We start from the raw sequence: 115,343 nt of genomic DNA, 5'->3' as shown, positions 1-115,343 counted from the left end.
ACGTCTTTGATGCTGACGACACCGTTACCGGTTTCGGTTCCTGACACCCGGACCTCCGCCCGCACCTGGAGATAGCATCCGATCTTACCGCACAGTGTAACGATTCAATCGACTGCAGGATGATTCGATGCGGGCACTGTGCGCGGGGTGTCGGTCGTGGTCGGCCGGTTCCACGGAAAACGCGCTTCGCGCCGAGTTCGGCGGCGGGGAACACGTGCTCCGGTTGTCAAGATATTGAACAACCCGGCAGGTGTGGTGCAGATTACGTGTGGTCCCGCGCGGTGACCTTGGTCGAGCAAGGAGACGACAATGAGCGGCTTGCGGTTCGGTACGTTCCTGGCTCCTTTCCATCCTGCCGGCGAGAACCCGACGCTGGCTTTGCAGCGTGATCTGAAACTGGTCGAGTACCTCGACGAACTCGGTTACGACGAAGCGTGGATCGGCGAGCATCATTCGGCGGGTAGCGAGATCATCGCGTCGCCGGAGATCTTCATGGCCGCTGCCGCGGAGCGCACGAAGACCATCAAGCTCGGTACCGGCGTGACCTCGGTGAGCTACCACAACCCGCTGTGGGTGGCGGATCGGATGGTACTGCTCGATCACCTGACGCGCGGGCGGACGATGCTGGGTGTGGGGCCTGGATCACTGCCCACCGACTCCTCGATGATCGGGCTCGACCCGACCGACACGCGCGAGCTGCTCGATATCAACCTCGACATCATCATGCGCCTGCTGGCCGGTGAATCGGTCACCGCTCAGACCAAGACGCACAAGCTGATCGACGCGCAGCTGCAACTTCGTCCCTACAGTGACCCGTGCTTCGATGTCGCCGTCGCCGCGGTCGCCTCACCGACGGGGCCGCGGCTGGCCGGGCAGCACGGGGCCGGGCTGCTGTCGATCGGTGCCACGCTCACCAAGGACGGCTTCGACGCACTCGGACACCATTGGAACGTCGTCGAAGAACGGGCGGTGCACTTCGGTCGGCCGGTTCCGGACCGCTCGAGTTGGCGGCTGGTCGGGCTGATGCACATCGCCGAAACCCGCGAACAGGCCTACCGCGACGTCGAATACGGAATCGAGCAATGGTTCCGCTACTTCCAGAAGGTGGCGGCGTTCCCGCAGATGGCGGTCGAGGGCGGCGACGTACGGGAGATGGTCGATTTCATCAACGAGGCGGGTGTCGGTGCGATCGGCACTCCTGATGATGCCCGCGCTCAGGTTGAGCGCCTGCGCGAGCAATCCGGCGGCTTCGGAGCCATGCTGCTGCTCAGCCACGAGTGGGCGAATCCCGAGGCCACGCGCCGGTCCTACGAGCTGATCGCCCAACACGTCATGCCGCATTTCCAGGGCTCGGTCCGAACGCATGCGGAGTCGACCCGCAACGCCAAGCAACGCGCTGCCGAGACCCGAGGTGAACACGTGGAATCCCAATGGAGCGCGGTCAGCCGCATGTCGGAGAAGTACGCCGAGGAGGTCCGCCAGAAGGGCTGATGCCGTTCGAGGTCGTCGCCGTTGCCGATGCCGAGTGATCCGCGGCGCGCACGTCCCGGGTGCCGTCCGGGAGCCGGGGATAGGTCGGTGGCCGGGCCGGACCGACGGGAAGAAACCCTGAACGTCCGGTCTTGGATGTGCCCGTGCGGTGCGTACGGTCGGCGCGCCTGTCTGGCGTCGGTCGCACGCGCCGCGACGAGCGAGCCCATCTCGATCAACTGCCGAGCATCCGCCTACCCAGCGATGTGGTTCGCGTTGTTACGCCTGTAACATCGGGGAGTGTCGGATGTATCGGAAGATCGATTTTGGCTGCTCGTGGTGGTTTCCACCGCAGGGGCCCAGGCATCGTTGCGGATGCACGTATGGCGGCGGCTGAAGGAGCTCGGGGCGCTGCCGGTGCATCAGGGTGTCTCGATGCTTCCCGCGACGTCGCAGACGCGAAAATCGATCGCCCGACTCCTGGAGCGCGTCGCCAGGGACGGTGGTGAGGGCCGATGCATGCGAATTCAGCTCGTGGACGAGTCCGAGCACGAAACGGCGGTGGAACGGTCCCGGGCGGCGCGGGACGAGGAGTACGCGGAGGTGCTCGAACGGCTGCCGGAGCTGTTCGCCGAGCTGGAGGCCGAGACCGCTCGCGGGCGAATGACCTTCGCCGAACTGGAGGAGTCCGAGGCGGACATGGAGCGCTTCCGCCGCTGGGTCACGCGTATCGAGACCCGCGACTACTTCGACGGCCACCAGCGTGCCGCGGTCGCCGCCGAGATGGAGCGCGCCGCGCGGGCGCTCGCCGAGTTCGAAGCAGCCGCCCTGGATGCCGACACGGCGGCGGGTGAGCCCGGCCCGGCGGACTCGCCCGCCCGGTTGCGGGAGGTCGAGTAGCCGTGCTGGAAGCACTGATCGCGGCAGGGATCGGCCTGTTCGTGTTGTGGCTCGCACTGATCGTGGTGCTGTTGATCGTGCGTCCGCGCGGCTCACTGCTGTGGGACGCGATCCGACTGGCCCCGGACATGGTTCGGCTGCTCACGCGGCTGGGTCGGGACCGCACGTTGCCGCGCGCCGCGCGCGTGTGGCTCGGCCTGCTGTTGGTCTACCTGGCCGTGCCGATCGACCTGGTGCCCGATTTCATCCCGGTGCTGGGCTACGCCGACGACGCCATCATCGTCGCCGCGGTGCTGCGCATGGTCGTCCGGCAGGCCGGGCTGGAGCCCGTCGCCCGACACTGGCCGGGTACACAACTCGGGCTGACCGTGGTCCAGCGGGTCTGCGGTCTCACCACCACGGCCGATCACCCCAGCGGCGAAGGTCCACGGTCCGGCGAATCAGAGCCGCTCCGGTAGGCCCCGGAGGTTTCTCGGCGTGCTCGCGCGCTCGGAGCCCGGGATTCGCCGGAAACTCGGCGGTCCTTGCGAAGATTCCGTAGTTTCACCCGGTTGTCGGCACTCCCCGGGGCCCGGCGGGCTGGCCCGCAACGGACATCAACACCACAATCGTTCCTGACGCAGCTTGACTGGGGGATTCCGACAGCGAGGGTCCGATGGGAACCCTCGGCCACGACCTGGCGGGCCCTCCGCACAGCGAGCGTCCCCGCCGCCAACCCGGCGAGCGAGGATCGGCCCGATCCGTCACGAGACCAGCGAAGCTGCACCGCGGGATCATTCCATGCATAAGTTTCGGGTCGCTCGGGTGGAGGGAGAAGGCGCTGGTATGGATTCGATACTCATCTTCATCTCCGGAGCTGTCCTGCTGATATACAGCGCCGAGAAACTGATCGGTTACCTCGTCGGGGCCGCGAGCGGGCTCAAGGTCTCCGTGTTCCTGCTCGCCATCGTGTTCACGGGGATCGAGTTCGACGACATCTTCCTCGGTGTCGCGCTCAACCTGGAAGAACTCGACGGGGTCGCGCTCGGCATCGTGTTCGGCACCGCGCTCTCGCTGCCCGGGATCGTGCTCGCGCTCGCGGCGATCCTCACACCCACCGCGATCAGGATTCCGCGCGACTACGTCGCCGTCTTCGCCTTCGCACCGTTCGTGATGATCGCGTTCACCCTGATGGCGCCGCTCACGATTGTGGACGGCATGCTGCTCCTCGGGGTGTTCGTACTGTTCCTCGGCTACGTCGCCGTCCGCGAGTCGAAGGGGGAGACCCCGGTTTTCCGAGACGCCGAGATGTACGAGGCGTACGCCGCCGTCCGAGAGGCCGGGAACGGGCGGACGGCGCTTCGGCCACCGGGTACCCGCTCGCGAGCGGATGAACAGGACGGGTCCGGAGAGCTGCCGGGTTGGGGGTCGGCGAAGCGCCTCTCCGAACAGGTGCCGTTCGCCGAAGCCCGCCGAGGTTCCGGCTGGATCGGACTCGGGCTGGCGATGCTGGCGGTCGCCGGTCTCGTCATCGGTGCCGCGACCACGGGCATCGGGACTGCGGGAATCCTGGAGAGCCACGGAATCGAAGGCACTCTGTTCGGCGCGACCATCGCGACTCTGGTGCTGACCATCGAGGACGTCTTCCTGACCGTGGAACCCGCCCGTCGGGGTGCACCGGAGATCGGAATCGGAAACGTCATCGGCAGCGTCGTCTTCTCGGTGACCGGGAAACTGGGGATCATCCTGCTGGCGGGCGGTCTCGTCGTCGGGCCGAACGTGCTCAGCTGGCATCTGCCCGCGCTCATCGTTTTGACCGGGCTCGCGGCCATGTTCCTACTCACGGGGCGGCTGAAGCGCTGGCACGGCTTCGCGCTGCTGAGCCTCTACATCGTCTACTGGATCGTCAGCTTCCTCGTGTTCGGGGCTGTTCCGGTCGAGGTTGACTGACGGGGCGGGCCCCGCGCGGGCGCTGCCCCGCCGACCGTCCCGGATGCGGCCGGGGCACCAGTTCCGCGTCATCGGAATCGGTCGACTCGTTGGCTGCTCGCACCACGTCGGCGACGAGGTGATGGTCGGGTGCCAGGTGGCAGACCGGGTCGGTCCGAGCCACATCGCCGGTGAGCTGGAAAGCTTGGCAGCGGCACCCACCGAAGTCGATCTCGCGGCGTGGGCAGCTCGAGCACGGCTCGGGCATCCAGGACGTTCCGCGGAATCGTTGGAACAAGGGCGATTCGGTCCAGATCCAGGCCAACGACGCCTCGCGAACGTTCGCGCGCGGTAGCGGCAGTTTGTGCGCGGCCGGGCAGGGCAGTGCGTCACCGTTGGGGACAACGGTGAGCTGTTGCCGTCCCCAGCCGCCCATGCAGGGTTTCGGGTACTGGCTGTAGTAGTCGGGGAGGACGTAGATGATCTCCATCCGTCCCGCCAGCCGCTCCCGCTCGGCGCGCACGACCGGCTCCGCCCGCTCCAGCTGCGATCTGCTGGGCAGGAGCGCATCGCGGTTGCGCCACGCCCACCCGTAGTACTGCGTGTTGGCCAGCTCGACGCGGTCGGCGTCCAACTCCTCGGCGAGGTGCAGGATCTCGCCGATCCGGTCGATGTTGTGCCGGTGGAGGACGACGTTCACGGTCAGCGGCCAGCCCAGCCCTTTGACCAGGCGAGCCGCGGCGATCTTGCGTTCGAAGGAGGCGGTACCCGCGATGCGATCGGAATCAGCGGGTTCGTCGGCCTGGATGCTGATCTGCACGTGGTCGAGGCCGGCGGCTTTGAGCTGCTCCGCGCGGCGCGCCGAGAGGCCGAGCGCGCTCGTGATGAGGTTCGTGTACAGACCCAGCTCATTGGCGCTGCGCACGATATCCACCACGTCGTGGCGCTGGAGCGGTTCACCGCCGGAGAGGTGGAGCTGTAGGACACCGAGGTCGCGGGCCTCGGTCAGCACCCGCTGCCACTGTTCCGTGGTCAGCTCGTCGCGATAGTCGGCGAGGTTCAGCGGGTTGGAGCAGTACGGGCAGTGCAGCGGGCACGCGTAGGTGAGCTCGGCCAGCAATCCGAACGGGGGCGGCGTCGAGCTAGTCATTTTCGACCTCCAGGCATCGGTGGGCGACTAGACGAGCGAGGAAACGCGCCACCTCGTCGCCGGCGACGCGGTCGTACCGGCCGCGCAGCTCCGCCACGATTTCGGCGAGCGTGCGTCGGCCGTCGCAGAGCCCCACGATGGCGGCGCCAGTCGGGTTCAGGACGGATACCGCCTCCGGCCCCAGCAGCACGTGCCGCCCGCGCACCCGGTCGAAGATCAGGCGTACGTGCGGTACCAGCTTCGGGCGGCCCGATAGGGGAATCGCGTCCGTCGCGGTCTCGGCGCGGTCAGCTCGCGTACGCCTGGTCGATGGCATCGAGAACACTCCAGAGGACATCGCATTTGAACGACAGGGCCGCCACGGCGCGCTCCTGCTCGTCGGCTGACCGGCAGTATCCGGTCACCAACTCGAGCGCGTGTTCGGAGTCGTGGGGGGCCTGAGCCAGGCGGGCCCGAAAGTAGGCGAGACCATCGTCGTCGATCCACGGGTAGAAGCGCTCGAACGCGACGAGCCGCTCGGCCATCAGGTCGGGGGCGAAGAGCTCGGTCAGCGAGGACGCCACGGCCTCGGTCCACGGCCGGGCGCGGGCGAAGTTGACGTACGCGTCGACGGCGAACCGAACGCCCGGGACCAGATGATGTTCCTCGCGGACTTCCTCGCGGCTGAGTCCGACCGCTTCGGCCAACCGCAACCACGCGTCTATGCCCCCTTCCGCACCCACCGCGCCATCGTGGTCGACGATGCGCCGGATCCAGCGCCGACGTACGTCACGCTCGGGGCAGTTGGCGAGAATCGCCGCGTCTTTGCGGGGGATGTTCGCCTGGTAGTAGAAGCGGTTGGCCACCCAGCCCCGGATTTGACGGCGGCTCAGGCGTCCCGCGTTCATCTCGACGTGGAACGGGTGCTGGTCGTGGTAGCTCTGCGACTGAGCGCGCAGCGCGGCGACGAACCCGTCGGTATCGGAGAGCGTTGTCACGGCTGGATTCACACCTCCAGCCCGTCGGTGGCCACTTCCATGCCACGCCGCTCGAGGACGCCACGCTCGGCGGCGTCGTCCGGATTCGCGTCGATGTGGACGTGGGTTTCGTTACCGGTGTTCGGGCATACGCGGTTCCACTGTGGAAACCTCCCGCCTGCAGCTGATTCGAACACCCGTACCCCCATTTCGGTTCTCCTCCGCGCCCCGAGGGCTCCACCGGGGTGGGCGCGGGCGCCGAATTCCACGTCCGGCGCCCGTTCCTCACCGGCTGGTCCTCCCGCCGCTGCTAGTCCTCCCATTGCGCGACGTACATCGTGACCTCGGCCGCGCATCCGACTTCCTCGAAATCGGGCGTCTCCCACTCGAGGACCTCAGGTGGAGCGGTAGCGGAATCCATGACTGGCACCTCCTCTCCGTGCTCTTCGGGTACGAGCTCCGGTACGAGCTAGTCCTGCGGGAGGGCGAACACGAAGAGCGCGTCTCCGTGCGGCGCGCCGAGCAACCCGGGCAGGAAACCTTCGACCCAACTCCCCCACCCGACCGGAACAGCGATGTACTGCCGTCCGTCGATGCTGTACGTCGTCGGGCTGCTGTGGTGCCCGCTGCCCGTCTGGAAGTACCACAGCAGCTCCCCGGTGTGCGCGTTGTACGCGTTGAACTCCCCGGTGGGTTCGCCGGTGAACACGAGGTCGCCCGCGGTAGCCAACACCGACGCGCACATCGGCACATCGTTGTCCCAACGCCACACTTCCTCGCCCGTGGACGGGTCGATGGCCTTGACGGAGCCCCGCATGTCCGTGGAGTCGACGGTGACGCTCGCACCCCAGTACGGAATGCTTTCCCGGAATTCCCTGCGCCGTAGCGTGACTTCGGCGCCGACGTCCTGCACCGGCACGTAGAAGAGCCCCGTCCTGGGGCTGTACGCCGCGTGCACCCATTCCTTGCCGCCGGCCGGCCCCGGCCAGAAGCGCACCATTTCACCCTCTTTCTCGGGATACACCTGGGGAGTCACCGCTCCGTTGGCGTCGATCTCGCCCCATGTGATCCGATCGACGAAAGGTGCCACCCGGACCAGCTCGCCGTTCGTGCGGTCCAGGACGAAGAAATACCCGTTCTTGTCGAAGTGCCCGAGCAGCTTCCGCCCGTCCTCTTCGAACAGGATGTTCTCCATGGTGCTGTCGTAATCCCACAGATCGTGCGGGTTGTACTGGTAGTGCCACCGGATTTCGCCGTTGTCCGGGTCCACGGCGATCACGCTGTCGGTGTAGAGGTTGTCACCCTCACGGGCAGCGCCGTCGAAGTCCGGTGAGGGATTGCCGGTTCCCCAGTACATGAGGTTCAGCTCCGGGTCGTAGGTGCCGGTAACCCAGGGGTTCCCGCCTCCACGTGCCCAAGCCGGGCCGTCCGGCCAGGTCTCCGAACCGGGCTCGCCGGGTTTCGGAACGGTGTAGCAGCGCCAGGCGGGCTGCCCGGTGTCGAGATCGAAGGCGTCGAGGTGCCCGCGCACGCCGAACTCCCCGCCGGAACTCCCCACGACGACCAGATTCTTCACCACCAGGGGAGCGACGGTTGCGCTCTCACCGGCCCGAACGTCCCCGTACGTGGCATCCCACAGACACGCCCCGGTCGCGGCGTCGAGCGCGAGGACGTGGGCGTTCAAGGTGACGACGAAGACCTTCCCCTTCGCCACGGCCACTCCGCGATTCACGTTGCCGCAGCAGAGCGACGTGTCGTACGGCACTTCGTGCTTGTACCGCCACAGTTCCTTCCCGTTCCGGGCGTCCAGGCACCACACCCAGCCGTCCCAGCCCGAGATTTACATGATTCCGTCCACGACGACCGGTGCTGCTTCGAACGAGTAGGTCGTGGGGCCCGCGTACATGCCTGCGGAGCCGAACTGGAAGACCCATGCGGGTGTCAGCCGCCGGACGTTCTCGGTGTTGATCTGATCCAGGGTGCTGTACCGCTGCCCGTCGTAGGTGCCGTAGTACGTCAGCCAGTTCTGCGGTTCCGAGCGGGCTTCGAGGATGCGTTCGTACGTGACGTCCTGGACCGCCGACGGCGCGTTGCCGACGATCGCGCTCAACGAAGTCTGGTTGACTGCGTGCCCTGCTTGTACGTATTCCGTCATCACCCGAGTCCTTTCTACGGGCGCGGTTGGTGCGGGCGGTCGAGGCGAGCCTGCTGCGGAACGTCCCCCAGCACGACGATCGCTCCGATCAGTCCCCGACCTTCGTCGTTGCCGATGGGGGAGCTGAACCAGTAGTAGCCGGGGCCGTCGAGGTTGAGGCTGGCCGTTCCGTGCGAATAGACCGGCAACCAGAGGAACTGCCGGTCACCGTTGCTCGGTAGGAGTATGCAGTGCGTGTTCTGGTCATCGTTGAAGAGTTCGAGGTCGAGGTCGCCACCACGCGGCAGGACGAGGATCGAAGGATCCCAGATCAGCTCGTCCGGCGGGATCCGGAGCGTGGCCTGCATGCGCCCCTCGGCTCCCTCTTCCGCATGCCTGAGGCGGCCGTGGGTCACGAGTCGACCCAAGGTCGCGTGGTTCTGCTTGTCCAATCCGATCTCGTTCACCAGCGTCGATAGATCCGCTGCGGCCGTCATCGACCTCACCTGCCATTCCCGAGTCTTCAACTCGTACCCGTCGGCGGCGTCACCGCCGCTATCGGCGAGTCTTGTAGTGCGGGACGAGCGGAGGTCGATATCTGCAGTTGACGCACCCGGTCGAGCGCGGCTCAGCGGAATTGGAGACCACTCGGCCGGACGAGTTCCGGCGCCGGCCCTACGAAGTGGCCCTCACCCGCATTCGGCCCCCGTGTCGACAGTCGGTGCAGACGGCCCCATCCAGCTGACGCTGCTGCATCAGCCCGCCTACTACCGGCCTGCACTCCCTCTTTGAGACGCCTGTTGGCGACTGCTCGCGGACGAGGTCCCCCACGTGCGAGCGTGCTGCCGCCCGGGCGGCGTCCGTCCGGACGACCGGTCCTGATCGGAGTCGCGGGATCCGCGGTACGTGTTGCGCAGTCGCGAGGTCCAGCCAGCGACTCCGACCGCGGACGGGATCGCGTTCCGTCCGCGTCGATGTTCGGCGGCTCGCCGCCGCCCTGTCATGGGCGCGCACCGCGTTGTCAACACCGGACAGCGCAGAACGGGTGAGGAAGCCGGAGCTGACCGCGAGGTGACCGATGCCGACTGTTCCAACCGCAACCGGCAAACCCGTCGACCTCGCTCGAGCCACCCGACCCTCCTCGTCGCGTGCGTTCCACCGCAGAAGCAGAATAGCCCGAGTTTCGTGCCTTTGTCAGACGGATCACACTCGGATGGGTTGGTTCAACGCACATCGACGAACGGGGGGTTCGTATGGCGGACGTCGCGACGATCGCGGACGTGTCGGTCGAACACGCGGAGGCGATCATGGAGGCCAGCGTGGGCAAAGCACGCGAGCTGGGCCTGTTGATGAGCGTCGCCGTGGTCGACGTGGGTGGGAATCTGAAGTCGTTCCTGCGCATGGACGGGGCCTGGCTGGGCAGTATCGACATCGCGGTGAAGAAGGCGCGCACGGCGCGGTTCTTCGACATGCCGAGCGGGGACCTTGGGCCGCTCGCCCAGCCCGGTCAGCCCCTTTATCACATCGAGTTCTCCAACGACGGTCTGATCACCTTCCCCGGTGGCATTCCGGTGAAGGACGGCAACGGCCAGGTGGTCGGTGCGGTAGGCGTCAGCGGCAGCACCGTCGACAATGATCAGACCGTGGCGCAGGCGGGCGTGTCGGCGTTCGAGGCGGTGTAGCCCGAAGCGACGGGGAGCGCGGAGCGCGGGGCCGTCGGTCCGGCCCGGGGCGTGAGGCTGCCGGCTTCGACCGGTGAACCGTGCGGGTTGGCGGCCACCGTGCGGCGAGGTCGGGAACGGCGCGCTGACGAGCGTTCCGCTCCCGGCGTTTCGCGGGTGGGCACGGACACGACGAGACCCCGCCCTTGCGGACGGGGTCTCGTCGACCGTTTCGGAATCAGGACGTGCAGCTCACCCCACTCGGGGTGGCCGGCACGTCCGGATCACGCGAGGTCGAAGCGGTCGAGGTTCATCACCTTGTCCCACGCCGCAACGAAGTCGTGCACGAGCTTCGCCTGCGCGTCGTCGCTGGCGTAGACCTCGGCGAGCGCGCGCAGCTCGGAGTTCGAGCTGAAGACCAGATCGGCACGGCTGCCGGTCCACTTGACCTCGCCCGAGGCGTCGAGAGCCTCGAACGTCTGCGCGTCCTCCGACGTTGACGTCCACGTGGTGCCCAGGTCGAGCAGGTTCACGAAGAAGTCGTTGGTCAGCGCACCCGGAGTATCGGTCAGGACACCGAGTTGCGAGGAGTCGTAGTTCGCCCCGAGAACGCGGAGACCACCGACGAGGACGGCTGTTTCCGGCGCGCTCAGCGTGAGCAGGTTCGCCTTGTCGAGCAGGAGGTACTCGGCAGGAAGCCGGTTGCCCTTGCCCAGGTAGTTGCGGAACCCGTCCGCGGCGGGCTCGAGCGCCGCGAAGGACTCCGCGTCGGTGTGTTCGGTCGACGCGTCGACGCGGCCCGGCGTGAACGGCACCTCGACGTTGTGACCGGCGGCCTTCGCGGCCTTCTCGACGGCGGCACATCCGCCGAGCACGATCAAGTCAGCCAGCGAGACCTTCTTGCTCCCGCTCTGAGCGGCGTTGAACGACTCCTGGATGCCCTCCAAGGTGGTCAACACCGTCGTCAGCTGTGCGGGGTTGTTGACCTCCCATCCCTTCTGGGGCTCCAAGCGGATGCGCGCACCATTGGCGCCGCCGCGCTTGTCGCTGCCGCGGAAGGTCGAGGCCGACGCCCACGCGGTGGAGACCAACTGCGAGACGTCGAGGCCCGAGTCGAGGATCCGCGCCTTCAGGGTGGCGATGTCCTCGGCATCGATCAGCTCGTGGTCGACAGTCGGGAGCGGGTCCTGCCACAGCAGGGTCTCGTCCGGCACCTCCGGGCCGAGGTAGAGCGACTTCGGCCCCAGGTCACGGTGGGTCAGCTTGTACCACGCCCGGGCGAACGCGTCCGCGAACTCCTCCGGGTTCTGGTGGAACCGGCGGGCGATCGGCTCGTAGACCGGGTCGTAACGCAGCGCCAAGTCCGTGGTCAGCATCGACGGTGCGATCTTCTTCGACGAGTCGTGGGCGTGCGGGACGGTGCCCTCAGCCGCGCCGTCCTTGGGCTTCCACTGGTTGGCGCCACCCGGGCTCTGGGTCAGCTCCCACTCGTAGCCGAAGAGGTTCGCGAAGAAGCCCATGCCCCACTGGGTGGGGGTGCTGGTCCAGGTGACCTCGAGGCCACTGGTGATCGCGTCGGCGCCCTTGCCGGAGCCGAAGGCGTTCTGCCAGCCCAGACCCTGCGCTTCGAGCGGGGAGCCCTCCGGGTCCGCGCCGAGGTTGCTGTCCGGCGCCGCACCGTGGGTCTTGCCGAAGGTGTGGCCACCGGCGATCAGCGCGACGGTCTCCTCGTCGTTCATCGCCATGCGGCCGAACGTCTCGCGGATGTCGCGGGCCGCCGCCAACGGGTCCGGATTGCCGTTCGGCCCCTCCGGGTTGACGTAGATCAGACCCATCTGGACCGCGGCCAGCGGGTTCTCCAACTCGCGGTCACCGCTGTAGCGCTCATCGCCGAGCCAGGTGGTCTCCGGGCCCCAGTAGACGTCCTCGTCCGGCTCCCAGACGTCCTCCCGGCCCCCGGCGAAGCCGAACGTCTTGACGCCCATCGACTCCAGCGCGACGTTGCCGGTCAGGATCAGCAGGTCGGCCCAGGAAATGTTCTGGCCGTACTTCTTCTTGACGGGCCACAGCAGACGGCGGGCCTTGTCCAGGTTGCCGTTGTCCGGCCAGCTGTTCAGCGGCGCGAAACGCTGCTGCCCGGCGCCGGCGCCACCGCGTCCGTCGCTGATGCGGTAGGTGCCCGCGCTGTGCCAGGCCATCCGGATCATCAGCGGGCCGTAGTGGCCGAAGTCTGCCGGCCACCAGTCCTGCGAGGTCGTCAGCACCTCCTCGATGTCCCGCTTCACGGCGGGGAGGTCGAGGTTCTTGAACGCCTCGGCGTAGTCGAACTCCTCACCCAGCGGGTTGGCCACCGGGGGGTTCTTCGCGAGGATCTTCAGGTTGAGCTGGTTCGGCCACCACTGGCGGTTTCCCCCGCCCTCGGTCGGATGCGGGGCGCGTCCGTGCACGACCGGGCACTGGCCGCCGCTCGCCTCCTGGCTCTCGCCAACAATGGTGTCAGAACTGTCAGTCACGAGAATCCTTTCAGGATCAGTGGGTGTGTTCAGGAACTGAGTCGGGGGAGCAGGCGGGGCACAGTCCCCAGTAGATGACTTCGGCCTCGTCGATCTCGAAGCCGTGGGATTCGGACGCGTCCAAGCACGGCGCGTCGCCGACTACGCAATTGACATCGGCGATGGCACCACAGGACCGACACACGAGATGATGGTGATTATCCCCGACGCGTGCCTCGTATCGAGCCACCGAACCCATCGGCTGGATGCGGCGCAGCAAGCCCGCGTCGGTCAGCGCGTGCAGCACGTTGTAGACGGCCTGGTGGGACACCTTGGGGAGATCTCTGCGAACGGCACCGATAATCGAGTCGGTGTCGGCATGTGGCAGGTCATGAACTGCGGACAGCGCCGCTACGCGTGGGCGCGTCACACGCAGCGCGGCCTCGCGCAACATGTGCTCGAAGTCCGCAGTCGTCGGTTGCACGTAGGCAGTCTGAACTATTTTCTATAATCAATCAAGTATCGTACGCGTCGCGCAGTATTAGCGCCGAAGGTCCGACTTCCAGGCACGACGAGGCGGGCCCCTCTCCGCGATGGGAAGGGGACCGCCTCGCGCTGACTCGGGTCAGGACGCGTGGTGTCAGAGTTCTCCGGCCAGGACCGCGGCCACCCCGTCCTCGCGCAGCCGGACGTAGACGTCGATGACCGCTCGGCGGAACTCCGGATTCTCGGCGAGTTCCGGGGTGAAGATCTGATCGATTCTCAGCAGTCGTTCGGCCTGAGCCGCGGGCGGGCCGTCGATTTCGGCACGGAGCAGATCGGCCAGCGGGTCGTCGAGATGTTCGGCGGTGGTCACGTGCCGCATCCACGCAGCCACCCCGAGTGCCACCCGGTTCGGAGTGGCCCCTGCGGCCAACCGCAACGCGGCGGTTTCCAGCAATCGGGGACGGAGCTTCTGCGAACCATCCATGGCGACTTGGGCCGTGGTGTGTCGGAGCGCCGGGTTGGCGAATCTGGCCAACGTCGCCTCGCCGTACTCGCCGATGTCCACTCCGGACGGTGCCTCGAGCACCGGGGCGACGTCCTGGTTGATCAGGTTACGGCAGGCCGCGCTCAGCAGCGGATCGGCCACGGCCTCGGCGATCGTGCTGTACCCGTGGGCCAGACCCAGGTAGGCCAGAACGGAATGGCTGGCATTGAGCACCCGGAGCTTGAGCGTTTCCCACGGTGCGACGTCCGGGACCAGCACCGCGCCCGCAGCCTCCCACTGTGGCCGGTCGGTGGCGAAGTCGTCCTCGATCACCCACTGCCGAAACGGTTCGGTGACAACCGCCGCCTCGTCCCGCGGTCCGATCGCCTGCTGTGCGGCCTTCAAGTCCTCCTCGGTGGTGGCCGGCACGATCCGATCGACCATTGTGGACGGAAAGCGGACGTTCTCGGATATCCAGTCGACCAACTCCACCGACCCCGCCGCGTCGATGAACTCGCGCACCAGCCGCTGCAGAGCCTGGCCGTTGGACGGCAGGTTGTCACAGCTGACCACGGTCACCGGCCCGGCGCCGGATTCGGCGCGGAGCTGGAAACCGCGCACCAGCTGCCCCACCACGGTGCGGGGTGCGCGCCCGGTGAGATCGGCCGCGACCTCGGCGTCGTCGAGGTTCAACGAACCGGTCGCAGGATCGTGCCGGTACCCCTTCTCCGTCACGGTCAGCGTGATGACGCGAACCTCGGCACGCGCGAGCAAGGCCACCACCGCCGCCGGAGCGGAACTGCCGTCCAGCACCTCGCACAGTGCCGAGACCACTCGCGCCGGTGCGGCGCCCACACCTCGTTCCAGCACCGTGTAACGGCAGTCCTGCGGGGCCAGCCGTGCGGCCGCGCTGCCGCTGCGCTGCGTGACACCGCAGATTCCCCAGCGCAGGTCACCGGTCGCCGACATGGCGTCCTCGGTGAATACCGCTTGGTGAGCTCTGTGGAACGAGCCCAGTCCGAGGTGCGCCACCCCCACCTGCTCCGGTATCGGTCCGCTCGGCGCGGTTCGTGCGGACAATCGTTCGCTCACCAGTCGTGCACCGTTCCGTCGCGTCGCCGGTTCACCGGGAGATATCGGGGGTCGTAGGGGAACTTCGCCGCCGCATGCTCATCCACTTCCACACCGAGACCCGGTGCCTCTCCGGGATGCAGGTAGCCGTTCTCGAAGGTGTAGCCGGTGCGGAACACCTCCGACGCAGGCTCGGCGTGGCCCATGTACTCCTGGATGCCGAAGTTCGGCACCGCCAGGTCCATGTGCAGCGCGGCTGACAGTGACACCGGCGAGAGGTCACCCGCGCCATGCGAACCGGTCCGAACCCCGTAGAGCTCGGCAAGCGAGAAGATCCGCCGCAGGTGGGTGATTCCGCCCGCGTGCGACACCGAGGTGCGGATGTAATCGATCAAACGTTCGGTGATCAGCTGCTGGCAGTCCCAGATCGAGTTGAACACCTCACCGACCGCGATCGGTGTCGTGGTGTGCTGCCGAATCAGCCGGAACGCGCTCTGGTCCTCGGCCGGGGTCGGGTCCTCCATCCAGAACAGGCGGTGTTCTTCCAGGTCCCTGCCCAGTCGGCCGGCCTCGACGGGGCTCAGCCGATGGTGCGAGTCGTGCAGCAGGTGAAAGTCGAAGCCGAACCGCTCCCGGACCGCGCCCAGCACTTTCGGCGCGTGCCGGAGGTAGGAATCGGTGTCCCAGCGGCTTTCCTCCGGAACGGCGGACGAGGCCGGCTCGTAGACCTGCTGGCCCTTACCCGGCACGCCGTAGGTCTTGTCCACGCCGGGCACCGATGCCTGCGCGCGCACCGCGAGATAACCCTGCTCCAGGTGCGCGGCCACATCGTCGAGCAACGTGGGGATGTCCTCGCCGCTGGCGTGCGCGTAGACCATGACGCCGTCGCGGGCGGCGCCGCCGAGCAGTTGGTACACGGGCAGCCCCGCTACCTTGCCCTTGATGTCCCACAGCGCGAGGTCGACCGCGGCGATGGCCGTCATCGTCACCGGACCACGCCGCCAGTAGGCGCCTTTGTAGAGGTACTGCCAGGTGTCCTCGATGCGCTGCGAGTCGCGCCCCTGCAGTATCGGGCATACGTGGTCGCGCAGGTAGGAGGCGACCGCCAGTTCGCGGCCGTTGAGAGTGGCGTCCCCCCAACCCACCGCGCCGTCGGCGGTAGTGAGTTTGAGCGTGACGTAGTTGCGCCCTGGTCCGGTGATGATGACCTTCGCGTCGACGATCTTGGACAACTCGGTCCTTTCCTTCAATGGGATTCGTAACGCGGCCAGTCGGCATATTCGTTGCCGCCGCGACGGTTCGGCGCGGTTTCCGGAAGCCAGAGCAGTCCGACCAGGCTCAGCACGATCAGTGCCGCCACGTACACGGCCACCCAGACGAATCCGCCGCCGGCCAGGACCAGCAGAGCCGAAGCGACGACAGTGAACGGGCCGCTCGCGATCATCGCACCGAACTGCCACACCACCGACACGCCGCTGTAGCGGGCGCTGGAGGGGAACAGCTCGGGGAAGAACGACGCCTGCGGTGCGTAGGTTCCGGCGTGCCCGAGCGCCAATCCGGCGATCATCAACAGCGTGATCACCACGGTGTTTCCGCCTTCCACGGCCAGGAACGCGGGCACCACCAGCACGAGGTTGAGCACCGCCGCGCCGATGAAGGTGGTCCGGCGGCCGATGCGGTCGGTGAGGCTGCCCCAGAACGGCAACATGACGAGCTCCGCGATGATCGCGATGATCACCGCGTCCAGCACGATGCCGCTGTCCACGTCGTGGGCCTCGGCGTAGGAGACCAGGAAGATCGTGTAGAGCGGGAAGACGGCGGCCTCGACGAACTTGGCCAGCATGCCGCCGAAGACCTCGCGGCGGTGATCGCGCAGCAGTGCCTTCAACGGCGCCTGCTGCGGCTTCTGCTGGTCCTTGACCGCGCGGAAGGTCTCCGATTCCGGTACTCGCAGCCGGATGTACAGGCCGATGACCACGACCACGGCGCTGAGCAGGAACGGGATGCGCCAACCCCAGGATATGAACGCCGCTTCGGACAGCTGTGATTCGAGCACGGCGAACAGCACGGTCGGGATCAGGTAGGCCGCCGGGGACCCCATCTGCACGAGACTGGCGTAGAAACCGCGCTTGCCCGGTGGCGCCGCTTCGGCGGTCAGCAGCAGCGCGCGGCCCTGTTCTCCCCCGGCGCCGAAGCAAGAAGACCTCGTTGAACACCAATGCCGAGGCGGTGCCGTAGATGAAGAAGTCGTAGTACTCGGCGATGGTGCCGAGCACCGATGCGGCGACCGTGCGGCGCAGCGTTTTCCGGCCCTCGGTAGCTGGCGGTTCCGGAGTCGGACCGCCGGCCCGAGATGCGAGGTCAGCCGGCATCGACCCTCCTCAGGTTTGACATACCAGCGCTACCATACAAGGGGTGGGATGTCAGAAGTCAAGGCTATCGCTAGGCTCTGCGGGATGGCGGCGAACGCAGGCAAACCTTCGGCACGAGTGACGGTGCACCGCGAGATCCGGCAGCGCATCGTCACCCTTGCACTGCCACCCGGGCATCCGCTGTCGGAGAACGAACTCGCAGGCGAACTCGAGGTTTCCCGCACGCCGGTGCGCGAGAGCTTGCTGCTGCTGGCCGAAGAGGACCTGGTGCGGGTGTTTCCCAAGTTGGGGTCGTTCGTCGCCCGCGTCGATCCGCAGCGGATCGCCGATGCGCAGTTCATCCGCGAAGCCGTGGAGGTCACCTCGCTGACCGACGCGGCCGTCCGCTGTACCGATGCCGATCTGGCCGAGCTGCGCGAGATCCTGCGGCAGCAGCGCGCGGCAACCGATGACGTGGAGCGGTTCTTCGAGTTGGATGAGGCCTTCCATCAGCGACTACTGGCCGCAGGCGGGCACCTCAACGCTTGGCCCACGGTCGAGTCGGCCAAGGCGCACCTGGACCGCGCCCGTCGACTCGGCCTGCGAACCGTGAGTCCGGTTTCGGCACTGATCGACCAGCACGCCGAGATCGTGAACGGTCTCGCCGCGGGCGACCTGGAGGGCAGCGTGGTGGCCCTGCGTCAGCACCTGCGGGCGGTTTTCGAGGACGTCGAACGCGTCCGTGCCGAGTTTCCCTCCCTCTTCGTCGACGGTGCCGAGGAACGCCCGATTCGTCGCAGCATCACTGTGCTCCGATAAGTCGGCGGGGTCACCGGAGCCTGCGGACCACGGGTGAAGACCGGTCCCTCTGCCTGACCGGCGATGTCCCCGTGCCGTTCTGCGGTGCCACGGGCGACCTGACTGCCGTCGGAGGGTGCGTTCGGTCGCGGGCGGTCACCCTCGTCCGCAACGAAGAGGCGCGCGCCGTGTGACGGGTCCGTGGCCGGGTGTGAGCTACGACAGGTGCCCGCCGACGTGCTGTGCGGTGTACGGATAGGGGAGAGTAGGTTCCCCGCTCGGTGAAACTGGCGTGTTGCGCGACGGCTGGGAGCCTGTGTGATCGTGCGTAGGGCACTCGGGCCGACGCTGTCCGGGCTGAGGGTGATCGGGAGTGCGGCCCGCCGGCTCATGCCAGACGGGAAGCATCCCGCACGGGTAGTCGTGGCCGGTTTCGGTCTGGCCGTGCTGATCGGCACCTTGTTGTTGATGTTGCCGATCGCGAGTGAGAGCGGCGCGGCTACGGGGTTGGTGGCCGCGGTGTTCACCGCGACCTCGGCGGTGTGCGTGACCGGCCTGATCGTCGTCGACACTCCGGCGTACTGGTCGACCTTCGGCGAGCTGGTCGTCCTCGGGCTGATCCAGATCGGTGGCTTCGGCATCATGACCCTGGCCTCGTTGCTGGGCCTGCTGGTCACCCGGCGGTTGAGGCTGCGGATGCAGCGCAGCGCGCAGACCGAGACCAAGAGTTTCGGACTCGGTGAAGTACGGCGGGTCATCGCCGGGGTCATCGTGCTGAGCGTGGTGGTGGAAGCGCTCACGGCGATAGCACTATCCGTTCGATTTGCCATCGGCTACGGGGAAGAGGCTGGTCGGGCTGCGTACCTCGGCGTCTTCCACGCCGTCTCGGCGTTCAACAACGCCGGGTTCGCCCTGTACTCGGACAGCCTCGTGCGGTACGCCACCGACCCGTGGATCAGCGTGCCGGTGCTGGTCGCGTTCGTGCTCGGCGGCCTCGGCTTTCCGGTGCTGTTCGAGCTCGGACGCCATTTGCGACGGCAAGGCCGCCGCTGGTCATTGCACGCGCGAATCACACTGATCACCTACGGCACGCTCGTGGGAGTCGGCGCGGTTGCCGTGCTCGGACTCGAATGGACGAACCCGGACACGCTCGGACCGTTGAGCGTGGGGGGCAAGCTCCTGGCCGGAACCTTCCAGGGCCTCACCCCGCGCACCGCCGGGTTCAACACCGTCGAGGTGGGGGACATGCACTCGGCGACCCTGCTGGTCACGGAAGTCCTCATGTTCATCGGCGGTGGCAGCGCGGGTACTGCGGGCGGAATCAAGGTGACCACCTTCGCGCTGCTGGCCTTCGTCATCCTCACCGAAGCTCGCGCCGAGCCGCACGTGCACATCATGGGGCGCAAGATCCCCGTTCTCGTGCACCGCCAAGCGTTGACCGTCGTGCTGCTCGGCGTCGGCATGGTTTTCGTCGCGACCCTGACCCTGCTGGTGCTCAGTCCGTTCGGGCTCGACGCCGTTCTGTTCGAGTCGGTCTCGGCCTTCGGGACCGTCGGACTGTCCACCGGAATCACGACTGAACTACCCGCGTCGGCCCAGCTCGTATTGGTCGTGCTGATGTTCACCGGCAGAATCGGGCCCATCACCCTGGCCTCCGCGCTCGCCCTGCGTGAGCGCGGCCGCCGCTACGATCTACCGGAGGAGCGCCCCATTGTTGGCTAGGAACAGCAACAGCGATCGGCGGTCGCGTGTCGTGGTCATCGGCCTGGGTCGGTTCGGCAGCTCGCTGGCCCTGGAACTCGTCGAGCGCGGCTCCGAGGTACTGGCCCTGGACACCAGGGCGCATCTGGTGCAGCAGTTCTCGGATGAGGTCACCCACGCCGCCGTTGCCGACAGCACCGACCCGGAGGCACTGCGCCAGCTCGACGTTCCCGACTTCCGGCGCGCCGTCGTCGCCATCGGCGATGATCTCGAAGCCAGTATCCTGACCACCTCGATCCTGGCCGATTTCGAGATTCCCCACATTTGGGCCAAGGCGGTCAGTCGTCAGCACGGACGCATCCTGGAACGCGTCGGCGCCCACCGGGTGGTGCTGCCCGAGCACGACATGGGCGAGCGTGTGGCACACCTCGTCACTGGGCGGATGCTGGACTACATCGAGTTCGAAGACGATTACGCCCTGGTCAAGACCCGCGCTCCGGACGCAGCCGTGGGTTACCCGTTGGGGCAGTCCCGAGTTCGCAGCAAGTACGGCGTCACCGTGGTCGGCATCAAACACCCGGGCAAGGGGTTCACCTACGCCACCCAGGACACCGTGCTCAACCACGGGGACATCATCATCATTTCCGGCCGGGACCGCGACGTGGAACACTTCGCCGACCTGACCTGAGACGGCTCGTCTCGGAGGGGTTTCCCGAGATCAGCGGCTCGGGCGGGACGGCCGGTTCCGCCCGAGCCCATCGTGCCGATCACGCGTTCCGGGTGTGGGTTTGGAAGACTTCGTCGACCGGGGTGTCGGCGAAGTGGTTGGTGTGGTTCGACAGAATCTTCATCACGTTCGGGCGTGGAACCGGCGGGAGCACCCTTCATCAGCCTCCACGGCACACGACGACGCGCGCCGCGATCAAGATCACCCGGCCCTGCTTCCGTGGGTGCTCCGTCGGTAGTCTGCTCACGCGAAAGATATTGCGTTTGAGCAGACCGTGCGCCGTCAACGTGCGGTGTCGGCCCGAGGAGGGAAACGCACGTGACCATCGTCGAGACCGACGTGCTGGTTGTCGGCAGCGGACCGGCAGGTGCATCCGCAGCCCTGGCTCTGAGTACCTACGGCGTACCCAACATCCTGATCACCAGGGAAGAGCAGCTCGCAGGCACGCCGCGAGCACACATCACCAACCAGCGGACGATGGAGGTGCTGCGCGACTTCGGGCTGGAACAGGCAGCGGCCGGTCAGGCCACGCCGCAACACCTGATGGGCAACACCACCTTCTGTACGACGATCGCCGGTGAAGAACTGGGCCGCATCCGCACGTGGGGCAACGATCCGATCACCCGTGCCAACCACGAGCTTGCCAGCCCATCCCGGATGTGCGATCTTCCCCAGCACCTACTCGAACCGATCCTGGTGAACGCGGCGGTCGCGAGGGGAACGCGGCTGCGCTTCAGCACGCAGTACCTTTCGCTCGAGCAGGACGAGGAAGGCGTGACCGCCACGGTCGTCGACAAACTGCGCGGCGACGAGTACCGCATCCGGGCGAAGTACCTCATCGGCGCGGACGGAGCGCGCAGTTCCGTCGCGGCGGACGCCGGGTTGTCGATGGTCGGCCAAATGGGTGTGGCAGGAAGCATCAACATCGTCTTCGAAGCAGACCTGGCCCGGTACGTCGAGCACCGTCCGAGCATCCTGTACTGGGTGCTGCAGACCGGGGCGGACGTCGGCGGAATCGGCATGGGTCTCGTTCGCTGCGTGCGACCGTGGAACGAATGGTTGGTCACCTGGGGCTACGACGTCGAAGCGGGGCCGCCGGAACTCACCGACGAATACGCGGAATCGGTCGTGCGCCTGCTGCTGGGCGATGACGAGACCCCGGTCGACATCAAGTCGGCATCGGCGTGGACGGTCAACCACATGCACGCCGAGAGCTACTCCGCGGGCAGGGTCTTCTGCGCCGGAGACGCCGTCCACCGCCATCCGCCGTCGAACGGGCTCGGTTCCAACACTTCCATCCAGGACTCCTACAACCTGGCCTGGAAGCTGAAACTCGTCCTGAACGGAACAGCTTCGCCCGCGCTGTTGGACAGCTACTCGGACGAGCGGGTTCCCGTCGGCGAGCAGGTGGTCGACCGGGCGAACCGGAGCATCCTCGACACCTCGCGGATCTTCGACGCGCTCGGTCTGCTCTCCACCGAAGACCCGGAGCAAATGCGCGAGAACGTGGCCGCGCGCAAGCAGTCGACTCCGGAGGCGGAGAAGCAGCGCCGAGCACTGCGGGAGGCCATCGACTTCAAGAAGTACGAGTTCGACGCCCACGGAGTGGAACTCAACCACCGTTACGTCTCCGGTGCGGTGGTGGCGGGGGATTCGGACCGGTCGCAGGTGTTCGGCGACGACCCCGAGCTGCGTCACGTGCCCACGACGACGCCAGGGGTGAAGCTGCCGCATGCTTGGCTGACCGAGAACGGCCGTTCCGTGTCCACACTGGATGTCGGGGGCGGCGGACGCTTCGCGCTGTTCACCGGACCGGGCGGGCAAGCATGGCTGGATGCCGTGAGCGCGTTGGCCGAGGCATGGGGCGTTCCGCTGGTGACCGCATTGATCGGTCCGGGCCGGCGTTACGAAGATCCGTACGGAGACTGGTTCCGGGTCAAAGAGATCACGGACTCCGGATGCCTGCTCGTCCGTCCGGACAACCACGTGTGCTTCCGCAGTGCGCGGCTCGCCGATGATCCGGTCGCACGGCTCGAGTCGGTGTTTCGATCGGTGTTGGGGTGGAGTGCGTTCCCACGCTGATCGCCGAACGGACTCCCGGCGCCTACATCTACGCGCCGTGCTCGGCCCGAACACGCTCGGCCGCAGCGTCGATTGCCGCCTCTGAATCTTCTTCGGACAGTCGCTCGGCCGCGAAAGTGCGCGCTAGGTGGTGGATCCGGTAACAACCGGTGCTGGTGTCCAGCTGCAGCATGCCGTTGTCGGCAAGTGTCGCGAGGGCCTCCTCCGCGGTCCACAGGTCGAGTCCGGCCGCCGCACCCGCCAACGGAGCGGTTACCGTCGGAGCCGGTACCAAGCCCAGGCGGCGAAAGACCATTCTCGCCACGCTGTCGAGCGTGCGGTACGAGGCGGTGAATGCCGACCTCATCTGGATGTCGCCCGCCACCAACGCCGAAAGGGCTTGTCGCGGATCGTCGAGCCGGTCCGCAAGGTGCCGGACAGTCCACTGTGGTTGACCCGTGAGCTTGTTGGCCGCGATTCGCAACGCGAGCGGAAGGTCCCCGCAGAGCGCGGCGATGTCGGCGATCGCTGCCTGTTCGATGTGCACGCGCGCATCACCGATGACATCGGTCAGCAGGGCGACGCTCTCGTGTGGGGCGAGTACATCGAGCTGCATGCGGTGAGTCGAGTCGATACCGGTCAGCGACCGCCGGGAGGTCACCAGCGTCGTGCAATGGTGGCCGCCCGGTATCAGTGGGCGCACCTGTGCCTCGTCGGAGGCGTTGTCCAGTACGAGCAACATTCGGCGATCGCCGACCAGCCATCGCCACAAGCTGGCGCGCTCGTCGAGTTCCCGTGGGATGTGCGGGTCGGAAGCGGTCGCCGCCCGCAGCAGTCGTTCGAGAACGGCATACGGAGCGAGTGGCCGCTCGTCCGTACCGCGCAGGTCGACGAACAGCCTTCCGTCCGGAAAGTCCTCCTGCCCTTCCTGGGCCAACGCCGTGGCCAACCTCGTCTTGCCCACGCCGGGGAGCCCGCTGACGATCGCAACCGGGCCGTGGGAGGTCGACCCGGTAGTCATACGTGTGATGTTGAGCAGCTGGCCGAGCTCGGTGCCTCGTCCGATCAGCGCTCCGAGCGGGTTGGGAGCTGAGAAGAGCGTGCCGATCGGCCATGATCGATGCTCGTGACCGGTGCTTTCCCGCGTCGCGGACCGGCGCCGACCATGTCGTGCCGATTGGAGGAGGCGCTCGCGGTCGGAACCGGTGAGCGCCAGTGCTTCGGAAAGGGCCTCGACGGAGTGCTGTTGTGGCCCTCGGGTCCGCCGGCGCTCGATATTGCTGATGGCGCGAACGCTGACCCCGGATTCCGCGGCCAGTTCCTCTTGGGTCCATCCGGCAAACTTGCGGTATCGCGCGAGTAACCTTCCGAGGCTGGGCTCGGGACGGTTCGACTCGTCGTTGACCAAGCGCTTTTCGGAAGTTTCCACAGAGTTGGAAGGCTAGCAGCTGATCTTGCCGAGACGGGCGTCGGGCGCGGACGCCATCGGGCGAAAGACAATCGGCAGAACTCGCCGGGGCCAATTGTGCCGGTTCTTCTTCCTGGTTGCGAGACGTCCACCCCGATACGGTGACGGCGGTGGTGACCCTCTGGGAAACAGGGTGATCGCGCCGGTTTCGGCTGTGGCTTCCGGAGCGCATGGCCGGATGCGCGTTCGCATGTGGGCTCGTCCCTCGTTCGGTCCCCGGGTTGTTGAGCACGGTCGCTGGGGGAAGAACGGTGACGCTCCGAGCACCATGACGAGCTGGGCATCTCGTAACGGCGGGAGCACGGTCGTGGACGATCGGTAGCAGGGAAGGGCGATTCCGGGGCGGCAGCGCCTCCACAGACATCGAGCAGAAGAGCAACGGGTTGTTGCCTGGGGAGACAATGAATCCGGAAGCAGCAGGACACGCCGCACCAGCGGCCGGGTCCCAGGCTGGGAACAGGATGATCGGCGGACGCGGGATCGAGTCCGCCCAGACGGTCGAAGAAGGTCTGGTTCTCGCCCCGGAAGTGGGAAAGGAACTGCTGGCTGCTCTGGACCGGCAAATCGAGACAGTGGCGGAATGCTCCCGGCGTTCCCATGACATGGCCAGAGAAGCACCGCTGGGGAACAACGCCGTCGGTCTCGCGATGGCCGCGAAGTTCCGGGATCGAGCAGGTGGGGAGCAGCGTTCCTTGGACGCGTCCCTCGAACGGTATCGGGAGGCGCTGGAAGCGGCCCGGGACGGTGTACGTCAGGCCATGGACGGCTATGCCGAGCAAGAACGGGAACGGGCCTCGGAGTTCGAGCGCATCGAGGTGTGAAGATCACAACCACTCCGGCCATGTTTCGAGTCCCCAGCACCGCGAAGAGCGGGTCGGGGACGGCGTTGCCCGGCCACCGACCGAGTTCACGTCGTTGTGAGCTCTTGCAGCTGATTGCCAGCGGCGGTGCACTCGCCGCCGACATGTGAGGGAAGATTCCGTGAGCGACGAAGTGTCGCAGCCGGCTGCGCGCCCGGCTGGCACCGGGACCGAGCAGGCACCGGAAAACGATCGGGCGTTGACCGACTCGGTCAACTGGGCGGCCATGTCGCACCGCGAACTTTTCGCCGCGATCCACGAGCACAACGAGCCTGCGAAGGGGCACGAGCTGGCTCGCGAGTGGAGCGACCTGGCGGAGCGACTCGAGCAATCGTCCGCCGAGTTCGAGAATTCGGTACGGGCCAGCGAGGCCGGATGGCGGGGGCAAGCGGCCGCGGCCACCCGTGAGTTCCTGCTGGACTTGGCGCGAGGCGGGGTGAAGGTTGCCGAGACGTCCGATGGCGTCGGTAAACGGGTCGCCGACGAGAGCGACTTGGTGGAGCGCACCAAGGCGGCGATGCCGGAACCGCGCGATTTCGACTTCGACGAGGTACTTGAGGCCGGTTTCGCCGGAGGCGGGCTGGGGGGTCTCGTCCTGGCGATGGTGGCAATCAAACCGCTCAGCGAGGCAGCAGACTCCGCTCACCAGCAGGCAATCGACGTCATGACCGGGATGGAGGCGGAATCACGCCACCTGGACGAGACCACACCTGCCTTCGGGACGGATTCGTTCGGCGCGTCGATTTCGCCCGAGCGGAATCCCGGCGCGACGGGTGTCGTGTCGACGGGTGTCGCATCGGCGGGCGGTGGTTCCGCCGCCGCAGGCGGGGGAACCACCGCGACGGTGGCCGCGTCGGCGGGTTCGGAGCTTTCCGGGACCACCGCTGCGGCAGCGGCACGTCAGCCTGCGAGCGGGATTGCTCCCGGGCAGCCGGCATCCGGGTCGACCGGGGCGACCGAAGGTGTGGCCGCAGCGACTTCCGGAGCCGTTGCTACCGGTACAGCTGCTGCCGGCGTGCAAGCTCCCGCTAAACGAGATACCGAACAACGTGGGCCTGTCGATGTCGACCCGTCGAAACACGTTGATGCGACGACCCCGACTCCACCGTTGACCACCGAGTCGGCATCGGCCGCGACCGTGCCACCCGCGTCGGCCGGTGCGAACCAGGGCGAAGCCGCGCCCACCACCCGGGCGATGTCATCACCCGGTGGCACTGTCGGCATCACGCAACAGCAGGTCGCCGCCCCGCAGAGCGCGCGTGCGGGCCGGAACAGCGGCTGGCAGGGGACCATCCCGGCGACAAAATCCGGTTCGTCGACGAAATCCGAGCGCGAGTCGGCCCGGAAGGACCTCGAAGAGGCGCGCGCTTCGGTGCCTTCTCCCGAGGAGTACCTGTCGGAAGGTGTCGATGCAGCGGAACGCTCCGAGAAACCGGGGAGGGATCCCGAAGCGGAGAGGTCTTCCGGAGTCGCGAAAACGGCGGCGGAGCCCGGCAAGGTTCCCGAAGGGAGCGAAATGCCTGATCTCGGAAAGGTTCCCGAGATGGGCCAGGTTCCCGAGATGGGCAAGGTTCCAGGGTCGGGCCAGGTACCGGACGGCGAGCAACTGAGCGGATTCTCCGGTGGAGGATCGGGAATGCCGAGCGGTGGTGGTGCGGGTGCCGGGGTGATTCCGCCCACCGGAGACGGCGCCGCCGCGCCACCGTTGAAACCCGGTGGCAGCAGCAGCGCGACCCCGGTGACGGAGCCGTCCGGCGCACCGCAGGCAGCGGCCACTTCCAGCGCCGCTGCTGCGGGCGGGGGCGTAGCGGGTGGAGCCGGCATGCCGATGGGAGCAGGCGCCGGTGGGGCGCGGCAGGGCGGCGGGGAATCCGGCGATCGCCAGGCTCCGGGCTACCTGAAGGACCAGGAACTCTTCGACGGGAACGAGCGCAGCGCGCCGCAGGTCATCGACGAGAAATTCAAGAAGAAGAAAAAGAACGAAGGTTAGCCGACGACGGCGGGAAGCGAGATGTGCGTGGAGGAGTCGGTGGATTTCCTGCTGTCGGAACGGGAGTTTGAGGTCCTGTGGTCGGATCTGGGGTCCGGGGCGGCCCCGTTCCCGCTGGAGGTGTCCAGCCACGGTGGAACGGGCGCCGAGCGGGACAGGATGCGCACCGAGGTGTACGACGCACTCCGGATCAGGAAGCTCGTCGAGGACGATGAGCTCGATCCGGATCTGGACGACCTGCTGGGGACGTTGTCCCGGCCCGAGGTCGTCATCGATGTGGTCGGATACGCCGAAGGCACGTTGCGGGCGGTCGCCTGCGGGAACGGTCAGGCGGGGGTGCTGGCTCGTGTGGTCGACGGCGGTATCGGACTGACGGGGATTCGGCCGACTGCGCTGCCTCGCTCGATCGTGGAGACCGTTCCTGACCGCGAGATGGGGCGGGGACCGTCCATGTCGTTACGGCACGACGACCTGCTGAGCGCGACCGGGCAGGACGGTGCGGACGACGGGGCGCTGGGCGCTGATTCCGAGCACGACTCACTGGTCCGCGCGGGCGTCGATCCAGAGAACGCGGTGTGGTTGCTCCGTGCGGCGGAGAATCGTCGCAGCGGCGGTCAGTTCGGCGTGAGCCTTCGCGAGAGCCGCTCGACGATGTATCGCGTTCCGACCATGGTCACCTGGTTCGACACCGATTCGGGGCGATACCTCATGGTTCGGGACGGCGACTGGGTGAGCATCGCTCCGGCTGATCGTGCCCGGATCAAGCAGCGCCTGGACGCGGTGATCGCCGAGGACGATCTCGACTGAGCGTCCGGGCGGGATCGCTGCCGGCCCGGACGAACGCGTCACGGCAATGGCCGCTCCCGCGAGTTCAGTGGAACGCGCGGCCGAGCAGGTCGGCGGTGACCACGCCGGTGGAAGCGAACTTGCGTTGCGGCCTGCGGGTCTTGAACGGGCCGCTCGGCACGACCAGGCTCTCGGGAAGCGGGCAGGCCCGACCGCCGTTGGCGGGGCGCGCGGTGGAACCGCTGTTTTCGGTCTTGCTGGGCACAGTTGTCTCCTCGGTTGAGGGCGGTGCGCGGATCAGCGAAAAGCCGACATGGATGTGTCGACCGAACACCAGTGTTGCAAGGGGCTCGGGGCCCGCCGAACGCGGGGCCCCGTGTGCTGCTTGAACGCCTCGGGACAGTGTCGCCGGGTGAACACTCGATCGCCGAGCGTGTCCGTCGCGGCGGTCGGTCGGTCGCTCGCTCGGTGGGGAGTCACGGCGAGCGCCCTGCTCACTCGCCCGGGAATGTGGATCACCGCACGTGTCGATCTCGGAGTGGTTCCGAACCGACCGGACGGCATGCAGTGTTTCCAGTGAGAACAATCTCGTCGCGTGTCGGAAGATTCGACTGCGGTGACGAGTGCCACCAGCGGGTCCTCATTGTGATCGCGCCTAAGCTCGACACATGGCGAAGTACTTCGATGTGCATCCGGTGAACCCGCAACGGCGCTCGATCGGCAAGGTGGTCGACATCCTCCGGAGCGACGGTCTGATCGCCTATCCGACCGACTCCTGCTTCGCACTCGGGTGTGAGCCGGGGAACAAGGAGGGCATCGAGCGGATCCGCGCGATCAGACGACTGGACAGCAGGCACCACTTCACGCTGGTGTGCCGGGACTTCGCGCAGCTCGGACAGCTCGTCCACATCAACAACTCGGTGTTCCGCGCGATCAAGACGGCGACGCCGGGCAGTTACACGTTCATCCTTCCGGGTACCAAGGAGGTACCGCGCAGGCTGCTGCACCCCAAGAAGAAGACGGTCGGTGTCCGGATACCGGACCACGTCACCACGCAGACGCTGCTCGAAGAGCTCGGTGAACCGCTGGTCTCCAGCACCCTCCTGCTGCCTGATCAGGAAGAGCCGATGACGAACGGATGGGACATCAAGGAGCGTCTCGACAACGAGGTCGATGCGGTGCTCGATTCCGGTGACTGCGGTATCGAGCCGACGACGGTGATCGACTTCTCCGATTCCGAGCCGGAGATCGTGCGTCGTGGTGCCGGTGACACCGACCTGTTCGAGTAGTCGGTAGGAAGCGGCCCGCCGGCGGGGACGGCGGGCGGCCGGTCCGCGCTGATCCCGGGAGTCCTGGCACGATCACCCGATGGAATTGGCCGCCTGGTCCGGGGTGCCATCCCCGTCCAGGCGGTTACCGGGAGGTCGCGCCGACTGCCGTCGAACGCGCCCGCTTACTGGTTGTCGCTCGCTCGGAAGGCGCGCACTACCGTGCTCATCCCATCGGTCAGCGCGGTCAGCTGTTCCCCGCTGAGCAGGTCGATCAGCGAGGAACGCACGAGCGCAACGTGGTCGGGCGCGATCGCGGCGAGTTTCTCCCGTCCCTGCTCGGTGAGTGCCGCGTTGATCCCGCGGTCGTCGGTTGGGCACCGGGACCTGCGGACGAGTCCGTTCTTCTCCAGCTGGGCGACCTGATAGCTCAGTCCGCTCTTCGAGGTCACCACGTCGTCCGCCAGTTCGGTCATGCGCAACTCGCCGTCCGGAGCCTCGGAGAGGCGGACGAGGATCTCGTACTGCGGGTGTGAGAGCCCGCCCTGCTCGCGCAATTGCTGCTCCACGCGGCGCGAGACCAGATGGCTCGCCTCCAGGAACGCCGTCCACGCTGCCATTTCCCGCTGGTCGAGCCACCTCGATTCGGACATGGCCCCATTCTAGTTCTTGTTTGAATTTGAACTACTCTGCTACTGTTCCGCTAGTTGTTCAAATTCGAACGAAGGGGGTGGTCGTCGTGAACCATGCTGGTCCGGAGCGGATGCCCGCGGTCTACCTGAGTCACGGAGCCCCGCCGCTGGCAGACGACCCGGTGTGGACCCGGGAACTGGCCGAGTGGTCCGGCGACCTGCCCGAACCGCATGCGGTCCTGATGATCTCCGCGCACTGGGAGCAGGCGCCGCTGGCGATCGGTGCCACGACCACGGTTCCGCTGATCTACGATTTCTGGGGTTTCCCGGAGCGCTATTACGCGGTGCGGTATCCGGCGCCGGGATCGCCGGAGCTGGCCGCGCGCGTGCGCGCCCTGCTGCGCGGCCGGGAGCTGCCGGTCGAGAACCACCCCGCCCGTGGGCTCGACCACGGCGCCTACGTGCCGTTGAAGGAGATGTACCCCGACGCGCACATCCCGGTGCTGCAGATCTCGATGCCCACCCTGCAGCCGGAAGACTTGTTGCGCGTCGGCCGTGCGCTGGCTCCGCTCCGCGACGAGGGAGTGCTCATCGTCGGGAGCGGATTCTTCACCCACAACCTGCGAGCGTTGCAAGCGCCGAGCACGCCGAACTGGTCCGTCGAATTCGACGACTGGGGGCGCCACGCGCTGGGTGCCTGCGATGTCGACAGCCTGCTCGACTTCCGGCACAAGGCTCCGGCAAGCGACCTCGCACACCCTCGGACAGAGCACTTCGCACCGCTGTTCGTCACGCTCGGTGCGGCCGAAGACGAGCTGTCCAACCAACGGACCGCCATCGACGGGTTCTGGCACGGACTGTCGAAGCGATCCGTGCAGTTCGGCTCAAAGCCGGAATGAATCGACCGATCAACGCAAGGAGAAACAACAATGCCGCAGCCACCACAACAGATTCGTGACCTCGTGCTCTTGCTGGCCCGGATCGCGTTGGGTGTCGTGTTCATCGCCCACGGTCTGCAGAAGTTCCTGCAGTGGGGAATCGGCGGTACCGCGCAGTCGTTCGGCCAGATGGGCATTCCGGTTCCGGGTATCTCGGCGTGGTCGACCGCCCTGATCGAAGTCGTCGGCGGTGCGGCTCTGCTGCTCGGGCTCGCCCTCCCACTCGCGGGCGTGCTGCTCGCTCTGACCATGCTCGGTGCACTGGCCCTGGCCCACCTCGGGCAGGGACTGTTCGTATCCGACGGTGGATTCGAGTACGTGCTCGTGCTGGCCGCCGGTGCGCTCGCACTCGGCTTCAACGGCGGTCGCTACGCCCTCGACCAGGCGTTCAACGGCCGGGACCTAGATAAGGAACAAGCGAGCGCCTGAGTGCGGACGGTGGAGTCGGCGGCTCGAACCGATCGGTTCCAGCCGCCGACTCCTGTCCGTGGTCGTCATCCCCTTCCGTGGGGCGTCATCGAGGGATGCGCTGCGATCACTGGCCGGGCGGACGGCCCGCGGCGGTGTTAAGACCGGAGGAACGGCTCCGGGGAGCGCCGCGCGAGGGTCGGTGACGGCGAGCGAACACCGTGTCCCGGTGCCCCCGATGTTCTGGGAGGGGTTTATGCCTGCAACCGTGTTTCGCGTCGACCAGCAGAAGTCCATGCGCGACCAGGACGTACCCGGGCACAACCGGTGGCATCCGGACATTCCGCCCGCCGCTGAGGTGCGCCCAGGTGACGATTTCCGCGTCGAGTGCAAGGACTGGACCGACGGCCAGGTCCGCAACACCGACTCGGCCGACGACGTTCGGGATATGGTCCTCGACCATAACCACATGCTCAGCGGCCCGATCTCGGTCGCGGGTGCCGAACCGGGTGATCTGCTCGTGGTCGACTACCTGGACTTCGGCCCCGCTCACAACGTCGATCGCGATCCGGGCAGCGAACCCGGTCAGGGGTGGGGTTACACGGGGATCTTCGACCGGAGCAACGGTGGCGGTTTCCTGACCGATCACTTTCCCGAGGCGGGCAAGGCGATCTGGGACTTCCACGGTAGGCAGGCCACCTCGCGTCATCTGCCGGGGGTACGGATCCAGTCGAACATTCACGCCGGGTTGGCGGGCTGTGCTCCCTCGGGCGAGCTCCTCGCGGAGTGGAACCGGCGGGAGAAGGAACTCATCGACACCCATCCGAACCGGGTGCCGCCACTGGCACTTCCCCCGGAGGAGAACGCCAGCCTGCTCGGCAGCCTGTCCGGTCCGCGGCTGGACCGGGTGGCGCAGGAGGGCGCGCGCACTGTGCCCCCACGCGAGCACGGCGGCAACGTCGACATCAAGAATCTCGGCATCGGGTCCAGGGTCCTGTACCCGGTCTACGTTCCCGGAGCCAACTTCTCCATCGGAGACCTGCATTTCGCGCAGGGCGACGGCGAGATCAGCTTCTGCGGCGCGGTGGAGATGGGCGGTTACGTCGACATCGGCATCGGACTCATCAAGGACGGGATGCGCAAGTACAACACGATCATGCCGATCTTCAGCCCGGGCAGGCAGGAGCCCAGGTACAGCGAGTTCGTCTGCTTCACCGGGATCTCCGTGGACGAGCGGGGAACTCAGCACTACATGGACGCCACCATCGCCTACCGGCGGGCCTGCCTGAACGCGATCGACTACCTCAAGCAGTTCGGCTACACCGGTGAGCAGGCATACTTGATCCTGTGTGCCTCGCCCATCGAGGGGCGGGTGAGCGCGATCGTCGACATTCCGAACGCGTGCTGTTCGCTCTACCTGCCGGTGGAGATCTTCGACTTCGACATCCGCCCCACCGAGGACGGTCCGGTCCACACCGATCGGGGCCAGTGCGCCGTCACTTCCTGAACGACGAGGATCCCGTCAGCGTCGGACGCATGGCCGACGCTCACGGGTGGCGTTCACGGGACGGCGTGGCGATCTCGGGACAGTGCGGGAGCGCGGGAACCGAGTCCCCGCGCTCCCTCGTAGTCCACTGTGGTGGGCGCGGCGGTCAGCCGCTTTCCCGGCCGGTACGTGGTGACCCGCCACTAGCGGCGGTCACGGGCCGGACGGTCTCGGTACGACCCGTGGAGTGCGTTTCCCGCAGCAGCAGGGTGGATCCCAGCGTGACCAGTCCCATGAGCATCAGGAACGCCGATACCGATGCGGAGGAACCGGTCATGGCCAGCAGTGCGGTCATCAGGAACGGCGTGCCACCGCTCACGAGGATCGCGGCAAGCTGGTAGGCCATCGAGGCACCGGAGTAGCGCACCCTCGGCTCGAACAGCTCGCTGAGGTAGGCCGCCAGCGGCCCGTACGTCAGGCTGGACCCGATGCTTCCGACCGAGGCGGCGATCGCGACGCCCGCGAGTGTCGCGGTGTCCACCAGCCAGAAGAACGGGAACGCCCACAAGGTCAGCAACCCGGCGCCGAAGAGGATCATCGGCCGGCGCCCGTAGCGGTCGGAGAGCGCACCGCTGATGAAGATCACGGCGATCCCGACTGCCGAGGACACCAGCGTGATCAGCAACAGCGATGTTCGCTGCATGCCGAGTTCACGGGTCCCGTAGTCCAGCAGGCCGGAGATGCTGATGTAGAAGACGGAGTTCGTCGCGAAGAGCAAACCGCATCCGAGCAGGACAGTACGCTTGTGGGTCCGGAGCACCTCCATCAGCGGTGCCTTTTCCGTTTCCTGCGCCTGTTCCTCCTTGCGTTCCTTGAGCTCGCGGAACACCGGCGTGTCTTCCACGCGCAGCTGGATGAACAGCACCACGGGCGCGAGCGCGGCACTGGCCAGGAACGGGATGCGCCAGCCCCACGACATGAAGGCTTCGGGGCCCATCGCGGCCCCGACGATCAGGAAGGCGACGTTTCCGAGGATCACGCCGAACGGAACGCCCATCTGGCCGAAGGTTCCCGCGGTGCCGCGTCGTCCGCCGGGCACGTTTTCGGTCAGCAGCAGGATGATCCCGCCCCACTGCCCGCCGACGGCGATGCCCTGCAAGAAGCGCAGGACCACGAGCAGGACGGGGGCGAGCACTCCGATGGTCGAGGCGCCGGGCAGGACGCCGATGAGGAACGTCGCCGTGCCCATCATGATCAGGCAGGTCACCACGGCGGGTTTGCGCCCGATGCGGTCACCGAGATGTCCGAAGACCAGTCCGCCGATCGGGCGGGCGACGAATCCGGCCCAGAAGGTGGCGAACGAGAGCAGTACGCCAATGATCGGCGTACTGCTGGGAAAGAAGACCGTGCCGAAGACGAGGGCGGCGGCGGTCGCGTAGATGAAGAAGTCGTACCACTCGATCGAACTGGCGATCAGGGCGGCGAACATCAATTTCTTCGTGGAGGGGGATCCGGGGGCGGTCGATTCAGATGCGGGCATTCGCTGGCTCCCTGGGGCGGGTCGGGCAACGAAGGGTGAATCAGTACAGACCGACTGGTTGGTACGACACCTTGGCGTGATGTGCCTCACCCCGTCAACCCCTGGCTTGTTCCAGGTGTGCTGTACGGCGAGCAACGGCGGTTCCGTCGAACGGCGGCGCCGGTTGGCGCGCACGCCCGCCCCGGCATCCATCGCTCCGGCATTCATCGACCCGGCATCCATCGCTCCGAGTCGTCGAGTCCCAACCGGAGAGCGAAGAACCGGTCGATGTTCTCGAGAATTCACCCCACGTGATCAACGCACCGCAGGCGATGTGCCGGGCGGGCTTCGCGAATGGGGTTCGTCGTCGAGTCTTGACCTTGTCGCGACGGGGGGTGACAGTCGTCACCGGCGGCTCGCTGGCGAGGAGGGTGTCATGGCATCGGTGGCAACGGTCCGGGGGCCGGTCGATCCGGATGATCTGGGTGTGACCCTCATGCACGAGCACGTATTCGTGCTCACGCCGGACGTCCTGCAGAACTACGGTTGGCAGTACTGGGACGAGGAGGAGCGGGTCGCCGACGCCATCGAGAAGTTGCAGCGGCTCCGGGCCGCGGGCGTGACCACCATCGTCGACCCGACAGTGGTGGGACTCGGGCGCTACATCCCCAGGGTCGAACGGATCAACAACGCCGTCGACATCAACATCGTGGCCGCCACCGGCCTCTACACGTTCGCCGAACTTCCGCACCTCTTCACCTACCGAGGGCCGGGGACCGTGCTGGGCGGCCCCGAGCCGCTGACCGAGATGTTCATCGGAGACATCCGCGACGGGATCGCGGGGACGACGATCAAAGCCGGTCTACTCAAGTGCGTGATCGAAGCGGCCGGACTCACCGAGGACCAGACCCGGGTTCAACGGGCGATCTGCGATGCCCACCGGGAGACAGGTGCACCGATCACCGTCCACACCAATTCCGCCCGACAAACCGGTCGGCTTGCGTTGGACTTCTACGCCCGCAGCGGTGTCGACCTCACCAAGGTTGTGATCGGGCACGCCGGTGACAGCAATGACCTCGACTACCTCAAGTGGATCATGGATCAGGGAGCATCGATCGGCTGCGACCGGTTCGGACTGGACCAGTACAACACGACCGAGAACCGGGTCCGCACCGTCGCGGCGCTGTGCGCGCAGGGGTATGCCGACCGCATCGTGCTCGCCCACGACGCCGCGTGCTTCATGGATTATTTTCCGGACGACGCCGCCAGGCAGGCGCTCGCGCAGGCCGCACCGAACTGGCATTACCTGCACATCACCGAGGACGTTCTCCCCGCTCTGCGTGCACAGGGCGTCACCGACGAGCAGATCACCACGATGCTGGTCGAGAATCCGCGGCGCTACCTCGACGTGCCGGGCTGACACTTCCGGCGGGTCTCGACGCGCTGCCGGGCCCCGGTTCCCCGCGGCTGCTTCCCCGGCGCTGCGGATCGCCACCCGACGGGTGCGGTGCCGGTGACGGGGGCCGCTTGGAACAATCGACGTGCGGCCCTGGGGTCGCGGTCCGGTTAGCCGCGTGCGAACGGAGAGTTCTCGTGAAGTGGGATGGCGATGATTACCAGCGCCGGTTCGACGAGTTGGCGTCGTCGGGCATGGACATCCACGGTGAAGCCGACCTCGTCGAGGCGTACTCGCCGTCGAGCGTGCTGGACGCTGGTTGCGGCACGGGCCGGGTAGCCATCGAACTGGCCCGGCGGGGTATCGACGTGGTCGGGACCGACGTCGATGCCTCGATGCTGGCTACCGCCCGCCGCATCGCCCCGGACATCGCGTGGGTCGAGTCGGATCTCGCCGAACTGGACCTCGACCGCCGGTTCGACCTGGTGTTGCTGGCGGGCAACGTCCCGCTGTTCACCGCACCCGGCACCGAATCCGCGCTCGTAGCGGGCGCCACTCGGCACGTGGAGCCAGGGGGTGTCCTGGTGTCCGGTTTCAGCCTCGATCGAGGCTACGGAGTGGCCGATTACGATTCCCACGCCGAATCGGCCGGTCTGGAACTCGTCGAGCGGTTCGCCACGTGGGAACGCGATCCGTTCGCCGATGGTGACTACGCGGTGTCCGTGCACCGCCGCCCGGCCTGATCCAGGCGACGTGTCCGATATGGACCGAACGCACCGGGAAGCGCCTACGGGTAGACCGGGGGCCCCGGTGGCGACGCCGTTCGGCCCGGCAGCGCACACTCCGGATGTCGTGGTTTCCTGCGACCTCTTGTGCCCTTCGTTCCCAGGGGAGAGGATTCCGGCCCGACGGTCCGAGCACGGAAGTCGGCGCGTCCCGAACCCGCCGGTACCCGGAGCCGTCTCCGGTTCCCGGTGGCGACCGCGAACCGGCCCCACCGGAGTTCTCGCGGAGGAGACGGGTTGGCCAAAATGAACAGCGCCGAATCCATCGGGCGAGTAGTGCAGTCGCGGATCTACCGCGCCGGGGCGCTCGGACGACGCCCCGTCGTGCCGGTCACGCCGGCGCGTCTCGAGCAGGCCGCTCGCAAGCGGATGTCGCCCCGGGCGTGGGCCTACGTCGCAGGATCGGCGGGCAGCCAGCGCACTGCTCGGGCGAACCGGGAAGCCCTCGACCGCAGGCGGATCGTGCCGCGAATGCTCCGCGACGTCGCGGTCCGGGACACGTCGGTGGAACTGTTCGGCGAGCGACTCGCCAGCCCGTTCCTGTTGGGACCGGTAGGCGTCCTCGAGATGGCGCACGCCGGGGCGGACCTCGCGGTGGCAGGCGCCGCGGCGGAACTCGGAACGCCCATGGTCATCTCCACCCAGGCTTCCGCTCCGATGGAGGAGATCGCCTCCGGGCTGGGCGGGACGTCGAACTGGTTCCAGCTCTACTGGAGCAGCGAACGCGAACTGGTGACCAGCTTCGTCGACCGGGCGGAATCGAGCGGCAGCAAGGCGATCGTGGTCACCCTGGATACGAACCTGCTCGGCTGGCGCAGCTGGGACCTCGATCTCGGCCACCTGCCGTTCGCCCGAGGGCAGGGCATCGCCCAATACACGAGTGATCCGGTGTTCCGCGATCTCGTCCGGCAGCGGACGGGCAGGACGCGCGGAGCGGAGAGCGTGCGTCCCACCCTGACCGCCCTGCGGACCTTGGTCTCCCAGGCGCGACACCACCCGGGCCGCTTCCGGGACAACCTTCGTTCGCCCGAACCGCGTGCGGCCGTGGAAACGTTCCTCGACGTCTTCTCCAACCCGGCGCTGACCTGGGACGATCTCGCCTTCCTCCGCGAACGTACCAAGTTGCCGATCCTGCTCAAGGGAATCCAGGACTCCCGGGACGCGGCCAAAGCGTTCGACCACGGAGTCGACGGTCTCGTGGTGTCCAACCACGGAGGTCGGCAGGTCGACGGCGCGGTCGGTTCGCTGGACGCGCTGCCCGAGGTTGTCGAGCAGGTCGGCGACCGGATTCCCGTACTGTTCGACAGCGGTGTTCGAGGGGGAGCGGACGCGTTCAAGGCACTGGCGCTGGGAGCTCGGGCCGTGCTGGTGGCACGCCCGTACGTTTACGGGCTCGCGCTGGCGGGCAAGGCAGGCGTGGTGGAAGTGATGCAGCACCTCGCCGCCGAGTTCGACCTGACCATGGGCCTGGCGGGTTGTGCCGAGGTCGGCGACATCGACTCGGAGCTGCTCCGACCAGCCGCCTGACCCCCGAGGCACCTGATCACTGAGCGCGTGACCATGGAACCGTGCGTGATCGCTGCGTCGCGACTGCGCTCCTGCCCGGGCGCTCTGTCTATTGTCGGGACATGACCACGCTTGGAGTCAAGATCACCAATACCGGAGAGCAGGCCCTTGACCAACCGGGAATGGCGGCGATGGCCAGGGTAGCGGAGCAGAACGGCGCGGAGTCGGGACACATCTCCGATCACGTGGTCCTCGTGGAGGGCTCGCAGTCGCACTACCCGTTCTCCGCCGACGGCGTCCTGCCCTGGCCGAACGACCTCGACGTCTACGATCCGCTGGTGGCCTGCGGCTGGATCGCCGCCGCGACCGAGACTCTGCGGCCGACCACGTCGGTGCTGGTGCTGCCGATGCGGCATCCCCTCGCACTGGCCAAGACCGTGGCCACCATCGACCGCCTGTCGGGTGGTCGGATGGTGCTCGGTGTGGGAGCGGGCTGGCTCGCCGAGGAATTCAACGCACTGGGATGGGACTTCGCGACGCGCGGTCGCCGGATGGACGAGTCCATCGAGGTGCTGCGCCGAGCGTGGACCGGGGACACCGCTGCTTTCGACGGGGAGCACTTCCAGTTCGACGCGGGCGTGCACTGCCGCCCGCTGCCGGTGCGGGACGGCGGGGTTCCGTTGCTGATCGGCGGCATGGGGCAAGCCGCGTTCCGCCGCTCCGCCCGAGTCGGGGACGGATGGTTGGCGCTGGTTGACCTGCATCGCGATCTCGGCGGTCGGCAGCGCGCGGACGGCCTCGCCAGGTTGGCCGCGAAGTTGGCCGACCTGGAAGCGAGGTTGGCCGCTATCGGCCGCGACCGGGGCGACTTCCACGCGGCGGTGAAACTGATCGGCGTGGGTCCTGACCAGCTCGAACTGCTTCCCGAGGTGGCTTGCGAGCTGGCGGCGATCGGTTTCGACGAGGTCGTGGTCGACCCGATGTGGCGGGATCTCGAGGAGGCGGCCGCTGTCGTCCGGGAATGCCGGGCCGCGCTGGACGGCTGACTCCGCGCGTGGTCGCGTTCGGCAGCGGGCACGCAGGGAAGTCCGCGGTTGTCGCGGAACAGGGGGAACGTCGAACAACGCGGGCAACCGAGCGCATGTCTACGCGGACTTTCGTAGACGTGAGCCGCTCCAAGGACGATGTGCCGAGGCTTTCCGCAGCCGCATGCTCGGAGCATGAGTGAAGTTCTTCCGGCACTGGTGCGAGCGTGGACCGGGGGCAGGCACGCCGAACGCATCGCCTACGTGAGCGGTGCCCTCCTGGGCACCAGCGGCTTGGCGCACGTGTGCGTCCTGTTGGTCACCGGAGGTTCGTGGAGCGGACCGGTGTCGTTGCGCAAAGCGGCCACGTTCGGGGTCCTTCGGCTTGACGCTGATCGCCGTTACCTGGGCGACCGCACCCCTGCACATCGGACGGCGGCTGAGACCGCTCCTTCTTGGGATTCTCATGGTCACCAGCGTTCTGGAGACCGCGCTGATCACCGTGCAGGCGTGGCGGGGCGTGCCGTCGCACTTCAACCTCGAAACGCCCCTGGACGCCGCGGTGTCGAGCACGCTGGCCGTCGGCGGTGCGATCATCGTGCTGACGATCGCCGGTTTCTTCCTGACCGGGATCGCACCGCGCTTCGCATGCTCGGTGACACTCCCCCTGCCCCGGCGATTCGGACTCGCCATGCTGTTCGTGTCGATGGTGGTCGGCGCACTGATGATCGCCAAGGGAGTGACTCTGTACAAGAACTTCTTCGACTCGCTCAAGGGCAAGCGCGCAGGCCGGAAGATGGGCGTGCCTCGTTTCAAGTCCCGCAAAGACAATCGTCAAGCCATCAGGTTCACCAAGGGTGCGTTCACCGTCCGGGGCAACGGCCGGTTGTCGCTGGCCAAGATCGGTGACGTGCGGGTGGCGTGGTCGCGGGACCTGCCCTCGACGCCGTCATCGGTCACCGTGGTCAAGACGGCCGATGGTCGGTATTTCGCTTCGTTCGTGGTCGAGGTGGGGGACGAGACCCTCCCGGCCGCCGTCGGTGTCGACGGCCCCGACATTGAGATCGGTATCGACCTCGGACTGTCGGCGTTCGCCGTGGACCAGAACGGCCGCGTCATCGACAACCCGCGTTTCCTGCACCGCGCCGAACGCAAGCTCAAACGGCTCCAACGCGCGGTCAGCAGGAAACAGCGCGGCTCGAACAACCGCACCAAGGCACGCAAGAAACTTGCACGTCAGCACGCGAAGGTCACCGACACCCGAGCCGACTGGCTGCACAAGGCTACGACCAGCATCGTTCGTGAGAACCAAACGATCGTGCTGGAAGACCTCGCAGTCTCCGGCCTCGCCCGCACCCGGCTGGCGAAGTCCGTGCACGACGCATCATGGGGCACCTTCCGACGACTCCTCACCGAGAAGTACGCACGGTACGGCCGTGATCTGGTCGTCATCGACCGGTGGCTGCCGACCTCGCAAACCTGCTCGGTATGCGGAAGCGTCGACGGGAAGAAACCCCTGTCGGTACGTGAGTGGGAATGCCCCTGCGGAGCAGTCCACGACCGCGACACCAACGCTGCACGCAACATCCTCGCCGCCGGACGGGCGGAGAGGCGAAACGCCTGTGAAGACCAGGTAAGACCCGCTACGCGGGCGCAGGTCGACGAAGCAGGAACCCACCGAGACCGGGCCGCATAAACGGCCCGGTGGTAGGAATCTCCCGCCTTCAGGCGGGACAGGACGTCAAACCGTTCTCACCGTCGTGGTGGCGATCGAATCGTTCAACCGCATTTCGCCGTTTTCGGCAGCACCACCAACGGCGATGTTCACCGGCGCTTGCGCCCTCGCGACCCTGGTGGCCCTCGGGCTCGTCGCCGTCGGAGCACTTCGTGGGAAGGGAGCCGACGCCTCCCGACAGCGGGTGACCCGATGAGCCGGTGGGCGCCCAACACCTCGTTCCGCCACAAGAGCAACGTGACGGCACCCGATGGTTGTCCGCCGGGTGCGGTACTCGATGCGAAACAGCACCAGACGCACTCCGGAAGTTTCGGACGGCTGCTACGCGCCCGGGCGTAGGCCCGAGCTGCGCCCTCGTGCGGATGCGACCGGTCGATGATCGGCCCTATCGTCGTGACATGAACTTCCCGGCCCGGCGGTTGTTGCGCGTCCTGGGGACCGACGTCGCGCTGGCCATCGTTCTCGGCACCGCGATCCTGCTCATCACACCGTTCGCGGCCCGAGGCGAAGTCCCGCCGCACACCGCGCCGGACTGGATCTCGACCACGCTGATCGTGATCGCCGCGGCCTCCCTGGTGCCACGGCGGTTCTGGCCGTTGGTGACATTGGCCGGTTCGGTCGGTTCACTCGCGGTCTACCTGGCCCTGCAGTACCCGCCGGGACCCGTCTTCCTCACCGGCGTGGTGGCAATCTACTCGGTGGCGTGCATGCTGCCCATGGGACGTTCGGCGTTGGCCGCCGCGTCGGCAGTCCTGGTGCTGACGTTGGGGCACCTCTCCGGCATGACCTGGGAGGCGTTCGTGACCGACGCGCTCTCGATGCTGCTGGGCGGTGGTGCTTTGATGGTGGCCCCGTGGGCGGTCGGTACCGTCGTCCGACTGCACCGCGAATCGGAATCCCGCCTGCGGGAGGACGAAGCGCGCAAGCGCGCCTACGACGAGCGCCTCCGAGTCGTCCAGGAAGTGCACGACGTCGTCGGGCACGGACTTTCGGCGATCAACTTGCAGTCCGGGGTGGCTCTGCACGTGCTCGACCAGCAGCCGGAACAGGCTCGGCCCGCCCTGACCGCGATCCGGCAGACCAGCAAGGACGCCCTGGACGAACTGCGCGGGACGCTCGCGGTGTTCCGGCAGCCCGAGGAGCCGGGTGAACGCGTTCCCACCCCGGGCCTGGCGAACCTGGACGCGCTCGTGGAGCGGATGGACCGGGCCGGTCTTCCGATCGAAGCCGTCGTCGACGGCGAACCGAGGTCGTTGCCCGCGACCGTGGACCTCGCCGCCTACCGGATCGTGCAGGAGTCGCTGACCAACGTGGTGCGACACGCGGGGCCGTCGTCCGCGTCGGTGCGAGTGGAGTACCGGGACGACGGGGTGGATGTGGAGATCACCGACAACGGCAAGGCACGGATGTCCGTCGACCCGGCTTCGGAAGGACAAGGAATCGCGGGCATGCGGGAACGCGCCAGGGCCGTGGGCGGAAACTTGCACGCGGGGCCCCGCCCTGGCGGGGGATTCCGGGTGCACGCGCACCTGCCGTTGGAGGGAGCGGGGTGATCCGCGTCGTGGTCGCCGACGACCAGAACCTGATCCGGCTCGGACTGCGAGTGCTGCTCGATGCGGAACCGGACGTGGAACTGGTCGGCGAGGCAGGGGACGGTGCGGCGGCGATCGAGCTCGTTCGGGACCACCGACCCGAAGTGGTGCTCATGGATGTGCGGATGCCGGTGCTGGACGGTATCGAGGCGTTGCGCGCGATCGTTTCCGACCCGGAGCTCGCGACTACCAAGGTCGTCGTGCTGACGACCTTCGAACTCGACGAGTACATCTTCGAATCATTGCGCGCCGGCGCGAGCGGATTCCTGATCAAGGACACCGAGCCCGCCGAGTTGCTGCGCGCCATCAGGGTGGTCGCGGCGGGCGAGTCCCTGTTGTCACCTGCGATCACCCGCAGGGTCATCAGCCGGTTCGCGGGTGACTCGACCGTCCACTCGCAACCGCATCCGGCGCTCGACTCCCTCACCGCACGCGAGCGCGAAATACTCGCTCTGGTGGGTCACGGTCTGTCCAATGAGGAAATAGCCGACCGGCTCGTGGTCAGCCCGGCCACCGCACGCACTCACGTGAGTCGTGCGATGGTCAAACTGGATGCGCGCGATCGGGCTCAACTCGTCGTGTTCGCGTTCCAGGCCGGACTCGTCGGTTGAGTACCACGGGCAGGCTGTCCCGCTACCGTTCGCGTCGAGCCGGTCTGCGCGTCCACGCGTAGCCGGAAAGCCGCTTCCGGCCCGACGACACGAGGGTCGATCCGGAGCACGCTGGTCGTCATCAGTTCCCGTTGAGCACGGGGCGAATTCGAAGGAGGGATCGCGATGGTGACGGCGTTGACCACGAACGCATTGGCCGAATACGGCGGATGGGGACCGCACGCGGGCGGACCGCCGTTCCTCTTCGGTGCGCTGATGCTGCTGCTGTTGGTCGCATTGGTCGGTTTGGTGACCTGGCTGGCCGTTCGCGGTGGGCGCGGACGTGCGCAGACCGGGACCGATCGGGCGCGGGACCTGCTCGCCGACCGGTACGCCCGTGGCGAGATCAGCACCGACGAGTACCACGAGCGGCTCAACCACTTGAGCTGATCGGCATTCGCCCGCTGCCGTGCTCTGCTCGGTGGCGGGCGGTGTTGGTGCAGGTGGCACCCCTGAATACGCCTGTTGCGGAAGTTCCAGGGGGGTGCCGGGACGTGGGTCGCGGTTCCACCCGGAACGGTGGTCCGGTTCGTCGCTTTTTCGGTCAGGGATGGCGAAACGCCGAACGATTGGTCGACACCAGCGGCGGGCGAGGGGACAGTGGGTGGTGGAAAGCACGAGATAGGGTCCGGGACGCGGGACCCGTGAAGAAGAAATACCTGCCCTCCTGGACCACGGGACTCGGCCGGTGCGCCGGTCTCGTCGTGGCAACAGGTCGTGAAGCCCTCGCCGGCGTCGCCCAGCGGCTACCGGGTGCGCTGCTCGCGGTCAAGTCGCACTTCACGTGCCAGGACGGGCGGACTACCCCTGGCGAAGGGCAGTTACATGACGACACCACCGCAACGACCCGATCACGGCGACGCCGAGGAGGAGCCGGCAGAGGCCGGTACGTCCGGAACCGGTAACCAGTCCGCACAGGACTCGGAGTCGACGATCGCGAATTCCGATTCCGGGGGCGAATCGGAGGAGTCCGGCAAGGACGCGGGAAACGTCGAACAGGGGTCGGCGAGCGGCTCCGACTCGGACGGCTCCGACTCGGACGGCTCCGACTCGGACGGCTCCGACTCCTCGGGTGAATCGGGTGAACCGAAGGCGGACTCCGGGGAGACGGAGAAGGCCGAGAAATCCGCCGTGGAACAGAACGGCGATGCCGACGACGAGGCCGAGACCGAGAAGGTCGCCGCGTCCGAGAAGGACGGCGAGACCGAAACAGCCGACGACAACTCCGACGAGTCCGCACTCGGGAAGGATGCCGCAGCCGGGACAGTGGGCGCTGCGAGCGAGGCCTCGGATTCGGAGGAGCCCGCGGCTTCGGAGCAGCACGGCGGAAGCGCGCAGGAGTCCGCCGCGGAAACCTCCGGGACTGCGGAAACCCCTGAGGACCCGGAAGCCGTCCAGGGAGACTCCGAGCAGGCTGAAGGCAAGGGCCGGAAGTCCAAGCGCAAGGTGGCGCTGATCGCCGGAATCGCTGCTGCGCTCGTCGTGGTGCTCGGCGGTGCCGGACTCGCGTACGCGTACGTCCAGGCGAACTCGGCCGAGGCGGCGGCCGAGAAGTACGTCGAGATCGCCGACCGCGAGGTCCAGGATCCGCGCAGCGTGTCGGCCGATGACTACCGGCAGGTCGTGTGCTCGAAGGCGATGCCGCAGATCGAGCAGGTGCAGAAGCAGAAGGAGAAGTTCCTCCAGGTCGCCAAGCCGAGCGACCTGGAGCAGATCAAGCAGTCCAAGACCGTCCTCAAGGGTGTTCAGCAGGACGGGGAAACGGGGACCGCGAAGCTCGAAACGAGCATGCCAGGTCAGCCACCGCAGACCACGGAATTGAAGCTCATCCAGGAGGACGGTTCCTGGAAGCTCTGCGCGTGATCGGCTGATCGCGCCGCCGGCGCTCCGGGTGGCGTCCTCGTCCGACGGATCGAGGCCGCCACCCGGACTTCGCCCACGGAGCCGCTCCGCCCACGAAGCACCGGGTCCACGAAGCACCGGGTCCACAGAACGCCGGGTCCCCAACCAGGTGGGGTAGAGGAGCCTGTCGGCTGCGTGGACCGACGGCTGGGAGTCAGCTCGCGACGTTCATCTCGTTCGAGCGAGTGTGCTCATAGGCCGACTTCGCCCAGTCGGTGACCCAGTTCGGCAGTTCGGGGCGGTCCGGTGTGTCGGGCAGCAGGCCGACCACTTCCTCCGGCGTGGGACGCTCCCCGTTGTTGGCGAGAAACCGAAGCTGGATGACCGCGTTGGTCGCGAGTCGTCCGCCGCTGAAGACCCGGTGTTCGAAGTAGAGGTGCCGATCGTCCCAACCGATGACCCGGGAATCGAGTTCGAACCGGCGGAACGGTTTCAGTTCGCGGCGGAACGAGCCGGTCTCCGCCGTCACCACGGCAAACCAGCCACGCTTCCGCATTCGCTTGTACAGCCCGGAGCGCAGCATCAGGTCGATCCGGCCGAGGTCGAAGATCGAGAAGTACACGCCGTTGTTCATGTGCCCGAGCGGGTCCAGGTCGCGCAGGCGAACCCGGAGCGGTACCCGACTGGGGCTGAGAAGGGGAGCCTCTCCGCGCGTCCGGGTGCGAATGAGCACCACGATCAAGCGAAACAGCATGTTCATTCCCGCAGTCCCCTCTCCAGTAAGTTACTGACCAGTAGCATAGTTGGGTGGCGGAACGCCCTGCAACGCGGACCGGAGTGGGGCCGGACACAGCACCCGCACGGCCGGTGGACGCCGTACCTCCGTCGCCGGGTGGATGCCACCGCGGGCGCGGGAGTGCCGAGCCGAGAGGACGCCGCGCGGGCGTGACCGGCGGGCCGTTGTCCACCGCGCAGCGAACCCGCCGGGGATCCGCACGCCTTTACGACCGAGGCTGCGACCACTGCCCTGGGCGATCTCGAACTGGTCGGGATTCCGAAGACCACATTGATCGTTTCCGGAACCGGTGAACGGGCGCACGTCTTACTCTGGCTCGTCGACCGGGAAACGGGGGCGTCGTAAACCTGCAGGAAGCGCCCGTGGGTACCCGGTCAACCTCCGCCGTGCCGCAGCGGAGCTGGACATCACCGCCGAAGTGCGGGTCCGGTCCGGCCCCGATGACGCGTATCGCCCAGCGAGCCGGTATTTCGGCCCGCTCGGCGGATCGCCGCCGCCCGTCCGGGACGGGCGGCGGCCCAACCGGCAGGTCGTCACTCCCGTGAGAGGAGGTCAGTCGTCTTCCTGCTTGGCGTGATCGGCCACGCCGGGATTGGGATCCCTCGACAGGTCGATCAGCGGGTCCACCTCGGCGCCGTCCGGCGCCGCGTGGTTGGGCACGCCGGGAGTCGGATCCCGGGACGGGTCGACGGACTGGTCCGGGTCGGTGCTCACGCCGTCCTCCTCGAATCGGTTTGTTCCGGCCGTACAGTGTCGCATCAGCTGGTGAGTGACTCCGCCGAACCACGCGGTTCGGTGTGTGGCGCTCGTTACTCGGTGAGCGCTCAGGCGCCTCCGAGCAGCTGGTCGAAGCTGGGGACGTTGTCGAACGGATCGGCCGGCCCGCTGCTCTCGCGTTCGGCGACCATCTCGGCCAGCTCGCGGCCTGCGCGCTGGATGCGCTTCGGCAGCGGGTTGGTCCGGTCACCGTCACCGGCCCAGTCGTCGGTGGCGGCGAAGACCGAGGTGGTCACGACATCGGCGTGCAGGTAGGTGAACAGCGGGCGCATGGCGTACTCCAAGGCCAGGGAGTGGCGTGGCGTGCCGCCGGTGGCACCGAGCAGCACGGGCATTCCGGCCAACGACTCGCTGTCGAGCACGTCGACGAACGACTTGAACAGGCCCGAGTAGCTCGTGTTGAACAGCGGACTGGCCACGATCAGGCCGTTCGCGGCCGATACCTTTTCGAGTACCGCCCGCAGCTGATCGCTGGGGAAGCCGGTGAGGGTGTGGTTGAGGACGTCGTGTGCGATGTCGCGCAGCTCGACGGTTTCGACCGTGGCGGTCACCGAGTGCGATTCGAGCTCGGTGGTGGTTGCCTCGGCCAGCCGGTCGGTCAGCAACCGGGTGGAGGAGGGCTGTCCCAGGCCTGCTGATACGGCCATGATCGTGCGCTCGTGCATGCCGGTGTCACTTCCTTTCCTCGACTGGCGGGCTGTGCGGGGCGGGTCGTGCTCATTCGCTCCCGGCAACGGCCTGCTGGTCAGCGCTACGGCTCTGGGTTTCGGCGACGCGCTGCGCGTGGCTGGGCGAGTCGGCGGGCACGTGCGCGGGCCGCTTGGCTTCCATCTCCTTGCGCAGTGCGGGAACGACCTCCTCGCCGAGCAGGTCGATCTGTTCGAGAACCGACTTCAGCGGCAGACCCGCGTGGTCGACGAGGAACAGCTGGCGCTGGTAGTCGCCGACGTCCTCACGCATGCTCGCGTAGCGTTCGATGACCTGCTGCGGGCTGCCCACGGTCAGCGGGGTCGCCGCGGTGAACTCCTCCATCGTGGGCCCGTGGCCGTAAACCGGGGCCTTGTCGAAGTAGGGACGGAACTCGTTCCAGGCGTCCTGCGAGTTCTTGCGCATGAACACCTGGCCACCGAGGCCGACGATGGCCTGGTCGGCGCGGCCGTGCTGGTAGTGCTCGTAGCGCTGGCGGTAGTAGTTGACCATCTGCTTGGTGTGCGACATCGGCCAGAAGATGTTGTTGTGGAAGAACCCGTCGCCGTAGTACGCGGCCTGCTCGGCGATCTCGGGGCTCCGGATCGAGCCGTGCCACACGAACGGCGGGACCCCGTCGAGCGGGCGCGGGGTGGCGGTGAATCCCTGCAGCGGGGTGCGGAACTTGCCCTCCCAGTCGACGACCTCCTCGTCCCACAGTCGCCGGAGCAGCGCGTAGTTCTCGATCGCGAGGTTGATGCCCTGGCGGATGTCCTGGCCGAACCACGGGTAGACCGGACCGGTGTTCCCCCGGCCCATCATCAGGTCCATCCTGCCGTCGGAGATCACCTGCAGCATCGCGTAGTCCTCGGCGATCTTCACCGGGTCGTTGGTGGTGATCAGGGTCGTCGAGGTGGAGAGGGTGATGTTCTCGGTCGTTCCGGCGAGGTAGCCGAGCAGCGTGGTGGGGGAGGACGCGACGAACGGTGGGTTGTGGTGCTCACCCGTGGCGAAGACGTCGAGTCCCGCCTGGTCGGCGTGCTGCGCGATCTTGAGCATCGAGCGCACGCGTTCGGTGTCGCCGGGGGTCCTGCCCGTGGTCGGGTCGGTCGTGACATCGCTGACCGAGAAGATCCCGAACTCCATGACAAGCCTCCTGGGTGTGGCGTCTTCGCTCACGTCGAAATGGTCGTCCAGCCGGTCGCGGGGAGCGCCGACACTGCCAGCTTAGCAAAAGTCTTTCGCAGAAACTATTTTCCTGCGAGCTAATAAACTCGTGCTGGGGAGCCCCTCGGCGGAAGGCGTTCCCCGGCTACCTGATAGATCGACCATTGCCACCAGCGAGCCCGCTTCCTAGTGTTGCGACTCACAGCGGTGCAAGTCCGGTGCGCGAACCATCACCGCCGAGCCCCGCCCGCTGCACACCGAGTCACGACACGGAGAAGCCGATGGGTGAAGTCCGACGCTCCCGCAGCACCGGAGCCGCACGCCCCCGAACACGCGCGCACGCCCGGCTGTTCCCGACCGTCGCCCGTCGCGCCCGATGATGGCCGTGCGGCGCTACCCGATCGACATCTACACGGCGAGCAGGGTGCTCGTCGGCCCGGACGCTCCCCGCGCGTTCGCGGTCGCGGACGGAACGGTGCTGGCCACCGGCGACATCACCGAACTGCGGGAGGCGTTCCCCGGCGCGGAGATCACCGACTTCGGCCGCTCGACCATCACACCGGGCTTCATCGACGCCCACATGCACCTGGGCATGGCCGCCGAAGACCTCCTCCACCTCGACCTGTCCGCCGAGACCGCTCCCCGGAAGCAGGATCTGCTCAGCTCCCTCCGCGCCGAAGCCGGACGAGTGCGCTCGGGTGCGACCGAGCAGTGGGTGCGCGGATCGCGCTACGACGACGCCAAAACAGGCATGATCACCCGCGGTGACCTGGATGACGTCACCACCGAGCTGCCCGTCTTCGTCCACCACGTCTCCGCCCACTGGGGAGTCCTCAACACCCGCGCACTCGAACTACTCGGCATCACCGACCCCGCCACCGCACCCGAAGGCGGCAGCTACGGGGTCGACGAACACGGCAGGCTCAACGGTGCGCTCTACGAACGCGCACTGATGAACGTCATGGGCACTGCCACCGGGACCGGCCCGGTCACCATTCCCGAGAGCTCGCGGGCCGACCGGCTGGAAGGCGTTCGACGCGCGAACCGGATGTTCCACGCGGCCGGACTGACCACGATCTGCGACGCGCTCGCCTCCCCGGACGACATCGAGCTCTACCAGGAGGCGCGCACCGGCGGCCAGCTCAGCCTGCGCACCAACCTGCTGCTGTCCATCAACCACTACGACGCCATGCGCGCACTCGGCGTGCGGTCCGGGTTCGGCGACGACCGGCTGCGCGTCATCGGCGTCAAGATGTTCGCGGACGGAGCGGTGGGCGGCAGAACCTGCCTGCTCAGCGAACCGTTCACCGGCACCGCTTTCCGAGGCGTGCAGACCACGCCGACCGCGACGCTGCACGAGCAGGTGGATCGGGTGCACGCCGCGGGCGACCGCGCCTGCGTCCACGCCAACGGAGACACCGCGATTCGGATCGTGCTGGAAGCCATCGCGCGTGCTCAGCGGCGGCATCCACGGCCCGCGCCCGGCCACCGGATCGAGCACTGCTCGGTCGTCGACGACGACATCCTCCGCGATCTCGCCGCGTGCGAGGTCGTTCCGGTTCCTTTCGGTGGCTACCCGGCCTACCACGGTGGTGCGCTCAACCGCTGGTACGGCCCCGACCGCGCGGACCGGATGTTCGCCCACCGCGGCTTCCGCGACGCGGGACTGCCCGTGGTCGGGTCCTCCGACTACCCCTGCGGCCCGTTCGAACCACTCGTCGGCATCCAGAGCATGGTCACCCGCGCCGGGATGGACGACGGCGAGGTGGTCGGCCCGGCCCAGCGGATTCCGGTGGAGGAAGCACTGCTCGCGTTCACCAGCGGAGCCGCCACCGCCTGCGGTGCGGGCGACCGGCTCGGACGCCTCGAACCCGGCTACCGCGCCGACTTCGCCGTGCTCGAACGCGACATCACCGCGATCCCGGCGCGGGAGATCGCAGCGACCGGGGTGCGGGCGACGTTCGTTTCCGGCGAGCAGGTTCACGGCAGCTGACCACGAGGCACCAGAATCGGAGCGGGCAAGCACCGATTCGAGCCGAAAGCGGGCCATGAAGAGTTTCCACCTGTTGCTGGCGCTCCCGGTCATAGCACTGATCGGAACGCCCTTCTTTCCGTTCGTCAACACCGCTGACCCGTGGTTCGGCCTCCCCGCCGTGGTCGTGTGGGTGAGCGCGTGGTGCGTGATCACCAGTCTGATTCTGGCCTGGATGCTGCGTGCCGAAGAGCGCGCGGGCCGGCTGTCGCACGACCCGGACGCCGTGTCCGAAGCCGAGGGCGAATGGCGGGTCCCGGGCGCGAAGGGTGGTCCGGAAGCATGATCAGCACCGCGATCATCGGCCTGGTCCTCATCGGCGCGGTCGGTATGCTCGGCAGACGCAGCGGTGGGTTCGACCTCGCCGCGTGGACCGTGGGCGGGCGGAAACTGGGCAGCGCCGCGACGTTCTTCCTGCAAGCGGGCGAAATCTTCACAACCTTCACGTTCCTCGGCATGTCCGGGCTCGTCCTCGGCAGCGGCGTCGCCGCGATGTACATGCCGTCGTACTTGGTGCTCGGCTACGTCGGCATGTTCCTGGTCGGACCGCTGGTCTGGAAGCTGGGCAAGAAGTACGGCTACCGGACCAACTCGGACTATCTGCATCACCGGTTCGCCAGCCCCGCGCTGGGCAAGCTCACCGCCCTGCTGGCCGTGGTGTTCTTCATGCCGGTGGTCCAGGTTCAGCTGGTGGGGCTCGGCACCATCGTGTCCTTCATGACCGGGGACGACTCGTCCGGCGTGTTGAGCATCATCGTCGCGATGGCTCTCGTGCTGGTCTTCGTGGTGTGGGCCGGACTGCACGGTGTGGCCGCGACGTCGTACCTCAAGGACGTCCTGATGGTGGTGGCCCTGGTGATCATCGCCTTCGGGGTACTGCTGGCCCACCAACCGGACGGTGGTCTGCACGCCGCTGTCGCCTCCGGGGCCGGGGAACTGCTGACCATTCACCCCGGCGGCGACTACGGATATGTCTGGTACACCACGAGCATCCTGGTCAGTGCGCTCGGTTTCGGTTGCATGACGCTGCCCGCGAGCTGGCCCGCGGTCCTCTCCGGCAAGTCGTCCCGGGCCGTGGCGTCGAACCACGTCTTCCTTCCGCTGTACACCGTGGCCGTGGCCATCCCGGTCATGTTGGGCTTTTACGCGGTCGTGTACCTGGATCTCGGCGCGGACGAGCGGAATTCGGCGATCCTCGCCATGGCGCGGGAGACCTTGCCGCCGTGGCTGCTGGCGGTCGTGGTCATCGCGGGCGCGGCATGCGCGATGGTCCCCGCTGCGGGCGGACTCATCGTGGTGTCCACACTGGTCTCCAGCAATCTCGTGCCCGAACGGATGTCCGCCGCCGCGCGCCTGCGCACCAGCCGCATCACGGCGGGTGCGGTTTCGGTGTTGGTATTGGCGATGACGTTGGGCCGTCCGGACCTCATGGCAAACCTGTACCTGCTCACCTACAGCGGCATGATCCAGCTCGCGCCCGGCAACCTTATCGCGCTGCGCAGCAGAGTCGGTGTCCGAGCGAGCGCCGTGCTCGCCGGTGTGGTGGCCGGGGAGCTGGTCGTCATCGGGTTCGCCGCGTTCGGGATCAGCTTCTACGGCATCAGTGCGGGACTGATCGGACTCGGGGCCAACCTGGCCGTGCTGTTGGCGGTGCACGTGGTGCGGGGATCGCCGGACGCGGCAACCGACCGGACCGATCCGCCCCCGCCCGACGTGGCCCTGGAAGACAACGTTCGGCCGCTGTCCGGGGGCGGCTGAACGGTGGTGGTCCGACGTTGCTGCCGGCCCCTCGGACCGTGGGTCATCGGTGGCCGCCGAGGTGGCCGAGGATGCCCGCGAGCAGCGCGATCTGGTGCGGGAGCGCACTTGCCACCACGTGTTCGTCCCGGGAGTGCGGGCCGGAGCCCACGGCACCCAGCCCGTCGAGCACCGGGTGACCGAGCGCGGACAGGAAGTTGGCGTCGCTTGCCCCGCCGACCGCGGTCGTCCCCAGCTCCGAACCCAGCTCGCGCGCGACTTCGCGGGCACCGTCGAGCAACCGCTCCGATGCCAAGTTCGGGTTCATCGGCGGCCGGTTCCACGCCCCGCCGAGCGTGACCTTCACCCGGTCATCGGTGGGGGACAGCGCGGCCAGCTCATCCGAGATCCGCGACATCTCGGCGGGGTCCTGGACGCGCACGTCGATTTCGCACGAGGCGTGGCCGGCCACCACGTTGCTACCGGTTCCACCGGTGATGGTGCCTACGTTGACGGTCGTGCCGCGCTCCGGGGCGGCCAGCGCGGTGATCGCGGGAACGAGTTCGGCGAGCGCGTGGATGGCGCTTGCGCCCGCGTCCGGGTCGAGTCCGGCGTGCGACTCGATGCCCTGGACGGCGACCTCGAACAGCCCCATGCCCTTGCGGCGGGTCTTGACCATGCCGTCCTTGCTGGGTTCGAGCACCAGCGTCGCGTCGACCTGCTCTGCCGTTCGCTCGATGTGCGGGCGCGAGGCCGGACTGCCGATCTCTTCGTCGCCGGTCAGCAACAACCGCACCGACGGGCGCGGGACACCCAGCTCGCGCAGAGAGCGCAACGCCCACGCGGCCTGAACGATGCCGAACTTCATGTCGAGGCAGCCAGGGCCGGTCACCCGGTCACCGTCGACGGCGAACGGCCACTCCGCCAGCGTGCCGATCGGCCACACCGTGTCGTAGTGGCACAACAGCAGGACCGTGCCATCGGTGCCACCCGGATACGTCAGGTCGAGTACGTCCCCGTAGCTGCCGCCGTCGTGGCGGGCACGAGCGACCGGCTCGCCGAGTCGCTCGACGAACCACGAGTCCAGCCGGTCGAGACCTTCCTGCAACGCGGGTCGGTCGAGGCTGAACGTCTCGACCTCGACCAAGCGTCGGAGGTCGGCGAGCACTGAGGGAAGCTCGCGCTCGACCATCGGGACGAGGTCGGGTGGCACTGGTGCGCTCATGGCTCTCCCTGCGTTTGCGGTTCGGAACTGCTCCCGCCGATGCGGCGGCTGGCTGCCGGGCTGGGTCCGCGGCATCACCGCACCGGCCATGATCGTGGACAGCCAGAACGAGTGTGGCAGCTTGTTGCCGATACGTTCGACGCCCTGCAGGCCGATACGTTCGACGCCCTGCAGGAAGCGCAGCAGCGCCCCCATCGACCGCGTCGGCGGGCTCGGTGTCGTGGTCACCTGCGCTCCTCGGAGCTCGTGACGGGAGCGGAAGCCGAGTCCATCCCGTGCGAAGCGGACCGTGTGCTCGTGCCGAGTGCTGCGAACGCATTCGCCGGGATCTCCGCGAGCGTGTCAAGGCGAAGTCGACGCCGACGGTCGGAATCAACGGGCCGTTGCGAGGAACTGGTGCGTTCGGTGCATAACGGGCGCACAGCGGAAAGTCCACTATGGAATGCAATGTAGGTGTCATCCATGCGTGGTCCGGCCGGACATTGCGAGGCCCGCGCCGTCGCCGGTTTCGGCGGCCGCGCGGGCCTCGTGGTGCGCCGGTGAAAGCGGCGCCGGTGGGGTGGCGGTCAGGTGGTGGTGCGGTGGCCGGGTTCGCTGCGTTCTCCAGCCGGAGTGGTGCTCCACCCCTGATCCTCGGAGACGCCACCCTGTGTCCCGCTCGTGGTCCGGGGCGCACCGGCGGTTCCGGTGTCGGTGGGCTGCTCCTCCTTGGCCTTGCGGTAGCCGGAGGAGAGCATGTCGGCCGCGATATCGCGGCCGCCCAAGCCGAATGCCAGCGCGAGCCCGAGTGCGATCGCACCCATCAGAGCCGTGTAGGTGATCTGAACAATGGCTGGGGCGATGCCGAGTTGGGTGAGGATCATGAAGACACCGATCGCCATCACGAGGGTGGGGCCCACGGTGGAGACGATCTTGCCGCTGGCAGTGTCACCCAACGTGCTGGTGGCCAGGCTGCTGACCGCTCCGGCGACCAGACCGGCGATGACGAAGATGGCCAGCGCCGCGATCACGTTCGGCAGGTAGCCGAGCACCTGGTTCATGAACCCGCTCAGCGCTGGGATGCCCAGTGCGCCGATGGCCGAGACCAGCGAGAAGAGGAACACGACCCAGAAGACGATCCGGCCGGTGAGCCGGGAAGGCGAGTTCTTCGATCCCATCCGGTCGACGTAACCACCGACCTGAGTCTCTTTCATTTTCGAGTCGACGCCGGTCTTGTGCATGCCCTTCTGGATGAGCTTCTGCAGCACCTTGGCCACGACGTAGCCGATGAGCAGAATGATCAGGGCGCCGATCAGCGTCGGGAGGAATCCGAGAATGGCTTGTAAGCCACTCATCAAGCCCTGCCCGATACCTCCACCCTGTGCCTGGACGAGAGACATGGTGGCTCTCCTTTCGCTCGGCTCCATCTGGGGATTCCCGATCGGGCAACGAGTGAAACAACCTGGCGCGTGTGGCGCGAGTTCCTCGACTGCTGGGTGGACACTGCGTCGTGGTCGGGCGGCTTACTCGCCCGTTGGAGTGGTGATCTCGAGCTGAAGGTGTCAACCGGATGCGCACGGGCAGTAACGAGGATGGCCAAGTATGAAACTACGTCACATACGGGTTCCGGCCCGTGCCCATCGCAGGGGAGAGTCGCCGGTGGCTCGACGTCGTTCCACAGCGGATTTGGGTTCGGCACCTTCCCGGCGCAGCGCGCACTCCGTGGTCCGACCGCGGCGAAACACCGAACGCGAACTCAGTCCCGTTCCAGGAATTGCTCCAGCAGTCCCGGCACGGCGGCGTCCGCGAAGGACACCCCGTCCTGTTCGTCGGTGTCGTAGGCGGCGTACCCGCCCGCCCCGGCAGCGGTGATCGCGGTTACGGTCAACAGCCCGGCACGGCGCTGGAACACCGACTGCTTCAGTCGCCAGCCGATCACTCCACTGCGCTGCAGCGCGACGGTGCTGCGGTAGGGCACCGTGCCGGAACGCACCACCAGGTAGTCACCGCTGATGCCGTGGCCGAGGTTCCGGTACGCGTCCAACGCGATCAGCACCGCCATCGGCAGCAGCACCACCGCCGCGATCCACGCCACGTGCAGTAGCACTGTGGTCAGCAACAGCCCCAGCACGGCAGGCACCGCACACACCGCCAGCACCACGGCCACCGCCCAGCGCAGCCGCTTCGCACGTGCAGCGGGCGGGTGCGGGCGCAGGCGGGCGCTGGAGGTCGGTGCGACCGGCTCACGCAGCACGTCGGCGGCGACCCGGTCGGCGACGCGGCGCGGCGCGGCAGGCAGCAGAGTTCCGTAGTCGGGGCCCTTGTTGTTGTTCTCCTGGCGCATCCCGGTGGCGACGGCGTGCACGCGTGCCGCACCGAGGAGCCGGTTGCCCAACGGCTCGGCGAGGTCGACACCACGCAGTCGGCGTTCCTCCACTGAAATGGACCGGGAGGTGAACAGTCCTCGACGGACCCGGAGCGTGTCTTCGGTCTCGCGTTCGAGCCGGTAGTTCCACCACTGCTCGATGAACAGTGCCAGCGCTGCCAGCACACCCACCAGCACGCTGACCACCACCAGCGCGATGAGGACGAACACGAGCGCGCCGGTCTGCCACGCCTGGACGGACTGGTCGACGAGCCAGCCACGCAGACCGATCCAGTCACTGACCTGCAGCACACCGAACAGGGCGGCGAACCCGAGCGCCGGCGCGAGGAAAGAGACCGGCGCATACGCCATCCAACGCCAGTCCAATGTGGCCAGTGGTGGCCGTGGTTCTTCGTCCGGTTGGGAATATCCGAGGAGTTCGCGCCGCAACCGCTCGGCCTGCCCACGTGCCAGCGGTGCGAGCTTGATCCGGTCCCCCTCGTCGCTGCCCTGCCCGGTGCCAGCGGTCAACTCGGCCATGCCGAACAAGCGGAAGACGGGTTTGGCCGTGACGTCAACGGTGCGCACTCGTTCCCGGCGCAGCGTCCGATGGGAGCTGGCGATCAGGTCGAAGCGCAGTTCGAGTCGCTCGTCGGTGACGCGGTAGGTGGTGGCCCGCCAACGCAACCATTCGATGACCGTGCCTGCCGCGATGAGCAGCAGCGCACCGGGAAACACCCACGCGAGCGCGACACCGATCCCGGTGCCGCGCGAGATGCCGATGGTGGCGGGCACCGCAGCGCTGATCGCGAAACCGCACATCAGCACGGCGGTCGCGAGGATGGTGCGTTCGTCCAGCCGCTGCCAGGCGGCGTCTTCGGGCAGTTCAGCGCTGCTCATGTGGCATCGCCCGGAGTGGCCTGGGTGGTTTCGGTGAGCTGGTCGGCGAGGTCGGAGGCGACCTGCGCGTCCAGCCCTTCGATCTTCAGCGCGCTCTTGGCCGAGGCGGTGGTGACCGTGACCGTGGACAGCCCGAAACGTCGCTGCATCGGACCGCGCAACGTGTCGACGGTCTGGATCCGCGACATCGGAGCCACCCGCCACTCCTGCCAGAAGTAGCCGGTGCGGATGTACACGGCGGTATCGGTGATCTCCCAGCGCCGCACCCGGTACCACCAGGTGGGCAAGGCCCACACCGCCAGCCCCGCCATGGTCATGGGCAGCAGCCACACGGGCAGCAGCCACACGGGCACCTGCGTCGCGCTGATGACGAGCACGGCCACCACCACGCCGACGCTGATGCCCAACTGGGCGCGCCACCAACCGATCGACCTGCGGTCGACCTCGTTCCTGGGCGGGCGTAACCGAACCGCCGATGTCTCCGTCATGCATCCCCTCACTACACGCTGCCGATCACATCCTAGAACCTCGGCCGCGGGCGGTGGTGCGGTTCGGGGTCGGCGGGGAGGTAGCGGCGGCCGCTGGGGGAGCGGTGACAGGTAGTGGGCAGTTCGCCCTCGCCGTCCTGTCGCAAGGGTGACCGGCTCTGGAACCGGCGACAGGGCCGCTCTCTTCGTCGATGAGAGCAGCAGCGAGCAATCTAGCTTGCACGTCGAGAGCCCGACGGTCGGAGATGCTTTACCCCTCTTGACCAAGGCGATGGTGGTATCGATCCGGAAGAGCTCAGGGCTGCGCATTCGATGTGCCAGACCCTGATGATTCCCGCCGTATACGACGTACGGGTTGCTATCGGGGTGCTCAGTGCGAATCGCATAGGCCAACCCACCACCCAAGCTGACGTACCCCACGCCACCGCCACGCCACCGGCGATCGCGCAAAAAACCGGCCGGTCGACATCGGGTGTCGACCGGCCGGTTGGCGTGCGGTGTGGGTGTCAGACCCCGGCGGGCTCCTCCGCAGCGGCCTCCTCGGTCTCGGCGACGGTGGCGGCGCGGCGCTCGGCGAGGGTCTCGCGGATCGCCCAGGTCAGGGCGGCGATCCACAGCCCGGCGACGAGCGCGGTGCCCCCGGTGCGGACGGTGCCGGAAACTTCGAAGGTGTCGAGCACGAGCTGCAGGTTGGTCAGCACGATCATGCCGCCTGCCCCGACGCCGATCATGCGGGTGGGCAGGATGCGCACCAGCCAGGCCGCCAGCGGCGCCGCGATGACCCCGCCGATGAGCAGACCGAAAACGATCGTGGGCGAGAGCGCCTGGGTGCCCAGCGCGCCGAGGAAGCCGATGCTGGCGCCCAGCGAGACGAGGAGCTCACTGGTGTCGACCGAGCCGATCGTGCGCCGGGGCGAGAGTCGCCCACTGCTGAGCAGCGTGGAGGTCGAGATCGGCCCCCAGCCACCGCCGCCCGTGGCGTCGACGAATCCCGCGACGGCACCCAGCGGCGCCAACCAGCGCCGTCCCGACGGGCTGATGCCGCGTGCCTTGACGGGCTGGGGCCAGAGGGTGAACCGCAGCAGCACGTAGATCCCGAGTGCGATCAGCACCCCGGCCATCCACGGCTTGCCCGCTTCGGTCGAGAGCGAGGACAGCGCGGTGGCGCCCAGGAAGCCGCCCACGGCGCCCGGGATGGCCAGCCAGCGCACCACCGGCCAGTCGACGTTGCCCATTCGCCAGTGCGAGACACCGGAGGATACGGCGGTGCCGAGCTCAGCAAGGTGCACCGACGCCGAGGCGACCGCCGGTGCGGTCCCCACGGCCAGCAGTCCCGTCGTGGCGGTCACGCCGAAAGCCATGCCCAGCGAGCCGTCGATCAACTGGGCGGCGAATCCCGCCAGTGCGACGAGCAGCAGCGCGGCCATTGTTCTCCCCGTGAGTCGTTCGGTGTCCATCCCTGCGAAGGGATTAGCTACTAAGTCGATAGAAAAGGTACAGATAAGTAGCGTACTTGGACAACGGCTCTCACGAACTAGGAATCAGCTGGTCAGCGGCTTTGCCACACTTCAGACGGGGTGGTGCGATCAGACACACCCGGCGGGAGGTCGTCGTTGATGAGGTCGGCGACCGTGACCTCTTCCAGCACCTCGCGCAGGCTGCTGCGGACCGCGATCCAGACGCGTTGGAGCACGGCCACCGAGGGTTCGTAGTCCACCTCTTCGGGTCGCAGCCCGTGCACGCTCACCAGCGGGCCGTCGGTGGCTCTTATCACGTCGGCGACCGAGATGGAGGCCGGTTCCTTGCCCAGCACCCAGCCACCCGCCTGGCCCCGCCTGCTCTTCACGATCCCCGCCTTGCGCAGGTCCGCGAGCACGGCCAGCAGGAAGTTCCGCGGGATGTGCTGGGTGTTGGCCACGTCCTCGGCCTTGGCTATTCGACCAGGCTCCAGCTGCCCGATCTCCACGAGCGCACGTATCGCGTAGTCCACCTTGGTCGAGATCCGCATGCGCTCATTGTCCCCTGGACGGGAAGAGCGGTACCGCCGTGCCGCTCTTCCCGGGCGATTCACCCGCGGCGGAGTCGTCCGGGTCAGACGCCAACGGTGCGCATGCCATGCTCGTTGTAGCGCTCACCTGCTGCGACGCCACGTGGTGCGACCTCGTCGATGGCCGCGAGATCGTCATCGGTCAGCGTGACGTCCGAGGCGGCGATGTTCTCGTCCAGGTAGTTGCGCCGCTTGGTTCCCGGGATGGGGACGATGTCCGAGCCCTGCGCCAGGACCCACGCCAGTGCGAGCTGGGACGCCGTCACGCCCTTGGCGTCGGCGAGTTCGCGGACCTTGTCGACCACCCGCAGGTTGCGTTCGAAGTTCTCGCCCTGGAAGCGGGGCGCGTTCCGGCGCCAGTCGTCCTCGGGTAGGTCGTCGATGCTGCGGATCTTGCCGGACAGGAAGCCGCGTCCGAGCGGTGAGTACGCGACGAATCCGATGCCGAGCTCCCGGACGGCGGCGAGCAGTCCGGAGTCTTCGGGGTCGCGGCTGAACAGCGAGTACTCCGTCTGCAGTGCCGAGATCGGGTGCACGGCGTGAGCTTTGCGGAGGCTGTCCTCCGAGGCCTCCGAGATGCCCAGGAAGCGGACCTTGCCCGCTTGGACCTGTTCGGCCATCGCTCCCCAGGTGTCCTCGATGGGCACCTCCGGGTCCACTCGGTGCTGGTAGTACAGGTCGATGTGGTCGACCCCGAGCCTGCGAAGGGACGCGTCGATGGAGCGGCGGACGTAGTCGGGCTGTCCGTTCACCCGCCCGGTGAGTTGCCCGTCGTTGTTGACCTCGTTGCCGAACTTGGTGGCCAGCACGACCTCGTCCCGGTGGTCGCGGATCGCCGCGCCCACCAGGTGCTCGTTGCTGCCCGGGCCGTACACGTCGGCGGTGTCGAGGAAGTTGACCCCCTGGTCGAGGGCGCGTCGGATGGTGGCCGCCGATTCCTCGTCGTTGCCCTGGCCGTAGGCGAAGCTCATGCCCATGCAGCCCAGGCCTTGCTCGGAGGTCACGAGCCCCTGGCTGCCCAAGCGGCGCTGTTCCATCTTCGGATCTCCTCGTGTCGTCGATTGCCGCGCCGACGGACCGGTCGACGCCTGCTGTCCCCAACTACCCGTCGCGCGGGTGGTCTATTCCCACCCGCGGATTGAAAACAGTTTTCATTATCTATAGTGTGCTGGAGTGTCGACGGAAGGTCGGCTTCGAGCACCAACGGATCGAGCTGGACGAGGTAGATGACTCTGACGACGGCGGACCGCCTCCGGTCGAGCGAACGCGTGATCGCCGTGGGAACGGTCGGGACACTCGCGGGGCTGTGCGTGCTCGCGGGAGCGGCGCAGCTGTGGAAACTCGTGGTCATCGCGGTGGTGTCCTGCTTGTCCATGGTCGCCGGTGGCGTGCTCGGCAGCCGCACCATCCTGGACCCGCGTGCGCTCACCTGGGCCTACGGCGTCACGGCCGGAGCGATGGTCACGAGTGCCTGCGCCTTCGTGCTGCCCACGGCGATCGGTCAGGAACCCAAGCTCGGCGGGTTCGGCATCGCGGTGGGCGTGCTCGCCGGATTCGCGATGCACATCGCAGGCGACCGACTGCGCACCAGGGCGGCGGTGCTGGACGACTGCGTGCTCCGGTTGACCGTGCACTCCGTGGCCGCGGGCATCGTCATCGGCGCCGTCTACGCGAACATGCCCAGCGTGGGCCTGCTGCTCGGACTGTCGATCGTCTCGCACAAGGGGCCCGCCGGCTATGCGGCGGCGCGGTCGCTGCACCTCGCCGGGCAATCGGTGGTGCCGGTCGTGCTGCCCGCTTGCGCGGTCGGGATCGCCGCTCTCGTCGTCGGACTGCTGGGCTGGCCATTGTCCACGGCGTCCACCGCGATGGTGTTCGGCTTCGGTGCCGGGCTCTTCCTGCACGTCGCGCTGGACTTCCTGGCCCACCTCGAAGGCCCGTCGTCGGCGGGCATCCCGAGACTGCCTGGGCACGCGACCGCCAGCGCCGTCACCGGCGGCGTCATCGTCGTGCTCGCGTGGGCGATCATCGGGGGCTAGTGGCGCTCCCGCGCCCGGTCGTCACCAGGTGTCCACGCAGGGGCGGGTCTTGTGCCCGCGTTGGGCGCGAGGCGTCGCGGTGAGCGCCGAGGAGATCCAGCGGCGGGTGTCCGCCGGGTCGATCACGTCGTCGATCTCGAACACGCTGGCGGTGTTCACCGCCTTGCCGCGTTCATAGGACTCGGCGACCATCCGTTCGTACAGCGCGCGCCGTTCCTCGGGATCGGTGATGGCTTCGAGTTCCTTGCGGTAGCCCAGCTGTACCGCCCCTTCGAGCCCCATGCCACCGAACTCGCCGGTCGGCCACGCGACCGTGAACGCGGGCACCTTCACGCTGCCGCCGCCCATCGCTTGTGCGCCGAGCCCGTAGCTCTTGCGCAGCACGACCAGTCCGATGGGCACGGACAGGTTCGCCCCGATCACGAACAGGCGGCTGAAGTGGCGCACCGTGGCCTGGCTCTCCGAGTCGGTGCCGACCATGAATCCCGGGGTGTCGCAGAGCGAGACGACCGGCAGCCCGAACGCGTCGCACAACTGCAGGAAGCGAGCGGCCTTGTCGGCACCGTCCCGGTCGATGGCGCCACCGAGGTGAGCGGGATCGTTCGCGATCAACCCCATCGGTTCACCTTCGACCCGGACGAACGCGGTGACCATGCCGGGAGCGAACCCGGCGCGCAGTTCGAGTACCGAGTCCTCGTCGGCGAGACCGTCGATCACGCGTCGCACGTCGTAGACGCGCACCCGGTTCTCGGGCAACACGTGCCGCAGCGCGCGCTGATCGGGAGCCGCCCACTTGTCCACCGGCCCCTGGAAGTACGCGAGGTACTGCTTCGCGACCCGCACGGCTTCGGCCTCGTCCGGAACCAACACGTCGACCACACCGTTGGGCACCTGCACGCTGGTGGGCCCGACCTCCTCGGGCGTGACGACCCCGAGACCGCCGCCCTCGATCATGGCGGGCCCGCCCATCCCGATGTTCGCGCCCTCGACGGCGATGACCACATCGCAGCAGCCCAGTAGCGCGGCGTTACCGGCGAAGCAGCGACCGGCGGCGATACCGACCAGCGGCACGAGCGCGCTGAGCCGACCGAACAGGTGGAACGCGGGCACGTCGAGCATCGAAACCCAGTTGCCGTCGGTGTCGCCCGGGCGACCACCGCCCCCTTCGGCGAACAGCACCACAGGCAGCTGCCGCCGCTCGGCGACCTCGAAAAGCCGGTCCTTCTTCCGGTGGTTCGCATGTCCCTGCGTGCCGGCAAGCACGGTGTAGTCGTAGGACATCACCACGGCACCCGAGCGTTCCGACCCGACCTGGTCGGCGTTGACCGTCGCCGTCCCGCCGACCAGGCCGTCGGCCGGTGTGCGCTCGATGAGGTCCTCGAGCGAGCGGCGTCGGCGCTGCGATGCGATCGCCAGCGGCCCGTACTCGACGAAGCTGCCCGGATCGCACAGGTCGTCCAAGTTCTCCCGCGCGGTCCGCAAACCGGTGCGATGACGCAGGGCGACGGATTCGGCGCGCTGTTCGTCGTGTCCGATCGCGTGCCGCTCCAGCACCTCGGCCAGGTCCGGCCGAACGTGTTCGGGCGGGATCTCCGCCGTCGCCTCCGCCGCGCCGGGGGCGACGTCGGCCGGGGCGAGGACGACCAGCAGGTCCTCCGAGGCGACCGTGTCACCCGCCGCGACCTCCACCCGGTGGACAGCGCCGGTGGTCGGGGCCGCGAGTTCGTGCTCCATCTTCATCGCTTCGAGTACGAGCAACGGGTCACCCGCGTGCACTTCGTCCCCGGCGGAGATCCCGACCGAGACGACCGAACCCGGTGTTTCGGCGCGCAGTCCGGTCATGCCCTCGGGCACGGTCGCGGTCGGTCGTGCCTCCGGGGCGTCCGGAGCCGAAGGGGGCCGGATGTAGTGGCGGGGGTGTCCGTCCCGGCCGTCGAGAATCTCGGCGAGGTGCTCGTCGAGGAAGTCGGTGGTGGCCCGTCCCGCGATGAACTCCGGGTGGGCGACGATGCCCGCCAACACGTCGATGTTCGTCTCGACGCCGTCCACGTGGCTCTCGCAGAGCGCCCGGTAGGCGCGCGCGGCCAAGGCGGGGAAGTCGGCTGAGCGGTCGTGGATCACGAGCTTTGCCAGCAGGGCGTCGTAGCGGGGATTCGCCCGGTAGCCCGGATATCCGCTCGCATCGACCCGCACGCCACGTCCGGAGGGCAGGTCGAAGGCCGTCACCGTCCCGGAGGAGGCGGCCGTGGTGCCGTCCGCCCGCATCGACTCCAGGTTGATGCGGGTCTGGAGCGCCGAGCCGGTCGGCCGGGGAGCGGCGTCCGGCGTGAGCCCGAGCGAGTCGAGCGAGGAACCACCCGCCAGCGCCAGCTGGGTGCGCACGAGGTCCACGCCGGTGACCTCCTCGGTGACCGTGTGCTCGACCTGCAGCCGGGGATTGACCTCGATGAAGGCGAACCGATCGCCGCTGATCAGGAATTCGACGGTGCCCAGCCCGCTGTAGTGCACGGACTCGCCCAGGCGGACCGCGGCCGCGAGCACCTCGGCCCGCAGCTCCGCGGACAGTCCCGGGCCGGGCGTCACTTCGACCAGCTTCTGATGGCGGCGCTGGACGCTGCAGTCGCGCTCGCCGAGCTGGGTTACCGTTCCTGAACCGTCACCGAGGATCTGAACCTCGACATGGCGCGGTCCCGGGAGCAGCTCCTCGACGTAGACCTCGGCGGAGCCGAATGCGGACAGCGCCTCCGAGCGGCACCGCGAGTACGCCTCCGCGAGCTCGTCGACGTGGTGTACGCGCCGCATGCCCCGTCCTCCGCCGCCCGCGACGGCCTTGAGCATCACGGCACCGGGAGCGGGCAACGACCGCTGGAACGCGTCTGCCTCGGTGAGGGTGACGGCGCCGTCGGATCCGGTGAGCACCGGAAGTCCCGCCGCACGCGCGAGTTCCCGAGCGCGGGTCTTGTCTCCGAAGCTCTCCAGTAGGTCCGGATTCGGCCCGACGAAGGTGATTCCCCGGTCGGTGCACCTGCGGGCGAACTCCGCGTTCTCGCTGAGGAATCCGTAGCCGGGGTGGATCGCGTCCGCGCCCGCGCGTTCGGCCGCGTCCAGAATGTCGTCCATGTCGAGGTACGCGGGGACGCCGGAACCCTTGAGTGCTGCGGAATTGTCGGCTTTGGCCAGGTGCAACGCATCGGTGTCGTCCCGCGCGTTTACCGCGATGCTGTGCACGCCGATCTCGGCGGCCGCGCGGGCGATTCGGATCGCGATCTCACCGCGGTTGGCGATCAACAGCCGGGCAACCATTCGAGGACCTCGCTGTCTCTGGGAGTTCTTCCAGGGCTCGGCTGTGTCGTCGTTCCTGAGGCTGCGTCGTTGTTCCTGCGGAGCGCTGTGTCGTCGTTCCTGCGGAGGATCGCGTGCTGTGATCGGGTCCGGCGACATGTTCTGTCGACCGCGTACCGATGTCAATCGTTTCCGGGCGACGACGGGAGATCGCGGACGATTCCCAGTGGCTCCGGAGCGGGAGTGCGAACGGCACTGCAGGCAGCACCCGATGCCGGCCGCCCAACAAGCGGCCCCGGAGCTACCGCCTCGTCGACGAACTCCCGGTGACCGCGACGCGCCAAAGCCGGAACGTGACTGCGAGCAGTCACGTCCCGGTGCGGTGAACGACAGGTTCAGGTCGAGCCGGCATCCGCCGTTCGGCGCGCGAGGGCACGTACACCGGGGGCCGTCGATCCGTGGACGAAGGCGCACCCCGCCAAGCCGTCGACGGCGCCGAGTTCGAGCCGCAGCGCGACTCCGTCCGCCAGGCGGTAGGGCCGGGTCGCCACGACCGTGCCGAGTGCCCTTCGCAGCCGGGAGACCTCGGCGCGCGCCGTCACGATGTGCCCGGAGTCGCCGAAGAGCGCGGTGCTCAACTGCGCGGCGCTCGTCCCATCCGGCCCGGCCCGGTGCAGCAGGAGCAGGATCTCGGCATGTCGTGCCGTCAGGGAACTGCGCCAGCGGGACTGGCCACCGCTGACCTCGACCAGCGGCTCTCCGGTGAGGTCGAGGGTGATCCGCAGTGCGGTGTCCGAACCGGCGGGTCGGACCAGCCACCCGCCCGCGAGCGGTTCGGGCACGCACATGCCCAGTTCCGGTACGGCGATCGCCCTGCCGCCGCCGGGTACGGCGATGCGTTCGCGAGCGGAGATGCCCTCGCTGCGCGCGACCCAACCGTGGTCGTCGACGAGCAGGAACGGCGTCTCGATGCCGGTGAGCCTGGGCGCCGCGGCGGCGCCCAACTGTTCCAGCGAGTCCTGGTGGTGCCGCCACAGCCGGAGTTCGGCGAGTCGCACCGCGGTCTCCACCAGCGCCCCAATGGTGGGGTGCAGTGTCATGGCGGGACCGCTGACATCGACGACGCCGAGCAGTTCGCCGGTGCGGGGATCGTGAATCGGTGCGGCCGTGCAGTACCACGGGTGTTGCGGTTGCTCGAAGTGTTCGGCGGAGAAGAGCTGCACGGGGGCGGCTTCGGCGAGCGCGGTGCCGATGGCGTTCGTGCCGACGGCCGATTCGGTCCACTGCGCCCCGTCGACGAAACCGAGACCGTCCGCTCGTGTCCTGGTCTTCGTCGCACCGGCCCGCCAGAGGATGGTGCCCTCGGCATCGGTGACCACGAGCAGGAACTGCGAGGCGTCCGCGACGGAGGAGATCAACCCGGTCAGCTCGCCGATGACGGCTTGCAGCGGCGACTCCCGGCGCAGCCGTTCGACCTCGTCAACGGGCAGTGGGTCACGTGAGTTCCGGCCGTCGGGATCGAGTCCGAGGGCGAGCACGCGTTTCCACGACCGGGCGACAACGTCGCGGGGGCGCATCCGGGGCCGGGAGCCACCGAGAACCGCATCGTGGGTCTTCGTGAGCGCGCGCGCGTACGCAGGAAGGTCGGTGACCTGCTCGATCGCGCTGAAGTCGTTCACGATGACCGCCCCGCCGCTGGGTACGCGGTGACCATAACCCCGGCTCCGCAGGCTGCGCCATAGGTCACCGCACCGTGCAACCCCCGGTGCAACCCGGTGCAACCCTTGCCGATCGCCGCGAGCCGGTGTGTGCTCCCGGTCACACAGGCGATAGGAGAGGTGATGACCGAGACGCTCGAACCCGACATGTCGGAACTGCAGGTTGGTGAAGGTGTGACGCCGCAGCAGCGGGTCGATGCCTGGCTCGCCGAGTTCGAGACCGCGCTCAAAGCCCGCGACGTGCGGGCGGCCGCCGAGTTGTTCGCCGTCGACAGCTTCTGGCGCGATCTGATCGCGTTCACCTGGAATCTGAAGACGGTCGAAGGGCGCGAGGGCGTGGCCGACATGCTCGCCGCCCGGTTGGATGAAACGGACCCCGCCGGCTTCCACACGAGTGAACCACCCGACGAAGCCGACGGCGTGGTTTCGGCGTGGATCGAGTTCGAGACATCGGTCGGCCGCGGGCGTGGGCACCTGCGGCTGACCGACGAGGGTGCTTGGACGTTGCTGACCACGATGCACGAGCTGAAGGGCTTCGAGGAGAACAGGGGGACGAGCCGGCCGAGGGGGACAGCCCACGGAGCCGACCCCGACCGGGTCACTTGGGGCGATCAGCGAGCCAGAGAAGACGCCGAGCTCGGCTACACCCGTCAGCCGTACGTGGTCGTGGTCGGTGGTGGACAAGGTGGCATCGCACTGGGTGCGCGGCTGCGCCAGCTCGGGGTGCCCGCGTTGGTGATCGAACGAAATGCACGCGCCGGTGATTCGTGGCGGAACCGGTACAAGACGCTGTGCTTGCATGACCCCGTCTGGTACGACCACTTGCCGTACCTGCCGTTCCCCGAGAACTGGCCGGTGTTCGCGCCGAAGGACAAGATCGGCGACTGGTTGGAGATGTACACCCAGGTGATGGAGGTGCCGTACTGGACGTCAGCGACGTGCACCTCCGCTTCGTACGACGACGCAACCGGGCACTGGACCGTCCAGGTCGACCGGGACGGTGAGCAGATAACGCTGCGACCGGAGCAGCTGGTGCTCGCCACCGGCATGTCCGGAAAGCCCAACGAACCGTCGTTTCCGGGCCATGAACGGTTCGCAGGCGACCAGCACCACTCCAGCAAGCACCCGGGGCCCGAGCAGTACGCGGGCAAACGTGCCGTCGTGATCGGCTCGAACAACTCGGCGCACGACATCTGCGGCGCGCTGTGGGAGGTCGGAGCGGACGTCACCATGGTGCAGCGTTCGTCGACGCACATCGTCAAGTCGGATTCGCTGATGGAACTCGGACTGGGTGATCTTTACTCCGAGCGGGCGGTCGCCGCCGGGATGACGACGCAGAAGGCCGACCTGACGTTCGCCTCGCTGCCATACCGGATCATGCACGAGTTCCAGATCCCGATCTATGAGGCCATCGCCGAGCGGGACGCCGAATTCTACGAGCGGCTGGAGAAGGCGGGCTTCAAGCACGATTGGGGCGAGGACGGTTCCGGACTGTTCCTGAAGTACCTCCGGCGCGGTTCCGGGTACTACATCGACGTCGGAGCCGCCGAGCTCGTCGCGAACGGCGACATCAAGCTCGCGCACGGCGAGGTAGCGGAACTCACCGAGCACGCGGTGGTGCTGGAGGACGGCACGGAGCTCCCGGCCGACCTCGTCGTGTACGCGACCGGGTTCGGATCGATGAACGGCTGGGCGGCGGACCTGATCGGGCAGGAGGTCGCCGACCGGGTCGGTAAGTGCTGGGGCCTCGGCTCCGGCACGGCGAAGGACCCCGGCCCTTGGGAGGGCGAGGAGCGGAACATGTGGAAGCCGACCCAGCAGGACGGGTTGTGGTTCCACGGCGGCAACCTGCACCAGTCGCGGCACTACTCGCTGTACCTCGGACTTCAGCTCAAGGCCCGCTACGAGGGCATCCCGACCCCGGTGTACGGCCTGCAGGAAGTGCACCACCTCAGCTGAACGGGCCGAGGCCTGCGACCGCCCGGACGGATCACCGGCGGGCTGGACGACCATCCGTTGCGGTGAACATCGCGACACCGGTGGAAAGCGACCACGGCGGGAGGCACGCGGCGCTGCACCATCGATCACGGAACCGGGGTCGGTGCGGGGGTCACCTGCGGGTGGCCCCCGCGCACGGGTTCGCCCCGGTCCGTCGAACCGACCCGTGCTCCGAGGAGTGATCGTCCATGCGTCATACCCGCATCGCCGTTGTGTTGACCGGTTTCGCGCTCGCGGGAGTGCTCACCGGGACCGGGACAGCCGTCGCCGAGAGTTCGGCCCGCAGCGTCACCGAGGACGAGTGCCAGGCCGGGGGCGGTGGAGTGATCACCATTCTCGGTCGAGGTGCCTGCCTGGGCGGCGAATTCCACACCGAGTCGGTCAAGTGGTGAGGTATGGTTCGTCCGATGAACCGTGTTGAATTCTGCACGGGATGCTCCGGTCCTCCCATCGTTAGCAGCGATTCGTCTCGCGTGTGGCCGATGCGCGGGAAGCTGCTCTTTTCGGTCCGAGAATGGTCTGGTCGGATCAGCTGGACTTCGCGTGGTCCCCTCGACGTGAGCGACCGCCACCGTGGTCGTCGATCGAGTCGCCGCGCGTCCGGGAACGAAAAGCCGCTGGTGTTACTCGAGTGCCGGGAAGGCACGATGGCAGGTGGGTTCCGCCATGCGAGTGGGGCCGAACGAGGAGAGCCGGACGTACGAGGACGGACATGGGCGAGACGACCGGTGGTCCGGCCGACTGGATGCTCACGGCCGCGCAACGGGGCAACACCGCAAGCGACATCGATCAGCGGTGCCCGGCCGGGCAAGCCTGGAGCGAGGGCAACGCGGTGCGCGCGTTGATCGACGGGGCGGAGTACTTCGCGCGGTTGCGGGCCGAGCTGCGCGATTGCAGTACGGGCGATCAGGTGTACTTCGTTTCATGGCGCGGCGATCCGGCTGAGCGGCTGGACGGCCCCGGCACAGCGGTCTCGGTGGAGCTGGCCCGGGCCGTCAGTGCCGGGGCCGATGTGCACGGCCTGGTCTGGCGCTCCCACCTGGACTGGATCAATCGGCATGCGCGGGAGAACCGTGATTTCGTCAAGATGCTGCAGGTCCTGGGTGGTGCGGTGGTACTCGATCAGCGAGTCCGGGCGGCGGGTTCGCACCACCAGAAATTCGTGGTGATCCGCCGACCTGAACGTCCCGGGACCGACGTGGCTTTCGTCGGCGGAATCGACCTCAGCCACAGTCGCCGCGACGACGGTGAGCACGGTGGCGACCCCCAACCGCAGCGTCCGATGGCGGCTGCTTTTGGCGAGCGCCCAGCCTGGCACGACGCCCACCTGGAGGTCCGGGGACCTGCGGTCGTGGATGTCGAGCATTGCTTCCGCGAGCGGTGGGACGACCCGACCGCACTACAGCACCTACCGTGGCTTTGGCTCTACGACAAGCTGCGAAAGCGCGAGGAGCGCCCCCTACCACCCGCATTGCCACCACCACCGGAGTGCGGGCAGCACCGCGTTCAGCTGCTGCGCACCTACCCGAGCAAGGTCCCGCGCTACCCGTTCGCCCCGCGCGGCGAACGCAGTGTGGCCCGGGGATACGCGAAGGTCCTGAGCCGGGCGCGCGAGCTGGTCTACGTGGAGGACCAGTTCCTGTGGTCCCCGATGGTCGCGAGGGTGTTCGCCGAAGCGCTTCGGCGACAGCCCCGGTTGCGGATGATCGCCGTGGTGCCGCACGCCCCGGACGGCGACGGGAAGGTGCAGGTGGCAACCAGCGACCGCGCGCACCGGCGGGCGTTACGCCTGTTGTACCGCGCGGGTGGCGGTCGGGTCGAGGTGTACGAGTTGGAGAACACCGCGGGGCGCCCGATCTACGTCCACGCGAAGGTCTGCGTCGTCGACGACGAGTGGGCGGCGGTGGGTTCGGCGAACCTCAATCGACGCTCGTGGACCCACGACTCCGAGCTGACCGCGGCGGTGCACGACGGTCGGAAGCGGGGCGGGTTCGCCCGCGATCTCAGGTTGCGGTTGTGGAGCGAGCACCTCGGCCGGGACGGCGATTCGGGTGCCGGTCCGGACAGTGACCTGATCGGCCCGGAATCCGGAGCCGCGACGCTGCGCGAGTCCGCCAGACGGCTCGACGAGTGGCACGCACACGGGCAACAGGGGCCACGGCCGGTAGGTCACCTGCGTACGCACCCGACCCCGGAAGTGCCCTCGGGGACCAAGTTGTGGGCGCCGCTCTTGGACCGTGTGGTGCTCGACCCGGACGGGCGGCCGTCGCGCTTCCGCCGGGGCTGAGACGCGATCCGCCCCGGTGCGGATGTGGAAGCGCAACCGGGGCGGATCAGATCGTGCGGAGTCGGTCAGGCGAACAGGCTCAGCACGAGGACCAGGGCGAAACCGATGACACCGATCAGCGTCTCCAGCACCGTCCAGGTCTTCAGCGTCGTCTTGACGTCCATGCCCAGGTAGCGGCCGACGAGCCAGAAACCGGAGTCGTTGACGTGCGAGAGGACGGTGGCACCACAGGCGATCGTCAGCACCAGCAGTGCCCGGTAGAGCGGGGAGATGCCCTCGGTGGCGGCGACGGTCGGTGCGAGGAGTCCGGCTGTGGTGGTGAGCGCGACGGTCGCCGAGCCCTGGGCGACCCGCAGGGCGGTGGAGATGATGAACGCGGCCAGGATGAGCGGGAAGCCGAACGAGCTCAGCGTGTCGGCGAGGGCGTTCCCGATTCCGCTGACGTGCAGGACTTCGCCGAACATCCCGCCGGCACCGGTGATCAGGATGATCGCGCAGACCGGCCCCAGGGCACCGTTGACGATGCCCTCCACGCTGGCCCGGGAACGCCCACGTCCGAGGACGGCGATGCTGAGGACGGCGGTGACGAGCAGAGCCACCGGAGTCGCTCCGAGTACCTGCAACGCCTGAACCCAGACCGCGTTGGCATCGACGACTCCGACGGTGTCCAGGGTATCCAGTCCGGTGTTGAGGAAGATCAGCAGCATCGGCAGCAGCAGGAGCGCGATCACCGTGCCGAAAGCCGGGTACGGCAGCGAATCGTCCTCACTGCTGGGCGAAGCCGCGATGGACGGGACCGGCACGTCCACCCGTCGTCCGATCAACTTCCCGCCGACGTAGGCGGACAGATACCAGGTGGGAATCGCGAGCACCAGGCCGACGAGCAGGACGAGCCCCATGTCGGCGCCGAACAGTTCCGCCGCGGCGACCGGGCCCGGGTGCGGCGGAACGAACGCGTGCATCACCGCGAACGCGCCCACCGAGGGCAGCGCGTAGAGCAGCACCGAACCGCCGAAGCGGGTGGCGACGCTGAAGATGATCGGAACGAACACGACGAAGGCGGCATCCAGGAAGATCGGAAAACCGAAGATCAACGAGGCGACGCCGAGGGCCAGCGGAGCTCGGCGAGGGCCGAACCGGTTGACCAACGTGTTGGCCAGGACGTCGGCACCGCCGGTGACTTCCAGCAGTCTGCCGATCATCGCGCCCAGCCCGACGAGCAGGCCGACTTCGGCGAGAGTATCGCCGAAGCCGCCGACGAGCGTGTCGACGAGTTCGTCCAGCGGAATGCGGGTGGCCAGTGCGGTCAGGACGCTGACGAGCACGAGCGAGATGAACGCGTGCAGCCGGAACTTGATGATCAGCACCAGCAGCAACGCGACGGACGCGAGTGCGATCGTCAGCAGCGGACCTACTCCGTAGGCCGGAGTTATCGTTTCCATTGTGGTTATTCCTCAACACTGAGCGAATACGATCTGGTCGTGCACCCCGGGTGGGGCGATGTTCGGCGCCGGTGATGACGCCGGGTCTTGGGGACGGTCAGCGGTTCACGTCGGACCCGCTCGTGTTCGCCAGTTCCGAGCGATCCGGAAGCCCTTCCCAGTCGCCGGTGACCGCGACGGTGAACGCGCCCGCCGCGGCGGCATCGTCCAGTCGCTGCCCGAACGGTTGACCGTCGAGCCGGGCGGCGAGGTATGCGGCTGCGAAGGCGTCGCCGGCTCCGACCGGATCGACAACGGTGGTGGGGCGGGGTGGCGCCGACAACAGCTCGTCGTCGGCGAGTGCGACCGCTCCCTTCTCGCCGCGCTTGACGACGACCTCGCGTGGTCCGAGGTCGGCCAGAGCACGCGCCAGTTCTTCGGGGCCGGCACCGTCGACGAGCAACCGCGCCTCGTCCTCGGTGGCGAACAGCACCGTGCTCGCGGCGGTCAGCGGACGCAGGGCTTCGGCCGCCTCGACCGAGCTCCACAACGCGTTCCGGTAGTTGAGGTCGAGCGAAATCGGCACGCTCGCGGCACGTGCGGCGTCGACGGCGGCGTGGGTGGCCGCACGTGCGGATTCGCTGAGCGCGGGCGTGATGCCGGTCAGGTGTAGCGCCCCGGCTTCGCGGACCTGCGTCTCGTCGATATCGGCCGGGCACAGCCGCGAACCTGCCGAGTTCCGGCGGTAGTAGGACACGCGGGTCCGGGTGCCGGTCCGCCGCTCCTTGACCATGATGGCGGTCGGGGAGTGCTCGTCCACCAGCACGTGTTCGGGCGGCAGTTCCTGGCCTGCCAGCGTCATCCGGATCAGCCGGCCGAACTCGTCGTCACCGACGCGACCGATCCACGTGGCTCGCCCACCGAGGCGGTTGACCCCGATGGCGACGGTGGCTTCGGCTCCGGCGACACCGAGGGCCAGATTCGGGGCGTGCCGCAACGGTCCGGTGATCGGCGAGGTGAGTACGGCCATCGCCTCGCCGAGCGTGACCAGGTGCCCGCTCAAGCGTCGGACCTCGTCTCGGACAGCAGAGCGTGCGCTCGACGGCTCAGCTCGGTGCGGTCTCCACCGTCGAGGGCATCACCCAGCAGCGGTCCGCCGACACCGACACCGCAGGCACCGGCGTCGAGGTAGGCCCGCGCGGTTTCCAATGAGATGCCCCCCGTCGGGAGCATCGCGATGTCGTCGAGGGGCGCGCGGAGCTCTCGCACGTAACCGGGCCCGCCGAGGCTCGCCGGGAAGATCTTGACGGCGCTGGCACCCAGCTTCGCGGCCGACGAGACCTCGGTCGCGGTGAAAGCGCCGGGGAAGTAGGCCAGGTCGTATTTGTTCACGCGGGCTGCGACGTCCTCGTCGGTCCCCGGCGTGACGACGAAACGGGCTCCGGCGTCGGCTGCGCGGTCCACCTGCTCCGGGGTGCGTACGGTGCCCACGCCCAACTCGACGGTGGAACCGTGCCGTTCCCCGGCGGCGCGAACGGCGTCCAGCGCGCCCGGGGTGTTCATCGTGATTTCGAGGCAGCGCACACCGGACTCGACGAGCGTGTCCACGACAGCGTCGAGATTTTCGGCGGAGCGTCCTCGGAGGATCGCGATCACCCGAGTTCGCCGAAGCGCTTCGCCCAGGGGGATCTTATTCGAGCTCAAATTCCCTGACCTTCGTTGAATTGCAATATTTGCAAAGTCTGTGTAAATGTTGCACTAGTCTGTAGGCTGCCTGGTCAGAGGTCAAGGAGTGAGATGTCGAGAACCGTTGCCAAGGCCGTGGTCGTGCTCAACGAGCTGGCCGAAGGTCCTCAGTCGCTGTCGGCGCTCGCCGAATCGGTGGGTGTGCACTCGTCCACCGTGCTGCGCATGGTCCAGCCGCTGGCCGAAGCAGGCCTGATCACGCGCGGCGGAGACGGGAGGTATCGATTGGGTTTGCGGCTGGCCGAACTGGGCCAGCAGGTCATCGACAATCTGGACTTGCACGCCACGGCGCGCGAACACCTGCTCCCGCTGGCGGAGGCGACCCGCGCGACCGTGCACCTGGCTCAGCTGATCGACGGAGCGATCGTGTACGTCGACAAGATCGAGAGTTCCGCGACGGTGCGCACGTGGTCGCGGATCGGCCGTCCGGTTCCGCTGCACACCTCGGCGGTGAGCAAGGCGATCCTCGCCGACCTCGCCCCCGCCGCACGGGACAGGCTGATCGACGAGTGCGGTTTCGAACGCCACACCGAGGCCACCATCACCACGCGCGAGGAATTGCTGACCGAGCTGCGGGCAACCGGGGAACGCGGTTACGCGACCGACTCCGGGGAGTTCGAACCCCTGGTGCACTGCGTCGGCGTCCCCGTGCCCGACGTGTCGGGAGTCAAGGCGGCGGTCTCGGTGACCACCATTCAGGCCGACCCCGATCACGAAGAGCTCCGTGGGCTGGTGCCTCGGCTCGTCACCGCGGCGACCGCCATCGCCGCCGACCTCGGATATCGGAGCTGACTCGGCCCCGACCAACCCAAAGACAGAACCGGACAGGAGAAGTCGACCAGTGAAGATCACCAGCCTCAAGACGTACCTGATCGAACCCCGTTGGCTGTTCCTACGGCTGGAAACCGACGATGGAATCGTGGGCTGGGGTGAACCGGTCGTGGAGGGTCGCGCCCACACGGTCGCGGCCGCGGTCGACGAGCTGTCCGACTATCTGATCGGCGCCGACCCGCGTCGGATCGAGGACCACTGGCAGGTGCTGACCAAGGGTGGCTTCTACCGGGGTGGCCCGATCCTGTCGAGTGCGGTGGCCGGTATCGACCAGGCGCTCTGGGACATCCGCGGGAAATCGCTCGGCGTCCCGGTGCACGAGCTGCTCGGCGGGGCGGTTCGGGATCGGATGCGCATCTACTGCTGGATCGGCGGCGACGAACCCACCGAGGTGTCCGAGGAAGCGGCTCGACAGGTTGATGCCGGTCTGACCGCGGTGAAGATGAACGCAACCGGGCGGATGCGGCCGTTGGAGACCACGGCGCAGATCGGGGCCGCCGTCGACCGGGTCGCCGCCGTCCGCGAGGTGATGGGTCCCGACCGGGATGTCGCGGTCGATTTCCATGGCCGGATCTCACCAGCCGTCGCACGCGTGCTCTGCCGCGAACTGGAGCCGCTGCAGCCGATGTTCGTGGAAGAGCCCCTGGTTCCAGAGCTGTCGAACGACCTGCGTCGGATCTGTGACTCGACCACGATCCCTATCGCCACGGGCGAGCGGTTGTTCTCCCGGTGGGACTTCCGCTACGTGCTACCGGCCGGTGTGGCGGTGGTCCAACCGGACCTGTCCCACGCGGGCGGCATCTCCGAATGCCGGCGGATCGCCGCGTTCGCGGAGGCGTACGGTGCGAGCCTCGCACCGCACTGCCCGCTCGGGCCGGTCGCGCTCGCGGCTTGCCTGCAGGTCGACTTCGCGAGCCCGAACGCGCTCATCCAGGAGACCAGCCTGGGAATCCACTACAACACCGGGTCGGACTTACTGGACTACCTCGCCGATCCGTCGGTGTTCGAGTTCGCCGACGGATCGGTGGAGCGGATGACGGCGCCGGGGTTGGGCGTCGAGATCGACGAACGAGCCGTCGAGAAGGCGGCCGAGGTGGGGCACCGTTGGCGCTCACCCATCTGGCGCCACGAAGACGGCAGTTTCGCGGAGTGGTGAACGGTCGTACCCCGGGTGCGCAACCCGGGGCACGACCCGGTGGTAAGGGGAGACTTCGGGCTCCGTCCTCCTCCATCTTGTTCGTTTCGTGTCGCCCGCTGTCGTGATCCCGCTGCGTGATCGTCTGTTGTGGATGGACGGCCTCCTCGTGAAGGGGCGGCGCTCTCTGGGTGAAGCGGTGCCGCGCACGCCGAAACCGGTGTCGTTCCGGACACGCCATTCCGCCGGAGACCGCTCGGCGCTGTTCTGGATATTCCGCGGATTCGGGGCAGTCTTGGCGGTCCCGCCAGCTCGGACGGTCCCGGCAGCTCCGGCGAGCGAGGACATGGGGGTGGTTCAACCTGGTTCGAAATATCGAAAGCAGTTCGTTATAGCGGACAAGCTGAGGGCTGTGTCATTGACAGCCCAAGTGGCCCAGCTTACTCTGCGCCGAACGCAATAACGAACGCAGTTCGAAATTTCGGACACGACGATGGAGTCGGACGGATGCCCCCTCTGACCGCGGATGCTGCTCGCGGCACCATGCGCAAGATCACCTGGAGACTTCTCCCGTTGCTGGGGCTGCTCTACGTGATCGCCTATATCGACCGGTCGAACGTGGGCTTCGCGAAGCTGACGTTGCAGGATGAGCTCGGACTCTCAGCGACGGTGTTCGCCCTCGGGCAGGTTTTCTTCTTCGTGGCGTATGCGGTCCTGGAGGTGCCCAGCAATCTGGCGCTGCACCGGTTCGGTGCCCATCGATGGATCGCTCGGATCATGCTCACGTGGGGGATCGTCACGATCGCGACCGCGTTGGTGACCACGACGTGGCAGTTCTACCTGGCGCGGTTCCTGCTCGGTGCCGCCGAGGCGGGATTCTTCCCCGGGGTCATCTACTATTTGACTCGTTGGTTCCCCGCCTCCGAGCGCGGTTCGGCCATCGGTATGTTCATGTTGGCGGGGCCGGTCTCGTTCATCATCGGAAATCCGGTGATGGGTGCGCTCGGTGATCTGCACGGGGTGTGGGGCGTGCAGGGCTGGCAGTGGATCTTCATCGCAACCGGTGTGCCCGCCGTGCTCCTCGCCCCGGTCGTGCTGTGGGCACTGCCGAGGGAGCCCGCCACCGCGGGCTGGCTCACCGCTGCCGAACGCACCTGGCTGACCCAGCGGCTCGATGCCGAGGCCGCCGAAGCCGGCGAACAACCGCACAACCCCTGGAAGGTGCTCAAGGACCGCAGGGTCGTATCGCTGGCGCTGTTCTTCCTGTGCTTCCCACTCGCGACCTACGGATTGGCGTTCTGGCTGCCCACGGTGGTCGAAGGTTTCGGAGGTCTTTCCGGGACGAGCGTCGGCGTGATCTCGACGATTCCGTACGTGTGCGTGATGATCGCGCTCCTCGTCGTGCCGCGCATGGCCAAAACCAGGGGCACGCCGTTCGGTTGGTTGGCGTTGATGCTCGGGTTCTCCGCCTCGGGGCTGTTGATCGCCGCGTTCACGGCATCGCCGTGGTTGCAGATGGTCGGGATCTGCGTCGCCTCGATCGGTGGCTTTGCCGCTCAACCGGTGATGTGGGGAATGGTGCCCAGGTTCCTCACCGGGGCGGCCGCGGCCGCCGGTATCGGCGTGATCAACGGAATCGGCAACCTCGGCGGGGGATTCGGTCCTCTCGGGATCGCGGCCATCGTGGACCTCACGGGGTCTCCGCTGACCGGACTGCTCTTCCTCGTCGCCGTGTCGTTGCTCGGCATGGTCGGGGTCGTCGGGCTGCGCCGCGTGCTCATGCGGAACACTCCCGCGCGGGCACCTTCGAAGTCCCCGGAGGCCTCCCTCGAATCAAGCTGACCCCAACCGAATCTCAATGTGACCTTCGAGACCGGCTGACCGTGGACGTGCGACTCGTCCAGGGATCAGCCGGCTTCGGTGTTTCGCCGGAGATCCGCACGGGTGCCGCGGCCACCGGACGCAGGGTCAGCGCCGGGGGAGGCCGATCGCGAGTTCCTTGGCGGCCCGGCGCAACGGTTCGAGATAGGTCCGCAGCTGTTCCAGCGAGCTGCGGAACGCCGGAGCTGCTGTGGACAGGGCGGCAACAGCCACCCCGGAAGGATTGAGCACGGGTACGCCGATGGCGATGATGTCGGACTCGTGCTCCTCGTCTGCGAGCGCGTATCCCTGTTCGCGGACTCGTTCGATCTCCGTCCTGAACGGGTCCCGCTCGGTGATCGTCTTGGGCCCCATTTTGGGAAGGTCGAGTTCGGCGACGAGTTTGTCGCGTTCGGGTTCCGCGGCGAAGGCGATCAGGCACTTCCCCATCGAGGTGCAGTGCAGAGGCCCGCGTTGGCCCGGCTCACCGGTGATCTGAATCTGTTGCGTGCCTTCGACGAAGTGCACGTAGAGCTGGTCGTGTCCGTCGAGCACGGACATCAGCGTGGGCTCCCCGGTCTGCCGGGTGACCCTTTCGAGAGCCGGTGTGGCGATCTCGGTGAATCCGCGTGCGTGCAACACCCGCTGACCGAGTTCGAACAACCGGAGTCCCAGGTTCCACCGGCGTTCCTCGTCCAGAACCGCGAAATCTTCCTGCGCGATCGATTTCAGCAACCGGTGGGTGGTGCTGACCGGGTATCCGGCCTGCCGTGCGAGGTCGGACAGCGTGGTGCCGTGCGGCGCTTCTCCCAGCAGGACGAGCAGGCGCAGCGCTTTGCGCACCATGTCGTCGCGCGGGGTGCTCGACGTCTCGGACTGCTCCGGCACGGGGTCCTCCTTCTGCTGCCGCGCCGCCTGCAGGCGGCTGCGCGGATGTTACCGGGGCAGATTGACACGACCTGCACCACTGCATATCGTTTTCCACGATAAAGCAAAGCTTACCACATCGCGGTAAACATCCAATTTGGTTGTGTGCGGTAAACCGGATCCGGGCGTGGACAACCGCGGTGCTACCGCATGCCCCGGCAATGCTGGGCGACAAAGGAGTCCGCCTTGACATCACCCGCCGAACTGGGAAGGCAACGCTGGCTCCGCCTGCTCCCAGTCGCGTTCGTGACCTACTCGCTGGCCTATCTGGACAGGTCGAACTTCTCCATCGGTGTCGCGGGGGGAATGAAGGAGGATCTCGCCCTCAGCGGCGGGATGGCCTCGTTGATCGGCGCCTCGTTCTTCCTCGGATACTGCCTCTTCCAGATCCCCGGAACCCTCTACGCCGAACGTCGCAGCGTTCGCGGGCTGATCTTCTGGTGCACGCTCGCATGGGGATTGCTGGCCGCTGTGCAAGGACTGCTGCACAGCGCGTGGCCATTGATCATCGTGCGATTCCTGTTGGGGGCCTCGGAGGCAGCGGTGCTCCCGGCGATGGTCGTGTTCCTGGCACGGTGGTTCACCAAACGGGAGCGAGGCAGTGCCAACGCCATCCTCATCCTGGGCAATCCGATCACGGTCATGTGGCTCAACGCGGTCTCCGGCTACATTGTCGAGCTGACCAGCTGGCGGGAGATGTTCATCCTGGAGGGATTGCCCGCCGTGGTGTGGGCGTTCATCTTCCGGGCGCTCGTCTCCGACCATCCCTCCGAGGCGAGGTGGCTGAACGAGTCCGAGAAGGACGCTGTGACCACGGAGCTGGCCGAAGAGCGCAAGCAGGCCACTCCGGCCAAGACGTTCGCCGCGGCATTCCGCTCCCGCCCGGTCGTGCTGTTGTCGGTGCAGTACCTGCTGTGGAGCATCGGCGTGTACGGCCTGGTGTTCTGGTTGCCGAGTATCGTCTCCGCGGGAACCGGCCAGGGCATCGGCATGAGCGGATTGCTCTCGGCGATTCCGTTCGGGGTGGCCGCGCTGCTCATGGTGCTCAACTCGCGGATGTCCGACCGTTCCGGAAGCCGAATGAGCTTCGTCTGGCCCTGGCTGCTGCTCGGCGGGATCGGCTTCTACTTGTCCTACCTGTTGGGCCCGGACCAGTTCTGGCTCGCGTTCCTCCTGCTGGTCGTGGCGGGTGGCGCGATGTACGCGCCCTACGGGCCCTACTTCGCCCACGTTTCCGAGGTGCTCCCGAAGAACTTCGCCGGTGCGGGCGTCGCCTGCGTCAACAGCGCCGGGTCCGTGGGCGGCTTCTTCGGCACCTACCTGGTCGGCTGGCTCAACTCGTCGACCGGTGGCACGGCTGCCTCGTTCGTCATGATGGCAGCTTCGATGGTCGCCGCCGCCTTGATCAGTCCATTGGTTACCGGCGGCACGACACGTTCCGGGAACACCCTGCAGGAGAGTCCGGCGTGAAGGTTCTCCGCTACCTGAACGGCACGCAGCCGGTCACCGGCTGCGTGCTCGACGGGCAGATTCACCACGTGGCCGATGTCCCGCGGGTGGCCGACCTGGTGGCCGGCGAGGGCGCCGGATCGGTGATGCCCGAGGAACTGCTGGCGCCCGTTCTACCGGGCACCGTGTTCGGGATGGCCCACAACACCGGACCTTCGGACCGTGAGCTGCCGCCCGCTGCTTTCCTCAAGGCAGTGGCCAGCGTCGCCGGGCCGGGAGAGTCGATCCCGCTACCGGACGGCATCGGTCGGGTGGACGCCGAAGCCGAGTTGTGCGCCGTGCTCTCCGAGCCACTACGCAATGCCGGCCCCGGAGACGTGCCGTCGGCGCTGCTCGGATACACCGTCGGCCTGGACGTGACAGGGCGGGACGCGCAACAGTACGATCCGCTATGGACTGAAGCGAAGAGTCGTAGTGGGTTCACCCCGATCGGTCCGTGGATCGAGACCGATCTGAATGCCGACGACGCGCGGATCCGGTTGTGGCACAACGGCGAAGAGGTCGCGACCGGAACCACGGCCGGACTCGCGAGAGGGCCGTTCGAAGCGATTTCCTACGTGTCCACATTGGTCGAGCTTCGACCCGGCGATGTAGTGCTCACCGGTGCACCGAACACCTCCGCGACGGTGCGACCGGGTGACGTGGTGGCAGCCGAGATCGAAGGTATCGGAGTATTGAGCTGCCCTGTTGTGAGGAGTTCGGATGGTTGACGTCATTACGTTCGGCGAGGTCATGGCCATGTTCGTCGCCGCCGAACAGGGGTCCCTCGACGAGGCGGAGAACTTCGGTGTCCGGTTGGCCGGTGCCGAGATGAACGTCGCGGTGGGGTTGGCAAGACTCGGTCACGAGGTCGGGTACCTCAGTGCCGTGGGCGATGACCCGTTCGGAACGCGCATCAGACGCGAGCTGGCCGGCGAGGGCATCGACATCAGTCGGCTGGTCACCGATCGGTCCGCACCGACCGGCTTTCAGCTCAAAAGTCGAGTGCAGGAGGGAGATCCCGCGGTCGTCTACTTCCGCAAGGGGTCGGCGGCGTCGCGGTCGACGTGGTCGGCGTCGGCCGAAGAGGCGGTCAGGTCCACGAAGCACCTGCACGTCACCGGCGTCTTCGCTGCGCTCACGCCGGCGACCCGCGAGTTCGCGTTCAACGCGATGCGGACGGCCAAGGAGGCGGGGGTGTCGGTCTCATTCGACCCGAACCTCCGCCCCGCGCTGTGGCCGGACACCCGCGAAATGGTGGCCACCATCAACCAGCTGGCGGCCCTCGCGGACTGCGTGCTGCCCGGGCTCGCGGAAGGCGAGCTGACCACCGGGCGAGCCACTGCCGCGGAGATCGCCGAGTTCTACCTCGACAACGGTGCGAGCGAGGTCGTGATCAAGTTGGGAACCGAAGGAGCGGTGCTGCACAGCAGACACGGAACCACGGCCGAACCTGCCTTCCCGGTGAACGTCGTGGACACGGTGGGAGCGGGCGACGGCTTCGCCGCCGGATGGATCAGCGCTCGACTCGACGGGCTGGATGAGTCGAGCGCCCTGCGCCGCGCCTGCGTGGTCGGCGCGATGGCCACCACCAGCGAAGGGGACAAGGACGGCTTGCCGACGCTGGCCCGGCTTCGCGAACTGCAGATCGCCTGAACGGACATCTCGAGAGGAGGCAGAACGGTGCAACTACAGGTCGCGTTGGACCGGATCGAGCTGGATGCGGCGATCGACATCACCACGAAGGTCGCTCCGCACGCCGACTGGATCGAGGTCGGAACCTCGTTGATCAAGCGATTCGGCATGCGCAGCGTCTCCGAGGTCGTCGCGTCCGCCGGTGACACGCCGGTACTGGCGGACCTCAAGACGGCGGACGATGCGGCAACGGAGTTCGGGATGGCATTTGACCACGGGGCCCGGGCGGCAACCGTGCTCGCCGCGGCCGCGGACGCGACGATCGATCGCTGTGTCCAGCTCACCAACGACGCCGGCGGTGAGACCGTGCTCGACCTGCTGGAGGTCTCGTCACAGCGCCGGGACGACCTGCTCGAAAGACTGCCGGGTGGAGTGGTATTCGCCGCGCACGTCGGCAAGGACGCACAGGCTGCGGGCCAGGACATCGAGTCGACGCTCGGGTCCTGGGTCCGTGGGCGTTCCGTGGCCGTCGCGGGTGGCCTTGCCGCGGCGGACAGCGCACGCCTGCGAACCTCCCACCCGCACCTGCGCGTCATCATCGGATCAGCCATCACCCAGGCGTCGGATCCCGCTGAGACGGCGAGGAAAACGTCCAACGAGGTACGAGGAGAACATCAGTGAGCACCGACCTGCTCGAGACCATTCAGAACGAGATCGGCGGTGTGCTGGCCAACACGGATCCCGAACCGGTCGAGTCCGCGGCCCGCGACATCGACGCGGCGGAGCGTGTTTTCGTCGCCGGTGCCGGTCGCTCGGGTTTCATGGCCAGCGCATTCGCGATGCGGCTGGTGCACCTCGGGTCGCGGGTCCACGTGGTGGGTGAAACGACCGCGCCGACGATGTCCTCCGATGATGTTCTCGTTGCCGTGTCCGGCTCGGGAAGTACGCCGGGAACCGTGCGCGCGGTAGAAGAGGCGGGTCGAGTCGGAAGTCGAGTGCTCGCCGTCACGACCGACCCCGAATCCAAGCTGGGTGCCCTCGCGGACACGGTCGTCTCGATCCCGGCCGCGACCAAGCACCGCCGGGCGGGGGAGGCGGCGAGCATCCAGCCGCTGTCCAGCCTGTTCGATCAGTGCACGCACCTCATTTTCGACGCAGTCTGCTTGCGGATCGCTCAGCAGCGCGAGATCGACAACGCCGCTGCGAAGGGCGCTCATGTGACCACGGAGTGAGTCGGTCGCGGTGCGCTCCGGGCGGGTTTCGGTCGACGAGCCCGAGTCGTTGACGCTGCGATGCTCCGAAGACGCTGCGATGCTCCGAAGACGCTGCGATGCTCCGAAGACGCTGCGATCGTCAACGAGCAGGAATAGAAGCTCGGGCGAGGGTGTTTAGTCTTCCAAACGAAAGTGGAAGGATCCTGCTCGTATGTCTTCGCACGTCCCGGTCAGCATCCTGGACCTGGTACCCGTGTCCGAAGGCGGGAACGTCAACGACGCTCTCGCCGCGTCCATGCAGGCCGCGCAGTCGGCGGACGAACTCGGGTACAACCGGATCTGGTATGCCGAGCACCACAACACCGAGTACCTCGGTGCCAGCGCGACATCCACACTGATCGGACGTGCCGCCTCGCTCACCGAACGGATCCGCATCGGCTCCGGCGGGGTGATGCTTCCGAACCACGCACCGCTGCGGGTCGCCGAAGAATACGGCACCCTGGCCCAGTTCTTCCCCGGCCGGATCGACCTCGGGCTGGGCCGTGCGCCGGGCACCGACCAGATGACCGCGCAGGTCCTGAGCCGGACGAGTGCCGACCCGCAGTCGTTCGCCAGCAGCATCTACGACCTCACCGGCTGGTTCGGTGCGGACGGAAAGGCCAAGAGCACGCCGATTTCCGGCGGGGTTTCGGCCGGAACCGAGGTGCCGATCTGGGTGCTCGGATCGACCGTGGACGGCGCGTCCATAGCCGGCCAGCTGGGGTTGCCGTTCTCGTTCGCGTCCCACTTCGCCCCCACTCAGCTTCACGAGGCGCTCGATGTCTACCGGCGGTCGTTCGACCCCTCGGCACCGACGGCGCAGATCGACAAGCCGTATGTGATGGCCGGGATCAACGTGCTCGTCGCGCCTTCCGACGAGGAGGCGATGCGCCAGTGGACCACCGCCCAGCGCATGATCGTCGGCGTGCGTACCGGTAAGCGGCGGGCGTTGCAGCCGCCGGTCGCCCCGGAGGAGATGGGGACGACGAGCGAGCGCAACTTCGCGGAGTCGATGCTGAGCGTCCGGGCAGTGGGTTCGGCCGATACGGCCCGGAAGACGTTGGAGGAGTTCGTCGAGTCGACCCAGGTGGACGAGTTGATCGCCACCACCTATGCGTTCGATCCCGCGGACCGAATGCGTTCGATGGAACTCCTCGCGAAGAACTGGTTCTGACCGTGTGCTCACGGCGGTGAGCCTCGGGATCGATCTCGTCCCCGAAGCGGCGCCCCCTCCGGGCCGCGAAGCGCGGTTTCCGCAGTATGCGGTGCTTCGGGGCCCGGAGGGGAGCTGGTTCAGCCGGAAAGTTCGCCGTCCGCGCCCGCTGCGTCGAGTGGACTCAGCACGAACAGCGGAATCTCGCGATCGGTCTTCTCCTGGTAGTCGGCGAAGGGCGGGAAGGCGCTCACCGCGTGTTCCCACCACCTGTCCTTCTCCGCGCCGGAGGCCTCCCGGGCGGTGTAGTCTTCTTTGACCGGCCCGTCCTGCAGTTCCACGTGCGGGTCGGCCACGATGTTGTGGTACCAGAGCGGGTGGCTGGGCGCGCCGCCCAGCGAGGCGACAACCGCGTAACGCCCCTCGTGCTCGACGCGCATCAACGCGGTCTTGCGCACCTTGCCGCTCTTCGCGCCTCGCGTCGTGAGGATGATGACGGGAAGCCCGTGCATGGTGGTGCCCTGTGTTCCGCCGGAACTCTCGTAGAGTTCGACCTGATCGCGTACCCACTCGGACGTGCTTGGTTCGTACTCTCCGGAAAGAGGCATATCCGCGCGAACGCCACCGACCGCTGCGCTATTCCGCGTTGGTCAGGATCGCCGCTGACCGGGTGAAATCCGGGCAGGCGCGGTGAGGCCGGTGCCTCGTGCGAGCTCCTCGCCCACTCCTCGACTCCGGTGTCCATAGCGGACTCATGGCGGATGCTTCGATGAACTCGGAAGCGCCACGCGTCCGAATCCGGCCACGTGCCCGAGACCGTGTTCACTCGGTGGCGCGCTGGTCGGTCCCCGCACGCGGATCGGGAGGAACCTGAGCTTGCTCGAGGTTCCTCCCGAAACGTCGAGTTGCCCTACGTCGACCCGAGATGATCACTGGCCACCGCTGAGCACCGCCGCCGCGCCGGGTCGTAGGAGACTCCGCCGGGGACGAGAGATCAGCGCGGGGTTCGAACATCCGCGTTCGTCGGCTGGTGTTCCAGACCTTCGAAGGCGAGCTTGACCACGGCGTCGGCGAGCTCCTCCGAGTCCAGTCCCCGGTGCGGCCGATACCACTCGATGATGGAGTTGACCAAGCCGAACAGCAGCCGACTGGTCAGTGCGGGAGTGAGATCGGGGCGAATGCTGCCTTCCTGCTCGGCGGCGGCGACGAGCTCGCCGAGGAAGCCGTCGATCTCCCTTCGGCGGGCGAGGGCCTGCCGTTCGACCTTGCTGTTCCCACGCAGTCTCAGCAGCACCGTGACGAAGGGTTGTTCGTCTACGAGGATCTGCACACTTCGCCGGAGGGCGTGCTGCAATCGGAGAATCGCGGGACCTTCGCGCGATCCCGGCTCGTCGGCGACCGCGAACAGCGCGTCGAGCGCCCGGTTCACGGTCAGCCGGAGCAGCTCCTCCTTGCTGGAGACGTGGTGGTATATCGCCGACTTGGTGATGCCGAGGCGTTTGGCGAGATCTTCCATGCTCGTGCTGTCGTAGCCGCGCTCGTGGAAGACCACCGCCGCGGTGCGAAGCAGCGATTCCAGGTCATGACCCGGTCTTCCTCGGTTGTTGGTCTTGACCGTTTTCGCCGTCATGTGCACCAGCTTCCCAGCTCGGGCGGATCACTTCTCCCGGTGGTCGCGCACCCTTCGCAGCTTGCCGACCGAGCGTTCGAGCGTGTCCGGGTCCACGATGGATACGTCGGCTGTGACGCCGACATCGTCCTTGACAGCTTTGGTGAGAAGATTCGGCGCGGTGGAGCGTTGTTCCGGTGTGGTGTCCTCGCGGGCTTCGACTTGGATGGCCATGTGGTCCATTCGCCCCTCGCGGGTGAGGGTGATCTGGAAGTGCGGGGACAGTCCTTCGGCCCGAAGCAGGATCTCCTCGATCTGGGTGGGGAAGACGTTAACGCCCCGCAGGATGATCATGTCGTCGCTGCGTCCGGTGACCTTCTCCATCCGGCGGAAGTTCGGTCGTGCGGTGCCGGGCAGGAGGCGGGTCAGGTCGCGGGTGCGGTAGCGGATGATCGGCAGCGCCTGCTTGGTCAGCGAGGTGAACAGCAGCTCGCCGGTTTCGCCCTCGGGCATGGTGTCACCGAGTACCGGGTCGATGATCTCCGGGTAGAAGTGGTCCTCCCAGATGTGCAGGCCGTCCTTCGTTTCGACGCATTCGGAAGCGACACCGGGTCCCATGACCTCGGATAGGCCGTAGATGTCGACGGCGTCGAGGTCGAGTGCTTCTTCGATCTCGCGGCGCATCTCCTCGGTCCACGGCTCGGCGCCGAAGATGCCGACCTCGAGCGAGGTGCTGCGCGGATCGATGCCCTGGCGCCGGAACTCGTCGATGAGGGTGAGCATGTACGAGGGTGTGACCATGATGATCTCGGGCTGGAAGTCCTGGATGATCTGCACCTGGCGGGCGGTCATCCCGCCGGAAGCGGGCACGACCGCGCAACCGAGCCGTTCGGCTCCGTAGTGGGCGCCGAGCCCGCCGGTGAACAGGCCGTACCCGTAGGAGACGTGGATCATGTGGCCAGGGCGCCCACCGGCTGCCCGGATCGACCGGGCGACGACGTCGGACCAGATGTCCAGGTCGTCCTGTGTGTACCCGACCACGGTGGGTTGGCCGGTCGTCCCACTGGACGCGTGCACCCGCCGGATCTCCGAGCGTGGCACCGCGAACATGTCGAACGGGTAGTTCTCGCGCAGATCGTTCTTACTGGTGGTGGGGAACTTCGCGAGGTCGTCGAGCGTCCGGCAGTCTTCGGGACGCACGCCGGCCTCGTCGAACTTGCGTCGGTAGAAGGGCACATTCCGGTACGCGTGATCGAGGGTCCACTGCAGACGTTCGAGCTGCAGGGCAGCGAGTTCGTCACGGCTCAACCGTTCGGCGGCGTCCAGGTCGGTCGCGATGGGAGGTCGGCCGAGCCGTTTCGCTGCTGCCGGCGAAGCCGCTCTCGTCTCAGTCATGCTCGTGCTTCCTTCCCTTGCTTGACGCTCCTGCTGTGGCCGCGGAATTCGGCGATCACTTCGCCGGGGGTGTCGCCCCTGCGGATGGTGATGTCGTAGATCCCGCTGCGGCCGAATCGGGTGCGTTCCACCGCGTCGGCGTACAGCACGTCACCTTCGTGGGCGGGAGCGACGAAGGTGATGTCCGCGCTCGCGGCCACGGTGACCGGGCCGTGGCTGTTGCAGGCGCAGGCGAACGTGGTGTCGGCCAGCAGGAAGACGTATCCGCCGTGGGCGATGCCGTGGCCGTTGACCATCTTCGAGGTGACGCGCATGCGCGCGGTTGCGCGGCCATCAACCGCCTCGTGCAATTCGATGCCGAGTGCTCTTGAGGCGTCATCGTCGTCGAGCATCGCCCGCGTCGAGCTCGACACCGTGGGTGCGGCCGGCTCCACAGCGTTTCACCACCTTGCATACTGACCGAACAGTCGGTTATTAATTGCAGTGTTGGTCCCGGCGGTCGCGATGTCAAGACGCTGCGGTTGCAGGTTTTCGGCGGCGTGGGCGGTGCCCCGTTCGCGCCCCGCCCGGCCCCTGGGTCCGAATGAGAGGAGACCGTCAGACATGCCCGACGTGTTCGTGGTCGATGGGGTGCGCGCCTCGCGAGGTCGCTGCGGGGAAGCCCTGGCCGGAACCCGCCCCGTCCACCTTGTGCGTTGGCGTCGGCCAGGGAGTATCGATGCTGGTGGAGCAAGCGTGAACGACTACGGGAAACGACGGCTCGAGGGGTCGCGGTGAGTGGAACGGTGCAGCTGGTCGGAGTTGTCGGCGGCGGGCGCATGGGGGCCGGGATAGCCCAGGCGTTCATCATGCTGGGTGCCGAGGTGTTCGTCGTGGAGAGCGACGAGTCCGCCGCACGAGCGGCCCGCGCACGGGTGCGTGAAGGGTTGGAAGGCGCTGCCAAGCGCGGGAAACTCGACACCGGACCCGATGCGGTGCTGGAGCGTCTGCGCACGCTCACCGGGCCGGAACAACTGCCCGCGGGTGCCGAGCTCGTCGTCGAGGCCGTGCCCGAGCAGCCCGAACTGAAGGTCCGGATGTTGGCCTCGGTCGAACGGGCAGTGTCGGCGACGGCGGTGGTCGCGAGCAATACGAGTTCGCTCTCCATCGCCGAGTTGGGAGCTGTTCTCGAACACCCGGAGCGCTTCCTCGGCATGCACTTCTTCAACCCCGTCCCCGCTTCGAAGCTCGTCGAAGTAGTGGTCACTCCGGAAACGGAAGAAGGCACCGTCGAAGCCGCCCGCAACTGGGCGCGTGAACTCGGCAAGACCGACGTGGTGGTCAAGGACTCACCGGGATTCGCCACCAGCCGGTTGGGGGTCGCGCTCGGGCTCGAGGCGATCAGGATGCTGGAGGAGGGGGTGGCCGACGCCGGATCCATCGACACCGCCATGGAACTCGGCTACCGGCACCCCATGGGGCCGCTGCGCTTGACCGATCTGGTCGGCCTCGATGTGCGGCTGGCCGTCGCCGAATACCTACGGAGCACTCTGGGCGAGCGGTTCGCGCCACCGCAGTTGTTGCGGGACAAGGTCGCGCGTGGCGACCTCGGTCGCAAGAGCGGTTACGGATTCCACGAGTGGAACGACTGATCGAAAGGCGAGGTGCAGCTCGGGTCGGCGCGTCCGCCGGCCACCGCGAGTCGCTGCCGGGGCGTCCGCGCCGAACGGCAGCCGGATTGTTCCAGTTGATCGACCACCGGACGAGCGGACGTGTTCGTGCCGCTCGCATGCATTCGTCCACCACTCGGTCAGCGAAGTTGACCGGCGAGGAGGTATCCAGGCCATGAGTGCTCTGCGTAGTTATGTCAGCGGACGTTGGCAGGCACCGTCCGACGAAGGAACGCCGCTGTGCGACGCCGTGACCGGTGCGGAGGTCGCACGGATCTCGTCGACGGGCATCGATATGGCCGCTGCCCTGGCACATGGTCGGAACACCGGTGGCCCGGAGTTGCGGCGGTTGACCTTCCACCAGCGCGCGGCGCTGCTCAAGTCGCTCGCCTCCTACCTGCGCGAGCACCGCGAAGAGCTTTACGAGCTGTCGGCCCGCACAGGTGCGACGTCCGGGGATTCCCAGTTCGACATCGACGGTGGTATCGGGGTGCTGTTCGGCTACTCCAGCAAAGGTCGGCGTGAACTGCCCAACGACACCGTCTACGTCGACGGGCCGGTCGAGCCACTGGGCAAGGGAGGCACGTTCCTCGGCCAACACATCTGCACACCGCTTCGTGGGGTGGCGGTACAGATCAACGCGTTCAACTTCCCGGTGTGGGGGCCACTGGAGAAACTGGCGCCCGCCTTCTTGGCAGGCGTACCGAGCCTGATCAAACCGGCCGGCCAGACCGCATACCTGACCCACCGCCTGGTCGAGCTGATGGTGGAGTCGGGATTGCTGCCCGAGGGGTCCGTGCAGCTGTTGTGCGGTAGCGCGGGTGACCTGCTGGACCACCTGACCGATCAGGACCTGGTGTCCTTCACCGGGTCGGCGGCCACCGCACGACATCTGCGTACTCATCCGGTGGTCGTCGGCGAGTCGGTGCGGTTCAACGCCGAGGCGGATTCGTTGAACTGCTCGATCCTCGGCCCGGACGCGGGTCCGGACACCGAAGAGTTCGCCTTGTTCGTCAAGCAGCTCGTCACGGAGATGACGGTGAAGGCGGGGCAGAAGTGCACGGCGATTCGTCGTGCGCTGGTTCCCGCGCATCTCGTGGATGACGTGGTGGAGGCTGCCACCGACCGATTGTCGAAGATCGTGATCGGCGCCCCGGACGCGGAGGGCGTGCGGATGGGTGCGTTGGCCAGTTTGGAGCAGCGCGAAGAGGTCCGGCGGTCGTTGAAGGCCCTGCTGGAAGTGGGGCGTCTGGTCTACGGCGACCCGGACGAGGTGGAACCCGTCGGTGCGGACGCGGAACGGGGCGCGTTCCTGTCGCCCATGCTGGTGCGTTGTGACGATCCCGAGCAGCCGCAGCCGCACGAGGTCGAGGCGTTCGGCCCGGTGAGCACGATCCTGCCGTACGACGGCGCGGCGCAGGCCGTCGAGCTCGCGCATCGTGGTCGCGGAAGCCTGGTGGGTTCGGTGGTGACCGCGGACGTCGAGTTCGCCCGCGAAGTCGTGCTGGATGCGGCGTCCAGGCACGGACGCCTGCTGGTGCTCAACCGGCACGACGCCAAGGAGTCCACGGGACATGGCTCGCCGTTGCCCCAGCTGGTCCACGGCGGTCCGGGGCGTGCAGGCGGTGGCGAGGAGATGGGCGGCATTCGAGGGGTGCTGCACCACATGCAGCGCACGGCGGTTCAGGGCGATCCGCAGACCCTGACGGCCGTGAGCGGGCAGTGGGTTCCCGGCAGCGCTCGCACGACCACCGACGTGCACCCGTTCCGCAAGCACCTGGAGGACCTGCGTCTCGGTGACACCGTCGTGTCCGCCGCACGCCAGGTGACGCTGGAGGACGTGGAGCATTTCGCCGAGTTCACCGGCGATACATTCTACGCCCACACGGACGAGGAAGCGGCCCGAGCGAACCCCTTCTTCGGCGGACGGGTGGCGCACGGCTACCTCGTGGTCTCGTTCGCGGCCGGGTTGTTCGTCTCCCCGGAGCCCGGCCCCGTACTGGCGAACTACGGGTTGGAGAACCTGCGGTTCGTCACGCCGACCTATCCCGGTGACGAGATCACCGTGACCTTGACGGCCAAGCAGATCACACCGCGGCAGGGTGGTGACTACGGCGAGGTCCGTTGGGACGCGGACGTGACGAACCAGGACGGCGCATCCGTGGCCAAGTACGACGTGTTGACCTTGGTCGCCAAGCGCGAGGTCGCCGCGAGCTGAGGTGATCGGGGTCGTCGCGGCTCCGGAGCGGCCGCGGCGACCCGGCGGAGGGTTGCGTCCGCGCGTGACCTGAGAGAAACTAATTACTGACCGAATGGTCGGTAGTGGATGGAGGTGGTCAGCGATGACCGGTGGAACCGTCTCCCGTGAGCCGGGATCGCTCGACGAGGCCGAGCTGGAGGGGCACTTCGACGCGACGGTCAAGCGCGATCAGCGCATCGAGCCGCGGGACTGGATGCCCGAGGGGTATCGCAGGACGCTGGTTCGCCAGATCGCGCAGCACGCGCATTCGGAGATCATCGGGATGCAGCCGGAGGGAAACTGGATCACGCGGGCACCATCGCTGCGCCGCAAGGCGATCCTGCTCGCCAAGGTCCAGGACGAGGCCGGGCACGGGCTGTACCTGTACTCGGCGACCGAGACGCTCGGCGTCGACCGCGAGGACCTCACCACCAAACTGATCAGCGGCAGGCAGAAGTACTCGTCGATCTTCAACTACCCGACGTTGAACTTCGCCGACATCGGAGTGATCGGCTGGCTCGTCGATGGGGCGGCCATCTGCAACCAGGTACCACTGTGCCGGAGTTCGTACGGCCCGTACGCGCGGGCGATGGTCCGGATCTGCAAGGAGGAGTCCTTCCACCAGCGCCAAGGCTACGAACTGCTGATGACCATGATGGGTGGCACCGCCGCTCAACGTGACATGGTGCAGGACGCGGTGGACCGGTGGTGGTGGCCCTCGCTGATGATGTTCGGGCCGCCGGACGGAGATTCTCCGAACACCCAGCAGTCGATGGCGTGGAAGATCAAGCGGCACACCAACGACGAACTCCGCCAGAAGTTCGTCGACATGACGGTTCCGCAGGCCGAGGAGCTGGGCGTCACGTTGCCGGATCCGGAACTGCGGTGGAACGACGAGCGCGAGCACTACGACTTCGGCGAGCCGGACTGGTCCGAGCTCAAACGGGTCATCGGCGGTGACGGCGCGTGCAACGCCGAGCGCGTCGAACGCCGCAGGACAGCGCACGAAGGGGGTGCGTGGGTTCGCGAGGCGGCCGCGGCGCACGCCGCGAAGCAAGCCGCGCGGAAGGTGGTAGCGGTATGAGCGAGCCGAACCAGAGCAGCCCCCGCTCGTCCTGGCCGTTGTTCGAGGTCTTCGTGCGTGGCAAGCGAGGCCTGAACCACGTGCACGTGGGCTCGTTGCACGCACCGGACGAGGAGATGGCGCTGCACAACGCCCGCAACCTCTACACGCGCCGGAACGAGGGCGTCAGCATCTGGGTGGTGCGCGCCGCCGCGATCACCGCATCGAGCCCCGACGAGAAGGACTCGTTCTTCGCACCCAACGCGGACAAGGTCTACCGGCATCCCACCTTCTACACCATTCCCGACGACGTTCCGCACATGTGAGGTGAGCCGTGTCGTTCGACAATGCTTACGAGGCCCTGGCCGCCGCTGACGCGGGCGGTGAGGGACGGTGGGCCTTCGGGACCGGGTTCGACGACCCGTTGTCCGGTGTGGACACCCGAGTCCCGGACGGAGTGGGCGGCGAGTCCCTCGCCGACTACTGCCTGATGTTGGCCGATGATGCGCTGGTCGCCTCGCAACGACTGACCGAGTGGGTCACCCACGCACCGGAGCTGGAAGACGAGGTGGCGCTGGCCAACATCGCGCTCGACCTGCTCGGTCAGGCACGCCTGCTGCTGTCCCGAGCCGGGCAGGCGGACGGATCGGGACGTGGCGAGGACGAACTCGCCTATTTCCGCGACGCGCGGCAGTTCCGCAACGTTCAGCTGACGGAACCGCCGCACGGTGACTTCGCCGAGACGGTCGCCAGGATGCTGGTGCTGTCGAGCTGGCGACTGGCGCTGTTCGGCCGACTGATCGAATCCCGGGACCCGGTGCTCGCCGCGATCGCGGCCAAGGGCGTCAAGGAACTCACCTACCACCGCGACTACGCCGCACAGTGGGTCGTGCGACTCGGCGACGGCACCGAGCTCTCCCACGAGCGGACGCGGACCGGGATCGACTCGGTCTGGCAGCACTACGAGGAACTGTTCGCCACCCACCCGGCCGAGCGGCGGATGGCCGAAGCCGGTATCGGAGTGGACCCCGCAGACGTCCGCGCCGAAGTCGACGAGGTCCTGGACCAGGTCTTCGTCGCTTCTCGTCTCCGCAGGCCGGAGAGCAGGCGGAGCGTGGAAGCACACCCCGGCCGCGACGGTGTGCACACCGAACACCTGGAGACCTTGCTGGCCGAGATGCAGGAGCTGGCACGAGCCCACCCGGAGGCGACGTGGTGATGATGAGCCCGCCTCGCTCGACCGTGCGGTTGCGGGCGCGGAAGGTCGCCGAGACCGTGACCGACCCGGAACTGCCCATGCTCACATTGGCCGACCTGGGTGTGCTGCGCGACGTCGACGTGGCCGATGACGGCACGATCGTCGTCACCCTCACCCCCACCTACTCGGGTTGCCCGGCCATGGTCGAGATGCGCACCGACGTGCATAGCAAGCTGACCGAGGCCGGTTACCCGGAAGTCGACGTGCGCACCGCGCTGAGTCCGCCGTGGACGACCGATTGGATCACCGCGGAGGGGCGCCGCAAGCTCGCCGAGCACGGCATCGCACCACCCGGCGACGCGCCGGTGAACCCATCCGGTCCGGTTCCGCTGACCCTGGCGCCACCCCGCCGGACGATCACATGCCCGAATTGCGGTTCGGCCGAGACCGAGGAGCTCTCCCGCTTCAGCGCGACCGCGTGCAAGGCCTTGCGCCGCTGCGCGGCCTGCGCCGAGCCTTTCGAGCACATCAAGGAGATCTGACCGTGACCACCGAGAGCATCACGACGAAGTCCGCAGTGGACGGTTCGAGCACGCCGAAGCGTGCCACGAACCGGCGCGCGGCGTTCCACAAGGTGCGGGTCGGTTCCGTGGACCGCTTGTGCGATGACGCGGTCGCGATCAGTCTGGACGTTCCCGAGGAATTCACGGGGGAGTTCGACTTCCGGCCCGGCCAGTCGTTGACGCTGCGCCGGTCCGGAGCCGAAGGCGAGCACCGGCGTTCCTACTCGATCTGCGCGGCGCGGGGTTCGCGCCCCCGCATCGGCGTGCGTCTGGTACCCGGTGGGTACTTCTCCGATTGGCTGGTCAACGAGATCCGGGTAGGGGACGAGATCGACGTCCAGCCACCGGTCGGCTCGTTCACCCCGGATCTCGAACGCTCGGCACACCACGTGCTCGTCGCGGCGGGATCGGGCATCACGCCGACGCTGTCGATCGCGGCGTCCCTGTTGCAGGACACCGATTCGCAGGTGACCCTCGTCTACGGGAACCGCCGCAGCGACACGGTCATGTTCGCCGATGAGCTCGCCGACCTCAAGGACGCGTACCCGGCACGATTCGAACTGGTGCACGTGCTCTCCCGCGAGCCGCGTGAATCGGACCTCGTGTCCGGGCGGCTCGACGCGGGCAAGCTGCGTGCGCTGGTGGACGCGCTCGTCCCGGTCGAAGGTGATGAGCACTGGTGGTTGTGCGGTCCGTACGGGATGGTCACCGATGCGCGGGCTGTGCTCACCGAGCTCGGTGTCGCCCCGGAGCGGGTGCACCAGGAGCTGTTCTATGTCGACGAGATTCCCCCGGATCCGGTCCGCCGGGAGGAGACCGCCCCGACCGGCGAAACCAGTGATGTCTCGGTAGTCCTCGACGGGCGCACCACCGAGTTGCGGCTCCCTCGTGACGTGCCGGTGCTCGACGCGGCCCAGAAGTCCCGACCGGACCTGCCGTTCGCGTGCAAGGGCGGCGTGTGCGGGACCTGCCGAGCGAAGGTCACCGATGGGGAAGTGGCCATGCGGCGCAACTTCGCCCTCGAGCAGTCCGAGATCGACGAAGGATTCGTGCTGACCTGCCAGTCGTTGCCGGTCTCGGAGAACGTCACGGTCGACTACGACGTCTGACCTGCTTTCGGACACCGCGTGCCTGGGTAAGCGGAGGGGATGAGTGATGACGCGGCGACGCGGTCGGCCCGGCTGACCGCGTACCAGGCGAAGCGGGACTTCGACCGCACTCCGGAACCGGTCGGCGAGGACAACGGGACAGCTACCCGCAACCGGTTCGTCGTGCAGCGCCATCGCGCCCGGAGCCGCCACTACGACCTGCGCCTGGAGTGGGACGGCGTTCTGATGAGCTGGGCGGTGCCGAAAGGACCGACGCTCGATGCCTCGGTTCGTCGCATCGCCGTCCACGTCGAGGATCATCCGGTCGAATACGTCGACTTCGAGGGAGTGATCCCGTCCGGGGAGTACGGCGGTGGTGACGTGATCGTGTGGGACCGGGGAACGTGGCAAGCGGGTGAGGACGACCCGACCGCTGCCATCGAGGCAGGCAACCTGCACTTCGACTTGAACGGCGAGAAGCTCGCCGGGCGGTTCGTCCTGACCCGTCCCCGGCGAGATGCTTCGGGCAAGGAACAGTGGCTGCTGCTCCACAAGCGGGATGACCAAGCTCGACCGGGGTGGGACCCGGAGGACCACCCTCGTTCGGTGAAGAGTGGGCGGACCAACGAGGAGGTGGCCGCGGCTCCGGACGCCGTGTGGCGGAGTGATCGTCCTGCCGGCGATGCGGAAGTGTCCCTCCCGGGCGCCGGATCGTCAGGGGAGGGCACGTCGTTGGGAGAGGGCGAGTCGTCGCGGGAGGTCGGATCGTCCGGGAAAGGCGGGTCGTCGAGGAAGGGCACTTCCGGGCCGTCGTCCGTTCGCGAGCGAGGACGGCGCGCCGACGAACGCGGGCCCACCGCCAAGACCGAGACCGACGGAAAGGTTCGTCCTGGGACCGGTGTCAGCCGTGACGAGCTGGCGGCTCTCGATGAGCTGGGGGACGGGGGTACCTGGCGCGTCGCCGGCCACGACCTCAAGCTGACCAACCTCGACAAGGTCCTGTTCCCGGTCGGCGGTGACGAGGAACCGGTTACCAAGCGCGAGCTCATCGCTTACTACGCTTCGGTCGCTCCCGTGGTGTTGCGCTACCTCGCCGATCGACCCGTCAACACGCACCGCTTCCCGAACGGTGTGGACAAGGCCGGATTCTGGCAGAAGGAGGTACCCGGTCACGCTCCGGACTGGCTGAACCGGTGGCGGTACGAGCAGGCGGCGGCGGACGAAACCCAGTGGTACCTGGTTCCCGACAGCACCGCGTCTCTGGTCTGGCTCGCCAACTACGGGGCGCTCGAACTGCATCCGTGGACGTCCCGGGTCGCCGCTCCCCAACACCCCACCTGGGCACTCTTCGACATCGATCCGGGAACCAACACGTCGTTCGACGACGTACTCGTCCTCGCGCGGCTCCACCGGACCGCACTCGACCACCTGGGAATCGAAGGCAGGCCCAAGGTGTCCGGGCAGCGCGGCATTCAGATCTGGGTGCCGATCGAACCCCGCTACGCCTTCTCCGAGACGCGGGCCTGGGTCGAGGGGGTCTCCCGAGCTATCGGAAACACCGTGCCCGAGCTGGTGAGCTGGTCGTGGTCGAAGGCAGAGCGCAGCGGTCGGGCCAGGCTGGACTACACCCAGAACGCCATCAACAAGACACTGGTCGTGCCCTACGGCGTCCGCCCGCGTCCCGGTGCACCCGTGTCGGTGCCGCTGGACTGGGACGAGCTCGACGATCCAGACCTCCAGCCGGACGGCTGGAACATCCGGAGCGTTCCCGGCCGATTGCGGACGGTAGGGGACCCCTTCGAGCCGCTCCTGGAGGTCGAACAGACGCTGCCGCCGTTGTGAGCCGCTGACCGGCGTCGCTGGCCGGGGAGTGCAGGTCCCACAGCTTAGCCGTCGTGGGTGCCGCGGTTGCCGCCACAGTTGATGTCGAACCTCACCGTGCGAGAGGAGCGACGAGCTGCTGCGAGTATGCCGCCGAGGATCACGACGGTCACGAGGGCGCCGAGAGCAATGGAAGTAAGGACAACAGCGTCGGTCGACGCAGGTGCTTTTGGGTCGGCGGCTGGCGCCGCGAGGACTACTCCGAGCCCTGCCGCTACCGTGATGACCGTCTTTGTCACGCCAGAGGCCTCCCCGGCTCGCCTCGGGTTGACCATTCCCTGTGTGGCGACCAACGTGAGCGCGTTCGCGATCCCCAGCGCCGTCCCGCAAGCACCGATGGCGACAACGTAGACGGCCAGCATGACCGTATGTGCGGCCGTCAACAGCGCTGCGGCGGACACGAGAAGCGACACCGCCATCACGGCGATTGAGTGCTCGGGGTGCACTCGACCCGCGACAGGGCCGGCCGCTGCCATAAGCACCGATGGTGCGAGGAAGGCGAGGCCGGCAACGACGGGGCGTCAGCCCCCACAACCCCTGCAGCGAGAGCGGTACGACGAAAAGGAAAACAACAGTAGCCGTGTTCGCTACCGCCCCCGAGAAGGTCAGGATGACGAACGGGCGATTCGCGAACAGCACCAGATTCACGAGCGGAGATGCTGTGCGCCGTTCCCAGCGGACGAAAGCCACACCGAGGATGGTCACGCCGAGTAGGAGATTGATGGACGATGCGGCGAGCCAACCCCAAACAGGAGCGCGATCGACATAGGTGGCGACGAATGCCAGCGCGAGAGTCGCGAGCGCCAGTCCCCGGACGTCGAGGTGCCTGGAATTGCTCTTGTCACGCGATTCCTCGGTCTCGCCCAGACTCCAGACCGCTGCCAGAGCGACAGGTACATTGATCCAGAAGATAGTCCGCCAGGAGCCGATGTCGGTGAGAGCGCCGCCGATGAACGGCCCGCATGCCGTTGCGAGGCCACCTAGCCCGATCGCCAATCCTGTCGCGCGACCCCGGCGCTCCGGGGGGTAGACATTCGTCAACAGGGCCAGACCGACGGGCATGATCAACGCGCCCCCGGCACCTTGAAGCACCCGGGCCGCCACGAGCCACGCGAGCGTTGGGGCCACCGCACACAACAGCGAGCCGCCCCCGAACGCCGCCACACCTACTCTCAGAAGGCGGCGACGACCGTATAGATCACCCAATCGACCGGCGCCGAGCATAAAGGTGCCCACCGACAGCAGGTAAGCGCTGATCACCCACTGCAAATGGCCATCGGCCGCTCCCAGGTCGCGGCTCATGGTGGGCAAAGCCAGGTTGAGGGCAAAAGAATCGAGCTGGATACAAAAGATACCCAGTGCTACCGCGGCAAGGGCGCCGTGGCGCCCTCGCACGTCGTTCCACGGAACACCCATCCGTACACCTCCGACTTGGGAGACTCCGCCATTCGCATCAGCGACGAAGCACGTAAAAGGCCAGGAACAAGGAAAGGGGAGGTGTCGCACCAGAACCCGGCAGGAGACACCATCGACCGGGGTGCGTAGAAACCGAAGGACGATGCCTGCGCCGGGTGGTACGCGGCCGTGGAACTTCGCAACGCTCAGACACGGCCCACCGAGGTCTCGTGGGCGTTCTCGGCAGAATCAGACTCGCTGACGCCGGAGTGCTGCATGTGTTACAGGCTGCCGAGAGGGAAGTCTGGTCCCCGTCTTGGTGGGCTGGGCCGGACACCCCGAACGTCAGTACAGGTTAGTTCGTCGCGCTCGTAGGAGTTGGCCAGAACATTGTCTCAAAACAGGCCGGGACTTGACGCCCTCTTCGAGGCCGCCGTCGACGAACAATGCGTAGTATCGACCGAGAGTATTCTCTTCTCGAATCGGCTGTTCAACGACCCTATGTGGAACGGCGGCACTGGTCGTCGTGTCCGCCGAGTTTGTCTCGCGCAGCCGCAGTTCGCGATGAACGCCCCTCGACTGGATCGACAGGCTGCCACTCACCCGTCCCGCTGCGGCTTCGCAGCCGTAAGTGTCGGGGTCGGTCCATGCCTCATGTGAGGTCAACCCTAACGGTGGCCTCGGCCCGCGTTCGACGAATCCGTAGTGGCCGGTGAGCGCTGACCGGCGTCGCTGGCCGGAGCCGCTGTTCGCACGGCAGAGTCCGTGATTACCGCGCTGCGGCACGGGCAGGCTGCTCGCCTGCTGCGCGGAGCTCGTCCGCGGTGGGTGGGTCGGCACCCGGGCGGGCGCACGTCAGGGCGGCAGCGGTCGCCGCGTAATCCAAGGCCGACCGCCACAGTTCGGGGGTGAGACCCGCGACACCGGTGATGCTCAGCGCGTCGTTTCGGTGCAACCAGTCGAGCAGCGCCGCCTGCACGGTGTCGCCCGCTCCGATGGTGTCCACGAGAGTGGAGGACACGCTCGGGACCTCGATCCGCTCGCCTGCGCGGGTGAAGACGACCAGTCCGTCCCCGCCTCGGGTGAGCACCACCGCGGATGGTCCCATCCGAGCCCACTTTTGGGCTGCCCGCAGTGGATCGTCGCCCTCGTCGAGCCAGCAGGCGTCCTCGGCGGAGAGTTTGAGCAACCCCACGTACGGAAGCCAGGCCGCGAAGCGCCGCCGGTATGCGTCCGGGTCGTCGATCAGCTCGGCCCGCACGTTCGGATCGAGTGCGACGAGTACTCCGCGTCCGTTTTCCCGGCGCAGCACTGATTCGTAGACGGTGGCACCGGGTTCGAGGACGAGCGAGAGAGTTCCCAGCGAGACCGCACGTGTCGACTCGGGGAGCGGGCCGGGATCGGTGACGAGTCGATCGGCGGACCCTCGCACGTGGAAGCTGTACTTCGCCGAACCGTCGGAATCAGGAATCGCGACGGCCAGCGAGCTGAGTTCGTCCCCCCGTTGTACGAGAGACGTGTCCACTCCGGACTCGTGGAGGATTTCGTGCAGCGCTGCGCCGAAGTCATCGGTGGAGATGCGGGAGAGCATCGAGACCGGTGCTCGTAGGCGGGCCAACGCGATGGCGACGTTGTACGGTCCGCCCCCCGGACTCGGCCTGAGCGGCGAGAGTGCCGGGACGGCGGCGGAACCGTCGGCAACCAGGTCGATGAGCGCCTCGCCTCCGACGACGATCATGCGGACTCCTCTCCGGTGCGATTGGCCCCGCACCTCGGTGACGAAGGCGTTCCGGTGCGGCAACCGCACGAGTCGCGATGCACGAAACGGGAACCCAGCCGACGTTCGACGGGACCTCGGTCCGGATCGTCGAGCCGGGCCAGCAGCAATCGGACGGCTTCGGCACCGATCTCGCGACTGGGTTGTGCGATCACGGTCAGTCTCGGTGCGAACAGGTCGGCCCACGGGAAATCGTCGAAGGCGACCAGTGCCACGTCGTCGGGCACCACCAGGCCCCGATTCCGCAAGGCTTGCATCGCCCCGATGGTCATGGCGTTGTTCGCCGCGATGATCGCGGTCGGCGGATCGTCCAGTCCCAGCAGTTCGTCGGTGACGTGTCGTGCTGTTTCGGAGGCGGAGGCGCCTTCTCGATACAGGTCCGGATCAACCGGCAGCCGGTTGCGGCGAAGCCCCTCGCGGTAGCCTGCCAGCCGTTCGGTGGTGGTGCTCAGGCCGAGGATTCCCGCGATGAAGCCGATGCGCTCGTGCCCCAGCGCGGCGAGGTGATCGACCAGTGCGGCGGTCGGTTCGGTGTTCTCGGCGCTGACCTGGTCGTACGCGCTGCTGAGTACCCGGTCGGCCAGGACGGTCGGCACGTCGTTGTTCGCCAGATAGTCGACGGTGCGCCCGGGCTCGGCGGACGGTGCGAGGATCACCCCGTCCACCCGACGTTGGTGCAGGTCGGAGACCACGGTGAACTCGTGTTCGGGCTCGTCGCGGGGGTCCGCGACGAGCAGGGTGTAGCCGTGCTGCACCGCCTCGGTCTCGATGCCGTGCAGGATCTCGGTGAAGTAGGGGTTGCTGATCGCCGAGATCGCTACCCCGATCGAGTGGGTCCGTGCGGTGGCCAGTGAGCGGGCCAGCGTGTTGTGGATGTAGCCGCACTGCTCGATGGCCGCCGACACGGCCTGGCTCGTCTCCGGTCGAACCGCGCGCGTGCCGTTGAGCACGTGCGAGACGGTCGCGACGGACACCCCGGCCGTCCGGGCGACATCAGCCATCGTGACCACGCATGGCCCCCTTCGCGGACGGAGCAGTTGCTCTGCTGGACGAGGGAGAACTTAGCACACGTAAACGCTTGCGTAAGCGCTTAACTAAGATGGTTTGCCCGGAAGGGTGGACATTCGATTCCGGTACCTCGCTGCGCCCGGAAATCCGAGCCGCACGTGTCGGGCCCAGGATCGACTCCGGCCACGCCGCCCCGCGGTGCGAGTGCCGCAAGGGGGCGATGCCCTCAGTCCTGCGAAACGAGGTGAGCGGGAAACCCGCCGGTCGAGATGGGGCTCCAGCGGGTGGGCGTGAGCCGGATCAGCGACTTGCCCTGCCGGAGCATCGCTGCGCGGTACTCCTCCCAGTCCGGGTGCTCACCGGAGATGCTGCGGAAGTACTCGACGAGCGGTTCGACGGATTCCGGGGCGTCGAGGACTTCGGTGGTCCCGTCGATCTGAACCCACGGCCCGTCCCACTCGTCCGAGAGCACGATCAAGCTCGCCCGAGGATCGCGTCGGGCATTCCGGGTCTTGGCGCGCTCGGGGTACGTGGACATGACGATTCGACCGGCGTCGTCGACCCCGCACGACAACGGTGAACCCTGAGGGCGTCCATCGGTGCGGGTGGTGAGCAGGATCGCTCGGTGCCGCGGACGGACGAATTCCAGCAGTTCGGGTAGGGCCACCGTGGTGTTCGTTGCGATCTTGGGGGCCATCGATGATCCAATCCCTCGTTTTCGGCAGCATGGCTCCACGCCGGCATTGCGGTGGTACGCGTCGAGTCTGGCATCTCAGGCGGGGGCCTTGCCGGGGGTGCCTCGCTCCCCGGCTCGGCGTTGCGGGGCGGCATCGATCGATGTGCCGAGGGAGTTCACCCCGTAGTTGGTGAGTCCGGGTGGTTCTCGAATTCTGGGTAGTTCTAGAACTCCTGGCGGAATCCTATTGGCGGAGTTTCCGTGCGAGCAGGTCCGCGCTGGCCTTCGGTTCGAACCAGGTCGACTTCGGTGGCAACAGCAAACCGGCGTCCGAGATGGCCATGACCTGTTCGATGCTCACCGGATGCGGGACGAAGCGGACCGAATTCCGTTCCGAGCACCAGCAGACATCGGATTCGGGGCCGGCATCGCCCGCGCCGCTGCTCCCGTCCGGCCCGAACAGATCCCACAGGTCCGGAACGATCCGCTCGTCGAGTGCGACGACTTCGAGTGATTCGCGCACGTGGTCGGAGGTCGCGGGCACGCGCAGCCGCATCCGGTAACACCGGCCCTCGGTCTCGACCGCGATCGTGCCCGGATCCGGTTGTGCCGCCTCGGCCGGATCGCAGGCCTTGATCCACGCGACCATCGGGTGTTCGGCAAGTCTCGCGAGCAGCTCGGCTGCCGGCGTTGCCCCCTTCAGCGGGAAGCAGCGGTGATGGCTGTGCAGAAGCATCTCGTCGCTGGGGAACAACGCACCGAGGGTGAACGCGTCGGAAAGGTTCAGCCCGGGAGTACGGGGGGCGTAGGCGTCGGCGGCCGCCATCCGGTGGTGACCGTCCGCGATGTACAGCGCGTCGATGTGGCCGAGTTCGGCCCGCACCGCGCTCGCCACCTCGGCATCCTGGCTGAACCACAGCGTGTGGGTGGTGCCACCGGAGGACGTGGACCGCATGTCCGGTTCGGCGTCGGCGATCTCGATCAGCAACGATCGAAGCCGTGTTCGCGTCGGGTGAGTCAGCACGACCGGCATCCGCTCGACGCCGCTGCTCTCGAGGAACCGGCCGTGCCTTCGGGCGCGTTCACAGTGGGTCGCCTCGTGCCGGCGAACCCGGCCGTCGCGGTAGTCCGCCACCGAGACCTCGGCGACCACCCCGGTCTGCTGGTGTTCTCCGGTGTCCATCCGGTACACGACCAGGGCGGGTGAGGGCAGCGGCGCGTATCCGTCGATACCGGGCGTGCGCTGGCCGCGGTCTGCTCCCATGCTTGAGTCTGCGGCCCACCGGTTCACCAGGAGTTCTCGTGGGAGCCGGGTGCGCGGCGCGGTGGCGAGTTGAACCGGCTCGGGTGCCGTGATGACCCGGGGTGGTTGTGGAGTGTTCATGGAGCACCGCCGGTGGGAGGAAGGGGATCGTCTCATGATGTGTTCTCGGGGCGGTCGGCGACAGTCGGCGCGTCCGAACCACTGAATCCCGAATCGGTCGGGGCGATTCGGGAACGCCGCTGGGAGGATTCCGATTCTGGGCCGCCCACGACGTGAATCTCGCTCAGTCGGAGAGAACCCCGGTCGGTGCGAATTCGCCGGATCTGGGGCCGGGAACGCCGTCGGCATTGACGCAGTGCAGCACCCGTCCCGCCGCGAATGCGTCGATCATGTGCACGACTTCGGAGGCGACCGCGTGTTGTGCCTGTTCCGTCGACGCCCCGATGTGGTGGGTGCCGTAGACGTTCGGGTGGGTGGCGAGCCTCGAATCGATGGTGCCGGTGCCACCACCGGGCTCGTCGGCGAAGACATCGATCCCCGCGCGGATGTCCTTGTCGTCCATGGCCTCGATGAGCGCGTCCTCGTCGATGAGCTCGCTGCGCGCGGTGTTCACGATGATCGAGCCGGGGTGGACGTGCATGAGTAGGTCACGGTCGAGGAAGCTCCGGGTGGTTTCGGTCGCCGGGAGGTGCAGCGACAGGACATCGCAGGCCTGGACGAGTTCGACCACGGTCTCGTGGAAGCGCATTCCGAGTGCGCGGGCGCGTTGGAGCGTCCGCTCGTCGCGCCCCGACTTCTCGACGGCGTGGACGTCGCTGCCGAATGCGGCGGCTCGTTCGGCGAAGGCCATCCCGATCTCGCCGAGCCCCAGCACGCCCAGCTGGCGCCCCCGGATCCCGGTGGCTTTCGAGTAGTGCCTCTTGTTCCACTGCCCGGCCCGGAGGTCGGCCACGTTGTCGGGGATGCGGCGGTCCAGGGCGAGCAGCAGCCCGAACGCGAGCTCGGCGACCGCGTCCGCGTTGCGCCCGGGAACGTTGCAGACACGTATGCCGTGACGCGACGCGGTTTCGGAGTCGATCGTGTTGGTGCCCGAGCCCGCTCTGATCACCATCCGCAGATCACCGGCCTTCTCCAGGGCGGTGGCGGACACTTTGGTGCTTCGGACGACGAGCACCTCGTACCCGGCGAGTTCGTCCGCGAGTTGATCGGTGGTCGTATCCGGCTCGTAGGCGCAGACGTGGCCCAGTTGAGCCAGCTCCGCCAGAGCTTCCTGCGGGAACGCGTCGGCGACGAGAATTCTCATGAGCCACCCCTCTTATGCGATCGCTGAACTCCACTTGGTGGTCCCGCACCGGGCTTGACGGCCGCAAGCACGCGACGTGGGGAACTCCGGAACGGCCGACTGTTCCCCATGACGCATCGCATTGCTTATGGCGCAATGGTGGCTTGGACCTCCGGGAGCGTCAACACACAAACCGGGCGTACCACCCGACATGCCCGACCTCGATCATTCCCCTCTGTCTGCGACCGGATGAACGGGTACCACGCCTCCGCCGGACGGTGGAGGCGAATCAGGCGTACTTTCGAAAACTGGTTGAATCGAGCCAGGCGACGCTGACGGAGACCGTGAAGGCGTCCGAGCAACCGATGGAGACACCATGAGCATGGCCACGAGGGTGGACGCGCAGTCGCCTGCGCTGCACGTTGCCGACAGCCACGATCTGATCCGCGTGCAGGGCGCGCGCGTGAACAACCTCTCCGACGTCAGCGTCGAAATCCCGAAGCGCCGGCTGACGGTGTTCACCGGCGTCTCCGGGTCGGGTAAGAGCTCGCTCGTGTTCGGCACCATCGCCGCGGAGTCGCAGCGGATGATCAATGAAACCTACAGTGCCTTCGTGCAGGGCTTCCTGCCGACGCTGGCACGGCCCGAGGTCGACGTGCTCGACGGTCTGACGACCGCGATCATCGTCGACCAGGAGCGGATGGGTGCCGATGCCCGCTCCACGGTCGGCACCGCCACCGACGCCAACGCGATGCTGCGCATCCTCTTCAGCCGGCTGGGGCAGCCACACATCGGCTCGCCGAAGGCCCTTTCCTTCAACGTCGCCTCGATCAGTGGAGCCGGTGCGGTCACGTTCGAGCGGGGCGGGAAGACCGTGAAGGAGCGGCGCGAGTTCCACGTCACCGGCGGCATGTGCCCCCATTGTGAGGGCCGGGGCTCGGTCACCGATTTCAACCTGTCCGCGATGTACGACGACAGCAAGTCGATCAACGAGGGCCCCTTCACCATTCCTGGCTACGGCGCGGACGGTTGGTACGGCCGAATCTACGGCGGCTGCGGTTTCTTCGACGTGGACAAGCCGATCCGCGAGTTCACCGACGACGAGCTGCACGACCTGCTCTACAAGGAGCCGACCAAGATCAAGGTCGACGGCATCAACCTGACGTACGAAGGTCTGATCCCGAAACTGCAGAAATCGATGCTGTCCAAGGACCGCGAGTCGATGCAGCCGCACATCCGGGCGTTCGTGGACCGGGCGGTCACCTTCACCGCCTGTCCCGAGTGCGACGGCACTCGGCTCAACGAGGCGGCCCGGTCGTCGAAGATCGGGGGAATCAACATCGCCGACGCCTGCGCGATGCAGATCAGCGACCTCGCCGAATGGGCCCGCGACCTGGACGAACCTTCCGTGGCGCCACTGCTGACGGCACTGCGGGAGACCCTCGATTCGTTCGTGGAGATCGGGTTGGGTTACCTCTCGCTCGACCGGTCGCCGGGCACGCTCTCGGGCGGCGAGGCCCAGCGCACCAAGATGATCCGTCATCTCGGCTCTTCGCTCACCGACGTCACCTACGTTTTCGACGAACCCAGCATCGGGCTGCATCCCCATGACATCCAGCGGATGAACGACCTGCTGTTGCGGCTGCGGGACAAGGGGAACACGGTACTCGTCGTGGAGCACAAGCCCCAGACGATCGCGATCGCCGACCACGTCGTCGACCTCGGCCCCGGCGCCGGTGCGGCGGGCGGCACCGTCTGTTTCGAGGGCACCGTCCAGAGGCTGCAGGCCGGCGACACCGTCACCGGCCGCCATCTCGACGACCGGGCCGCACTCAAGGGCACGGTGCGGACGCCCACCGGCACGCTGCAGATCCGCGGCGCCGCCTCCCACAACCTGCAGGACGTCGATGTCGACATCCCGCTCGGGGTGCTTTGCGTGGTCACCGGTGTGGCGGGCTCCGGCAAGAGTTCACTGATCCACGGATCGATCCCAGCCGACGAGGGCGTGGTGTCGATCGACCAGGGCGCGATCCGGGGCTCGCGTCGGAGCAACCCCGCGACCTACACCGGGCTGCTCGACCCGATCCGCAAGGCGTTCGCGAAGGCCAACGGCGTGAAACCGGCGCTGTTCAGCGCCAACTCCGAAGGAGCCTGCCCCAACTGCAACGGTGCCGGCGTCGTCTACACCGACCTGGCGATGATGGCCGGGGTCGCCACCACCTGCGAGGAATGCGAAGGGAAGCGATTCCAGCCAGCGGTGTTGGAATATCGACTCGGCAGCGATGGCACCGGCGATGACACGGGCAGGGACATCAGCGAGGTACTCGCGATGTCGGTGGCCGAGGCCCAGGACTTCTTCGGCACAGGCGGGGCACGCATCCCGGCCGCGCGCAAGATTCTCGACCGGCTCGCCGACGTCGGGCTCGGCTACCTCCGCCTCGGCCAGCCACTGACCACCCTGTCCGGCGGAGAACGGCAGCGGCTCAAGCTGGCCACCCACATGGCCGCCGACAGCGGCGTCTACATCCTCGACGAGCCGACGACCGGGTTGCATCTCGCCGACATCGAGCAGCTGCTCGCCCTGCTCGACCGGCTCGTCGACGCCGGCAAGTCGGTCATTGTCATCGAGCACCACCAGGCGGTCATGGCGCACGCCGACCGGATCATCGACCTCGGTCCCGGCGCAGGCCACGACGGCGGCCGGATCGTCTTCGAGGGCACCCCCGCCGAGATCGTCGCCGCCCGCTCCACCCTCACCGGCGAGCACCTGGCGGCCTACGTCGGCGCCTGACCGAGTCCCTCGCGGAAACCGTGAGAGCTCGGCGTTCCGGTGCGTACCACGGCCACCGGGCAAGTCGAGTGGTGCAGGATACCGCGGGCGACCGAGCCGAGGAGCAGTCCGGCGAAACCACCCCGACCTCGGTGACCGACGACGAGCAGCTGGGCCTCACCGGCAGCGGCATGCAACGCGTCCACCGGGTGCTCGTTCGTCGCGGTCCTGCGCACCGGGACGTCCGGGTACCGCTCGCTCCAGCCTGCGAGGCATTCGGCCAAGTTCAGGTCGGCCTGCTGCTGGATCTCCTTGCGGTCGGCTCGTGGGAACGGGTCGGGAACGAAATGGGCGTCCGGCAATGCTTGCACCGCCAGCAAATCGGTTCCCCACCGGTCGGCGGTCTCGAACGCGAATTGCAGCGCCGATTCACCGCCGGGGGGCTGGCCGCGTGCGTCCGCATCCACCCCGACGACGATCGGGCCCGTGGTGCGACTCTCGCCGCGCACGACAACGACCGGGCAGATCGCATGCATGGCCACGCCTTCGCCCACCGACCCGATCAGCGCGTTCACGAACCCACCGTGTCCTCTCGACCCCACCACGACCAGCTGCGCCGTCGCGGAACGGCGCACGAGTTCCTCGACGGGATGTCCGCTGACGACGTCTCCTGCCATGTTCAGATCAGGATCCGAGGCACGACACCGCGCGGTGAGGTCGGCGATCGCTCGTTCGTTGTACGCGGTGCGCGCCGGGTCATCGTTGACCAGCAGCAGGTGCAACCTCGTCCGGTGGCGCTCGGCCGCCGCGGCGGCCCATTGCACCGCCCGCAGCGAGTGCGACGAGCCGTCTACACCCACCAGCACCGGCTGCTTGGAAACCACGTTCCGCTCCTCGACCTCGCGGAGATGTGCCCGCGCCGCACGCTGCCACGACCTCGGGGCGACGTGCGCGAGATCAGCGATGCGCCGCTCGGTCCTGGTCGTGGAACCGATGACCGGTCAACCCGATCTCGCGGTCTGGGCACTCGGCCGGACAACGCGTTTCCAGATGTACTCGCCGCACCGCCAGATCGCACATCGGTGAGCTGACGAGCGTCCCGCTGCGCACATGCCTCCTGGCCGCCCTTCGGCGAGGATTGCGCACGAAGTCAACGTTCGGGAGGTGTGCGATGAGTGATGCGGATCCGCGCTCGGGCGCGGGCGGCCTACTCGGGCCGGAACCCTTGGAATTCTCCGTCGCTTTTCCGGAGCGGCAACTGGACCGGGTCGGCACCGCGTTCCGCCTGATCCTGGTCATACCGATCGGCATCGTCCTGGGAACGGTCAGCGGTGCGACGGTTCCCACCGCGGCAGAAGGCCGGCCGCTGGTCGTCGCGGGCGGACTCCTGTTCCTCCCGCCGCTGCTCATGATTCTGTTCCGGCGCAAGTACCCGAGGTGGTGGTTCGAATGGAACCGTGAACTCCTGCGGTTCACCAACCGGGTGCTGGTCTACATGGCGTTGCTCGACGACAGGTACCCGTCCACCGACGAGCAGCAAGCAGTGCGGTTGGACCTCCCCGTCCCCGACGGAGGTGCGCTCAACCGGTGGCTGCCGCTGGTGAAATGGCTGCTCGTCCTGCCACACGTGATCATCCTGGTCTTTCTGGACATCGCCGCGACCATCGCCGTCGTCATCGCGTGGTTCGCCATCCTGTTCACCGGCCGCTACCCGCAGGGTGCGTTCGACTTTGTTGTCGGGGTGATCCGTTGGCACAACCGCGTGATCGCCTACGCGGCCATCCTCGTCACCGACCGGTACCCACCGTTCCGGCTCGGCCCCTGAAAACTCGCACCCGTCTCGCGGTCGCCCGCTGCGGCCGTCCGCGGCGCCGGTGCGCGGTGGCGGCCCGTCGGCGGACAACGCCTCCACCGAACCGGTGTTTCGGCATCTTGTCGGTGAAGCCCGCGCTTTGCCGGTCGCCGATGCGGTAGCTTCGGTCCATGGGGTCGAGCACGGAGCGCGCCGCGAAACTGCGCACGTTCTGGGACGACGCGGCGAGTTCCTATGACAGGCAGATGCGCCTCTTCGAACGGTTCTTCGCCGGTGACAGCCGGAACTGGGTGTGCTCGCAGGCGTCCGGGGACGTCTTGGAAGTGGCCATCGGCACCGGCCTGAACGTGCCCGCCTACCCGAGCGACGTGCGGGTCACCGGCATCGAGTGGAGCGGGCGGATGCTGGAACTCGCCCGGCTGCGCGCGGCCGAACTGTCCGTCCCAGTCGATCTCCTCGAAGCGGATGCGCAGGCCCTGCCATTCCCCGAAGCCGTGTTCGACACCGTGGTCTGCACGTTTTCGCTGTGCGCCATACCGGATGAGCGCAAAGCCGTCGCGGAGATGCGACGCGTGTTGCGCCCCGGTGGTCGGTTGCTCTTGGCCGACCACGTGGCGAGTTCGTGGTTGCCGGTTCGGCTTCTCCAGCGGGCCGTCGAGGTGGTCAGCGTTCCGGTGGGTGGTGAGCACTTCCTCCGCCGACCGCTGGAGCGGGCCCGGGCCCTCGGTTTCGTCGTCGAGAACGTCGAACGCTTCAAACTCGGCGTCGTGGAACGACTCGTTGCGCGCAAACCGCCTGCTTCCTCGGCTTGAGGTTGCCGACGATGTCGGCTGCGGAGCCGGGCAGGTGCGCTGCTGGTGTGCTCGGGTCACAGCGGTGGTCGGCGGTCGGCCCACGGCCGGGCCCGTTCGAGCTGCGCGGCCAACCGGAAGAGCGTTCCCTCCCCTGAGAGCGGGCCCACGAACTGGACACCGAGGGGCAGTTCGTCCGGTGTCCAGTACAACGGCACCGACATTGCCGGACGGCCGGTCATGTTGGCCAGTTGGGTGTAGGGAACGTGCCGCAGGTTTCGACGCGCAACCGTGTCGACCACACCCGAACGGCGCAGGATCGGTCCTCCGCGTAAACGCAGCGCCGCCCTGCCGATCATCTGCAACGCCTTCGGGGTGTCGAGTTCCCCGATTCGCAGGGGCGGTCCGGCGAGAGTAGGGGTCAGCAGCAGGTCGTAGTTCTGGTGGAACTTGGCCAACCGCCGCGTGTGCTCGTGCCACCGCTCCAGCGTCGCCACGTACTCCGGCCCGCTCATGCTGCGACCGACCGCGGCGAGCAGACGGGTGTCCAGTTCGAACGCGTTCCGGGGAGCTCCGGTCCGGCGGATGGTTTCGTCCATCGCCGACGCGAGCTTCACCGACCACGCTTCGAGGAAGTCCACGGTGAGCGCGGCGAGGTCGACCGGCGGGTCCACGGCTTCGACCTCGTGCCCCAGGGATTCCAGCACTTCAGCGGCGTCCGTCAAGGCCTCGACGGCCTGCGAGGCCGGTGTCCCCAGTGCCGAACGTGCGCTGAAGCCGATGCGCAGCGTGCCCGGCTCACGAGTGATCTCGTCGGTGAAGCTTCGTTCCGGGAGGGCAGCGGCGAACGGACCCGTCGGGTCGAAACCGACGAGCGCGTCGAGGGCCGCAGCGCTGTCCCGGACAGTGCGGGAGACGACCCCGTCCAGAGCCGCACCGTGGAACTCCTCGCCGCGGGCGGGTCCTGCCGGGACCAGACCTCGACCCGCTTTGAGCCCGAATACACCGCAACTCGCGGCCGGAATGCGGATCGAGCCACCGCCGTCGCTGGCTCCGGCCAGGGGGACGATGCCCGCGGCCACCGCGGCAGCGGCACCACCGGAAGAGCCGCCGGGCGTGCGGTCGAGTCGCCAGGGGTTGCGCGCCGGACCGAACGCGGCGGGCTCGGTGATCGGCTTCGCTCCGAACTCCGGCGTGTTGGTCCTACCGAACGGGACGAGACCGGCGGCGGTCCACCGACGGACGACTTCGGCGGTCTCCGCTGCCGGAATGGTGCTCAGAACCTGCGAGCCGCTACTCGAAGGGACGCCGGCGATCTCCTGGTGCAGGTCCTTGAGCAGGAACGGAACTCCGGAGAGCGGACCTTGGAGTTCGCCGCGAGCGCGCTCGCGGGCCTCATCGTGCAGCGCCACCGTGATCGCGTTGAGCCGTTCGTTGACCTCGTCGGCACGTGCCACCGCGGCCTCCAGGACTTCGCCCGCCGAGACCTGGCCCGTCCGGATGAGGTGCGCCAGGCCGACCCCGTCGTGCTCGCGGTATTCCGAGTACTCCACGCCACCACCTTGTCCGGTTCCATCGTCGACCACCGATCATGCCGCAGAACGATCGGAGCTCAAGGCCTCGGGCCGGGTTGGTTGGTTCGGCGAATGGAGCCGACATCGTCGAGTCGGGCTCGGCCCCTTCTGGGCGGAATATGCCCGCGCCGAAACGACGCTTCGCGTGGCACGTGCATGGGCAATCGAGACTGGGGTGGCCGACGAGACGCTGGACCGAGGTGATTGCAGAACTGCGGCAAGAGGTTGAGCGGGTTGGCGCCGAACTCCCACGGGTCTTCCTGGACTTGGACGGGAAGTGAGGCGGGCGCTGGTGCGTACCTGGTGCCCGCGTGACCGCGTACATGCTTGCCGCCCCGGTCGTAGTGGTTCGTGGGCTTTGTCTCATCGCCGCGGCGGCCCGTGGTGTATCCGGACCGTGTTCGGCGATGGGCTGACCTGGTTCTCAGCCGGGGTCGGGACTTCCCGTGAGTCAGCGAGCCATCACCGATTTGCGTGTTTCGGGGGTTCAAGGACGCGCCGTGGCGCTCGCGGTCGCAGATCCGGCACTTGTGGCGCTTTGGATCTCCGGCTACGGTGGCCGAAGAAGGTAAGGCAAACCTAATGTGACTCCGGGTGGTTGTCCGGTCAATCTGCTGGTGCGACGACCGGTGGTGCCAACCGGGTGGCCGTCCCAGTGCGGCACGGCCAACGCCGAAAGGGAATCGGAATCAGGGGAACTGAGGTGAGGTGCGCGTGACGGCCAGTACCCGGCTCGCGGGTGGGACCAGCGGCCCCGAGAACCTGCGTCCGCTGCTCGCGACGGCGCTCGAAGGTCTGGACAAGGGAGCTGTGAAACGGGATGGCCCGCTCCCGGCCGGGGGACCGGAGGCGGTCGAGCGGTTGCTCGAATGCACCGAGGAAGCACTTCCCGGTGAAGGTATCGGGGCGCAACAGGCTTTGTCGGAGCTGTCGCGTGCCTTCACCGCCGGAGCCGTGGACCCGGCGAATCCCGCGTGCGCGGCACACCTGCACGCGCCACCGTTGGCGATCGCGGTCGCCGCCGACCTGGTCGCGGGAGCGATGAACTCGTCACTGGACTCCTGGGATCAGGCACCGTCCGGAATCGTCGTGGAATCCTCGGTCCTTCGCGCGTTCGCGAGTCTGATCGGCTTCGACCCAGCCGAATCCACGGGCTCGATCACGTCCGGAGCCACCGAGTCGAACCTCACCGGAATCCTCCTCGCCAGAGAGCACGCCTTGCGGGACGACAGCGGCGGTGCGTACCCCGCGGCGGTCGGAATGCGGCGCGCCGCAAGGATGCGAATCTTCTGTTCCGCGGAAGCGCACTTCTCGGTGGCCCGCGCGGCCGGTGTGCTGGGAATCGGGGAGGACGCGGTCATCAAGGTGCCCGTGGACTCGCAACACCGGATGGATCCGGTGGAACTCCGGAAATCCATCGAGCGCACCCGGGAGAACGGGGAGATTCCGGGCGCGGTGGTGGCGACCGCGGGAACCACCGACCTCGGCGTGATCGATCCGCTTCCGGAAATCGCCGACATCACGGAGGACGCCGGGATGTGGATGCACGTCGACGCGGCGTACGGCGGTGGGGCGCTGTTCTCCGAACGATTGGCGCCGTTGCTGCGAGGAATGGACCGCGCCGACACCGTGGCGCTGGACATGCACAAGTTGGGTTGGCAGCCCGTCGCCGCGGGTGTGTTGCTGGCTCGGCGGAGCGAGTCCTTCGAGCCGTTGGAACGCCGGGTGGCCTACCTCAATACCGAGGACGACGAGTCCGCCGGTTATCAAAGTCTGCTCGGCAGATCGCTGCGCACGACGCGCCGGCCGGATGCGCTGAAGATGGCGGTCACCCTCCGCGGACTGGGCAAGAGCGGACTGGGAGAACTCGTGGACCGCTGCCACGACCTCGCTCGCCACGCGGCATCGAAGATATCGGCGCATCCGCGACTGGAGTTGTACCAGGACCCCGTGCTCACCACCGTCGTGTTCCGGTACCTACCCGAGAACGGTGACGCGGACGCGACCAATGCGAACCTGCGGCGCGCGCTGCTCGGTGGCGGACGGGCCGTCGTCGGGCGCACGGAATTCGACGGCACGGTCCAGCTCAAGTTGACCGTGCTCAATCCCGAGGCGACAGCAAACGACATCGAAGTGCTGCTCGACGACGTGGTCGAGACCGGGCGAAAGGAGACGACCACGGCATGACCGGAACAATGGAGCGCAGCCGGCGGGAAACCGTCGACGGGGACCGCGTGGCCGACGAGGCCGCGGTGAACGGTCTGCTTCGATGCTGGTTACGGGAGAACGACATCGCTCTGCCTGAAGGCGACGTCCTGGACCTGGAATTGCCGGCAGCCGGAGTTCGGTTGCGGGTGACGATCGTGTACCGCTCGGCCACCGGTCACCACCGGTTCGGCAGCGTGCGGATGGCCGGTGGGGCACAGCTCAACGCGGTGACCGTGGCCTCCCTGCTGGCGGTGGAGGCGGCATCCGGACGAGGAGCCGGTCCCGGTGTGCTGACCGACCTGGTGGCGCGCGTCGCCGACTCCCAGCTACGCGTCGCCGAAACCCTGCGGTTCCGCTCGGCTGTCCCGGAAGCCCCGGAGGAGATCTCGCCGTTCCTCGGATCGGAGCAGGCGTTGGTGCTGGGGCATCCGCTGCACCCGACACCGAAGAGTCGGTTGGGGTTGAGTGAAACCGAATCCGTCAGGTTCTCACCCGAGATGCGCGGGAGTTTCCCGCTGCACTGGTTTGCCGCGGACCGGTCGATCGTCTCTTCCGGCGGGCCGGACCTGCTCGCGGACCTCGCCCCGGACGTGCCGGAGGGGATGGTGGCCGTACCCGCCCACCCGTGGCAGGCACGCGAGGTCCGCGCACGTCCCGGTATTCGGAGGTTGCTCGATGCCGGCCTGCTGCGGGAGCTGGGTGAGTCAGGGGAACATTGGTATCCGACGGCCTCGGTGCGCACGCTCTACAACCCGGCAGCACCGGTGATGCTGAAGTTCTCGTTGGGTCTTCCGATCACCAACTCGAAGCGGGAGAACCTGCGCAAGGAACTGCATCGCGGAGTCGAGATCGACCGGCTTCTCGAAGCGGGCCTCGCCGAGGAGATCGCCCGGGCGCACCCGACCTTCGGGATCGTGCGAGATCCGGCGTGGCTGGCGGTGGAGGTGGACGACGCACCCGACAGCGGACTGGAGGTGGTCGTCCGAAACGATCCGTTCGCGGCCGACGACCGAGTCGCGTGCGTGGCGGGTCTGCTGGCCGAGCGGCCGGACCTGGGCAGCTCCGAGATCGCTGCGATCATCGCCGAACTCGCCGCAACGACCGGGCTCGACGTCCCGACCGTCGCCGAGCAGTGGTGCGCCCGCTACTTCGATTCCGTGATCGCTCCGGTGCTCTGGTTGTACCGGACCTACGGGCTGGGCTTGGAGGCCCACCAGCAGAACACGGTGGTCGCCCTCGACGAGTCGGGTTGGCCGTGCGGTGGTTGGTACCGGGACAACCAGGGGTTCTACATCTCGGATCGTCGCGTGGGCGAGTTGGAGCGCTTCCTTCCCGGCGTCGGCCTGGAGGGCGACAACCGTTGCGATGACGCGGTCATCGACGAGCGGCTCGGCTACTACATCGGTATCAACAACCTGCTCGGGTTGGTCGGTGCGTTCGGTTCGCAGGGGATCGGTGACGAACGCGCGATCCTTGCCGTCCTGCGGGCCAGGTTGGCCGATTTCGCCGACCTGCCGTTGGCGCGCACCCTGGCCGAGTCGACAACGCTGCGCTGCAAGGCCAACCTCCTGACGAGGATGGACGGGCTGGACGAGCTGGTAGGCCCGTTGGAGACCCAATCGGTGTACTGCGACATCCCGAACCCGATCGCCGAGGTGGAAGAGCCGTCATGAGTCCCGCACCAGACACCGAGGTCTACGATCTGGTCGGTGTGGGCATCGGCCCGTTCAACCTGTCCGCTGCCGCGTTGGCCGACCAGGTACCGGATCTGTCGGTCGCGTTTCTCGACGAGAGTCCGACCTTCAGCTGGCACCCCGGGTTGCTCATCGAGGGAACCACGCTGCAGGTTCCCTTCCTCGCCGACTTGGTCACGTTGGTGGAACCGGCCAGTCCGTGGTCGTTCCTCTCCTACCTGAAGGAACACGGGCGATTGTTCCCGTTCTACTTCCAGGAAAACTTCCACATCTCGCGCCGCGAGTACAGCCACTACTGCGGTTGGGTGGCGGACTCGCTGCCCAGCTGCAGGTTCGGCAAGCGGGTGGTCTCCGTCTCGTGGGACGAGGCGGATGACGTTTTCCAGGTGGTCTCCGAGGACGTGCAGACGGCAGTGCGGGAGTCGTTGACCGCGCGCAACGTCGTCCTCGGCGTCGGTACTGCTCCGAGCGCTCCCGAACCACTGCGGCACCTCCTCGGCAAGGAGGTATTCCACAGTGCGTCCTATTTGGACAACGTAGATTCTCTGCGGGATGCCGAAGACATCACCGTCATCGGCTCCGGGCAATCCGGTGCCGAGGTCCTGTTGGACCTTCTCCGCTCGCAGGAGGAGAACGGATGGCGACTTCGTTGGCTCACCCGGTCCCGTGCGTTCGCGCCGATGGAGTACTCGAAGATCGGACTCGAGCACTTCACCCCCGAATACACCGAGTACTTCCGGACTCTCGATCAGGACACCCGTGATCGGGTGATCCGTGAGCAGTGGCAGCTGTACAAGGCGAGCAGCGCGGACACCCTCGCCCAGATCCACGACGTGCTCTACGAACGCGGTCTCGGTGGCCACCGGCCGGACGTGACGATGATGCCCAACGTCGCGGTGACCGACGCGCATCGCGATTCGGGCGGGATCGAGCTGGCGTGCCACCACGTCGAGCAGGACCGGGCGTTCGACGTGACCACCGACCGAGTCGTGCTCGCCACCGGGTACACCACCGGTCGCCCTGCCTGCCTGGATCCACTCGCGGAACTGATCGAGTGGGACGACCACGAGCGGTACCGGGTCGACGACGACTACCGGGTAACCACGGACCCGACGGTGTCCGGCGGGTTGTACGTGCAGAACGCCGAGACGCACACCCACGGCGTCGGTTCCCCGGATCTCGGCCTCGGCGCGCATC

General features: G+C 67.5%; 100 protein-coding genes and 2 pseudogenes (2 of these 102 running past the window's edge). 55 read left to right on the top strand and 47 right to left on the bottom strand.

The window, feature by feature from the left end:
* Positions 1–47 carry the 5' end (the start) of a LacI family DNA-binding transcriptional regulator gene (locus tag ACYVAN_RS03830; RefSeq protein WP_460955679.1) on the bottom strand. It extends 988 nt beyond the left edge of the window, so only the first 47 of its 1,035 coding nucleotides appear in the window; it begins with the start codon at positions 45–47; the stop codon falls past the left edge of the window.
* A gap of 262 nt (positions 48–309) precedes the next feature.
* On the opposite strand from ACYVAN_RS03830, the gene ACYVAN_RS03825 reads away from it, so the two are divergent.
* The 4 genes from ACYVAN_RS03825 to ACYVAN_RS03810 all read left to right on the top strand — a co-directional run bounded on the left by ACYVAN_RS03825 (position 310) and on the right by ACYVAN_RS03810 (position 4,299).
* On the top strand, positions 310–1,491 hold the full coding sequence (locus tag ACYVAN_RS03825; RefSeq protein WP_460955677.1) for an LLM class flavin-dependent oxidoreductase: 1,182 nt from the start codon (positions 310–312) through the stop codon (positions 1,489–1,491).
* 279 nt (positions 1,492–1,770) lie between these two features.
* A complete protein-coding gene (locus ACYVAN_RS03820) occupies positions 1,771–2,370 on the top strand; it encodes a Chromate resistance protein ChrB (protein ID WP_460955675.1) in 600 nt (199 codons plus the stop codon).
* Positions 2,371–2,372: 2 nt separating this feature from the next.
* Complete coding sequence (locus tag ACYVAN_RS03815; RefSeq protein ID WP_460955673.1) at positions 2,373–2,828, top strand: YkvA family protein; 456 nt, start codon at positions 2,373–2,375, stop codon at positions 2,826–2,828.
* 367 nt (positions 2,829–3,195) lie between these two features.
* The gene (locus tag ACYVAN_RS03810; protein WP_460955671.1) at positions 3,196–4,299 is read left to right on the top strand and encodes a sodium:calcium antiporter; all 1,104 of its coding nucleotides are present in this window, start codon (positions 3,196–3,198) and stop codon (positions 4,297–4,299) included.
* Here the strand turns inward: ACYVAN_RS03810 and pqqE are convergent.
* The 7 genes and pseudogenes from pqqE to ACYVAN_RS03775 all read right to left on the bottom strand — a co-directional run bounded on the left by pqqE (position 4,256) and on the right by ACYVAN_RS03775 (position 9,015).
* Complete coding sequence (pqqE, locus tag ACYVAN_RS03805; RefSeq protein WP_460955669.1) at positions 4,256–5,428, bottom strand: pyrroloquinoline quinone biosynthesis protein PqqE; 1,173 nt, start codon at positions 5,426–5,428, stop codon at positions 4,256–4,258. The genes ACYVAN_RS03810 and pqqE overlap by 44 nt on opposite strands.
* Positions 5,421–5,744, bottom strand: a complete 324-nt coding sequence (pqqD, locus tag ACYVAN_RS03800) for a pyrroloquinoline quinone biosynthesis peptide chaperone PqqD (protein ID WP_460955667.1) — start codon at positions 5,742–5,744, stop codon at positions 5,421–5,423. Before pqqD ends, pqqE begins: the two co-directional genes overlap by 8 nt.
* Complete coding sequence (gene pqqC / locus ACYVAN_RS03795; protein ID WP_460955665.1) at positions 5,716–6,405, bottom strand: pyrroloquinoline-quinone synthase PqqC; 690 nt, start codon at positions 6,403–6,405, stop codon at positions 5,716–5,718. Before pqqC ends, pqqD begins: the two co-directional genes overlap by 29 nt.
* Before the next feature lie 8 nt (positions 6,406–6,413).
* Complete coding sequence (locus tag ACYVAN_RS03790; RefSeq protein ID WP_460955663.1) at positions 6,414–6,593, bottom strand: hypothetical protein; 180 nt, start codon at positions 6,591–6,593, stop codon at positions 6,414–6,416.
* 101 nt (positions 6,594–6,694) lie between these two features.
* The gene (pqqA, locus tag ACYVAN_RS03785) at positions 6,695–6,805 is read right to left on the bottom strand and encodes a pyrroloquinoline quinone precursor peptide PqqA (protein WP_460955661.1); all 111 of its coding nucleotides are present in this window, start codon (positions 6,803–6,805) and stop codon (positions 6,695–6,697) included.
* Between the two features lie 48 nt (positions 6,806–6,853).
* Positions 6,854–8,539, bottom strand: a pseudogene (locus ACYVAN_RS03780) (PQQ-dependent dehydrogenase, methanol/ethanol family).
* A gap of 14 nt (positions 8,540–8,553) precedes the next feature.
* A complete protein-coding gene (locus ACYVAN_RS03775; RefSeq protein ID WP_460955659.1) occupies positions 8,554–9,015 on the bottom strand; it encodes an MSMEG_3727 family PQQ-associated protein in 462 nt (153 codons plus the stop codon).
* Positions 9,016–9,771: 756 nt separating this feature from the next.
* Here ACYVAN_RS03775 and ACYVAN_RS03770 point away from each other — a divergent pair.
* Positions 9,772–10,200 carry a GlcG/HbpS family heme-binding protein gene (locus tag ACYVAN_RS03770; protein WP_460955657.1) on the top strand — a complete coding sequence of 143 codons (429 nt, stop codon included), beginning with the start codon at positions 9,772–9,774 and terminating at the stop codon, positions 10,198–10,200.
* Positions 10,201–10,463: 263 nt separating this feature from the next.
* Here the strand turns inward: ACYVAN_RS03770 and katG are convergent, their stop codons facing one another.
* The 5 genes from katG to ACYVAN_RS03745 all read right to left on the bottom strand — a co-directional run bounded on the left by katG (position 10,464) and on the right by ACYVAN_RS03745 (position 17,077).
* A complete protein-coding gene (gene katG, locus ACYVAN_RS03765; protein ID WP_460955655.1) occupies positions 10,464–12,692 on the bottom strand; it encodes a catalase/peroxidase HPI in 2,229 nt (742 codons plus the stop codon).
* A 16-nt stretch (positions 12,693–12,708) separates the two neighbouring features.
* Positions 12,709–13,155, bottom strand: coding sequence for a Fur family transcriptional regulator (locus ACYVAN_RS03760; RefSeq protein WP_460955653.1), 447 nt, complete (start codon positions 13,153–13,155; stop codon positions 12,709–12,711).
* A gap of 156 nt (positions 13,156–13,311) precedes the next feature.
* The gene (locus ACYVAN_RS03755; protein ID WP_460955651.1) at positions 13,312–14,733 is read right to left on the bottom strand and encodes a mannitol dehydrogenase family protein; all 1,422 of its coding nucleotides are present in this window, start codon (positions 14,731–14,733) and stop codon (positions 13,312–13,314) included.
* Positions 14,730–15,944, bottom strand: coding sequence for a D-mannonate dehydratase ManD (gene manD, locus ACYVAN_RS03750; RefSeq protein ID WP_460955649.1), 1,215 nt, complete (start codon positions 15,942–15,944; stop codon positions 14,730–14,732). The genes ACYVAN_RS03755 and manD overlap by 4 nt, the downstream gene beginning before the upstream one ends.
* Positions 15,945–15,958: 14 nt before the next feature.
* Complete coding sequence (locus ACYVAN_RS03745; protein WP_460955730.1) at positions 15,959–17,077, bottom strand: MFS transporter; 1,119 nt, start codon at positions 17,075–17,077, stop codon at positions 15,959–15,961.
* Between the two features lie 91 nt (positions 17,078–17,168).
* Here ACYVAN_RS03745 and ACYVAN_RS03740 point away from each other — a divergent pair, with 91 nt between their 5' ends.
* The 4 genes from ACYVAN_RS03740 to ACYVAN_RS03725 all read left to right on the top strand — a co-directional run bounded on the left by ACYVAN_RS03740 (position 17,169) and on the right by ACYVAN_RS03725 (position 22,371).
* A complete protein-coding gene (locus ACYVAN_RS03740) occupies positions 17,169–17,882 on the top strand; it encodes a GntR family transcriptional regulator (protein ID WP_460955647.1) in 714 nt (237 codons plus the stop codon).
* Between the two features lie 303 nt (positions 17,883–18,185).
* Positions 18,186–19,583: a TrkH family potassium uptake protein gene (locus ACYVAN_RS03735; RefSeq protein WP_460955645.1), complete on the top strand. Its 1,398-nt coding sequence runs from the start codon at positions 18,186–18,188 to the stop codon at positions 19,581–19,583.
* Positions 19,576–20,250, top strand: coding sequence for a potassium channel family protein (locus ACYVAN_RS03730; protein WP_460955643.1), 675 nt, complete (start codon positions 19,576–19,578; stop codon positions 20,248–20,250). Before ACYVAN_RS03735 ends, ACYVAN_RS03730 begins: the two co-directional genes overlap by 8 nt.
* Positions 20,251–20,607: 357 nt before the next feature.
* On the top strand, positions 20,608–22,371 hold the full coding sequence (locus ACYVAN_RS03725; protein WP_460955641.1) for an FAD-dependent oxidoreductase: 1,764 nt from the start codon (positions 20,608–20,610) through the stop codon (positions 22,369–22,371).
* A 28-nt stretch (positions 22,372–22,399) separates the two neighbouring features.
* Here the strand turns inward: ACYVAN_RS03725 and ACYVAN_RS03720 are convergent, their stop codons facing one another.
* The gene (locus ACYVAN_RS03720) at positions 22,400–23,779 is read right to left on the bottom strand and encodes a helix-turn-helix domain-containing protein (protein WP_460955639.1); all 1,380 of its coding nucleotides are present in this window, start codon (positions 23,777–23,779) and stop codon (positions 22,400–22,402) included.
* Positions 23,780–24,219: 440 nt separating this feature from the next.
* Here ACYVAN_RS03720 and ACYVAN_RS03715 point away from each other — a divergent pair, with 440 nt between their 5' ends.
* From ACYVAN_RS03715 to ACYVAN_RS03705, 3 genes are all read left to right on the top strand, one after another.
* On the top strand, positions 24,220–24,639 hold the full coding sequence (locus ACYVAN_RS03715; protein ID WP_460955637.1) for a hypothetical protein: 420 nt from the start codon (positions 24,220–24,222) through the stop codon (positions 24,637–24,639).
* 160 nt (positions 24,640–24,799) lie between these two features.
* The gene (locus ACYVAN_RS03710; RefSeq protein ID WP_460955635.1) at positions 24,800–26,668 is read left to right on the top strand and encodes a hypothetical protein; all 1,869 of its coding nucleotides are present in this window, start codon (positions 24,800–24,802) and stop codon (positions 26,666–26,668) included.
* 39 nt (positions 26,669–26,707) lie between these two features.
* A complete protein-coding gene (locus tag ACYVAN_RS03705; protein WP_460955633.1) occupies positions 26,708–27,475 on the top strand; it encodes an ESX secretion-associated protein EspG in 768 nt (255 codons plus the stop codon).
* A 64-nt stretch (positions 27,476–27,539) separates the two neighbouring features.
* Here the strand turns inward: ACYVAN_RS03705 and ACYVAN_RS03700 are convergent, their stop codons facing one another.
* Entirely contained in the window at positions 27,540–27,719 is a 180-nt protein-coding gene (locus ACYVAN_RS03700; RefSeq protein ID WP_460955631.1) for a hypothetical protein, read from the bottom strand.
* A 403-nt stretch (positions 27,720–28,122) separates the two neighbouring features.
* Between ACYVAN_RS03700 and ACYVAN_RS03695 the strand changes: the two genes are divergently transcribed.
* Positions 28,123–28,743 carry an L-threonylcarbamoyladenylate synthase gene (locus ACYVAN_RS03695; protein WP_460955629.1) on the top strand — a complete coding sequence of 207 codons (621 nt, stop codon included), beginning with the start codon at positions 28,123–28,125 and terminating at the stop codon, positions 28,741–28,743.
* A 164-nt stretch (positions 28,744–28,907) separates the two neighbouring features.
* Here the strand turns inward: ACYVAN_RS03695 and ACYVAN_RS03690 are convergent, their stop codons facing one another.
* The gene (locus ACYVAN_RS03690) at positions 28,908–29,375 is read right to left on the bottom strand and encodes a MarR family winged helix-turn-helix transcriptional regulator (protein ID WP_460955627.1); all 468 of its coding nucleotides are present in this window, start codon (positions 29,373–29,375) and stop codon (positions 28,908–28,910) included.
* Positions 29,376–29,461: 86 nt separating this feature from the next.
* Here ACYVAN_RS03690 and ACYVAN_RS03685 point away from each other — a divergent pair, with 86 nt between their 5' ends.
* The 3 genes from ACYVAN_RS03685 to fmdA all read left to right on the top strand — a co-directional run bounded on the left by ACYVAN_RS03685 (position 29,462) and on the right by fmdA (position 32,207).
* On the top strand, positions 29,462–30,253 hold the full coding sequence (locus tag ACYVAN_RS03685) for a dioxygenase family protein (RefSeq protein ID WP_460955625.1): 792 nt from the start codon (positions 29,462–29,464) through the stop codon (positions 30,251–30,253).
* 30 nt (positions 30,254–30,283) lie between these two features.
* Positions 30,284–30,721, top strand: coding sequence for a DoxX family protein (locus tag ACYVAN_RS03680; protein WP_460955623.1), 438 nt, complete (start codon positions 30,284–30,286; stop codon positions 30,719–30,721).
* 235 nt (positions 30,722–30,956) lie between these two features.
* On the top strand, positions 30,957–32,207 hold the full coding sequence (gene fmdA, locus ACYVAN_RS03675; protein ID WP_460955621.1) for a formamidase: 1,251 nt from the start codon (positions 30,957–30,959) through the stop codon (positions 32,205–32,207).
* Between the two features lie 145 nt (positions 32,208–32,352).
* Here fmdA and ACYVAN_RS03670 read toward each other — a convergent pair whose 3' ends face one another.
* A complete protein-coding gene (locus tag ACYVAN_RS03670; RefSeq protein ID WP_460955619.1) occupies positions 32,353–33,726 on the bottom strand; it encodes an MFS transporter in 1,374 nt (457 codons plus the stop codon).
* A gap of 415 nt (positions 33,727–34,141) precedes the next feature.
* Between ACYVAN_RS03670 and ACYVAN_RS03665 the strand changes: the two genes are divergently transcribed.
* The 9 genes from ACYVAN_RS03665 (at position 34,142) to ACYVAN_RS03625 (ending at position 44,257) form a co-directional block, all read left to right on the top strand.
* Entirely contained in the window at positions 34,142–35,125 is a 984-nt protein-coding gene (locus tag ACYVAN_RS03665) for a phosphotriesterase family protein (protein ID WP_460955617.1), read from the top strand.
* A 173-nt stretch (positions 35,126–35,298) separates the two neighbouring features.
* Positions 35,299–35,844: a class I SAM-dependent methyltransferase gene (locus tag ACYVAN_RS03660; RefSeq protein ID WP_460955615.1), complete on the top strand. Its 546-nt coding sequence runs from the start codon at positions 35,299–35,301 to the stop codon at positions 35,842–35,844.
* A 288-nt stretch (positions 35,845–36,132) separates the two neighbouring features.
* Positions 36,133–37,413 carry an alpha-hydroxy-acid oxidizing protein gene (locus ACYVAN_RS03655; protein ID WP_460955728.1) on the top strand — a complete coding sequence of 427 codons (1,281 nt, stop codon included), beginning with the start codon at positions 36,133–36,135 and terminating at the stop codon, positions 37,411–37,413.
* Positions 37,414–37,514: 101 nt separating this feature from the next.
* Positions 37,515–38,438: a TIGR03619 family F420-dependent LLM class oxidoreductase gene (locus ACYVAN_RS03650; RefSeq protein WP_460955612.1), complete on the top strand. Its 924-nt coding sequence runs from the start codon at positions 37,515–37,517 to the stop codon at positions 38,436–38,438.
* A 445-nt stretch (positions 38,439–38,883) separates the two neighbouring features.
* Positions 38,884–40,113: an RNA-guided endonuclease InsQ/TnpB family protein gene (locus ACYVAN_RS03645; RefSeq protein WP_460955610.1), complete on the top strand. Its 1,230-nt coding sequence runs from the start codon at positions 38,884–38,886 to the stop codon at positions 40,111–40,113.
* Positions 40,114–40,550: 437 nt separating this feature from the next.
* Positions 40,551–41,705 (top strand): sensor histidine kinase, encoded by a 1,155-nt coding sequence (locus ACYVAN_RS03640; RefSeq protein WP_460955608.1) that lies wholly within the window; start codon positions 40,551–40,553, stop codon positions 41,703–41,705.
* Positions 41,702–42,355 (top strand): response regulator, encoded by a 654-nt coding sequence (locus ACYVAN_RS03635; RefSeq protein WP_460955606.1) that lies wholly within the window; start codon positions 41,702–41,704, stop codon positions 42,353–42,355. The genes ACYVAN_RS03640 and ACYVAN_RS03635 overlap by 4 nt, the downstream gene beginning before the upstream one ends.
* A 165-nt stretch (positions 42,356–42,520) precedes the next feature.
* Positions 42,521–42,784 carry an SHOCT domain-containing protein gene (locus tag ACYVAN_RS03630; RefSeq protein ID WP_460955604.1) on the top strand — a complete coding sequence of 88 codons (264 nt, stop codon included), beginning with the start codon at positions 42,521–42,523 and terminating at the stop codon, positions 42,782–42,784.
* Between the two features lie 435 nt (positions 42,785–43,219).
* The gene (locus tag ACYVAN_RS03625) at positions 43,220–44,257 is read left to right on the top strand and encodes an Rv0361 family membrane protein (protein ID WP_460955602.1); all 1,038 of its coding nucleotides are present in this window, start codon (positions 43,220–43,222) and stop codon (positions 44,255–44,257) included.
* Between the two features lie 193 nt (positions 44,258–44,450).
* Here the strand turns inward: ACYVAN_RS03625 and ACYVAN_RS03620 are convergent, their stop codons facing one another.
* From ACYVAN_RS03620 to ACYVAN_RS03605, 4 genes are all read right to left on the bottom strand, one after another.
* Positions 44,451–44,990: an acyl-CoA thioesterase gene (locus tag ACYVAN_RS03620; protein ID WP_460955600.1), complete on the bottom strand. Its 540-nt coding sequence runs from the start codon at positions 44,988–44,990 to the stop codon at positions 44,451–44,453.
* A 594-nt stretch (positions 44,991–45,584) separates the two neighbouring features.
* Positions 45,585–45,746 (bottom strand): hypothetical protein, encoded by a 162-nt coding sequence (locus ACYVAN_RS03615; protein WP_460955598.1) that lies wholly within the window; start codon positions 45,744–45,746, stop codon positions 45,585–45,587.
* A 110-nt stretch (positions 45,747–45,856) separates the two neighbouring features.
* Positions 45,857–46,474 (bottom strand): FMN reductase, encoded by a 618-nt coding sequence (locus ACYVAN_RS03610; protein ID WP_460955596.1) that lies wholly within the window; start codon positions 46,472–46,474, stop codon positions 45,857–45,859.
* Between the two features lie 52 nt (positions 46,475–46,526).
* Complete coding sequence (locus ACYVAN_RS03605) at positions 46,527–47,675, bottom strand: LLM class flavin-dependent oxidoreductase (RefSeq protein WP_460955594.1); 1,149 nt, start codon at positions 47,673–47,675, stop codon at positions 46,527–46,529.
* Between the two features lie 373 nt (positions 47,676–48,048).
* Here ACYVAN_RS03605 and ACYVAN_RS03600 point away from each other — a divergent pair, with 373 nt between their 5' ends.
* The 3 genes from ACYVAN_RS03600 to ACYVAN_RS03590 are packed head-to-tail and all read left to right on the top strand — an operon-like array spanning position 48,049 to position 51,453.
* The gene (locus ACYVAN_RS03600; protein ID WP_460955592.1) at positions 48,049–49,656 is read left to right on the top strand and encodes an amidohydrolase; all 1,608 of its coding nucleotides are present in this window, start codon (positions 48,049–48,051) and stop codon (positions 49,654–49,656) included.
* 55 nt (positions 49,657–49,711) lie between these two features.
* Entirely contained in the window at positions 49,712–49,981 is a 270-nt protein-coding gene (locus ACYVAN_RS03595) for a hypothetical protein (RefSeq protein WP_460955590.1), read from the top strand.
* A complete protein-coding gene (locus tag ACYVAN_RS03590; RefSeq protein ID WP_460955588.1) occupies positions 49,978–51,453 on the top strand; it encodes a sodium:solute symporter family protein in 1,476 nt (491 codons plus the stop codon). The genes ACYVAN_RS03595 and ACYVAN_RS03590 overlap by 4 nt, the downstream gene beginning before the upstream one ends.
* 43 nt (positions 51,454–51,496) lie before the next feature.
* Here the strand turns inward: ACYVAN_RS03590 and ACYVAN_RS03585 are convergent, their stop codons facing one another.
* From ACYVAN_RS03585 to ACYVAN_RS03555, 7 genes are all read right to left on the bottom strand, one after another.
* Positions 51,497–52,885 carry a M20 family metallopeptidase gene (locus tag ACYVAN_RS03585; protein ID WP_460955586.1) on the bottom strand — a complete coding sequence of 463 codons (1,389 nt, stop codon included), beginning with the start codon at positions 52,883–52,885 and terminating at the stop codon, positions 51,497–51,499.
* Between the two features lie 338 nt (positions 52,886–53,223).
* Positions 53,224–54,036, bottom strand: a complete 813-nt coding sequence (locus ACYVAN_RS03580) for a mechanosensitive ion channel (protein ID WP_460955584.1) — start codon at positions 54,034–54,036, stop codon at positions 53,224–53,226.
* 356 nt (positions 54,037–54,392) lie between these two features.
* Complete coding sequence (locus ACYVAN_RS03575; RefSeq protein ID WP_460955582.1) at positions 54,393–55,901, bottom strand: PH domain-containing protein; 1,509 nt, start codon at positions 55,899–55,901, stop codon at positions 54,393–54,395.
* A complete protein-coding gene (locus ACYVAN_RS03570) occupies positions 55,898–56,389 on the bottom strand; it encodes a PH domain-containing protein (protein ID WP_460955579.1) in 492 nt (163 codons plus the stop codon). The genes ACYVAN_RS03575 and ACYVAN_RS03570 overlap by 4 nt, the downstream gene beginning before the upstream one ends.
* A gap of 506 nt (positions 56,390–56,895) precedes the next feature.
* Positions 56,896–57,846 carry a sulfite exporter TauE/SafE family protein gene (locus ACYVAN_RS03565; protein ID WP_460955577.1) on the bottom strand — a complete coding sequence of 317 codons (951 nt, stop codon included), beginning with the start codon at positions 57,844–57,846 and terminating at the stop codon, positions 56,896–56,898.
* Between the two features lie 92 nt (positions 57,847–57,938).
* Positions 57,939–58,397 (bottom strand): RrF2 family transcriptional regulator, encoded by a 459-nt coding sequence (locus ACYVAN_RS03560; RefSeq protein WP_460955575.1) that lies wholly within the window; start codon positions 58,395–58,397, stop codon positions 57,939–57,941.
* 83 nt (positions 58,398–58,480) lie between these two features.
* Positions 58,481–59,473: an aldo/keto reductase gene (locus ACYVAN_RS03555; RefSeq protein WP_460955573.1), complete on the bottom strand. Its 993-nt coding sequence runs from the start codon at positions 59,471–59,473 to the stop codon at positions 58,481–58,483.
* Positions 59,474–59,662: 189 nt separating this feature from the next.
* On the opposite strand from ACYVAN_RS03555, the gene ACYVAN_RS03550 reads away from it, so the two are divergent.
* Positions 59,663–60,475, top strand: coding sequence for a ZIP family metal transporter (locus ACYVAN_RS03550; RefSeq protein ID WP_460955571.1), 813 nt, complete (start codon positions 59,663–59,665; stop codon positions 60,473–60,475).
* Between the two features lie 21 nt (positions 60,476–60,496).
* On the opposite strand, the gene ACYVAN_RS03545 is transcribed toward ACYVAN_RS03550, so the two are convergent.
* Positions 60,497–63,778 (bottom strand): acetyl-CoA carboxylase family protein, encoded by a 3,282-nt coding sequence (locus tag ACYVAN_RS03545; protein WP_460955569.1) that lies wholly within the window; start codon positions 63,776–63,778, stop codon positions 60,497–60,499.
* Positions 63,779–64,152: 374 nt separating this feature from the next.
* Positions 64,153–65,436, bottom strand: a complete 1,284-nt coding sequence (locus ACYVAN_RS03540) for a GAF domain-containing protein (protein ID WP_460955567.1) — start codon at positions 65,434–65,436, stop codon at positions 64,153–64,155.
* A 162-nt stretch (positions 65,437–65,598) separates the two neighbouring features.
* On the opposite strand from ACYVAN_RS03540, the gene ACYVAN_RS03535 reads away from it, so the two are divergent.
* From ACYVAN_RS03535 to ACYVAN_RS03525, 3 genes are all read left to right on the top strand, one after another.
* Positions 65,599–67,434 (top strand): NAD(P)-binding domain-containing protein, encoded by a 1,836-nt coding sequence (locus ACYVAN_RS03535; RefSeq protein WP_460955565.1) that lies wholly within the window; start codon positions 65,599–65,601, stop codon positions 67,432–67,434.
* Positions 67,435–67,661: 227 nt separating this feature from the next.
* The gene (locus tag ACYVAN_RS03530) at positions 67,662–67,865 is read left to right on the top strand and encodes a hypothetical protein (protein WP_460955563.1); all 204 of its coding nucleotides are present in this window, start codon (positions 67,662–67,664) and stop codon (positions 67,863–67,865) included.
* 320 nt (positions 67,866–68,185) lie between these two features.
* On the top strand, positions 68,186–69,760 hold the full coding sequence (locus tag ACYVAN_RS03525; protein WP_460955561.1) for a phospholipase D-like domain-containing protein: 1,575 nt from the start codon (positions 68,186–68,188) through the stop codon (positions 69,758–69,760).
* Between the two features lie 65 nt (positions 69,761–69,825).
* Here the strand turns inward: ACYVAN_RS03525 and ACYVAN_RS03520 are convergent, their stop codons facing one another.
* From ACYVAN_RS03520 to ACYVAN_RS03510, 3 genes are all read right to left on the bottom strand, one after another.
* Positions 69,826–71,202, bottom strand: a complete 1,377-nt coding sequence (locus ACYVAN_RS03520) for a GntP family permease (RefSeq protein WP_460955559.1) — start codon at positions 71,200–71,202, stop codon at positions 69,826–69,828.
* Between the two features lie 97 nt (positions 71,203–71,299).
* Complete coding sequence (locus ACYVAN_RS03515) at positions 71,300–72,244, bottom strand: sugar kinase (RefSeq protein WP_460955557.1); 945 nt, start codon at positions 72,242–72,244, stop codon at positions 71,300–71,302.
* Entirely contained in the window at positions 72,241–72,885 is a 645-nt protein-coding gene (locus ACYVAN_RS03510) for a bifunctional 4-hydroxy-2-oxoglutarate aldolase/2-dehydro-3-deoxy-phosphogluconate aldolase (protein ID WP_460955555.1), read from the bottom strand. The genes ACYVAN_RS03515 and ACYVAN_RS03510 overlap by 4 nt, the downstream gene beginning before the upstream one ends.
* Before the next feature lie 93 nt (positions 72,886–72,978).
* On the opposite strand from ACYVAN_RS03510, the gene ACYVAN_RS03505 reads away from it, so the two are divergent.
* From ACYVAN_RS03505 to ACYVAN_RS03495, 3 genes are all read left to right on the top strand, one after another.
* A complete protein-coding gene (locus ACYVAN_RS03505) occupies positions 72,979–73,719 on the top strand; it encodes an IclR family transcriptional regulator (RefSeq protein WP_460955553.1) in 741 nt (246 codons plus the stop codon).
* Positions 73,652–74,914, top strand: coding sequence for a galactonate dehydratase (dgoD, locus tag ACYVAN_RS03500; RefSeq protein WP_460955551.1), 1,263 nt, complete (start codon positions 73,652–73,654; stop codon positions 74,912–74,914). Before ACYVAN_RS03505 ends, dgoD begins: the two co-directional genes overlap by 68 nt.
* A gap of 486 nt (positions 74,915–75,400) precedes the next feature.
* Positions 75,401–76,735, top strand: a complete 1,335-nt coding sequence (locus tag ACYVAN_RS03495; protein ID WP_460955549.1) for an MFS transporter — start codon at positions 75,401–75,403, stop codon at positions 76,733–76,735.
* Between the two features lie 126 nt (positions 76,736–76,861).
* Here the strand turns inward: ACYVAN_RS03495 and ACYVAN_RS03490 are convergent, their stop codons facing one another.
* Positions 76,862–77,641 carry an IclR family transcriptional regulator gene (locus ACYVAN_RS03490; protein WP_460955547.1) on the bottom strand — a complete coding sequence of 260 codons (780 nt, stop codon included), beginning with the start codon at positions 77,639–77,641 and terminating at the stop codon, positions 76,862–76,864.
* A 225-nt stretch (positions 77,642–77,866) separates the two neighbouring features.
* Between ACYVAN_RS03490 and ACYVAN_RS03485 the strand changes: the two genes are divergently transcribed.
* From ACYVAN_RS03485 to ACYVAN_RS03460, 6 genes are all read left to right on the top strand, one after another.
* Positions 77,867–79,150, top strand: coding sequence for an MFS transporter (locus ACYVAN_RS03485; protein ID WP_460955545.1), 1,284 nt, complete (start codon positions 77,867–77,869; stop codon positions 79,148–79,150).
* Positions 79,147–79,899, top strand: a complete 753-nt coding sequence (locus ACYVAN_RS03480; RefSeq protein WP_460955543.1) for a fumarylacetoacetate hydrolase family protein — start codon at positions 79,147–79,149, stop codon at positions 79,897–79,899. Before ACYVAN_RS03485 ends, ACYVAN_RS03480 begins: the two co-directional genes overlap by 4 nt.
* Positions 79,892–80,824, top strand: a complete 933-nt coding sequence (locus ACYVAN_RS03475; RefSeq protein ID WP_460955541.1) for a sugar kinase — start codon at positions 79,892–79,894, stop codon at positions 80,822–80,824. The genes ACYVAN_RS03480 and ACYVAN_RS03475 overlap by 8 nt, the downstream gene beginning before the upstream one ends.
* Positions 80,825–80,851: 27 nt before the next feature.
* Positions 80,852–81,484 (top strand): orotidine 5'-phosphate decarboxylase / HUMPS family protein, encoded by a 633-nt coding sequence (locus ACYVAN_RS03470; RefSeq protein ID WP_460955539.1) that lies wholly within the window; start codon positions 80,852–80,854, stop codon positions 81,482–81,484.
* Positions 81,481–82,035 (top strand): 6-phospho-3-hexuloisomerase, encoded by a 555-nt coding sequence (gene hxlB, locus ACYVAN_RS03465; protein ID WP_460955537.1) that lies wholly within the window; start codon positions 81,481–81,483, stop codon positions 82,033–82,035. Before ACYVAN_RS03470 ends, hxlB begins: the two co-directional genes overlap by 4 nt.
* Before the next feature lie 193 nt (positions 82,036–82,228).
* Positions 82,229–83,230: an LLM class flavin-dependent oxidoreductase gene (locus ACYVAN_RS03460; protein ID WP_460955535.1), complete on the top strand. Its 1,002-nt coding sequence runs from the start codon at positions 82,229–82,231 to the stop codon at positions 83,228–83,230.
* A gap of 119 nt (positions 83,231–83,349) precedes the next feature.
* Here the strand turns inward: ACYVAN_RS03460 and ACYVAN_RS03455 are convergent, their stop codons facing one another.
* The 4 genes from ACYVAN_RS03455 to paaI form a co-directional block, all read right to left on the bottom strand.
* The gene (locus tag ACYVAN_RS03455; protein ID WP_460955533.1) at positions 83,350–83,817 is read right to left on the bottom strand and encodes a nitroreductase family deazaflavin-dependent oxidoreductase; all 468 of its coding nucleotides are present in this window, start codon (positions 83,815–83,817) and stop codon (positions 83,350–83,352) included.
* Between the two features lie 386 nt (positions 83,818–84,203).
* The gene (locus ACYVAN_RS03450; RefSeq protein WP_460955531.1) at positions 84,204–84,839 is read right to left on the bottom strand and encodes a TetR/AcrR family transcriptional regulator; all 636 of its coding nucleotides are present in this window, start codon (positions 84,837–84,839) and stop codon (positions 84,204–84,206) included.
* A 27-nt stretch (positions 84,840–84,866) separates the two neighbouring features.
* Entirely contained in the window at positions 84,867–86,213 is a 1,347-nt protein-coding gene (gene paaK, locus ACYVAN_RS03445; protein WP_460955529.1) for a phenylacetate--CoA ligase PaaK, read from the bottom strand.
* Positions 86,210–86,647 carry a hydroxyphenylacetyl-CoA thioesterase PaaI gene (paaI, locus tag ACYVAN_RS03440; protein WP_460955527.1) on the bottom strand — a complete coding sequence of 146 codons (438 nt, stop codon included), beginning with the start codon at positions 86,645–86,647 and terminating at the stop codon, positions 86,210–86,212. Before paaI ends, paaK begins: the two co-directional genes overlap by 4 nt.
* 339 nt (positions 86,648–86,986) lie before the next feature.
* On the opposite strand from paaI, the gene ACYVAN_RS03435 reads away from it, so the two are divergent.
* From ACYVAN_RS03435 to ligD, 8 genes are all read left to right on the top strand, one after another.
* Positions 86,987–87,844 carry a 3-hydroxyacyl-CoA dehydrogenase family protein gene (locus ACYVAN_RS03435; protein WP_460955525.1) on the top strand — a complete coding sequence of 286 codons (858 nt, stop codon included), beginning with the start codon at positions 86,987–86,989 and terminating at the stop codon, positions 87,842–87,844.
* A gap of 193 nt (positions 87,845–88,037) precedes the next feature.
* Positions 88,038–90,080 (top strand): phenylacetic acid degradation bifunctional protein PaaZ, encoded by a 2,043-nt coding sequence (paaZ, locus tag ACYVAN_RS03430; RefSeq protein WP_460955523.1) that lies wholly within the window; start codon positions 88,038–88,040, stop codon positions 90,078–90,080.
* A gap of 124 nt (positions 90,081–90,204) precedes the next feature.
* Positions 90,205–91,185 carry a 1,2-phenylacetyl-CoA epoxidase subunit PaaA gene (paaA, locus tag ACYVAN_RS03425; RefSeq protein WP_460955521.1) on the top strand — a complete coding sequence of 327 codons (981 nt, stop codon included), beginning with the start codon at positions 90,205–90,207 and terminating at the stop codon, positions 91,183–91,185.
* A complete protein-coding gene (gene paaB, locus ACYVAN_RS03420) occupies positions 91,182–91,490 on the top strand; it encodes a 1,2-phenylacetyl-CoA epoxidase subunit PaaB (protein ID WP_460955519.1) in 309 nt (102 codons plus the stop codon). Before paaA ends, paaB begins: the two co-directional genes overlap by 4 nt.
* Before the next feature lie 8 nt (positions 91,491–91,498).
* Entirely contained in the window at positions 91,499–92,383 is an 885-nt protein-coding gene (paaC, locus tag ACYVAN_RS03415) for a 1,2-phenylacetyl-CoA epoxidase subunit PaaC (protein ID WP_460955517.1), read from the top strand.
* The gene (paaD, locus tag ACYVAN_RS03410; RefSeq protein WP_460955515.1) at positions 92,383–92,904 is read left to right on the top strand and encodes a 1,2-phenylacetyl-CoA epoxidase subunit PaaD; all 522 of its coding nucleotides are present in this window, start codon (positions 92,383–92,385) and stop codon (positions 92,902–92,904) included. The genes paaC and paaD overlap by 1 nt, the downstream gene beginning before the upstream one ends.
* 2 nt (positions 92,905–92,906) lie before the next feature.
* Complete coding sequence (gene paaE / locus ACYVAN_RS03405) at positions 92,907–94,034, top strand: 1,2-phenylacetyl-CoA epoxidase subunit PaaE (protein WP_460955513.1); 1,128 nt, start codon at positions 92,907–92,909, stop codon at positions 94,032–94,034.
* A gap of 39 nt (positions 94,035–94,073) precedes the next feature.
* Positions 94,074–95,855 carry a non-homologous end-joining DNA ligase gene (gene ligD / locus ACYVAN_RS03400; protein ID WP_460955510.1) on the top strand — a complete coding sequence of 594 codons (1,782 nt, stop codon included), beginning with the start codon at positions 94,074–94,076 and terminating at the stop codon, positions 95,853–95,855.
* 44 nt (positions 95,856–95,899) lie between these two features.
* On the opposite strand, the gene ACYVAN_RS03395 is transcribed toward ligD, so the two are convergent.
* The 7 genes and pseudogenes from ACYVAN_RS03395 to ACYVAN_RS03365 all read right to left on the bottom strand — a co-directional run bounded on the left by ACYVAN_RS03395 (position 95,900) and on the right by ACYVAN_RS03365 (position 103,317).
* Positions 95,900–96,313, bottom strand: coding sequence for a hypothetical protein (locus tag ACYVAN_RS03395; RefSeq protein WP_460955508.1), 414 nt, complete (start codon positions 96,311–96,313; stop codon positions 95,900–95,902).
* Positions 96,314–96,452: 139 nt separating this feature from the next.
* A pseudogene (locus tag ACYVAN_RS03390) lies at positions 96,453–97,310 on the bottom strand (MFS transporter); the annotation flags it as partial.
* 748 nt (positions 97,311–98,058) lie between these two features.
* Complete coding sequence (locus ACYVAN_RS03385) at positions 98,059–99,027, bottom strand: carbohydrate kinase family protein (protein ID WP_460955506.1); 969 nt, start codon at positions 99,025–99,027, stop codon at positions 98,059–98,061.
* Positions 99,024–100,067: a LacI family DNA-binding transcriptional regulator gene (locus tag ACYVAN_RS03380; protein WP_460955726.1), complete on the bottom strand. Its 1,044-nt coding sequence runs from the start codon at positions 100,065–100,067 to the stop codon at positions 99,024–99,026. The genes ACYVAN_RS03385 and ACYVAN_RS03380 overlap by 4 nt, the downstream gene beginning before the upstream one ends.
* A gap of 233 nt (positions 100,068–100,300) precedes the next feature.
* A complete protein-coding gene (locus tag ACYVAN_RS03375) occupies positions 100,301–100,771 on the bottom strand; it encodes a PPOX class F420-dependent oxidoreductase (RefSeq protein ID WP_460955504.1) in 471 nt (156 codons plus the stop codon).
* 223 nt (positions 100,772–100,994) lie between these two features.
* Positions 100,995–102,014: a DUF1015 family protein gene (locus tag ACYVAN_RS03370; protein ID WP_460955502.1), complete on the bottom strand. Its 1,020-nt coding sequence runs from the start codon at positions 102,012–102,014 to the stop codon at positions 100,995–100,997.
* 283 nt (positions 102,015–102,297) lie between these two features.
* The gene (locus tag ACYVAN_RS03365; RefSeq protein ID WP_460955500.1) at positions 102,298–103,317 is read right to left on the bottom strand and encodes an NAD(P)-dependent oxidoreductase; all 1,020 of its coding nucleotides are present in this window, start codon (positions 103,315–103,317) and stop codon (positions 102,298–102,300) included.
* Between the two features lie 355 nt (positions 103,318–103,672).
* Between ACYVAN_RS03365 and ACYVAN_RS03360 the strand changes: the two genes are divergently transcribed.
* Positions 103,673–106,087, top strand: coding sequence for an ATP-binding cassette domain-containing protein (locus ACYVAN_RS03360; protein WP_460955498.1), 2,415 nt, complete (start codon positions 103,673–103,675; stop codon positions 106,085–106,087).
* Here ACYVAN_RS03360 and ACYVAN_RS03355 read toward each other — a convergent pair.
* The gene (locus tag ACYVAN_RS03355) at positions 106,072–106,950 is read right to left on the bottom strand and encodes a universal stress protein (protein WP_460955496.1); all 879 of its coding nucleotides are present in this window, start codon (positions 106,948–106,950) and stop codon (positions 106,072–106,074) included. The two genes, ACYVAN_RS03360 and ACYVAN_RS03355, sit on opposite strands and share 16 nt — an antisense overlap.
* Before the next feature lie 287 nt (positions 106,951–107,237).
* Between ACYVAN_RS03355 and ACYVAN_RS03350 the strand changes: the two genes are divergently transcribed.
* Together ACYVAN_RS03350 and ACYVAN_RS03345 are read left to right on the top strand one after the other, a co-directional pair.
* Positions 107,238–107,891 (top strand): DUF4389 domain-containing protein, encoded by a 654-nt coding sequence (locus ACYVAN_RS03350; RefSeq protein ID WP_460955494.1) that lies wholly within the window; start codon positions 107,238–107,240, stop codon positions 107,889–107,891.
* A gap of 158 nt (positions 107,892–108,049) precedes the next feature.
* Positions 108,050–108,691 (top strand): class I SAM-dependent methyltransferase, encoded by a 642-nt coding sequence (locus ACYVAN_RS03345; RefSeq protein WP_460955492.1) that lies wholly within the window; start codon positions 108,050–108,052, stop codon positions 108,689–108,691.
* 56 nt (positions 108,692–108,747) lie between these two features.
* Here the strand turns inward: ACYVAN_RS03345 and ACYVAN_RS03340 are convergent, their stop codons facing one another.
* The gene (locus ACYVAN_RS03340; RefSeq protein ID WP_460955490.1) at positions 108,748–110,223 is read right to left on the bottom strand and encodes an amidase; all 1,476 of its coding nucleotides are present in this window, start codon (positions 110,221–110,223) and stop codon (positions 108,748–108,750) included.
* Between the two features lie 735 nt (positions 110,224–110,958).
* Between ACYVAN_RS03340 and ACYVAN_RS03335 the strand changes: the two genes are divergently transcribed.
* The 3 genes in view from ACYVAN_RS03335 to ACYVAN_RS03325 are tightly spaced (each overlapping or abutting the next) and all read left to right on the top strand, a layout consistent with a single transcriptional unit that may run on beyond the window.
* Positions 110,959–112,431: a pyridoxal phosphate-dependent decarboxylase family protein gene (locus tag ACYVAN_RS03335; protein ID WP_460955488.1), complete on the top strand. Its 1,473-nt coding sequence runs from the start codon at positions 110,959–110,961 to the stop codon at positions 112,429–112,431.
* The gene (locus ACYVAN_RS03330) at positions 112,428–114,125 is read left to right on the top strand and encodes an IucA/IucC family protein (protein WP_460955486.1); all 1,698 of its coding nucleotides are present in this window, start codon (positions 112,428–112,430) and stop codon (positions 114,123–114,125) included. The genes ACYVAN_RS03335 and ACYVAN_RS03330 overlap by 4 nt, the downstream gene beginning before the upstream one ends.
* Positions 114,122–115,343 carry the 5' portion of a lysine N(6)-hydroxylase/L-ornithine N(5)-oxygenase family protein gene (locus tag ACYVAN_RS03325; protein WP_460955485.1) on the top strand. It continues 92 nt past the right edge of the window, so the window shows 1,222 of its 1,314 coding nt (coding positions 1–1,222); its start codon is at positions 114,122–114,124; the stop codon falls past the right edge of the window. Before ACYVAN_RS03330 ends, ACYVAN_RS03325 begins: the two co-directional genes overlap by 4 nt.

The sequence above is a fragment of the Parasphingorhabdus pacifica genome (assembly GCF_054779195.1).
Note: the sequence above shows the minus strand (reverse complement) of the source record. Positions and strands in the feature narration are given on the sequence as shown.

Excerpts from the sequence above, each read along its gene's own strand:
- ACYVAN_RS03560 (WP_460955575.1), bottom strand. The coding sequence starts at position 58,397 with ATGCGGATCTCGACCAAGGTGGACTACGCGATACGTGCGCTCGTGGAG.
- ACYVAN_RS03375 (WP_460955504.1), bottom strand. The coding sequence starts at position 100,771 with ATGGCCCCCAAGATCGCAACGAACACCACGGTGGCCCTACCCGAACTG.
- ACYVAN_RS03625 (WP_460955602.1), top strand. The coding sequence starts at position 43,220 with ATGACGACACCACCGCAACGACCCGATCACGGCGACGCCGAGGAGGAG.
- ACYVAN_RS03670 (WP_460955619.1), bottom strand. The coding sequence starts at position 33,726 with ATGCCCGCATCTGAATCGACCGCCCCCGGATCCCCCTCCACGAAGAAA.
- ACYVAN_RS03655 (WP_460955728.1), top strand. The coding sequence starts at position 36,133 with ATGAACAGCGCCGAATCCATCGGGCGAGTAGTGCAGTCGCGGATCTAC.
- ACYVAN_RS03715 (WP_460955637.1), top strand. The coding sequence starts at position 24,220 with ATGAATCCGGAAGCAGCAGGACACGCCGCACCAGCGGCCGGGTCCCAG.
- ACYVAN_RS03825 (WP_460955677.1), top strand. The coding sequence starts at position 310 with ATGAGCGGCTTGCGGTTCGGTACGTTCCTGGCTCCTTTCCATCCTGCC.
- ACYVAN_RS03545 (WP_460955569.1), bottom strand. The coding sequence starts at position 63,778 with ATGGTTGCCCGGCTGTTGATCGCCAACCGCGGTGAGATCGCGATCCGA.
- pqqE (WP_460955669.1), bottom strand. The coding sequence starts at position 5,428 with ATGACTAGCTCGACGCCGCCCCCGTTCGGATTGCTGGCCGAGCTCACC.
- ACYVAN_RS03370 (WP_460955502.1), bottom strand. The coding sequence starts at position 102,014 with ATGGGAGCAGACCGCGGCCAGCGCACGCCCGGTATCGACGGATACGCG.
- pqqA (WP_460955661.1), bottom strand. The coding sequence starts at position 6,805 with ATGGATTCCGCTACCGCTCCACCTGAGGTCCTCGAGTGGGAGACGCCC.
- ACYVAN_RS03550 (WP_460955571.1), top strand. The coding sequence starts at position 59,663 with ATGACTCTGACGACGGCGGACCGCCTCCGGTCGAGCGAACGCGTGATC.
- ACYVAN_RS03620 (WP_460955600.1), bottom strand. The coding sequence starts at position 44,990 with ATGCTGTTTCGCTTGATCGTGGTGCTCATTCGCACCCGGACGCGCGGA.
- ACYVAN_RS03380 (WP_460955726.1), bottom strand. The coding sequence starts at position 100,067 with ATGGCTGATGTCGCCCGGACGGCCGGGGTGTCCGTCGCGACCGTCTCG.
- ACYVAN_RS03505 (WP_460955553.1), top strand. The coding sequence starts at position 72,979 with ATGTCGAGAACCGTTGCCAAGGCCGTGGTCGTGCTCAACGAGCTGGCC.
- ACYVAN_RS03565 (WP_460955577.1), bottom strand. The coding sequence starts at position 57,846 with ATGGACACCGAACGACTCACGGGGAGAACAATGGCCGCGCTGCTGCTC.
- ACYVAN_RS03385 (WP_460955506.1), bottom strand. The coding sequence starts at position 99,027 with ATGATCGTCGTCGGAGGCGAGGCGCTCATCGACCTGGTTGCCGACGGT.
- ACYVAN_RS03460 (WP_460955535.1), top strand. The coding sequence starts at position 82,229 with ATGTCTTCGCACGTCCCGGTCAGCATCCTGGACCTGGTACCCGTGTCC.
- paaA (WP_460955521.1), top strand. The coding sequence starts at position 90,205 with ATGACCGGTGGAACCGTCTCCCGTGAGCCGGGATCGCTCGACGAGGCC.
- ACYVAN_RS03360 (WP_460955498.1), top strand. The coding sequence starts at position 103,673 with ATGAGCATGGCCACGAGGGTGGACGCGCAGTCGCCTGCGCTGCACGTT.
- ACYVAN_RS03630 (WP_460955604.1), top strand. The coding sequence starts at position 42,521 with ATGGTGACGGCGTTGACCACGAACGCATTGGCCGAATACGGCGGATGG.
- ACYVAN_RS03740 (WP_460955647.1), top strand. The coding sequence starts at position 17,169 with ATGGCGGCGAACGCAGGCAAACCTTCGGCACGAGTGACGGTGCACCGC.
- ACYVAN_RS03535 (WP_460955565.1), top strand. The coding sequence starts at position 65,599 with ATGACCGAGACGCTCGAACCCGACATGTCGGAACTGCAGGTTGGTGAA.
- ACYVAN_RS03680 (WP_460955623.1), top strand. The coding sequence starts at position 30,284 with ATGCCGCAGCCACCACAACAGATTCGTGACCTCGTGCTCTTGCTGGCC.
- fmdA (WP_460955621.1), top strand. The coding sequence starts at position 30,957 with ATGCCTGCAACCGTGTTTCGCGTCGACCAGCAGAAGTCCATGCGCGAC.
- ACYVAN_RS03650 (WP_460955612.1), top strand. The coding sequence starts at position 37,515 with ATGACCACGCTTGGAGTCAAGATCACCAATACCGGAGAGCAGGCCCTT.
- ACYVAN_RS03395 (WP_460955508.1), bottom strand. The coding sequence starts at position 96,313 with ATGGCGGTGTCGCTTCTCGTGTCCGCCGCAGCGCTGTTGACGGCCGCA.
- ACYVAN_RS03525 (WP_460955561.1), top strand. The coding sequence starts at position 68,186 with ATGGGCGAGACGACCGGTGGTCCGGCCGACTGGATGCTCACGGCCGCG.
- ACYVAN_RS03345 (WP_460955492.1), top strand. The coding sequence starts at position 108,050 with ATGGGGTCGAGCACGGAGCGCGCCGCGAAACTGCGCACGTTCTGGGAC.
- ligD (WP_460955510.1), top strand. The coding sequence starts at position 94,074 with ATGAGTGATGACGCGGCGACGCGGTCGGCCCGGCTGACCGCGTACCAG.
- ACYVAN_RS03450 (WP_460955531.1), bottom strand. The coding sequence starts at position 84,839 with ATGACGGCGAAAACGGTCAAGACCAACAACCGAGGAAGACCGGGTCAT.
- ACYVAN_RS03580 (WP_460955584.1), bottom strand. The coding sequence starts at position 54,036 with ATGTCTCTCGTCCAGGCACAGGGTGGAGGTATCGGGCAGGGCTTGATG.
- ACYVAN_RS03575 (WP_460955582.1), bottom strand. The coding sequence starts at position 55,901 with ATGAGCAGCGCTGAACTGCCCGAAGACGCCGCCTGGCAGCGGCTGGAC.
- ACYVAN_RS03695 (WP_460955629.1), top strand. The coding sequence starts at position 28,123 with ATGGCGAAGTACTTCGATGTGCATCCGGTGAACCCGCAACGGCGCTCG.
- ACYVAN_RS03475 (WP_460955541.1), top strand. The coding sequence starts at position 79,892 with ATGGTTGACGTCATTACGTTCGGCGAGGTCATGGCCATGTTCGTCGCC.
- ACYVAN_RS03455 (WP_460955533.1), bottom strand. The coding sequence starts at position 83,817 with ATGCCTCTTTCCGGAGAGTACGAACCAAGCACGTCCGAGTGGGTACGC.
- ACYVAN_RS03350 (WP_460955494.1), top strand. The coding sequence starts at position 107,238 with ATGAGTGATGCGGATCCGCGCTCGGGCGCGGGCGGCCTACTCGGGCCG.
- ACYVAN_RS03610 (WP_460955596.1), bottom strand. The coding sequence starts at position 46,474 with ATGCACGAGCGCACGATCATGGCCGTATCAGCAGGCCTGGGACAGCCC.
- ACYVAN_RS03640 (WP_460955608.1), top strand. The coding sequence starts at position 40,551 with ATGAACTTCCCGGCCCGGCGGTTGTTGCGCGTCCTGGGGACCGACGTC.
- paaK (WP_460955529.1), bottom strand. The coding sequence starts at position 86,213 with ATGACTGAGACGAGAGCGGCTTCGCCGGCAGCAGCGAAACGGCTCGGC.
- ACYVAN_RS03555 (WP_460955573.1), bottom strand. The coding sequence starts at position 59,473 with ATGGAACAGCGCCGCTTGGGCAGCCAGGGGCTCGTGACCTCCGAGCAA.
- ACYVAN_RS03770 (WP_460955657.1), top strand. The coding sequence starts at position 9,772 with ATGGCGGACGTCGCGACGATCGCGGACGTGTCGGTCGAACACGCGGAG.
- ACYVAN_RS03645 (WP_460955610.1), top strand. The coding sequence starts at position 38,884 with ATGGTCACCAGCGTTCTGGAGACCGCGCTGATCACCGTGCAGGCGTGG.
- ACYVAN_RS03495 (WP_460955549.1), top strand. The coding sequence starts at position 75,401 with ATGCCCCCTCTGACCGCGGATGCTGCTCGCGGCACCATGCGCAAGATC.
- pqqD (WP_460955667.1), bottom strand. The coding sequence starts at position 5,744 with ATGCCATCGACCAGGCGTACGCGAGCTGACCGCGCCGAGACCGCGACG.
- ACYVAN_RS03570 (WP_460955579.1), bottom strand. The coding sequence starts at position 56,389 with ATGACGGAGACATCGGCGGTTCGGTTACGCCCGCCCAGGAACGAGGTC.
- ACYVAN_RS03665 (WP_460955617.1), top strand. The coding sequence starts at position 34,142 with ATGGCATCGGTGGCAACGGTCCGGGGGCCGGTCGATCCGGATGATCTG.
- ACYVAN_RS03520 (WP_460955559.1), bottom strand. The coding sequence starts at position 71,202 with ATGGAAACGATAACTCCGGCCTACGGAGTAGGTCCGCTGCTGACGATC.
- ACYVAN_RS03690 (WP_460955627.1), bottom strand. The coding sequence starts at position 29,375 with ATGTCCGAATCGAGGTGGCTCGACCAGCGGGAAATGGCAGCGTGGACG.
- ACYVAN_RS03590 (WP_460955588.1), top strand. The coding sequence starts at position 49,978 with ATGATCAGCACCGCGATCATCGGCCTGGTCCTCATCGGCGCGGTCGGT.
- ACYVAN_RS03530 (WP_460955563.1), top strand. The coding sequence starts at position 67,662 with ATGCGTCATACCCGCATCGCCGTTGTGTTGACCGGTTTCGCGCTCGCG.
- paaB (WP_460955519.1), top strand. The coding sequence starts at position 91,182 with ATGAGCGAGCCGAACCAGAGCAGCCCCCGCTCGTCCTGGCCGTTGTTC.
- ACYVAN_RS03790 (WP_460955663.1), bottom strand. The coding sequence starts at position 6,593 with ATGGGGGTACGGGTGTTCGAATCAGCTGCAGGCGGGAGGTTTCCACAG.
- ACYVAN_RS03330 (WP_460955486.1), top strand. The coding sequence starts at position 112,428 with ATGACCGGAACAATGGAGCGCAGCCGGCGGGAAACCGTCGACGGGGAC.
- ACYVAN_RS03595 (WP_460955590.1), top strand. The coding sequence starts at position 49,712 with ATGAAGAGTTTCCACCTGTTGCTGGCGCTCCCGGTCATAGCACTGATC.
- ACYVAN_RS03810 (WP_460955671.1), top strand. The coding sequence starts at position 3,196 with ATGGATTCGATACTCATCTTCATCTCCGGAGCTGTCCTGCTGATATAC.
- paaD (WP_460955515.1), top strand. The coding sequence starts at position 92,383 with ATGATGAGCCCGCCTCGCTCGACCGTGCGGTTGCGGGCGCGGAAGGTC.
- ACYVAN_RS03775 (WP_460955659.1), bottom strand. The coding sequence starts at position 9,015 with ATGACGGCCGCAGCGGATCTATCGACGCTGGTGAACGAGATCGGATTG.
- ACYVAN_RS03365 (WP_460955500.1), bottom strand. The coding sequence starts at position 103,317 with ATGAGAATTCTCGTCGCCGACGCGTTCCCGCAGGAAGCTCTGGCGGAG.
- paaZ (WP_460955523.1), top strand. The coding sequence starts at position 88,038 with ATGAGTGCTCTGCGTAGTTATGTCAGCGGACGTTGGCAGGCACCGTCC.